Genomic DNA, 100,819 nt, shown 5'->3' on the forward strand with positions numbered 1-100,819 from the left:
GGAGAAGTCGATGACCTTCTCGCGCGCCGGGGTCACGGTCATGGACGAGATCACGCCGTCGAACTTGTTGGCTTTCAGGCCAGGGATCATGCCGTCGAAGTCGCTTTCGACCCACTTGCACTTGACCTTCAGCTCGGCACAGATCGCGTTGCCCAGATCGATGTCGAAGCCGACCAGGCTGCCGTCAGCGGCTTTCGATTCGAATGGAGCGTACGAAGGATCGACGCCGAAACGCAGTTCCTTGTAATCCTTGGCCATTGCAGTACCAGCGGCCACACACAGGGCGAGTGCGGAAAGGGTCAGCCAGGCTTTTTTCATCGTTCAGTCCTTAAAACCAAATGGGGCGTTGAGTAGACGCAAAGGCTTGCTACCGGCAAGTGCCAGACCGCAAAAAGACAGCAATTTCCGAACCAAAGAGACGAACGTGCGTTTTAAATGTACGGAGTTGTCGCAATGATGACTTTGAGCCATCTCTTGTCTTTTTTCGGGGCTTCAAGCTGCGTGCAGATTAGCTGGATTTGCTTCGGCTGTAAGTACGTTATTGCGCGCAAACGTAGCGATTGGCGCTATTGACCGTCGAGTTGCAGCAATCGGCCCGAGCCATCGCCGCTTTGGTGCATCGACGCGGGAAAATGTGCAGTACTGCTACCGGGGGAGGGGCGCAGGCGTGTTCCGTCGGGCAGGTGTCACCGCAACTGTTACTGTCCATAACAGGGCGCTGCAAAAGCCCTGCACCAGGATGGTGCTCAGCTCAGCAGATCCTGCAAGGTCGCCAGGCTGTCGGCCTCTGCCACCGGCTTGTCCTGACGCCAGCGCAGCATGCGCGGGAAGCGCACGGCGATCCCGCTTTTATGGCGTTTCGACAGGGCAATGCCCTCGAAGCCGAGTTCGAACACCAGGGTCGGGGTAACACTTCGTACCGGGCCGAATTTCTCCAGGGTGGTCTTGCGGATGATTGCGTCGACCTTGCGCATTTCTTCGTCGGTCAGCCCCGAATAGGCCTTGGCGAACGGCACCAGCGCACGTTCGCCGGCGTCCGGTGGACCGTCCCAGACGGCGAAGGTGTAGTCGCTGTACAGACTGGCGCGACGGCCATGACCGCGTTGGGCGTAGATCAGCACGGCGTCGACGCTGAACGGATCGATTTTCCATTTCCACCACACGCCCATGTCCTTGGTCCGGCCCACGCCGTACAGCGCATCGCGGGCCTTGAGCATCATGCCCTCGACCCCGAGGCGGCGAGAGGCTTCCCGCTGTTGGCCGAGGTCGAGCCAGTCTGTGCCAGTGAGCAGCGGTGAGGGCAGCAGCAATGGGCTCTGCGCGTTGGCGATCACCTGCTCCAGCTGACTGCGCCGCTGATGTTGCGGGCGGTTGCGCCAGTCTTCGCCTTGCCATTCCAGCAGGTCGTAGGCCAGCAGCACCACCGGCACGTCCTGAAGGATTTTCTTGCTCAGGGTCTTGCGGCCGATGCGTTGTTGCAGCAAGGCGAAGGGTTGTACCGAAGGCACATCCGCGTGTGGGGGCTGGCTGACGGGTGAATCTTCGGCGTCCGGCGTTTTCCAGACCACGATCTCGCCATCGATCACCGTGCCATCGGGCAGGCTCTGCAACACATGCAACTCCGGGAAGCGGTCAGTGACCAGCTCTTCACCCCGCGACCAGATCCACAGGCGACCGTCGCGCTTGACCAGTTGCGCGCGGATGCCGTCCCACTTCCATTCCACTTGCCACTGGCTGACGTCACCGAGCAGTTCTTCGAATTGCTCCACCGGCTGTTGCAGGGCGTGAGCGAGGAAGAACGGATAGGGCTGACCGCCACGCTGGGCGTGCTCGTCGGCGGACTCTTCAGCGATCAGGCGCAGATAACCTTCGCCGCTCGGGCGGTGCGAAAGGTCGGTGTAGCCCACCAGCCGCTGGGCCACGCGCTTGCTGTCGATACCGGCCAAGGCCGCCAGCGCACGGGTCACCAGCAGCTTCGACACGCCGACGCGAAAACTGCCGGTGATCAGCTTCAGACAGACCATCAGGCTCTGCCGGTCCAGTTGCGCCCAGAATGTCGGCAAGCGCTCGGCGAGGGTTTCCGGCGGCAGGCCGCGCAACGGCAGCAGCCTGTTTTCCATCCAGTCGGCCAGACCCTCATCGGAGCGGTGCGACGCTTCGGGTAGTAACAGCGACAGGGTTTCTGCCAGATCGCCGACAGCCTGATAACTCTCTTCGAACAGCCATTCGGGCAGACCGGACAACTGCATCGCCTGCTCGCGCAACAACCGGGTCGGCACCAACTGCCGAGGTCGGCCACCGGCGAGGAAATACACGGCCCACGCAGCATCTTCCGGCGCGGCATGAGTGAAGTAATCCTGCATGGCCGCCAGCTTGGCGTTGCTGGAGGTGGTGGCGTCGAGTTGCGCGTACAGCTCGGCGAAGGCCTTCATGAGGACGCCTCTTCGGGATCAGCAGTTTTGGCCGGAGCGTCGTCTTCTTCATCGCCGTATTCGGTGGTGAAGCCTTGGGCGTCGAGGCCCGACTCACGCAGATAGCGCACCAGTACCGCCACCGAGCCGTGGGTGACCATCACCCGCTCGGCGCCGGTGTTTTCGATCGCCCACAACAGCCCCGGCCAATCGGCATGGTCGGACAGGGCAAACCCGCGATCCACGCCACGCCGGCGGCGGGTGCCGCGCAGCATCATCCAGCCGCTGGCGAAGGCGTCGCTGAAATCGCCGAAGCGGCGCATCCAGGTGCTGCCACCTGCGGAGGGCGGCGCGATGATCAGCGCCTGACGCAGGGCCGGGTCGGTTTTCTTGAAGTCGCCGGCGTAACGGGTTTCCGGAATCCGTACGCCGGCTTCGCGATAGACGCGGTTCAGCGGCTCTACCGCGCCGTGGACCAGAATCGGCCCGATGTCCGGGTCGATGCCATGGAGGATGCGCTGGGCTTTGCCGAACGAGTAGGCGAACAGCACGCTGGCCTTGCCGACGGCGGCATTGGCGCGCCACCAGTCGTTGATACCGGTGAAGATTTCGGCCTGGGGTTGCCAGCGGTAGATCGGCAGGCCGAAGGTGGATTCGGTGATAAAGGTGTGGCAGCGCACCGGCTCGAACGGCGCGCAGGTGCCATCGGGCTCGACTTTGTAATCCCCCGAGGCGACCCAGACTTCGCCCTGATATTCCAGACGCACCTGCGCCGAGCCAAGGACATGCCCGGCCGGGTGCAGGCTGAGTTTCACGCCGTGGTGGGTGATGGACTCGCCGTATTCGAGGGTTTGCAGGTTGATGTCCTGACCCAGCCGCGAACGCAAAATGCCTGCGCCGGGGGCTGCGGCCAGATAGTGGCCGTTGCCGGTTCGGGCGTGATCGCCGTGGCCGTGAGTGATGACCGAGCGCTCGACCGGACGCCACGGGTCGATATAGAAATCCCCCGGCGGGCAGTACAGACCTTCAGGGCGGGCGATGACGAGATCCATGCGCAAGAACCGGGCAGGGGGCTTGTCAGGTAGAGCGGTGGGGCGCGGTAGAAGTTCTGTTGAATTGCGCGCCACCCTTGTAGGAGCTGGCTTGTCCTGCGACCGGCGGGGAACCCGTCGTAAAACCTGCGCACGCGGTTTGCCTGACACGGCCAGTGCGCATGGATTCACGACTGCTTCGCAGCCGGTCGCAGGACAAGCCAGCTCCTACAAGGGGGGGGCAGCGCCCGATCCAGGCTATTTGCCCGGCGTCAGCGTCAACCGCTGCTTGCCATACACCTTCTCGAAGTTCTCCGGCTGCATCGGTACCGACATGTACTGGCCCTTGACCCATGGCTCGATGCCGTCGCTGTAATGCGGGCTGGCCGGGTTGCCCGACTGGCCACCGACACCTTGCGCCATCATCGGCTCCTGCTGGGCGAAGTCGACAATCATGCGCATGGCCGGAATCACCGCTGCATCGAAATCCTGTCCCCAATGGAAGCCCGAGGCATTCAGCGTGGTGTGATCGCCACCGGCCGCCATCGGCCCCTTGATCACGCCAGCCTTGCTGCCACCAATGGCCGCTGCCAGTTGCGCGCTCTGTGAGGTCCACTTGTACTGGTGCAACTTGCCCCATTGCCAGGCTTTGTGATCACCGCCCAACTGGCTTTCGCCAGCGCTGATCGCAGCGGCCAGACTGCGGGCGAGAATCGTCGGCTTGTCTTCCTTCTGCGGGGTTTTCACGTCGTCCCAGAACGGGCTGTCTTCACGCCCCAGCAGATGGTCGGCCTGCGGCGAGTACGACAGGTCGGCGCTCTGCACCAGGGCTTTCCACGCTGGACTGGTTTCCGGGCCGAGTTCGTCGAGGAAGATCTGCCGGGCGCTTTCCTGCAGGAACAGCTCATAAATGGCGGCGTCCGCCGACACTGGCGACAGTCGGCCATCGAACGCCATCAACCGGCTCAGCGCTTCGCGGGCCTTGTCGCGATCAGGTGCGGGCAAAGCGTCGATAGCGGCTTTCAGCGGCTTGGCCATGCCCGGCGCTTCAAACATTTTCTTCAGCTTGGCGGCGAAGGTGGTGGTCTGGTCGTACTGCATACCGATAGTGCTGCGGCTGTCCTGCTTGCCCAGGCTGGCCAGCTCGGCGATGCGCTCGGCACGCTCGGGGTAATCCCACGAGTTGGACAGTTGCATGCCGTAGCCTTTTTGCATGGTCCGCTGGTTGGCCGTGGCGATCCAGCCTTGCTGCGGGTCCTGATCGTACGGATGCAACATGGCGTCGGCGTAGCCGTCCCAGTCGTAGCGGCCTTCCCAGCCCGGCGATGGAATCAGGCCCAGCCCGTCACGACGGTTCGGGTAGCGCCCGGTGACTTGCCAGCCGGTGTTGGAGGCGTCGGCAAACACCATGTTCAGGGTGATCGCGCGGATCTCGCGGCTGGTGTCGAAGGCGCGTTCGACGTTCTGCGCGCGGCTCAGGTCGAACAGCGCGTCGAGGCTCTTGTCGTCCTTGGCATCCGGGGTCTGCAGAGCAATGCCCAGGCCGCTGGCCAGTTGCGCCGAACTGCCATTGAGCAGCCCGCCGTGGCGAGTCGCGTAGGCCGCTTCACGAATCGGCCGCTGGCCGCGGACGAAATAGGTTTCTTCATGGCTGCTGGCGGGCACCCATTTATTGTCGGCCATGACCATCAGGCGGCTGCCTTCGCGTTTGACCTTCTCCAGGAACAAGTCCTGGTTGTCGCCCATGGCCGGGCCCATGCCCCACGCCAGTTTGCCGTTGAAGCCGGACAGCACCAGCGGCAGGCCGGCCACGGTGGCGCCGGCGGCCTGGTACTTCGGCGCGCGGATCTGCACGAAATTCCACAGCGACGGCAGCGTCGCCGGCAACTGGCTGTCGGTCGCCAGCAGGCTCTTGCCGGCACGGGCGCGGGACGGAGAAATCACCCAGTTGTTGGAGGCAGAGACGCCCAGCAGGTTGAGGTCGGACAGTTGCAGTGCGGCCTTGTCGAGGTCGCTCAGGCCCGGCATCTGACTGCCCAGGTTCAGGCCCTTGAGCTTGTCGGCCTCGGCGAACGGCAATTCTTCATCCGGATAGGTCGGCAACAGCCAGGCCAGCTTGTCGGCGCCGACTTTCTGCGCCAGCACCAGCGAGGAGATTTCCTCCTGCAGGTTCACCGACAGGCTGAAGTTGAGCAGGGCGAAGATCAGCGCCGAGTCTTCGGGCTTCCAGTATTCGGGCTTGTAGCCGGCATCGGCGAGGTCCGCCGGCAGCTTGTCGCGGTAGCGGAACAGGTAGGCGTTGACGCCACGGGCGTATACCTCGAAGAAGCGCTTCAGGCGTGGCGACGACGCGTTGTACAGCTCGCCGGCCGTCTGTTTGAGGTTGGCGGCGCGCATCATGCGGTCCAGATCCAGCGCCCCGGCGCCGGCGATTTCCGACAGACGGCCCTGCGCCAACAGACGCATTTGCACCATCTGGCTGATGCGGTCGCTGGCATGCACGTAGCCCAGGGTGAACAGGGCGTCGTGGAAGGTGCTGCTTTCGATCAGCGGCATGCCCAGGTTATTGCGACGCACCGACACGTTCTGCGCCAGCCCCTTGATCGCGAACACACCGCTGGTGGGCGGCAGGTTGTCGCGGTCTTCACCGCCCAACTGGCAGCCGGCAAGGCTCAACAACCCCGTCACGACGGCGGCAGTGCGCAAACGCGCTTTCACGGATGAACGGGCTGGCGAGGCCATGACGAAGCTCCTGCGGGGGTAGGCGTTGGAAAGGCGCTACGTTAGTGAGCAGGCCGACGCCACGCAAGCCGGGGGCAGGAGTTTATTTTCATGCTTTTGCAGGGCGGACACCGAACGGTTATCCGGATTGGCACGATTCATTTGTAGGAGCCGGCTTGCTGGCGAACGACGGTGTGTCAGGCGCCACGGCCTCGTATGACACACCGCCGTTCGCCAGCAAGCCGGCTCCTACAGGTTGCCGATCAAGCCTTCGGCGGATTGATCTTGTCCACCAGCGCGTACGCGCGCTTGACCGCTTCACGGCTCTGCACCGATTCGAACCAGCGCTTGAGGTGCGGGAAGTCGTTGAGGTCTTGCAACTGGAAGGTGTGCGGCACGATCCACGGGTAAATGGCCATGTCGGCGATGCTGTAGGCCTCACCGGCGACAAAGGCGCGGTCGGCCAGACGCTTGTTCAGCACGCCGTACAGCCGCGCGGTTTCGTCCGTGTAACGCTTGATCGCGTAAGGCACTTTCTCCGGCGCGAAGCGATTGAAGTGGTGATTCTGTCCGGCCATCGGGCCCAGACCGCCCATTTGCCAGAACAGCCATTGCAGCACTTCTTCGCGGCCGCGCAGGTCTTTGGGAATGAAACGGCCGATCTTGTCTGCGAGGTACAACAGAATCGCCCCGGATTCGAACAGGCTCAGTGGTTCGCCGCCGTCACTCGGTTGGTGGTCGACGATCGCCGGGATGCGGTTGTTGGGGGCAATCTTCAGGAAGTCCGCTTCGAACTGCTGACCGGTGCCAATGTTGACCGGAAAAATCCGGTAGGGCAGGCCGGCCTCTTCCAGAAAGATGGAAATCTTGTGGCCGTTGGGGGTAGTCCAGTAATGCAGGTCGATCATGGAAAGCTCCGGCTGAGTTCCAGATAAATAGAGGTAGGTGCCTGTTTTACCCTCTTGCCTGCCTGGCGCACAAATGAAAACGGCCTGATCGCTCAGGCCGTTGTCAGTCCATGGCGATCAGGCGCCGTGGCACTTCTTGAATTTCTTCTCGCTGCCGCATGGGCAAGGGTCGTTGCGACCGACGTCCTTCAGGGCGTTGCGCACCGGCTCCTGAGGCTCGTGGTTGCAGTGCGGACCATGCACGTGGCCGTGGTCGTGATGATGGTCGTGGTGATCGTGATCGTGGTTGCAATCAGGACCATGCACGTGGGCTTGCTGGTTCATGGGGTTACTCCGGAATTAAATCGCCGGGGATTATCTCGCCGTTACGACCAATACGCACGCTGTGTCCGAATAAAAATCCGGTCTTGAGCTTGCCTTCCAGCCGGTAATGCACCGGTTGGTTGGCTTTGCCGAGCATCTTCGAGATGTCCTTGAGGTGCTCCCACAGGTTGGTACGGATCGGCACCGAAAAATTGCGGTGGCTGTTGGCCTTGACGATGAACCATTCGCTGGACTCGCCCTCGCTGAGCAGCATGTCGTTGAGCATGACCTTGTAGCGCAGGCCGCGCACCAACAGGCTGGAGTCATTGGGGTTGTCGACACGGAAGCGCAGCTTGAAGTCCTGGCGCAGCAGCTTGGTCTTGACCACGTCGACCTTGAGCAGCTTGACGTCGGGCTCCTCGTAGCCGCCGGTCATCCAGGTCGAACACCCCGAGATCGCCAGCATCGAAAAAAGGCAAAGCAGTCTGATCACACGAGCCTGAAACACCATGGGTTCACTCCCTGTTCGGGCCTGAGTATAGGAGCAACTCGCCGTTGCAGACAGGCTGCGCCATACTCGTGCGCTGTGTCGAAGGAGTATTGACCCATGAAGCTGTACGAAATTGCTTTTTCCGGCCAACTGGTACCCGGCGCTCAGCTGGATCGGGTGCAGGCGAACATGGCCAAGCTGTTCCAGGCCGATGCCCAGCGCATCGCTCTGCTGTTTTCCGGTCGCCGTCTGGTCCTGAAAAACGGTCTGGATCAGGCTTCTGCGGAAAAATACCGGTCGACGCTAGAGCGTGCAGGGGCCTTGGTCGAGGTGGTGGAAATGCCCGGTCAGGTGGAAGTCGAAGAGGTCGAACTGGCTCCGCCGCCGGATCAGCCAAGCTGGACGCGCAAGCCGTCTGCCTTTGCGCCGGCCCCCATGGCGCCTGTCACAGCAAGATCAGAAGAGAAATCCCGTCTCGAACCGCGCGACGTGTACATGGCGGCGTTTGTCGATGTCGACGCGCCGGACTTCACCCTGTCCGAACTGGGCAGAGACGTTCAAGACCCCAAAGCCGCCCCGGTGGCGCCACGTCTGGATCTGTCCGGCCTGAGCCTGGCCCCGGCCGGCAGCGACATGGGCGAGATGAAAAGCGACGAGCATGTGCTGGTGCCGGATATCTCGCATTTGAAGCTGGCGTGATTCAGAGGCATCCGGACCTTCCTGAAATGTGACCTGACTATCTGAAATAGGCGCGAATAAACGGTGGGAGCGAATTCATTCGCGATGCGGTGGCCCGGACAATACCTTGGCGTTGGCCGAGATGCCGTATCGCGAATGAATTCGCTCCCACAGGGTAAGCCCTCGTCGCCTGCATCCACTCAGGCCATATACGCCGAACAACACTTCTTGAATTTCTGCTCGCTGCCGCATGGGCAGGCGTCGTTGCGTCCGGCCTTGAGCGCGACGGTGGGGTCGATGAAATACCAGCGGCCCTGATTCTGGACGAAGGCCGAACGCTCGCGATGGCTGTGCTCGCCAGCGGCGTCATGCCAGCGCGCGGTGAAGGTGACGAAGGCGTGTTCAGGCTTGCCGCCGAGCAACTCGGCGTTTTCGACGTCCAGCCCCAGCCAGGTACTTTGCGCACTCCACTGGCTGATCGAATCGCGGTCCAGGCCACTTTTCTGCACCGGCAACGTGGTATCCAGCAGGTAATCCACCAGCCCCAGCACATAGGCGCTGTAGCGCGAGCGCATCAACGCTTCGGCACACGGCGCGGGCTGTCCGGCGTGATAGCGACCGCAGCAGGCGTCGAGAAGATTGCCGCTGCCACAGGGACAAATTGCACTGCTCATGATGCGTGTCTCACCACCAGTACTTGCCAAAATTCTCCGGGTTGGCCCAGAACTTCGCGTTCAGCCAGTCCGGCACCTGTTTGTATTCGCGCAGGTCGTAGGTGAACAGCGTCAGTACCTGTTCGTCCCGGGCGAAACGCTCGCTGGCCTGCAATGCCAGCGAGTAGAAATCCGTGGTCTGCCAGCCGCAGGCCTTGAGATCGGCCAGCACGGCGATGCGGCTGGCGTTGAGGTTTCGGATGCCGCCGAGCAATTCCAGGCCGGTACGCTTGGGGATGTGCTCCAGGCAATCGACCACCAGCGCCAGATCGAAACGCTGGCCCGCCAGCTCGGCCGGCAAAGTGCCGGGCGCCGCCTGCGCCAACTCGGTGTCGGGGTGGGCTTCCTGAAACGCCTGCAGGGCCGGAAAGCTGTCGGCGCCGATCAGCAGCAGACGCTGCGGTGCGTAACGATCAAGCAGCGCGGCGAGCGCCTGTTGCGGCGTGCGGGTGGAAAAACTGTCGCTCATCGGTATCCCTCAATTGAGCCAGCAAGGTTAGCGCGACGGCTGCATGTGAGCCAGAGCTGTGACCTTTTCAGCGGGTGCTTGAACTTTTTTCGTGATTGCCCTGACAAACCGACTGGTGAAGGCAAAAGGCTATTTCAAAAAGAACGTGCCGGTTTGTGTGCTGAAAACCCATAAAACCCCCGGTTTCAGGGTGGCGAATGGCCCAAGTGCCGTCTTTACTGCATTTCAGTCGGTTTAAGCCGATACCAAAGGAGAAGAACTGTATGAGCATGATTCGCACAGCGTTACCTCTGATCTTGGTTACCAGTGTGTTGACGGGCTGCGCCGGCTTGCAAAAGACCGACTGGCCTCTGTGTGCTGCCGGTGGCGCGCTCACCGGTGCGGCAATCGGTGCCTTCCAGACGGCGTCTGTGGCGGCGGGGCTCGGTGCGGCAACGGGTGTGATGGCGGGAGCCTATTGCTGGGTTCACGGTGATGGTGACGACGATGGCGACGGTGTGAAAAACAGCGTCGACAAGTGCCCGAACACGCCGAAAGGCACGCCGGTCGACGCGACCGGTTGCCCGATCGTGACGCCAGCGCCTGAACCGGTAGCACCGGCGCCTCTGCCTAAAGAAGAAGTCATCACCATTCGTGACGTGCACTTCGAGTTCAACAAGTCGAACCTGACGCCAGCCGACAAGCAGCGGCTGGACATGGTTGCCACCAAGCTGAAAACCGAAGCGCCTAATGTGCAACTGCGTGTCAGCGGTCACACCGACAGCGTGGGCAGCGACAAGTACAACCAGAAACTGTCGGAACGTCGCGCGCATGCCGTGACGGATTATCTGGTCAGTGCCGGTGTGCCTCGCAGCGCGTTCGTGTCGGTAGAGGGTGATGGCGAAAGCCGCCCTGTGGCAGACAACAACACGGCCGAAGGCCGCGCGTTGAACCGCCGTACCGAGATCAAGATCAATCGTTGATTGATGGCTGTACGGAAAACCCCGCTTCGGCGGGGTTTTTTTATGAATGTCCCCCGAGGTTTCTGTGTGGCCTGTGTAGGCGCTGGCTTGCCCTGCGACCTGCCGGGTACCGGCAGCAAGACCGGCGAATGCGGTCCGCCTGAAACACCACGTGTACTGAATTTACGACTGCTGCGCAGTCGGTCGCAGGGCAAGCCAGCTCCTACATGTGATCACCACGAGTTTTCGCCCTCCCTCTGGAAAAACCGCCCCCTTCGCCGTACTGTGCGCGAAGCGTTTTTTTGCACCAGAAAACTAAAAAAATATCAGGGGCGGGTCATGAAGGTGCTTTGGGGGTTGGGGAAGATCCTGACGTTGGCATTCTGGCTGGTCGTGCTGTTCAACCAGGCCGTCACGCTGCCGATGCCGTTCGGGATATTGATCACACTGGCGGGCGGCGTTCTGCTGCTGATGCATGTCATTCAATTGCTGTTTTTCAACGGTAGCCTGCGGGGGCGTCGACATCCCTGGTTCGATCGCTTGCAGATTCTGCTCTTCGGTATTTTTCACCTGCAATCTTTCGGTCGCCGCCAGGCGGAGGTTCACCATGCGTAACGTGTTGCTGATGACGGCGGGCCTGCTGTCGGTCCTGAGCAGTTCTCTGGTCATGGCCCAGGCCATTTCTGTGGAGCCGCATTCGCTGATGCGTCTACCAAGCAACACCAGCGTGTTGCAACTGGAGCGCCTGGAAGTGGCCGATTATGGCACCTTGCTGATTCCGGCCGGGCTGACGGTGGTCAAGGTCGATCAACTGGTCATGGGCCATGAGTCGCGGATTGCCATCGTGCCGAGTCCGGAGCCGTTCAGCCTGCAGGTCAAACGTGGCGAGCTGGGAAGCGGTGCGCAGATCACCGCGCGCGGCGCGCCGGGAACGTTCGAGAAGGCGCCGCTGCCAGGCCGCAATCTCAACCTGCGGGTCGAGCAGTTGAATGCCGATCTGTTGTCCATCGATGCCCGTGGTGGCGCCGGCTCGCCGGGTTTCGTCGGCCTGGATGGCGGCAACGGCAAAGACCCGGGTTGCACCTGGGGTTCGGCCAGCCGTGGTTTCGATGGCGACAACGGTGGCAATGGTCGTGATGGCGCAGCGGGCGGCCTTGTGCGTCTGGAGTTGCCGCAGGTGTTCCCGGATGACCACGTCAAGGTCAATGTGCAGGGCGGTGCCGGTGGTGTGGGCGGTGAAGGCGGACGCGGTGGCAAGGGCGGCGCGTCCAAGGGCTGCCTGATCTATCGCGCCGACGGTGCGAAGTCGGGCAAGAACGGCGAAAAAGGCCAGACCGGTGCGCCGGGGCCAGCCGGCTCGGTGAACGTTCGCAAGCTTTGAGCGCAGCCTCCTGGCAAAAGAACCTGTAGGAGCCGGCTTGCTGGCGAACGCGGTCTGTCATTCAACGTTGTAGCGTCTGATCGGACACGTTCGCCAGCAAGCCGGCTCCCACGCCCTTCGGGCAGAATCAGTCGGCAAAGCCTTTTCCTACAGAAACATCAAAACCCCGGACGCGCCGCTGCAATCGCCACCACGGCAATCCCCACCAACAGATTGATCCCCACCAGCCGCCTGATGCCGCCCAGCGCCGCCGCGCCGTCGGCCCATTGCTCGGCCTCTACGGCCTTGCGCAACTGCGGCAGGTTCAGCGTTGAAATGCGCAGAAACAATGCAACCATCACCACATACAGCCCGATCATCACCTGCACATAACGTGGTGCGGTCTGAAAACCGCTGAAGTTGATGTGGATCATGCCGATGCCGGTCACCGGCAGCATGATCACCGCGCACCAGACCCAGACGAAGAAGCGTGGAAACACCTGCAGCCACAGCTTCAGACGGGCAGGGCCTTCCAGTGCGGCGACGACCGCCGGTCGCAGGACCATCCAGGCGAAAAACATCCCGCCGACCCACAAAACCGCGGACAGCACGTGAAGCGTGTAGACAAAGGCTACAGGTGACATCGAGAACTCCGTTCTGCGCAGAAAGATTTAGCGCGGTATGATAGCCGCCCGCTGAGAGTACTGAAGATATATCCAGCAGTTTTTTCACCTTGTAACTGTGACGCCGAGCCAACGACCCAGCCCATGATCAGCACCGAACTCAAGATCCAGATTCAGGGCGCCTATTCGCGTTTCCTCGAAGCCAAAAGCCTCAAGCCGCGCTACGGCCAGCGTCTGATGATCGCCGAGGTGGCCAAGGTGCTGGGTGATGTCGACACCGACGAGGAAGGCCGGCGTTCGGGCGACCCGGCGGTGGTCGCGGTGGAGGCGGGCACCGGTACCGGCAAGACGGTAGCCTACGCCATCGCCATGATCCCCACGGCCAAGGCAGCAGGCAAGCGGCTGGTGATCGCCACGGCGACCGTGGCCCTGCAAGAGCAGATCGTGCACAAGGATCTGCCCGACCTGATGCGCAACAGCGGGCTGAGTTTCACCTTTGCCCTGGCCAAGGGCCGGGGCCGTTACATGTGCTTGTCCAAGCTCGACATGCTCTTGCAAGAAGGCAACGCACAAAGTGCCACCGCGCAGCTTTTCGAGGAAGAAGGCTTCAAGATCGAAGTCGATGAAGCCAGCCAGAAGCTGTTCACCAGCATGATCGAAAAGCTGGCGGGCAATAAGTGGGATGGCGACCGCGACAGCTGGCCACAGGAGTTGGCCGACCAGGACTGGGCGCGACTGACCACCGACCACAGCCAGTGCACCAACCGTCATTGTCCGAATTTTCAGCAGTGTGCTTTCTATAAGGCGCGCGAAGGCATGGGCAAGGTCGACGTCATCGTCACCAACCACGACATGGTCCTCGCCGACCTGGCGCTGGGCGGCGGCGCCGTGTTGCCGGACCCGCGCGACACCCTCTACGTGTTCGACGAAGGCCACCACCTGCCAGACAAAGCGATCGGCCACTTTGCCCATTTCAGTCGCCTGCGCTCCACCGCCGACTGGCTGGAACAGACCGCGAAGAACCTGACCAAGCTGCTCGCCCAGCATCCGCTTCCGGGGGATCTGGGCAAGCTGATCGAGCAAGTGCCGGAGCTGGCGCGGGAGATCAAGACCCAGCAACAGTTCATGTTTACCGCCTGCGAGCAACTCGCCGACTTCAAGGCCGGCGAAGACATGGAAGGCCGCGAGCGCCCTCGCCATCGCTTTGTCGGTGGCGTGGTTCCCGAGCACATGCGCGAGATGGGCATCGAGCTGAAAAAGGGCTTTGCCCGTCTCGACGATCTGTTCACGCGCCTGACCGAATTGCTCAAGGAGGGCATGGACGGCGAGGTCAACATCGGCATCGCCAGCCATCAGGCCGAGGAGTGGTATCCGCTGTTCGGCAGCCTGCTGGCCCGTGCCCATGGCAACTGGGAACTGTGGACGGCGTTCACCGCCGAAGACCCGGAAAACAGCCCGCCGATGGCGCGCTGGCTGACCCTGGCCGAAAGCGGCTCGCTGTTCGACATCGAGGTCAATGCCAGTCCGATCCTTGCCGCAGAAATGCTCCGTCGCAATCTGTGGAACGTCGCCTACGGCGCGCTGGTGACGTCGGCGACGTTGACCGCGCTGGGCAAGTTCGACCGTTTCCGCATGCGTGCCGGCCTGCCCAAGGACGCGGTAACGGCGGTGGTGCCGAGCCCGTTCCACCATGCCGACGCTGGCGTGCTGCGCGTCCCGGATCTGCAGGCTGATCCGCGCAACGCGGCGGAACACACGGCGGCGATCATCCGCGAACTGCCGGATCTGGTGGAAGGCTCCAAGGGCACGCTGGTGCTGTTTTCTTCGCGCAAACAAATGCAGGAAGTCTTCGACGGTGTGCCCCGCGACTGGCGCAAGCGGGTGTTCATTCAGGGCAACCTGTCCAAGCAGGAAACCCTGAACAAGCACAAGGCACGGGTCGATGGCGGCGAAGAAAGCGTGCTGTTCGGCCTCGCCAGTTTTGCCGAGGGCGTCGACTTGCCGGGCGATTACTGCGAGCACGTGGTGATCGCCAAGATTCCGTTCGCGGTGCCGGACGATCCGGTAGAGGCCGCTCTGGCCGAATGGATCGAAGCCCGGGGCGGCAACCCGTTCATGGAAATCGCTGTGCCCGATGCTTCGCTGCGCCTGATCCAGGCCTGCGGCCGCTTGCTGCGCACGGAGAAGGATCGCGGCGTCATCACCCTGCTGGATCGCCGTTTGGTGACCCAGCGTTACGGCAAGGCCATCCTCAATGCGCTGCCGCCGTTCCGTCGCGAAATTTCCTGAAGTGTATCGGGGATGAAATGCAGTTGATCGGGTCTTATCTGACGCCGGTCGATCTCATCCTCCCTTGAGTCCGCGCCGGCCCATTCGCGGGCAAGCCTGCCCCCACAGATTCGAGTGGTTCACCGAGCGGGTGAATAGCGTCTTGTGGGAGCGGGCTCGTCCGCGAAAGCGATGTTCGCCTCGCGATCACTCAGGAGCCCACATGATCCGTCGTTCACTGCCCGCCGCCATTGCTTTGCTGTGCGCGGGTCCGCTGTCTGCGGCCGATAGCCAGCAGACGCTGTTTAACTTCGTCCGCCCCGCCGACGTGGTGCAGGTCACTACCCAGGACACTAGCCTGCCGCAATCCAACGCCGAGCAGACCGCTGAAGGCGAGGTGTTGCGCCGGGTGGTCTTCAATCCGGTGGCGCGGCCCAGCTTGCGTCTGACGCCGCAGAGCGGCGTGTGGGACTGGAGCGGCGACAGCGCCATGACCTTGCGCCTGCAAAGCGCTATGGATTGGGCGCTGACCCTCTACGTGCAGATCCAGAGCAGCGACGGCAAAACCCTCGACAGCCGCATCGACTTACCGGCAGGTCCGGCGCAGACCCTGATCGTGCCGTTGCAGGCCAGTTCTCCGCTGAGCCAGGGCATGCGCGCCGGGCCGCCGATGCCGTGGACTTATGAAGGGCAGCGCGTGTTGCTGGCGAGTACCAGCGGCGAGCTGAATCCTGCGCAGGTCACCTCGGTGACGGTGTCGATGTCGAAGCCGGATGTGGCGCAGAGCGTGCTGATCGAAAAGTTCGGCGTGCAGCAAGGCGACGCCATTCAGAAGGCGGTCTACAGCAACCTGCTTGACGGCTACGGTCAGTACAGCCGGGGCAAGTGGCCGGAAAAAATCAGCAGTGACGACCAACTCAAAAGCCTGGCGGCCAAGGAGCAACAGCAACTCAAGAGCTGGCTCAAGGAGCGTCCTGCCCACGACCGCTACGGCGGCCTGATCAAAGGCCCGGCATTCGAGGCCAAGGGCTTTTTCCGCACAGAGAAACGCAACGAACGCTGGTACCTGGTGACGCCGGACGGGCATCCGTTCTATTCGCTGGGCGTCAATGCCATCGCCGCCGACGACAGCCAGACCTACATCGAAGGCCGCGAAGGCATGTTTGCCGGCTTGCCGGGCAATGACGATCCGCTGGCGACGTTCTACGGTAGCGGCGATGACCGTCGCGGCACCGGTGCCAGCAAGAACCGCGCGTTCGACCATGGCCGCTGGTTCGATTTCTACGGCGCCAACCTGCAACGCACCTACGGGGTGCCGCCGTGTATCGAAGTGGCGAAACCCGCTGCAGTGGCTGCACCGGAGCCAGACGAAGCAGCCGACACGACGGGCAGCGATGAGGCTACTGCTTCGACCGCTGTGGTGGAAAAACCGGTGGTGCCGCAGCCGACAGTCGAGTGCAAGCCGGTCAATCTCGACCTCAAGCGCTGGACCGATCACACCCTGCAACGCTTGCAGGCCTGGGGTTTCAACACCATCGGCAACTGGAGCGAGCCTGAGCTGGGTAACCGCGAGCGGGTGCCTTATACCTTGCCGCTGTCCATCGTCGGCGATTACGTGAGCATCAGCACCGGGCACGACTGGTGGGGCGGCATGCCGGATCCGTTCGACCCGCGCTTTGCCATGGCCACCGAACGCGCAGTGGCTATTGCCGCCCGCGATCATCGTGATGATCCGTATCTGATCGGCTACTTCGCCGACAACGAACTGGCCTGGGCCGGTACCGGCGCTGACCCGAAAGACCGCTACGCGCTGGCTTACGGCACGCTGAAGCTGACCACGGACTCGCCGGCCAAACGCGCTTTCCTCAAGCAGTTGCGCGACAAGTACCGCAACCACGCCGGTCTGTCCAAAGCCTGGGGCATCGACCTGCCGGCCTGGGAATTGATGGAAGACCCCGGTTTCGAGCCGCCGCTGCCGAGCCCGGAGCACCCGGAAATCGAAAATGACTTCAAGTACTTCCAGCGTGTATTCGCCGAGACTTACTTCAAGACCATCGCCGATGCCTTGAAATGGCATGCGCCGAACCACCTGCTGCTGGGCGGGCGCTATGGCATCAGCACCCCGGAAGCGGTGGAGGCCTGCGCGAAATACTGTGATGTGCTGAGCTTTAATTTGTACGCGCTGACGCCGCAGGACGGCGTGGACTTCGCGAAGCTGCGCGAACTGGACAAGCCGGTGTTGATCAGCGAATTCCATTTCGGCTCGCGGGACCGTGGTCCGTTCTGGGGCGGTCAGGTTGAAGTGCCACGGGAAGAAGACCGCGGCCCGGCCTACGCCAATTTCCTGAAAGCCGCGCTGGCCGAACCGTCCATTGTCGGCGTGCACTGGTTCCAGTACCTCGACCAGCCCGGCACCGGACGCATGCTCGATGGCGAAAACGGCCATCTGGGTCTGGTGGGCATTACCGACGTGCCGTATCAGGGCTTCATCGACGCCGTGCGCAAGGCCAACGGGCAGGTGGCGGAAGTGATCGGCAAGACCCCCTGAGAGCCGCCCGTTGTAGGAGTGAGCTTGCTCGCGATTTTCAAAGTCAGAAAGGCTTCGCCTGACACGCCGCCATCGCGAGCAAGCTCACTCCTACACGGATAGGCGCGCCGTGCCGAGAGAGTCCAAACACCCTAAAGCCAGTGGGAGGGAGCCCTGCTCGCGAATGCGGTGTGTCACGGCCATTGATGTGTCTGGCACACCGCATTTAGCGGATTTACGACCGCTTCGCAGTCGGTCGCAGGGCAAGCCAGCTCCTACAGTAATAGGCGCGCCGTGCCGAGAGAGTCCAAACACCCTAAAGCCAGTGGGAGGGAGCCCTGCTCGCGAATGCGGTGTGTCACGGCCAGTGATGTGTCTGGCACAGCGCATTTACCGGATTTACGACCGCTTCGGTCGGACGCGACCCCGGCCCGCTCGCAGGGCAAGCCAGCTCCTACAGGGTTTTGTAGCGTGGCGGATACGGTAACGCAGTTCCCAAATCCCCCAATCGCTGGAACAATGCACGCCATTTTCAGCAGCCCCCACCGGAGAGCGACATCGTGCAGATTCAAGGCTATTTCGAGCTTCAATTCGAAGCCGTGCGCGAGGCGTTCGCCGAGTTGTTCGACGCTCCGCAGGAGCGTGGCGCGGCGTTGTGTGTGCAGATCGGCGGGCAGACCGTACTCGACCTGTGGGCCGGTACGGCAGACAAGGACGGTGCCGAGGTCTGGCACAGCGATACCATCGCCAACCTGTTCTCCTGCACCAAGACCTTCACCGCTGTCACCGCGCTGCAACTGGTGGGCGAAGGCAAGCTGGACCTCGACGCACCGGTGTCGCGCCTGTGGCCGGAATTCGCGGCGGCCGGCAAACAGTCGGTAACCCTGCGCCAGTTGCTCTGCCATCAGGCCGGTCTGCCGGCGATTCGCGACATGCTGCCCGCCGAGGCGCTGTACGACTGGCAGGCCATGACCGCTGCGCTGGCCGCCGAACAACCCTGGTGGACACCGGGGGACGGGCACGGTTACGCCGCGATCACCTACGGCTGGCTGGTAGGCGAGATGATTCGCCGCGCCGACGGTCGTGGACCGGGCGAATCCATTGCTGCGCGGATTGCCCGACCTTTGGGGCTGGACTTCCACGTCGGCCTGCCTGACGAAGAATTCCACCGGGTCGCGCATATCGCCCGGGGCAAGGGCAATGCTGGCGACGAAGCGGCCCAGCGCCTGCTGCAGGCGACCATGAAAGAACCCACGTCGATGACCGCGCGAGCGTTCACCAACCCGCCGTCCATCATGACCAGCACCAACAAGCCGGAGTGGCGGCGCATGCAGCAACCGGCGGCCAACGGCCACGGCAACGCGCGCAGCCTGGCCGGCTTCTACAGCGGCCTGCTCGACGGCAGCCTGCTGGAAGCCGAACTGCTCAATGAGCTGACCCGCGAGCACAGCATTGGCCAGGACAAGACCCTGCTGACCCAGACCCGCTTCGGTCTGGGCTGCATGCTCGATCAGCCGACAGTGCCGAATGCCACCTATGGCCTGGGCGCCAAAGCCTTTGGTCATCCGGGAGCCGGTGGCTCGGTCGGTTTCGCCGATCCGGAGCACGATGTGGCCTTTGGCTTCGTGACTAACACATTGGGTCCGTATGTGCTGATGGATCCGCGTGCGCAACGTCTAGTCCGGGCGCTTGGTGAGTGTTTGCTATAACAGTCACCGATAAGTGCTTGTTCTACCGACTGTCAGTTAAACCGCCCATAACGGAACCGTAGGGCGGTTTCTTTTTCCAACTCGGCGTTTATGCGTGTTATATGGGCGCTGCTTCGTTCATTTTCTGATCAATTACTGGTGTGAATCACCCATGTCTGCCAACAAAAGTCTTGCTTTTGCCCTGTGTCTCGCCGTCACCGGCTGCGCGCAAACGCCTCATGATTCCAGCGCCAGCGCTGGTGCACCGACCAAACCGCAAGCCGGTTCTGCCGCTGCCGAGGTCGCCAAGACCGAAGCCGAGAGCGGTAGCCACTGGTACTGGCCGTTCGGCTCCGATCACGGTCAGACCGACAAGAAGCCTGACGTCGCGGCAACCCAACCGGCGGCCAAGCCGGCTGTGGCCAAAGCCGATGACGGCAGCAAGTGGTGGTGGCCGTTCGGCAGCAGCGAGGCGAAGAAAGACGCCGCGCCTGTTGCGCCGAAGGTCGACCCGAAAGTGACCCAGGCCTGGCTCGACCAGTACGAGCCGCGCGTGCGCGAGGCGATCAAGGACAGCAAATTCGAATTCGAGCGCCGTGAAGACGTGCTGGTGGTGACCGCGCCGGTAGACAGCACCTTCAACCCGGACCGCCCGGAAATGCTGCTGCCGATCAACCTCGGCCCGATCACCCGTATGGCCAAGATCGTCGAGGGCGATCAGAAATCCGCCGTGCTGGTCCTCGGTCATGCGGACGTCGCCAGCGACACCAACCTCAAGATCAGCCAGCAGCGTGCTCAGTCGGTGGCAGCGATCTTCCGCCTCAGCGGCCTGGAGCGTAACCGTCTGAACCTGCGTGGCATGGGCGCGACGCTGCCTCGTGCGAGCGCCGATACGGCCTCGGCCAAGGCACAGAACCGTCGCGTGGAAATCATCCTGACGCCACAGGATTCGATGGTCGCCCTGCTGGCCAAGTACAACCTGCCAGCGCCGGCACCGACCATGGTTGCCGCCGCTCAGGAAACCAAACCGGCTGCGCCGGCCCCGGCCGTCAAGGCGGCTCCGGCCAAGGCTGCCCCGGCAGCGAAGAAAGCCGCGCCGGCCAAGGCAGCAGCGAAGAAGGCCCCAGCCAAGAAAGCGACGCCAGCGAAAAAGGCCACTCCGGCCAAGGCCGCTGCGAAGAAACCGGCTGCCGACGCGCAGGCCAGCAGCAACTGAGGGTAATATCGCGATCCCGTCCACGGATTTCGATAAAGGAAGGCAGTGATGAGCCAGCGTCTGGCTGATATGCGTCGCAACTACGCCCGCGAAGGTTTGACCGAGGCCCAGGCCCCGGAAGAACCTTTTGCGCTGTTCCATCAGTGGTTCGACGAAGCGGTGAAAACCGAACAGGCGCCGGTGGAAGCCAACGCCATGACCCTGGCGACTGTCGATGCCGACGGTCGCCCGCACTGCCGGGTGCTGCTCCTCAAAGGGCTGGACGCGCAAGGCTTCACCTTCTTCACCAACTACCACAGCGCCAAGGGCCAGCAACTGATGGCCCGGCCCTACGCTGCCATGACGTTCTTCTGGCCTACCCTGGAACGTCAGGTGCGGATCGAAGGGCAGGTGGCGAAAGTCAGCCATGCCGAGTCCGATGCCTATTTTCAGGTACGCCCGCTGGGCAGCCGCCTGGGGGCGTGGGCCTCGCCGCAAAGCCGGGTGATTGCCAATCGCGAAGAACTGGAAGGTCTGCTCAAGGCCACCGAGGCGCGTTTCAGCGATACCCAGCCCGATTGCCCGGAACACTGGGGTGGTTATCGCCTGGTGCCGGACCGTATCGAATTCTGGCAGGGACGACCGAGTCGACTGCACGACCGTTTGAACTATCGTTTAACGGACGGGCAATGGACGCTCGAACGTTTGGCCCCTTGAACAAGGGGACTCTGCGGTCATATGGCGCCTAGGCAGGCGCGCAGTTGATCGACCTCAAGTGCATTTCCTTGAATCAATGCCGCACGCCGTCGTCCATACCCGTAGACGTCGGCGTGTTGCTGTATCACGCCTGAATAAACGTAAATTATCGGTACAGGCCCGTGACATCGGCTGACGTCGCAGAGTCTAATGGCTACCTGTTCCTCTGGAGAAAACCTTATGCGTAAGTCTGTTCTGTTGGTTGCTTCGTTCACCGCCATGGCGCTGACGCTGGGCGGCTGCACATCGAGCCTGACCGGCGACTCGTATTCCCGCGATGAAGCTCGCCAAGTGCAGACCGTTCGCCTGGGCACCATCGAGTCGTTGCGTCCGGTGAAAATCGAAGGCACCAAAACCCCGATCGGTGCCGGTGCCGGTGCGATTGTCGGCGGTGTTGGCGGTAGCGCCATCGGTGGTGGTCGCGGCAGTATCGTTACGGCGGTCATCGGCGCGGTTGCCGGTGGTCTGCTGGGTTCGGCAGCCGAAGGCGGTCTGACCCGTGCCCAAGGTGTCGAGATTACCGTGCGTGAAGACGACGGCAGCATGCGCGCCTATGTCCAGGAAGTGCAGGAAAACGAAATTTTCCGCGTTGGCGAGCGTGTCCGCATCATGACCGTCAACGGCACCAGCCGCGTGAGCCACTGAGCCCTGCGCGGTTGATCTGACAGCTGTAGACATGAAAACGCCCCGACTTGTCGGGGCGTTTTCATTTTCCGGCCGCTGCTATCACGCGACCTTGCGGCTGGACATTGCCGTCAGCGCGTAACCGAGCAGCGCTGCCAGGATCGAGCCGGTGAGAATGCCCATGCGGTCCATCCCGGCAAACTCGCTCTGACCCGGCACGAACGCCAGAGAGCCGACAAACAGGCTCATGGTGAAACCGATGCCACACAGCACCGAAACGCCCAGTACCTGACCCCAGTTGGCGCCGGTTGGCAGCACGGCCATGCCGGTCTTGATCGCCAGCCAGGTCAGGCCGAACACGCCGACGGTCTTGCCCACCAGCAGGCCTAGCGCAATGCCCAGCGGTACCGCGTGGGTGAAACTCTCCAGCGTCGCGCCAGCCAGTGGCACACCAGCGTTGGCGAAGGCGAACAGCGGCAGGATGCCGTAGGCCACCCACGGATGCAGGCCGTGTTCCAGCTGTTGTAGCGGCGACGGAGTGTCCTTGCCGGTTTTCAGCGGAATGCAGAACGCCAGCACCACGCCGGCCAGGGTCGCGTGGACGCCACTCTTGAGTACGCAGACCCACAGCACGATGCCCAGCAGCACGTACGGCGCCAGTTTCACCACGCCCAGCCGGTTCAAGGCAATCAGGCCGACAATCGCCGCCGCCGCGACTGCCAGTGACAGGCTGGACAGCTCACCCGAATAGAACAACGCGATGACGATGATCGCACCCAGGTCGTCGATGATCGCCAGCGTCATCAGAAACAGCTTGAGCGATACCGGCACACGCTTGCCGAGCAGGGCCAGCACGCCGAGGGCAAAGGCGATATCCGTGGCCATGGGGATGGCCCAGCCACTCATTGCAGCCGGATTATCCTTGTTCAGGGCCACGAAGATCAGCGCCGGCACGACCATCCCGCCAATGGCGGCGGCTCCGGGCAATACCACTTGCGAAGGGCGCGACAGGTGCCCCGACAGCACTTCGCGCTTGACCTCCAGACCGATCAGCAGGAAGAACACCGCCATCAGGCCGTCGTTGATCCACAGCAGCAGGGGTTTGGCGATTTTCAGGGCGCCGATCTGGGCCACCACCGGGACGTCGAGCAGGTCGGTGTAGAGCCAGGACAGGGGCGAGTTGTTGATGATCAGGGCGAGGGCGGCAGCGGCGATCAGCAGCAACCCGCCAGCAGCCTCAAGCTGGAAGAAACGTTTGAAAGTATTGCGTACGGGCAAGGTCACACTCCATGGACATGCGCAAAGGAGGAGACACCCTAACCCGGTGGCTTATTTCTGAAAACAAAAGTTATATTCGATTTGGTTATTAAAAATCAGAGATGATTCTGTATACAACGGATTTGAAAGAATCGTTACAAAGTGCTGCAGGGCTTGATCTACGAGGTGTGTAGGAAATATCTCTGTCTGGAGTCGGCGGTGCCCAGGTTGGCCCCATCGCGAGCAAGCTCACTCCTACAGGTATGGGGTTTGTAGGAGTGAGCTTGCTCGCGATGACGTTTTATCAGCCGATGCTGCGGTAGCTGACACACTGCTATCGCGGGCAAGCGCGCTCCTACAGCGGGGTCCTGCTTTATTCGGTGATGCCCAACATGCTCTTCGCCAGCGCTTCGGCGATGCGGATGCCGTCCACGCCTGCCGACATGATGCCGCCGGCATAACCGGCGCCTTCGCCGGCCGGGAACAGGCCTTTGACGTTGAGGCTCTGCATGTCGGCGCCACGGGTGATGCGCAGTGGCGAGGAGGTGCGGGTCTCGATGCCGGTCAACACCGCGTCGTGCTGGGAGAAACCCTTGATCTGCTTGTCGAACGCCGGCAATGCCTCACGGATCGCCTCGATGGCGAAGGCGGGCAGGGCGTCGGCCAGGTCGGTCAGTTTCACGCCCGGCTTGTAGGACGGCTCGACCGTGCCCAGTTCGGTGGACGCCTTGCCGGCGATGAAGTCGCCGACCAGTTGTGCCGGCGCTTCGTAGTTCTCGCCGCCCATGATGTAGGCGTGGGACTCCAGACGCTCCTGCAACTCGATGCCGGCCAGCGGGCTGCCCGGATAGTCTTCGTCCGGGGTGATGCCGACGACGATGCCCGAGTTGGCGTTACGCTCGTTGCGCGAGTACTGGCTCATGCCGTTGGTGACCACGCGGTTCGGCTCCGACGTGGCGGCGACCACGGTGCCGCCGGGGCACATGCAGAAGCTGTACACCGAACGGCCATTCTTGGCGTGGTGCACCAGCTTGTAGTCGGCAGCGCCGAGTTTCGGGTGGCCGGCGTATTTGCCCAGGCGCGCGCGGTCGATCAGGCCTTGTGGGTGTTCGATGCGGAAACCCACCGAGAACGGCTTGGCTTCCATGAACACGCCACGACCGTGGAGCATGCGGAAGGTGTCGCGGGCGCTGTGACCGAGGGCCATGATCACGTGGCGGGATTCGATCTGCTCGCCACTGTCGAGTACCACGCCATGCAGTTGGCCGTCATCGATCAGCACGTCGGTGACGCGCTGCTGGAAGCGCACTTCACCGCCCAGGGCGATGATCTGCTCGCGCATGTTTTCGACCACGCCGGTCAGGCGGAACGTGCCGATGTGCGGCTTGCTGACGTAGAGAATTTCTTCCGGCGCACCGGCCTTGACGAACTCGTGCAGGACTTTGCGACCGTGGAATTTCGGGTCCTTGATCTGGCTGTAGAGCTTGCCGTCGGAGAACGTGCCCGCGCCGCCTTCGCCGAACTGCACGTTGGACTCGGGGTTGAGCACGTTTTTGCGCCACAGGCCCCAGGTGTCCTTGGTGCGCTGACGGACTTCCTTGCCGCGTTCGAGAATGATCGGCTTGAAGCCCATCTGCGCCAGCAGCAGGCCGGCGAAGATGCCACACGGACCGAAGCCGACCACCAGCGGGCGCTCCTGCAGGTCGGCGGGGGCGTGGCCGACCACCTTGTAGCTGACGTCCGGCGCCGGACCGACGTGGGTGTCATTACCCAGGCGCTTGAGCAGGGCCGCTTCGTCGCGGACCTGGAAGTCGAGGGTGTAGATGAAATGCAGCTCGGTGGATTTCTTGCGCGCGTCATAGCTGCGCTTGAACAGGGTGAAATCCAGCAGATCGGCGTCGGCGATGCCCAGACGCTGCACAAGTGCGACGCGCAGTTCTTCGTCCGCGTGATCCAGCGGCAGTTTGAGTTCGGTGATTCGTAACATGAAAAGGTCCGGTTTCGGGCCGCAGGATCGGCCCGGCAGCGCTACAAGAACCGGCGATTATAAGCCACATTGGGCGGGGAGCGGTGGGGGAAGCCGACGATGTCGAAAACCTTTGCGCCGTTTTGGTCAGGTACCGGCTCGAAAATGTAGGAGTGAGCTTGCTCGCGATTGCGATCTGTCAGAGTCAGATGAGTTGACAGGTACACTGTAATCGCGAGCAAGCTCACTCCTACAAAAAGCAGTGATCTCAATGCTCCTGCAATGTGGCTCTATCAGTCGTTGCGCATCCCGCCAAAATACGCGCAACCGCGCTGGACCTGGCCGTTGACGCGCAGTTCTGCCGTCAGGTGCTGCACCGAGCCATTGGCCGGGTCGACACAGCGCTGCGGCGCGACGTACAGCTCGACGTGCTGGTCGTTGGCATCGGTGATCAGATTGAAGCGGCCTTCGGGCATTTGCTCTTCCATGTACGGCACGGCGAACGGCTCGCGACCTTCACGCTCCAGCACCAGGCCCTTGCCGCTGGCGTTGAGGTTCCATTTAGGCCCGTTGCCGCTGGCGTGGATGGTCAGGCGCTTGAAGTTGGGGTCTTCGCAGGCACCGGCCGGTCGCTCGATGCGGTACAACTGATAGACGTCGGCCTGGCCGTCGCTGCCTTGGGCGCGACTGGCGACGAAATTGCCGCGCACGTCGGCGAACGCCTTGCCGTCCTTGTCCACCACCGAAGCGGCTTCCTGCAGGATGCCGGTGTTGCCGTTATCCAGTACCACATAGCGGCGCTGCTCGCTGCACGGCTGGAAGAACAGCTTGCCCTTGTCACCGCTGAGAATGCCCTGCATGCGGATCATGCCGGCTGTGGACACCGTGTTGTCGGCAGGTTTGGACGGCAGCCACTGGCAACCGGCAAACAGCGGCAGCAAGGCGAACAGAACAGCAGAACGGGCGGTGAGCATGGGCGGTCTCCAATCAGGTGCCGCCACGTTACTCAGGCTGCTCGTTCATCACAAGGGTTGAGCGTGCCGATGCGATCGAAAGGGTATGTCCGTTCGAATAGTTTGCCGATCAAGGCGCTGTCACTACTATCGGCTTTTTCCTCCCGATAAAACCCTCGAACGGCCATCCCGATTTGTCAGAAAGGAAACAATCATGAGCGAGATGGACGATCTGGCGGCGTTCGCCATGCTGGTGCAAGCCAACAGTTTCACCCTGGCGGCGCAGTGGCTGGACACCAGCACCAGTCAGCTGTCCAAGCGCATCAGCAAGCTGGAAAAGAACTACGGCGTGACCCTGCTGCACCGCACCACGCGCAGCCTGACCCTGACCTCGGCGGGCGCTATCCTGTTGCCGGAAGCCCGAGCCCTGCTCGCCCAGCGCGACCGGGTGCGCGACGCCATGGCCTGGCTCAGCGAGAGCCTGGTCGGCACGGTGCGCCTGACGGTGCCGTTGTCGCTTGGCGAAACCATGTTCGAGGGCCTGCTCAACGAGTTCGCCCGCACCTACCCGGACGTGCAGGTCGAGCTGGACGTGAACAATCAGTTTCGCGATCTGCGCCGCGACGGTTTCGATCTGGGTATCCGCTCCAGCGTGGGCATCGACGAGCGTCTGGTGGCGCGGCCGCTGTTGTCGCTGCAGGAGCTGACCTGCGCCAGTCCCGGATATCTGGCGGTCAACGGCAGGCCGCAGACTCCCGATGCGTTGCGCACTCATCGTTGCCTGCTCAACAGCCATTACGCCGGCCGCGAAACCTGGGTCTATCAGCAGAACCACGAACTGACCCGGGTCAATGTGCGCGGCACCTTCGCCAGCAACCACTACGGCCTGCTGAAGAAGGCTGCACTCAGCGGCGCCGGCATTGCCCGCCTGCCGTCGTACATGGTCGCTCGTGAACTGAAGGACGGGGAGTTGCAGTGGCTGTTGCGTGACTACCAGACCCCGGTGTCGTCGCTGTTTCTGGTGCACCCGTGCGAAGGGCAACTGCCCCGGCGGATTCAGGTGATGGCGGATTTTCTCGGCGACTGGTTCGAGCGCAGCAGTGTGGCGCTGCAACAGCTCTGAATCGTGGGCACAAAAAAACGGCCCCGAGAGGCCGTTTTTTGTCGGGACTTCGTCCCTTCGCGGGCAAGCCCGCTCCCACAAAGGCAGCATGAGTTCCGTAGGCGCCGGCTTGCTGGCGAACGCGTCAGTTCAGCCACCTCGATGGCGGATTACCCACCTTGTTCGTCAGCAAGCGGGCTCCCACAGCGGCATCAACCGCCCAGATACGCATCCCGCACTTTCGGATCGACCAGCAACTCCGCACCGGTGCCTTTCATCACCACCCGGCCGTTTTCCAGAACGTAGGCGCGGTCGGCGATTTTCAGCGCCTGGTTGGCGTTCTGCTCGACCAGGAACACGGTCACGCCATCACGGCGCAGCTGTTCGACGATCTCGAAGATCTGCTGAATGATGATCGGCGCCAGACCCAGCGACGGCTCGTCGAGCAGCAGCAACTTGGGTTTGCTCATCAGCGCCCGGCCGATGGCGAGCATCTGCTGTTCGCCGCCGGACATGGTGCCGCCGCGCTGGTTGAAGCGCTCCTTCAGGCGCGGGAACAGGTGCAGGACCTTGTCCATCTGCTCCTGATAATCGCGCTTGTCAGTGAAGAAACCGCCCATGGCCAGGTTTTCCTCGACGGTCAGGCGGGCAAACACGCGGCGGCCTTCCGGCACCACCGCGATGCTCTTGCGCATGATCACCGAGGAATCCAGACCGACCAGTTCCTCGCCCATGTAGCGGATGCTGCCGCTGTGGGCGCGGGGCGACCCGCAGAGGGTCATCAGCAGGGTGGATTTGCCGGCGCCGTTGGCGCCGATCAGGGTGACGATTTCACCTTTCTGCACATCGATGCTGACGCCATGCAGCGCCTGGATCTTGCCGTAGAAGGTGGAAACGTTGTCGAACTGCAGCATTTACGCTTCCCCCAGGTAGGCTTTGATCACATCAGGATTGTCACGGATCTGCTCCGGCGTGCCGTCGGCCAGAGGCGTGCCCTGGTTGATCACCACGATGTGGTCGGAAATGCTCATGACCAGCTTCATGTCGTGTTCGATCAGCAGAACGGTCGCGTTGTGCTCGTTACGCAGCACACCGATCAGCGCCTTGAGATCTTCGGTTTCCTTGGGGTTCAGACCGGCAGCCGGTTCGTCGAGCATGAGAATCCGCGGGCGGGTCATCATGCAGCGGGCGATTTCCAGACGGCGTTGCTGACCGTAGGCCAGAGTGCCGGCAGGGCGGTTGGCGAAGTCTTTCAGATCCACCGCTTCCAGCCAGTGCTCGGCGTATTCCATGGCCTCGCGCTCGCTCTTGCGATACGACGGGGTCTTGAACAGGCCGGACAGGAAGTTGGTGTTCAGGTGGCGGTGCTGGGCGACCAGCAGGTTTTCCACGGCGGTCATTTCCTTGAACAGACGCACGTTCTGGAAAGTCCGCACCACACCCTTGCGGGCGATCTGATGGCCGGCCAGACCCTGGATCGGTTCGCCGTCCAGCAGAATGGTGCCGGCGGTCGGTTTGTAGAAGCCGGTCAGGCAGTTGAACACGGTGGTCTTGCCGGCGCCGTTGGGGCCGATCATCGACACGACCTGCTTTTCGTTCACGGTCAGGCCGACGCCGTTGACCGCCAGCAGACCGCCGAAGCGCATGCTCAGGCCAGAAGCCTGCAGAAGTGGACGGCTCATCAGCGTTCCCCCTTGAGTTTCATGACGGGACGCTGCATCGGCAGGAAGCCCTGAGGACGCCAGATCATCATCAGCACCATCAAGGCGCCGAAGCCCAGCATGCGGTATTCGCTGAATTCACGCAGCAGTTCGGGCAGCAGGATCATCACCACCGCCGCCAGGATCACGCCCAGTTGCGAGCCCATGCCACCCAGCACGACGATCGCGAGGATGATCGCCGATTCGAGGAAGGTGAACGACTCTGGTGTGATCAGACCCTGACGTGCGGCGAAGAAGCTGCCGGCGAAACCGGCAAATGCGGCACCCAGGGTGAACGCGGAAAGCTTGATCACGGTAGGGTTCAGACCCAGCGCACGGCAGGCGATCTCGTCTTCGCGCAGCGCTTCCCAGGCACGGCCGATCGGCATGCGCAGCAGGCGGTTGATGACGAACAGCGCAGCCAGCGCCAGCAGCAGGGCGATCAGGTAGAGGAAGATCACCTTGTTGATGGAGTTGTATTCCAGGCCGAAGAACTCGTGGAAGGTTTGCATGCCTTCAGCGGCCTTGCGCTCGAAGCTCAAGCCGAACAGCGACGGTTTTTCGATGTTGCTGATGCCGTTCGGGCCGCCGGTGATGTCGGTCAGGTTACGCAGGAACAGACGGATGATTTCACCGAAGCCCAGGGTCACGATGGCCAGATAGTCACCGCGCAGGCGCAGCACCGGGAAGCCCAGCAGGAAGCCGAAGGTGGCCGAGGCCAGGCCAGCCAGTGGCAGGCAGATCCAGAAACCGAAGCCGAAGTAGTGCTGCAGCAGGGCGTAGGTGTAGGCGCCGACGGCGTAGAAACCGACGTAACCCAGGTCCAGCAGGCCCGCCAGACCGACCACGATGTTCAGGCCCAGGCCGAGCATCACGTAGATCAGGATCAGGGTGGCGATGTCCACTGCGCCGCGCGAGCCGAAGAACGGCCAGATCAGCGCCGCAACGACGATCGCGCCGAGGAACCAGCGCTGGGTCGAAGGCAGGGTCAGGAAGTTGCTGGTCTTGGCCGACACCAGTTGGGTCTGCGGACGCGAACGCCACATGGCGCTGATCTGCTCGTTGAACAGCACGCGCAGGAACATCAGCACGGCGGCGGCGAAGATCACCAGTACGGTGGTGGTGCTGGCACCGATCACGGCCAGATTGACCCCGACGATTTCCAGCTTCAGCCCGAGGATCGGGTAGGCGACGGCCAGCACCAGCAGGGCGCTGAACAGGGCCGATTTGAGATTCCTGGTCATACTTTTTCAACCTCCGGACGGCCGAGCAGGCCGGTTGGCCGGAACAACAGCACCAATACGAGAAGACCGAAGGCCACGACATCCTTGTACTGGTCGCCGAACACGTCGGCACCGAACGCTTCGGCGACACCCAGCACCAGACCACCGAGCATCGCGCCCGGGATACTGCCAATACCGCCCAACACCGCAGCGGTGAAGGCCTTGATACCGACCAGGAAGCCGGCGTTGGGGTTGATCACGCCGTATTGCATGCTCAGCAGCACGGCCGCAACGGCCGCCAGCGCAGCACCGATGACGAAGGTCAGGGCGATGATGTTGTTGGTGTTGATGCCCAGCAGGTTGGCCATCCGGATGTCCTCGGCACAGGCGCGGCAGGCGCGGCCCAGACGGGAACGGGAGATGAACCAGGTCAGGCCGAGCATGGCCAGCACGGTGACGATGAAGATCAGGATCTGCATGTAGGAGATCACCACTTCATGGGTACTGCCGGGGCCGAACACGAAGTTGCCGGGAATCAGGTTGGGGATCGACTTGTCCTTGGAGTCCTGCGACAACAACACGGTGTTCTGCAGGAAAATCGACATGCCGATGGCCGAAATCAGAGGGATCAGGCGGTTGCTGCCACGCAGCGGCCGGTAGGCCACGCGCTCGATGGCATAACCGTAGGCACTGGTCACCACGATACTGGCGACGAATGCAGCGGTGATCAGCAGGGGCAGGTTGTCCAGGCCCAGCATGGTCAGGCCGGCCAGGGCAATGAAAGCCACGTACGAACCGATCATGTACACCTCGCCGTGGGCGAAGTTGATCATGCCGATGATGCCGTAGACCATGGTGTAGCCAATTGCGATCAAGGCATATGTGCTGCCAATGGTCATGCCATTAACGAGCTGTTGGAAAAAATGATAGATGTCTATCTCGGGCATTTTGCCACGCTCCTAAAAACCTTCTCGGTGTTTCACTGGTGAAGTCTTTGTCCCGCTCGCGCGTCGTGATCTACGTCCGCGTTGGCACGAGCCCAGTGATTCACTGGTGCGGTTTCAAGATGTTCAGGCTATCGGAATTCTTGTGAAACCCCGCGTGCCAGCTAAAACAAAGCCCACTGCTGTTGCAGTGGGCTTCGGGTTCAACCTGAGGCGTGTGATTACTTCACAGGGGCTTCAGTCTTGGTGCCATCTTTGTGCCAGGTGTAGACGACGAATTTGAAGTCTTTCAGGTCACCCTTGGCGTCGAAAGACAGATCGCCGGTAGGGGTCTTGAAAGTGCCTTTGTGAATGGCTTCGGCGACTTTGGCGGTGTCTTCGGACTTGGCGGTCTTGATGCCTTCGGCGATCACTTCGACAGCGGCGTAGGCCGGGAACACGAATGGGCCGCTCGGGTCTTCTTTCTTCGCCTGGAAGGCTGCTACCAGTTCCTTGTTCGCCGGATCCTGGTCGAACGACTTCGGCAGGGTCACCAGCAGGCCTTCGGAAGCGTCCTGGGCGATCTGCGAGATCGAGGCGTTACCCACGCCTTCCGGACCCATGAAGCCGGCTTTCAGGCCTTTTTCCTGAGCCTGACGCAGGATCAGACCCAGCTCAGGGTGGTAGCCGCCGTAGTAGACGAAGTCGACGTTGGCTTGTTTCATCTTGGCGATCAGCGAGGAGAAGTCCTTGTCGCCGGCGTTGATGCCTTCGAACAGGGCGACTTTCACGCCGTCTTTTTCCAGGGTCTGCTTGACCGCGGTGGCGATACCTTCACCGTATTGCTGCTTGTCGTGGATGACCGCAACGATCTTCGGCTTGACCTGCTTGGCGATGTATTCGCCGGCTGCCGGGCCCTGGGCGCTGTCCAGGCCGATGGTGCGGAACACCAGCTTGTAGCCACGAGCGGTGATGTCCGGGCTGGTGGCAGCCGGGGTGATCATGATCACGCCTTCGTCTTCGTAGATGTCCGAAGCAGGCTGAGTGGAGCTGGAGCACAGGTGGCCGACGACGAATTTCACGCCATCGTTGACCACTTTGTTGGCGACCGCGACCGCTTGTTTAGGGTCACAGGCGTCGTCGTATTCAACGGCCTCAAGCTTCTTGCCGTCCACGCCGCCTTTGGCGTTGATCTGCTCGATCGCCATCTTGGCACCGCTGAACTGCATGTCGCCGTACTGGGCAACAGCGCCCGTTTTCGGGCCGGCGATGCCGATCTTGATGGTGTCGGCTGCGAACGAATGGCTGGCAACCCCCGCCAGAACCAGTGCGGCAAACAACTTGGAAATCTGGTTAATACCCTTAGTCATGATGCTCCACTCTTGCGTTGTAGTTTTTATAATCCTGACGGCCAAAGCTGCAGGACCGGATTGATTTATCCAGGCCACACCCCCGACAACTGTACCGGAACAGTTTAGAGCGCCGGTCGAGCGCTTGAAAAGCTGGCTACCGGGGGCAAAACCTGTCTATGTCGCTTAATCGAAAGAAAGATACACAATCAAGCCGGTCTATCTGACGAACCGGTCGTCCCGGTTATCGGCCTGTGCGAAATTCTCTGCAATCAATCACTTGAATCCGGGTTTGTCGAGACGATCGGCGGCGCTATCATTGCGCGCACTTTCGATTCGGTGAAACCCATGACGCAAGAACCTAGCACCCTCTATGCCAAACTGCTTGGCGAAACGGCCGCGATCTCGTGGAAAGAATTGCAACCTTTCTTTGCCAGGGGTGCCCTGTTGTGGGTCGAGCCCACCCAGGATCTGATCGCGGTTGCCGAGGCATTTGCCGAGAATGACGAGGCCAAGGTAGCCGCCTGGCTCGGCAGCGGGGAGGTCGGCAAGGTCTCTGAATCAACGGCTCTGGACCTGCTTGAGCGTGACCCCGAGTTGTGGGCGGTAGTGGTGGCGCCCTGGGTGTTGATCCAGGAACGTGCATGAGTGAGATTTGCGCGCCATTTTGGTGCGTACAATGGTGGCAAAGTGGGTAGGTCGGTAACTTCAGGTGTGCGGGTGGTAGCAGATTTGGGGTTGGTTGGGGATGGCTACTCTGATGCCCTTCGGGCGTTGTTCGCCAGCAAGCCGGCTCCTACATTTTTTGCAACGTGCCGCACCTGCATCACCGCGTTGTTCGCTTTAAGGTAAACCACAAAAATCAACGCCAAACACCAAGGCTACCAACCCGGTCCATCAGGCCATGGCACGTTGCAAAAAATGTAGGAGCCGGCTTGCTGGCGAACAGCGCCCGAAGGGCATCAGAGTAAGAAATCCCAACCCCACCCTCAATTCAAATACCCCGTCTTCCCCGTATGCTGATTCAGCGAGATCACCCGGGTCTTGCCAATACGATGACGGTAGATTTCCCGCAGGTATTTCACCGCTTTCTTCACGCTTTCACGGGAGATGCGGATGTCGTTGATCGACACGAAACGCTCTTTGTCGTCGATCAGTTCACGGTATTTCTTTTCGTACATCGGTTTGATCGCGTACCAGTTGGTATCCAGGATCTTCGCCGGGTTTTCATATTCGTTGAGCAGGTCGTCGATACGGTTTTCGTCGAATTCATCGCTCGTGATGAAGTCGAGAATCGAGTTGTCCAGGGTGTCGTCGAAACGATAGGGCTGGCGCGCGAAGCAGCGCTTGATGAACGCCACGATCAGGGTCAGGAAATCGTCCGACAGGCACGGGCTCTTGGCGATCAGGGTGGTCAGCGACAGGTTCGGCGAAGCGCCGATCACCAGCGCGTAACGCTTGAGCGTGGTGTTGGGGAACAGGCTGTTGAGGTGGGTCTTGAGCCGGTTCAAGTCCATGTACGACAGCTTGTAGTCCTTGGGCAGCGACACGATCGACACCACCGACGAGCAATTCTTGAAGAAGTGCAGGTCGTGCAGCGCCGCTGCGTCGTAGCCGGACGTCTTGTACTGTTCAAGGGCCGCCTGGTAGCGCCGTGACTCGATCGGCAGCAGGCTGATGCCCTCGATGGCCTGGGTCATCTTGTTGAAGTGCGGCAGGTCGATGGAGCGGAAGAACAAGTCGTCGATGTCCAGACGCGGCTGCTCTTTTTCGAAGATTTTCAGCTTGTCGGAGCCGGCCTGCGGGGTTTCCGGTACCACCGATTCGGCGTAGGCAATCGCGACCGGGCCGGCCAGGCTCATGAACAGGTCGTTGGCATCCAGGCGAATGGTTTCGCCGATGTCGATGCCGGCGCGCCGGAAGTAGTTCTGGTCGTAGTCGGTGGTGACGGCCTGAGCGGTCAGAATGTTGAAGATCTGTTGCGAGATGTACTGGTTGGCGTGGCGCTCCATGGCGTTGACATCGATGTTCTCGATGGTGCCGTCATCGCTTTCTTCGGCATAGCGCATGATGTCGTTGGAGATCAGCATCATCGCGTTCCATGGGCGAATGCGCCCCATCACGCTGGCTTCGCTGCTGTCTTCGTTCTCGAAGTTGTACGAGAAGTCCCACTCCTCGGCCAGGTACTTGCAGAGCAGCCGGCCGGCGTTGATGTGCAGGGCTTCGGACATTTCGCTGCGGTGATCGGAAATGTTCGGCAGCACGCAGATGCCGCTGGTGAAGATCGGCTCGAAGACAAACGAACGCCCGCGCTTGCCGTCGTTCTCGCCGGCCGGCTTGGTGTCGAAGGTCTTGTTCATGTACGAGTACTGCTGGGCCAGGCCGAATTCCGAGGCCATGCCCGAGCCGGTACCGCCGCCGGCGCTGAAGATATAGAAGTACAGCCGCGACTGGTTGGCCTTGATGCCGCAGGAATCGATCAGATAGGAGTGGATCAGCTTCCAGTCGGCGCTGGAAAAGTGCTCGGTGTTCTTGTTGAGAATGATCTTGGCCAGGTACTGACCGAGGATCGGCGCGTTACCGGCGCCGCCGGCATGCACCTCGGAGAGGTCCATGATCTTCATCTTGCTGTAGTCCTTGATGAAGCCGCTCTTCTCGCCCTTGCGCGAAAAACGGATGCGTCCGGCGATGTCCTTGTCCAGGTCGCCCAGCATCACCAGCGGCTCGACCAGAAACACCGGCTTGCTCGACTTGTTCTGCACCAGCCGCAGGTTGTTGCGGATCCAGCGCGCCGGGCTGTAGCCCTTGTCGTCGCGCAGGCGGTCATCGTTGTTCAATTGGTTGAGGTAAAACGTGCGGGCGTTGTACACCAGTTCGGCGACGTCCAGCGCGATGTTCGAGCCGCAGCGGCCCAGGCCGATCAGGCAGACCGAAGGGAACTGCTGGTCGGCGCGGTTTTCGGTGTCCTCGAAATGCGCCGACGGCGGAAACACCATGTCACGCAGGCCGTCGAGGTTGTCGAGGATGCGGTCGGTGTCGGTTTCGGTGAAATAAAGATAGGACTGGGTAGGCACGGGCTGCGGACGATAATGGCCTTGCGGAACGATGCTGTGCTCGTTGAGTACGGTCTGCAGGAGTTCGGTGACAGCGCCGGCTGCCTCGGATTTATTGGTCATTGCACGCCATGCCTGAGGGATGGCGCCTAAGTGTCATCGCGCCATCATCAAAAGAAAGCGCCGACTCTACAGCGGGTGATCGGCGCCGAGCGATAGGGCCGCACCCTAGTGTCGGCTAGGGGAATCCCCCGGTTGATCGGCGTGTCCGGGGGCTTCTTGAGAAAAGACCGGCGAGGATGAGGGCTGCGTCACGCGATCAGCCAGCCGGGTGGGCGTGAATCCGGTTGATGGCGATTTCTTCTTTTTCCGGGCGGCACAGGGACGGGCCGGCGTGAATCTGACTGGCGCGGGCGCCCACGCTCTCCAGCAGGGCCGGCGTCGGGCACAGGCTGACCGGTTTGCGCTGGTTGAGTTGGTGCACCAGAGGAAGCAGTTTCTCCAGTGGCAATGGCTTGCTGAACAGATAGCCTTGCACGTAATCGCACTGGTAATCGCTGAGGAACTCCAGCTGCGCCGCCGTTTCCACGCCTTCGGTGACCACCTTGAGCTGCAGGGTATGGGCCATGACGATGATCGCGTGGACGATCTCCATGTCCTGGGGCGAATTGGGCACGTCGATGATGAACGAGCGGTCGATCTTCACCGTGTCCAGAGGCAGGCGCTTGAGGTAGGCCAGCGACGAATAACCGGTGCCGAAGTCGTCGATGGACAGCGAAACACCGAGTTTGCGGATCTGGTTGAGCAGTTCGGCAGTGGCGCTGATGTTGCCCATCAGCGCGTTCTCGGTCACCTCCAGCTCCAGACGGCGCCCTGGCACGTCCGCTTGCTTGAGCGCGTGTTCGATTTCCTGGAGCAGCTCGGCACGGGCCAGATTCAGCGCCGAGCAGTTGACCGCGATGATGATGTTGTCGAAACCGGTGTCACGCAGTGCGGCGAGGTCCCGACACGCCTGGCGCAGTACCCAGTTGTCCAGCTCGGCGATCAGGCCATTGTTTTCGGCGATGGTGATGAAGCGGTCCGGGGTCAGCAGGCCGTGGGTCGGGTGCTGCCAGCGTACCAGGGCTTCGAGCTTGGCCACGTGGCCGCTGGACAGATCGACGATCGGTTGGAAATGCAGTTGCAGGCCCTGGTTCTCGCGCAATGCACTGCGTAGCTCTTCTTCCAGGTGCAGCTCCAGGCTGGCGCGGGTTTTCAGGCTCTCGTTGAAGAAATTCAGCGTGTTGCGGCCGTGGTCCTTGGATTGGTACAGCGCCAGATCGGCGTGCTTGAGCAATTCGTCGCAGGTGTCGCCGTCATGGGGAAACACGCTGATGCCGATGCTGGTGGTCATGACCATGCGCCGGCCGACCAGGGCGATCGGCTCTTTCATGTGGTTCATGACCCGCTGCGCCAGGAAGCGCGCCTCGTCGAGGTCGTTCTGGCCGCTCAGGTTGATCAGGATGCAGAACTCGTCGCCGCCAAAACGGGCCACCACGTCGGTGATCCGTGTCGCGCTATGAATGCGTTCGGCGATCACCTTCAGCAATTCGTCGCCAGCATCATGGCCGAGGCTGTCGTTGATGCGTTTGAAATGATCGATGTCGAGGAACATCACCGCCAGCATGCCTTTGTTCAGCTTCTGTTCGATCAGGCGCTCGGCGAAAATCTGGTTGAAACCACGGCGGTTGATCAGGTTGGTCAGGGCGTCGTAATGAGCGGCTTGCTGCAGCGATGCGCGCGCCTGATCGAGTTGCGTGAGCAGGGTGTTCACCCGGCGCAGGTCATTTTCCTTGCTCTGCAGTTTTTTGTCGGCGAGTGCGGCGCTGACGCTGCCGGCGATGATCAGCAGCACGATGAGGGTAATGGTCAGGCTCAGTTGCAGGCTGTTTCCCGCCGTTGCCGGTTGCAATTCGACGTCGTTAGGCACCATCAGGTGCAGTGCCCACATGCCCATGAAATGGGTGCTGACGATGCCCGCGCCGAGCACCAGGCTGGCACCGCATTTGAGCCACACGTGGGAGCGCCCGCTCACTTGGCGCATGTAGGTCGCCAGCACCAGCGCTGCCAGGCTGCTGGCGATGGCAATCACGATCGAAGCGACGAACCGTACAGGATCGTAATACTGCGTAGCGCCCGAGCGCAGCGCAGACATGCCCAGGTAATGCATGCTGGTAATACCCAGACCGATGCATACCGACACGATCAGGTAGTCCCGAACGGGCAGGCGCGGATGGCTCAGCGCTTTCATGGTCACCATGCCGGAGAACAGGGCCATGCCCAGTGAGGCGATGGTCACCGGCAGATCGAAGTGCATTTCCAGCGGGGCCTGGAACGACAGCATCCCGATGAAATGCATGGCCCAGATCCCCACGGCCAGGCACAGGGCACCCAGCGCGCGCCAGCGCAGTCGGGCAACGTGGCGTTCGACATGGCTAACCCTGTCGGCGATGTCCAGCGTGGCGAAGCTGGCTACGCAGGCAACGAAATACGCGAGCAGGATCAACGGCCCGCTGTGGGTGCATTCCAGCAGCATCCGGCCATGTGCAGGCATGGAAGAAAGAAAGTGCAAGCCCAGCCAATCCATAGCGTGCCTTGTCGTCCGTCAGTAGGGGGAGGGGGGAAGCCGGCCATCCCTCGGAATGAGGGATGGCAAAGTGGAATGATTATAGAGGTGTAAAGTTTTTAAACACCTTGCTGCGGACGGATGTACCAACTATTTCGACATAAGAAATCGGATAGATAGTTCCGAAAATATAAAGATCATCCCTGATCTTGTCGCCTTCTACGCCGATTCAGGCATTTGAGTGTATTCAAGCGGGGGTAGCCCGAAAGCAGCACGGGCGATATCGCACGTCGAGTTGGCTTCGCCGTTTTCCCACGAGGCGTCGAACTCGCGACATGTGGAGGAGCGTTGTCCATAAATTGAACAGCTGACGCCTTTGCCGACCTCACCCTGCAGCGCAACACAGCGCGGCGACTTCTGGTCGGTGCCCAGCATCGCCACGCGGCTGGGACTGATGCTCGTCACCAGATCATCGGGCACGGTGCCGCCGGAGGATGCGCATTCCCCCCAGAAAAAAGACACGCGAAAGTGAGAACAGCAGGCACCACAATTCAGACACGGGCTGACATCAGACATGGCTATGTACTGCAAAGAGAAGTGTTGGGGGGAGGGGGCGAAAGCGCAGCATTCTAGGCATTCCATCGGGCCTGTGAAGTGGGCTCACAAAATATTTTCGACGGTGTCCGACGTCCGGCGAGAGCGGCGTTGTCGCGGTGCGATGGGCGGGTATCAGCTTTACGAATATTTACAGACAGTCGGCCGTCCGCTGACTAGATTGCAGGTGCCGGGGCGGAAGGCCTTTGGCCAAAAACAACAATCAAAGGGACGGATGACTCATGCGTGATACCCATCAGGCGGCCAATGCGTGGCGTGTGCTGTTCCTGCTGTTTCTGGCCAATCTGTTCAATTTTTTCGACCGTACCATTCCGGCGATCATCATCGAGCCGATCCGCATGGAGTGGCGGCTGAGCGATTTTCAGATCGGCATCATCGGCACCGCCTTTACCCTGGTGTATGCCGTTGCCGGTCTGCCCCTGGGCCGACTGGCCGACACTGGTTCGCGGCGCAAGCTGATGGGCTGGGGCCTGGCCGTGTGGAGCGGGCTGACGGCGGTGAACGGGCTAGTCGGCAATTTCTGGGCATTTTTGCTGGTGCGCATGGGCGTGGGTATTGGCGAAGCCAGCTATGCGCCAGCGGCCAATTCGCTGATCGGCGATCTGTTCCCGGCCTACCGTCGGGCGCGGGCCATGGGCATTTTCATGCTGGGCCTGCCGTTGGGCCTGTTGCTGGCGTTCTTCACCATCGGTGCGATGGTCAAGGCGTTCGACAGCTGGCGTGCGCCGTTCTTCATTGCGGCGGTGCCGGGGCTGCTGCTGGCGGTGTTCATGTTTTTCATCCGTGAACCGGCCCGTGGCGCGGCGGAGACCGTGGCGATATCCCAGGAAAAGATCGACAAGCCGATTCGCCGGGTGCTCTCCATCCCGACCTTTCGCTGGCTGGTGCTGGCCGGCCTGGCGTTCAACTTTGCCACCTACGCCTGTAACTCGTTCATGGTGCCGATGCTGCAACGTTACTTTCTGATGCCGTTGCAGGAAGCGGCGATGGCCACCGGCATGATCGTCGGCGTGACCGGGCTGGTCGGGCTGACGGCGGGCGGCTGGATCGCCGACAAACTGCATCAGCGTTGGGCCAATGGCCGACTGCTGTTTGCCGCGCTGAGCATGACCGTTGCCAGCCTCTGCACAGGTTATGCGTTGCACGCCGGGCGTATCGAGATCGGTGTGTTCGTTGCGGTGTTCAGCGTCGGCTGGCTGTTCTCGTACAACTTCTACACCTGCGTCTATACAGCGATTCAGGACGTGGTTCAGCCGCGTTTGCGGGCGACGGCGATGGCGTTGTTTTTCGCCGGCCTGTACCTGTTGGGCGGTGGCCTGGGGCCGGTGGTGGTGGGCCTGCTCTCGGACCATTTCGCCCATACAGCGATGGCAGCCGCCGAGGTCGAGCAGATGAGCGAGGCCTTCAAGGCCATCGGCCTGCACGACGCGATGTACCTGATTCCGGTGGCGTTGGCTTTTGCGCTGGTCTTTCTGGCATGCGCCTCACGTTGTTTCAGTCGCGATGCGCAGCGGATGCGTGAGGGGATGGTCGCGGACGAGGCGCTGGGGCGAGGGGTGAAACCGTCGGTGGCGTGACCGTGCTAACGCTCATGTCAATGCGGCTGATTGTAGGAGCGCGCTTGCCCGCGATAGCGCCAGACCAGTCAACATAATGCCGACCAGAATGACGCTATCGCGAGCAGAGCTCCCTCCCACGGCCTTTGGCCAGAATCAAAAGCTGTCGGTGAACCGGCGTGGAATTGATGGTGGGAGCGAATTCATTCGCGAGAGGCCGGTACATCCGACAGAGATTGACCGGATTCCCCGGTTGGAACGCCGATCCCATGGTGGGAGGGAGCCCTGCTCGCGAAGACGTCAGACCAGTCAACACAATGTCGTCCAGAATGACGCTTTCGTGAGCAGGGCTCCCTCCCACGGCCTTCGGCCAGAATCAAAAGCCGAAGGTCGCAGGGCGTCAGCCGGCGACCAACACCCGGATCGCTTCCAGGCGCAGCGCTGCCTTGTCCAGCATCGCCAGACCCTGCTCACGCAGTTCGCGCAACGCCACCAGTTCGCTGTCGCGGACGGTCGGGTTGACAGCTTGCAGGGCGGTCAGGCGCGCCAGTTCTTCGTCGGTATCCGCTGCCAGGCGACGCTGAGCTTCGGCCACACGTTCGGTGTGTTTTGGCGCGACCTTGGCTTCAGCGGCGTTGATCTGCGGCGTCAACGCATCGCGCTGGGCCTGGATGAACTTGTTGGCACTGGCGCGCGGCACGCTTTCCAACTGATCGTTCAGGGTGGTGAACGACACGCGCCCCGACAGATCGTTACCGTTGGCGTCCAGCAGGCAGCGCAGGGCAGCCGGCGGCAGGTAGCGGCCCAGTTGCAGCGAACGCGGCGCAACCACCTCGCTCACATACAGCAGCTCCAGCAGCACGGTGCCAGGTTTCAGCGCCTTGTTCTTGATAAGCGCCACGGCGGTGTTGCCCATCGAACCGGACAGCACGAGGTCCATGCCGCCCTGCACCATCGGGTGCTCCCAAGTGAGGAACTGCATGTCCTCGCGGGACAGCGCCTGGTTGCGGTCGTAAGTGATGGTCACGCCTTCGTCGTCGCCCAGCGGGAAGCTGGCGTCGAGCATCTTCTCGCTCGGCTTGAGGATCAGCGCGTTTTCCGAATGGTCTTCGCTGTCGATGCCGAAGGCGTTGAACAGGGTTTCCATGTAGATCGGCAGGGCGAACTGGTCGTCCTGTTCGTGAATCGCCTCGACCAGCGCGTCGCCTTCGCCAGCGCCGCCGGAGTTGAGCTCCAGCAGACGGTCGCGACCGGTGTGCAGTTCGTTTTCCAGGCGCTCGCGCTCGGTGCGGGCCTCGTTGACCAGTGCTTGCCAGTCATCTTCATCGCCGCCTTCCAGTTGCGGCAGCAGACGCGGGCCGAACTGGTGCTGCAGGGCGTTGCCGGTCGGGCAGGTGTTGAGGAATGCGTTCAGCGCCTGGTGGTACCACTGGAACAGCCGCTCTTGCGGGCTGGTTTCCAAGTACGGCACATGCAGTTCGATGACGTGCTTCTGGCCGATCCGGTCCAGACGGCCGATGCGCTGTTCCAGCAGGTCAGGGTGCGACGGCAGATCGAACAGCACCAAGTGGTGGGCGAACTGGAAGTTGCGGCCTTCACTGCCGATTTCCGAACAGATCAGCACTTGAGCGCCGAATTCTTCGTCGGCGAAGTAGGCGGCCGCGCGGTCACGCTCAAGGATGTTCATGCCTTCGTGGAACACCGTGGCCGGAATGCCGGAGCGCACGCGCAGGGCATCTTCCAGGTCCATCGCCGTTTCGGCGTGGGCACAGATCACCAGCACCTTGACGCGCTTGAGCATCTTCAGCGTGTCGATCAACCAGTCGACGCGCGGGTCGAAACGCCACCAGCGTTCTTCTTCGCTGGTTTCGCCCTGGGCCTGGAAGCTGACTTCCGGGTACAGGTCGGCGTGTTCGCCCATCGGCAGTTCGAGGTATTCGGCCGGGCACGGCAGCGGGTAAGGGTGCAGCTTGCGCTCCGGGAAGCCCTGCACGGCGGCACGGGTGTTGCGGAACAGCACGCGGCCGGTGCCGTGACGGTCCAGCAATTCACGGATCAGACGTGCGCTGGCTTCGGTGTCGCCATCAGCCACGGCCGCCAGCAGCGCTTCGCCTTCGGCACCGAGGAAACCTTGAATGGTCTGGTGCGCTTTGGGTGACAGACGGCCTTGGTCGAGCAGTTCTTGCACGGCTTCGGCCACTGGGCGGTAGTTTTCGCTCTCGGCGCGGAAGGCTTTCAGGTCGTGGAAACGGTTTGGGTCGAGCAGGCGCAGACGGGCGAAGTGGCTGTCCTGACCCAGTTGTTCCGGGGTCGCGGTGAGCAGCAGCACGCCGGGAATCACTTCAGCCAGTTGTTCGACCAGCGAGTATTCAGGGCTGACCTTGTCTTCGTGCCAGACCAGGTGATGCGCTTCGTCGACCACCAGCAAGTCCCAGCCAGCAGCGAACAGCGCGTCCTGGGCTTTTTCGTCATCGACCAGCCATTCCAGCGACACCAGCGCCAGTTGGGTGTCTTCGAACGGGTTGCTGGCATCGCTTTCGATGAAGCGCTCGGCATCGAACAGGGCGACTTGCAGGTTGAAGCGGCGGCGCATTTCCACCAGCCACTGGTGCTGCAGGTTTTCCGGCACCAGGATCAGTACGCGGCTGGCGCGGCCCGAGAGCAGCTGGCGATGGATGACCAGACCGGCTTCGATGGTCTTGCCCAGACCGACTTCGTCGGCCAGCAGAACGCGCGGGGCGATACGGTCGGCGACTTCACGGGCGATGTGCAACTGGTGCGCGATCGGCTGGGCACGTACGCCACCCAGGCCCCACAGCGAGGATTGCAGCTGACGGCTGGTGTGCTCCAGCGTGTGGTAACGCAGGGAGAACCACGCCAGCGGGTCGATCTGCCCGGCGAACAGGCGATCGCTGGCCAGGCGGAACTGGATGAAGTTCGACAGCTGGGTTTCCGGCAGGGTCACCGGCTGGTTCTGTGCGTTGAGGCCGTGGTAGACCAGCAGCCCGTCGGCGTCCTCGACTTCGCGAACGGTCATTTTCCAGTTCTCGAAGTGAGTGATGGTGTCGCCCGGCGAAAAACGCACCCGCGTCAGCGGCGCATTGCGCAAAGCATACTGGCGGGTGTCGCCAGTGGCCGGATAGAGCACGGTCAATAAGCGGCCATCCTGTGCCAGAACGGTGCCTAAACCCAGCTCGGCTTCGCTGTCGCTAATCCAGCGTTGCCCCGGTTGATACTGCTGCGCCATGCTGCCTGACTCCCGCCTTGAAAAAGCCGACTATGGTAACGGAACGTGGCGCCCAGGCCAAAGACACAATGCAAAAACGCCCGTATTTATTGGGCCTTGACGTGTGGTCGGGCACTTGTTGCGAAAAACATAGTCGAAACTTCCGCATCTCACGGCTCAAGTCGACGAAACGGCGGCCGACAGCTTGATAACAGGAGACCATTACCATGCTGCCACCGCTGATTCCTTTGAGCGCGGCTCCCGTGACCTCGCAGCAGGACCCGGTCAAGCCGACTCCGGACATTCCTCCCGTGGCGCCGGCGCAGCCGAGCTCCAATGAAAGCACGATCAACATGGGCCAGCGCGATCCCGAGCAGGCGCAATTGCTGTTGCGCGAAGAACAACGCCGACAGCAACGGCGACGACGTGATCGACGAGTTGCCGACCGTCATCCTGATCTGAACGAAGGCCCGGCCGTTCCTGGCGACACGTTGAATGCTGACAATACGGTCCCGGTGGTCCCGATCATCGACGACGAACCGCGGCAGGGGCTGTGGGTGGATTTGAAGGTTTGAGGCTGGTCAGGGTGCATCCGATTGCGCATTATGATGGCCAACAGGCATTCGAGAGCAGCGCGCCATGAGCGACGACAAACTGGTGGACCTGAGCGCCGAACGCGCCAGGCGTATTCACGACCTCAACGACAAACGGCTCAATGAAGTGCGCCAGGCCTTCGAGCAGGCGATGCCTCTGGGCAAGAGCAAGAAAAAACCGAAAAACAAGCCGAAAAAACGCTAGATCGCCAGCTCTCTCCCTCCGTTACACAGAATCCGTCTGCCACTGCTCTTGATTGCCGTGGCATTGATCTGGATCAACATCTCCTTTGCCAAGCCTGATTACTCTGTGTCTATCCAACAGGAGCACAGCAGGAGGGGCGTTTATGTTTCTCGACCATGCAGTGATTGCCGGTGTGGCCACCGTCGGTTTGATGGTGACGTTTTTCGCCGGGCTGGGATTGTTTATCTGGAGAGACTCGCACAAGCGCGGCAGGGATTGAGTCTTTTATAAAAAGAGCACGCAAGGCATTTGGGGCGACTTCGGTTGCCCGTTTTTTTTGCGGCCTCAAAAGCGCGGTGTGTCTGATGGATTGCTGACGCAGCCTGTTTCGCCTCGCGGCGAGTTACGCGGACCCTTGTAGGAGCTGGCTTGTCCTGCGAGCGGCGAGGTACTCGTCGTAAAACCTGTGCACTCGGTTTGTCTGGTCTTGCGCTGTAGCTGCTAACGCAGCCTTGTTTCGCCTAGCGGCGAGTTACTTGGAAGAGCCCCAAGTAACCAAGGGCTCTTTACCCCGCCATACGGCACCTCGCTAATGCTCGGTGTTCCCTCACACAGGCAATGCTCCGTGGGCACGCCGCGAATGGGCCATCCATGGCCCACGCGGCTCTCGCGACATCCTGTCGCTCAACCCACTCCACATCGCCTGCGTTCGGCCTTCTGGAACGGGGCCCAAGATCAAAATCAAAAGCCAGATCAAAAGCCGGCGAAACCCAAACTCCTGTGGGAGCGGGCTTGCCCGCGAAGACGTTCTTGAAATCGCCACCGCCGGCAAGCCGGACTGCTACGGGTGGGTGAATACCATCTGCTTTTGCTTCTGGCCGAAGGCCGTGGGAGGGATTATGTGTTTTTGCAGCAAATGGCACTGTTTGCCGAAATCCAGCAAACACCACATTTCCGCGGGAGGGAGCTCTGCTCGCGATGGCGTCGGGCCAGTCAACGCAATTGTCGACTGACCCACGAAAGCACCTGTTCGCCCAACCTCGAATCGGCCTCAGCCCACGGTAATGGTCGGCAGTTCGGTCAGGTTCACGGTCTGCTCTTTACGCGGTGCCAGGATCTCGGCTTCGCCTTCGACCACCAGTTCGTCGTTCTGGTTGTAGACGTTGGTGGCGATGCGCACTTTGAACTTCGGCAGCTTTTCCAGGATTTCCAGGCGCACGGTCAGTGTGTCGCCAATCTTCACCGGCTTCTGGAAGCTCATTTTCTGGCCCAGATAAATCGTGCCCGGCCCAGGCAGTTCGCAGGCCACTGCCGCGCTGATCAGCGCGCCACTGAACATGCCGTGGGCGATACGGTCCTTGAACATGGTTTTCGAGGCGTATTCAGCGTCCAGGTGCACTGGGTTGCGGTCGCCGGACATTTCGGCGAACAGCTGAATGTGGCGCTCTTCGACCGTCTTGGTGTAACTGGCCTTCTGGCCGACTTCAAGGGCTTCGTACGGCGTGTTGGTGACTTGAGTCATGTTGCGGTCCTGTAACGTCAAGGGTGAATTGAACAATTCTGTCCGGTCATTCGCTGCGGCGAGGACGTGGCTGGGTCAGCGCACGGTCCAGCCAGCCCAGCAGGTCGCCGGTGACCTCGTCGCGGTTGGTTTCGTTGAAAACCTCGTGCCGCGCCTGCGGGTAAATCTTCAGCTCCACGGCCTGATGATCGGTGCCGCTCAAGGCGTCGGCCAGATCCTTCAGACGCTTGCCTTCGCTGACCGGATCACATTCTCCGCCAATGATCAGCATCGGCAGGCTCTTGTCGATCTGCGCCAGGTTCGACAGTTTACTGATTTGTTGCAGGCCGCCGAGCATGTCCAGCCAGAACTGGTTGGTGCAGCGGAAGCCGCACAGCGGGTCGTTTATGTACAGATCGACTTCCTGCGGGTCGCGGCTGAGCCAGTCGAAGCGGGTGCGCGCCGGTTTGAAGCGATTGTTGAACGCGCCAAATGACAGGAAATCGATCAGCGCGCTGCGCCCGTCCGGGCCCTGGCGCCAGCGCTCCAGGCGGGCAACCACGGCGGCGCTGCGGTACAGCGACACCGGCTGGAGATTCGAGCCGCTGAGCACCGCACCCTGCAGGCTGGCGCCGTGGTGCAGCAGATACGCCTGGGCGACGTAGCTGCCCATGCTGTGGCCGAGCAGAAACACCGGCGTGTCCGGGTGGCGGCGGGTGATCGCGGCGTTAAGGCTGGCCAGATCACCGACCACCTTGTTCCAGCCGTCGTGGTCGGCGTAATGACCGAGAACGCCATGCGCGGCGGTGCGTCCGTGGCCGCGCTGGTCGTGGGCGTACAGGGCGAACCCGGCTTCGCTCAGGGCCGCGCCCAATCGCGCATAACGTCCGCTGTGTTCGGCCATGCCATGGGCCAGCATGACCACCGCCCGCGGATTGCCCAGCGGCAGCCAGACATTCACGTACAGGCGGTTGTGGTCGTTGCTGTCGAGCCAAAATGCGTCGTGTCTCATGGCGTTTCCCTTGCCTGTAAAGAAATGTCTCGAAAAAGGCTTCGTCGAGGCTGTTTTACAAGTGTATAGCCGGTGACGAATGGCAGCCCGATCACCTGCAAGATTCACGTCATTGATGACGGCGAATGGCCTATTTGCCTTCCTGGTGTTAGCTGCTAACGTCCGCCAGACACCCCGCTTCGCGCGCCGGGTGCGGCACTCTCAGGTAAGAGGATAAAAAGAACATGCAACCTGACTTCTGGAACGACAAGCGCCCGGCGGGCGTCCTCAACGATGTGGACCTGAAGGCCTACAAGTCAGTCGTGGAAGTGTTCGAGCGTTCCTGCAAGAAATACGCGGACCGGCCGGCCTTCAGCAACTTGGGGGTGACCCTGACCTACGCCGAACTTGAGCGCCATTCGGCGGCGTTTGCCGCTTACCTGCAACAGCAGACCGAACTCAAGCCGGGCGACCGCATCGCCGTGCAGATGCCCAACCTGATCCAGTACCCCATCGCCGTGTTCGGTGCGATCCGCGCCGGGCTGATCGTGGTCAACACCAACCCGCTGTACACCGCGCGGGAGATGCGCCATCAGTTCAAGGATTCCGGTGCCCGCGCGCTGGTGTACCTGAATATCTTTGGCAAGAACGTCGAAGAAGTGCTGCCGGACACCGACATCCAGTACCTGATCGAAGTGAAGATGGGCGACATGCAGTCCGCCGCCAAGGGCTGGCTGGTCAACACTGTGGTCGACAAGGTGAAGAAGATGGTGCCGGCCTACAACTTGCCCCAGGCCGTGTCGTTCAAGAGCGTGCTCAAACTGGGGCGCGGCGACCATCTGCAGCGGGTGCAACTGGATCTGGAGGACATCGCCGTCCTGCAATACACCGGTGGCACCACCGGCTCGCCCAAGGGCGCGATGCTCACTCATGGCAACCTGGTAGCCAACATGCAGCAGGTTTACGCCTGCATGCTGCAGCACGATCCGAAGGGGCAGCCGATCTTCCGCCAGGGCAGCGAGATCATGGTCGCGCCGCTGCCGATGTACCACATCTATGCGTTCACGGTGAATTGCATGTGCATGATGGTCAGCGGCAACCACAACCTGCTGATCACCAACCCACGGGACATCGGCGGCTTCATCAAGGAGCTGAAGAAGTGGAAGTTCTCGGCGATGATCGGCCTCAACACCCTGTTCGTCGCGCTGATGGAGCACCCGGACTTCAAGAGCCTGGACTTCTCCAGCCTGCGTCTGACCAACTCCGGCGGCACCGCGCTGGTGAAATCCACTGCCGAGCGCTGGAAAGCCTTGACCGGTTGCCCCATCGTCGAAGGCTACGGGCTGACCGAAACCTCGCCGGTGGCCACCGCCAACCCCTACGGTGACCAGTCCAGGCTGGGCACGGTGGGCATGCCGGTGCCGGGCACCACGGCCAAAGTGATCAATGACGAAGGTGTCGAACAGCCTGTCGGCGAACGTGGCGAACTGTGTCTCAAAGGGCCGCAGATCATGCTCGGTTACTGGCATCGCCCCGACGCCACCGCCGAGGTGCTGGACAGCGAGGGCTGGCTGAAAACCGGCGATATCGCGGTGATCGACGCCGACGGCTTCATCAGCATCGTCGACCGCAAGAAAGACCTGATCATCGTCTCCGGCTTCAACGTCTATCCTAACGAAATCGAAGACGTGGTCATGCGCCATCCGAAGGTCGCCAACTGTGCGGTCATCGGCGTGCCGGACGAGCGTTCCGGCGAAGCAGTGAAACTGTTCGTGGTGCCGCGCGATCCGGGCCTGACCCAGGAAGAACTGAAGGCCTACTGCAAGGAGAATTTCACCGGCTACAAGGTGCCCAAACAGATCGTTCTGCGTGAATCGTTACCGATGACGCCTGTAGGAAAGATCCTGAGACGCGAGCTGCGCGACATCGCGTGAGGTCTTCGGAGATGGATGAAACGGCGTGTTGATCACGCCGTTTTTGCGTCTGGGCGACGGAAATAAACGTCCTTTAGCCGTCCGGCTTACCGGCGAAAGTGCCCGTAAATTCGGCACCGCAGGCCATCAAGAGGAAAGCGGCAGAGATACAAATCATGGTCATTTTCGACAATTAGGTTCATTGCTCTAAAAGTGACCGTAAAATGTTCAAGAGTCGAGTTTATGACTGTAGGGCCTGTTATAGGCTCTTCTCGCCCTCTGGCAAAGCTGCTACGCTCGGCCCGCTTTTAGTTCTGTCGATGCACAAAACCAGTGGCTACAAACATTCCAAACACAAGAAATCATCGCGTTGAGCGGTGTGTAGAAACGCTGTCGCTGAGGAGTCGGCTTCCATGATCGAAAACTTCTGGAAGGATAAATATCCGTCTGGCATTGCTGCCGATATCGATCCGGATGAGTATCCAAACGTTCAGGCGGTATTGAAACAGTCCTGCGAGCGTTTCGCCAACAAACCTGCATTCAGCAACCTGGGCAAGACCCTCACTTACGGTGAGCTGTACGCATTGTCCGGCGCATTTGCCGCGTGGCTGCAACAGCACACCGACCTGCAACCGGGCGACCGTATCGCCGTGCAGTTGCCCAACGTGTTGCAGTACCCGATTGCGGTGTTCGGTGCGATCCGCGCCGGGCTGATCGTGGTCAACACCAACCCGCTGTACACCGCGCGGGAAATGGAACATCAATTCAACGACTCCGGGGCCAAGGCGCTGGTGTGCCTGGCGAACATGGCGCATCTGGCCGAGAAGGTCGTGCCCAAGACCGGCGTCAAACACGTCGTGGTCACCGAAGTCGCCGACCTGCTGCCGCCGCTCAAGCGCCTGCTGGTCAACAGCGTCATCAAGTACGTGAAGAAGATGGTGCCACCGTTCCATCTGCCCAAAGCCGTCAAGTTCAACGATGTGCTGGCGCTGGGCCACGGCAAGCCGGTCAACGACGCATCGCCCAAAGGCAGTGACGTGGCCGTGCTGCAATACACCGGCGGCACCACCGGCGTGGCCAAGGGCGCGATGCTGACCCATCGCAACCTGATCGCCAACATGCTGCAGTGCAAGGCGCTGATGGGCTCGAACCTCAACGAAGGTTGCGAGATCCTGATCACGCCGCTGCCGCTGTACCACATCTACGCGTTCACCTTTCACTGCATGTCGATGATGCTGATCGGCAACCACAACATCCTGATCAGCAACCCGCGCGACCTGTCGGCGATGGTCAAGGAGCTGTCGAAGTGGAAGTTCAGCGGCTTCGTCGGTCTGAACACGCTGTTCGTGGCGCTGTGCAACAACGCCGACTTCCGCAACCTGGATTTCTCCTCGCTGAAAGTCACCCTGTCCGGCGGCATGGCCCTGCAACAGGCGGCGGCCGAGCGCTGGAAAGAAGTCACCGGTTGCTCGATCTGCGAAGGCTACGGCATGACCGAAACCAGTCCGGTGGCCACCGTCAACCCGATCCAGAAGATCCAGATGGGCACCATCGGCATCCCGGTACCGTCGACCCTGTGCAAGACCATCAACGACGCCGGCGAAGAACTGCCGCTGGGCGAAGTTGGCGAGCTGTGCGTCAAGGGCCCGCAGGTCATGAAGGGCTACTGGCAGCGTCAGGAAGCCACTGATGAAATGCTCGATGCCGAAGGCTGGCTGAAGACCGGTGACATCGCGGTGATCCAGCCGGACGGCTACATGCGCATCGTCGACCGCAAGAAGGACATGATTCTGGTGTCCGGCTTCAACGTTTATCCGAACGAGCTGGAAGACGTGCTGGCGACCCTGCCGGGCGTGTTGCAGTGCGCGGCCATCGGCGTGCCGGACGAAAAGTCGGGCGAGGCGATCAAGATCTTCGTGGTGGTTCGTCCAGGTGCCACGCTGACCAAGGAGCAGGTGATGGAGCACATGCGCGCCAACGTCACCGCCTACAAGGTGCCGCGTAGCGTCGAGTTCCGCGATGCGTTGCCGACCACCAACGTCGGCAAGATCCTGCGACGCGAGCTGCGTGATGAAGAGTTGAAGAAGCTGGCCCTGAAAAAACCTGCCTGATTCGTCGCAACACCGACAGACCCCGCCCTCGTGCGGGGTTTGTTGTTTATGGCTGACGCCAAGTCCTGCCGACGCCCGCGCCTTGTTGACACACGCGATCCCCTGTAGGAGCTGGCTTGTCCTGCGAGCGGCTGCGAAGCAGTCGTAAACCCTGACGACTATGCAGTTCTGACACACCGCGTTTGCTGAATTTACGACGACTTCGTCGCCGCTCGCAGGGCAAGCCAGCTCCTACAGGGGATCGCGGGACAAGCCACGCTCCTACAAGGGGGAGCGTTTTGATCCATCGACCTGCATCCAGCCCCGCAAATCTGCGACAATCCGCGCCCTGAATTCAGACAGACAAGACTTCGCGCCCTGATGACCGACGAATCGCCTTCCATCGACCAACTGCTCAAGAACCTCGACCAGGCCATGACCGCTGACCGTCATCGCCTGCGTCGCCAGTTGCACGAACTGCGCAAGAAGCCCGACGAGGCGAAGCTGGCGCAGTGGGTCGAGCGCGTGCAGGCGTCGTTCGCCAAGGTCAACAGCCGCAAGCAGAGCCTGCCGGTCATTCGTTATGACGAGAACCTGCCGATCGCCGCCCGTCGCGACGAAATCAAGGCAGCGCTGCTCAAGCATCAGGTGCTGATCATCGCGGGCGAAACCGGCTCGGGCAAAACCACCCAGTTGCCGAAAATCTGCCTGGAAATCGGCCGCGGCCAGCACGGCCTGATCGGTCACACCCAGCCTCGGCGGATTGCGGCACGCAGTGTCGCCAGCCGGGTCGCCGAAGAAATCGGCACGCCGCTGGGTTCGCTGGTCGGCTATCAGGTGCGCTTCGAAGACCAGAGCGACGACAACACGCTGATCAAGCTGATGACCGACGGTATCCTGCTGGCGGAAACCCAGCACGACCGTTTTCTTGAACGCTACGACACGATCATCGTCGACGAAGCCCACGAACGCAGCCTGAACATCGACTTCCTGCTCGGTTATCTGAAAACCCTGCTGCCGCGCCGTCCGGACCTGAAAATCATCATCACCTCGGCGACCATCGACCTTGAGCGCTTCTCCGAGCACTTCGACAAGGCGCCGATCATCGAAGTCTCGGGCCGCACCTTTCCGGTGGACACCTGGTATCGCCCGCTGACCGCCGAGCAGGACGAAGAGGGCAACGCGGTCGAAAATGACCTGACCGTCGATCAGGCGATTCTCGCCACGCTGGACGAACTGGCCGCTTTCGAGCGCAGCGAACGCAAGTCGCCGGGCGACGTGTTGGTGTTCCTGCCCGGCGAGCGGGAAATCCGCGATGCCGCCGAAGTGCTGCGCAAGGCCCAGCTCAAACACACCGAGATCCTGCCGCTATATGCGCGGCTGACCCCGGCGGAACAGCAGCGCATCTTCCAGTCCCACCCGGGTCGGCGCGTGGTACTGGCGACCAACGTCGCGGAAACCTCGCTGACCGTGCCCGGAATCCGTTATGTGATCGACACCGGCACTGCGCGGATCAGCCGTTACAGCTATCGGGCCAAGGTCCAGCGTCTGCCGATCGAAGCGATCTCCCAGGCCAGCGCCAACCAGCGTAAAGGCCGTTGCGGCCGGGTCGAGCCGGGCCTGTGCGTGCGCCTGTACAGCGAAGAGGATTTCCTCTCACGCCCCGAATTCACCGATCCGGAAATCCTGCGCACCAACCTGGCGGCGGTCATTTTGCAGATGCTCCACCTGCGTCTGGGGCAGATCACCGATTTCCCGTTCATCGAGCCGCCGGACGGCAAGGCCATCAGCGACGGTTTCAACCTGTTGCAGGAGCTGTCGGCGGTCAATCGCGAAAACCAGCTGACCCCGCTGGGCCGCCAGCTGGCGCGTCTGCCGGTGGACCCGCGCATGGGCCGCATGCTGCTGGAAGCGGCGAAGCAGGGCAGCCTGCAGGAAGTGCTGATCGTCGCCAGTGCCATGTCGATCCAGGACCCGCGCGAGCGGCCGCCGGAGCGCCAGCAGGCCGCCGATCAGGCCCACGCGCAGTGGAAGGATCAGGATTCCGACTTCGCCGGGCTGGTCAATCTGTGGCGCGGTTTCGAGGAACAGCGCCAGGCGCTGGGTTCAAGCCCGCTGCGCAACTGGTGCCGACGCAACTTCCTCAACTATTTGCGGCTGCGTGAGTGGCGTGACTCCCATCGCCAGCTCAGCCTGATCTGCCGTGACCTGCAATTGACGGTCAACAAGGAACCGGCGGATTTCCCGAAATTCCACAAGGCGGTGCTGTCCGGTCTGCTCAGCCAGATCGGGCAGAAAACCGAAGAAGGCGATTACCTCGGCGCCCGCCAGCGGCGGTTCTGGGTGCATCCTTCTTCGGGCCTGGGTCGCAAACGCCCGCAATGGATCATGGCCGCCGAACTGGTGGAAACCACCAAGCTCTACGCGCGGATGGTGGCGAAGATCGAGCCGGACTGGATCGAGCCGCTGGCCGGTCACCTGCTGAAGAAAAACCACTTCGAACCGCACTGGGAGAAGAAGCGCGGCCAGGTCGTGGCATTCGAGCAGATCACCTTGTTCGGCCTGATCGTGGTCGGACGGCGCCCGGTGCATTTCGGTCCGGTCGACCCGGTGGTGTCCCGCGAGCTGTTTATCCGCGAGGCACTGGTGCGCGGCGAGATCCAGTCGCGGGCCAGGTGCCTGAGCGCCAACACGAAGCTGCTGGAACAACTCGACGAACTGGAAGCCAAGGCCCGTCGCCGCGATATTCTCGCCGACGAGGAAACCCTGTACCGCTTCTACGACGAGCGTCTGCCGGCGGAAATCCACCAGACCGCGACGTTCGACGCCTGGTACCGGATGGAGAGCCAGAAGAACCCGCAACTGCTGATCATGCGCGAGGAAGACGTGCTGGCCCGCGAGGCCAGTGAAGTCACCGCCAATCAGTACCCGGACACGCTACGGCTGGGTGAATTGACCCTGGCGCTGAGTTATCACTTCGAGCCGAACCACCCGCGTGACGGCGTGACCCTGCGCGTGCCGGCGCCGTTGCTGCTGTCGCTGCCGGCCGAGCGCCTGGAATGGCTGGTGCCGGGTCTGTTGGAAGCCAAATGCGTGGCGCTGGTGCGTAACCTGCCCAAGGCATTGCGCAAGAACTTCGTGCCGGTGCCGGACTTCGTCAAGGCAGCGCTGCAACGTATGGTCTTCGCCGACGGCTCGCTGCCCCAGGCACTGGGCCGCGAACTGCTGCGCATGACTGGCGCACGGGTGCCGGACGAGGCCTGGAGCGAGTCGGCGACTCAGGTGGAAAACCACTTGAAGATGAATCTGGAAGTGGTCGACGGCAACGGCAAGTTCCTCGGCGAAGGCCGCGATCTGGACGAACTGACCGCACGTTTTGCCGAAGCAGGGCAAGCCGCGCTGGCGGTGCCGCAATCGGTGAAAAGCCAGCAGCCGGTGGAAGCCAAGGGTTTTGCCAAGGTCGAGGAAAAGACCCAGCAGAAGATCGCCGGGCTGTCGATGACGGTGTATCCGGCGCTGGTTGAAGAGGGCGGCACGGTCAAGGAAGGTCGTTTCTCGACGCTCGCCGAAGCCGAATACCAGCACCGTCGCGCTTTGCAGCGTCTGCTGTTGCAGCAATTGGCGGAGCCGGCGAAATTCCTGCGCAGCAAACTGCCGGGTCAGACTGAGCTGGGCCTGCTGTACCGCGACATGGGCCGGGTCGATGCGCTGATCGAAGACATTCTGCTGGCCAGCCTCGACAGCTGCATTCTCGACGGCGAAACCAGCCTGCCACGGGACGGCGCCGGCCTGTTGTCGCTGGCCGAACGCAAGCGCGGCAGCCTGACTGAGCACGCCGAGCGTCTGGCGAAGCTGACCCTGGACATTCTCAAGCTGTGGCACGGGCTGCAAAAGCGCTTCAAGGGCAAGATTGATCTGGCCCAGGCCGTGGCTCTGAACGATATCAAGGGGCAACTGGGCAAGCTGGTCTACCCGGGCTTCGTGCGCGAAACCCCGGCGCTGTGGCTCAAGGAGCTGCCGCGCTACCTGAAAGCCATCGAACTGCGTCTGGAAAAGCTCGGCAGCCAGGTGCAGAAGGACCGCGTGTGGAGCATCGAACTGGGCAACCTGTGGGCGCAATACCAGACCCGCGCCGATAAGCATGCCCAGGAAGGCAAGCGTGATCCGGAGCTGACGGTGTATCGCTGGTGGCTGGAGGAATACCGCGTATCGCTGTTCGCCCAGCAACTGGGAACCAAGGTGCCGATTTCCGACAAGCGCCTGAGCAAGCAGTGGAGCGCGGTGGAGGGCTGAGCACCGACCTGTAGGAGCCGGCTTGCTGGCGAAAGCGTTGTTTCAGTACCCATGATGTCGACTGATACACCGCAGTTCGCCAGCAAGCCGGCTCCCACAGTTGCAGTGACAGTGACGGTGACAGTTTCATATCGATCCGCGGCATTGCGCCGGCGGGATAGCGCCAAATACCAGCCGTTGTGGCACACTTTGCGACCTGAATTCCAAAAGCTTCACGAGATGTTTCCCGCTTGCGGGACCCTTTTTTATCGTTGCATTGGTACGGTCGTTCCAGAAGCGGCCGGTGCCGTGCTCGCACAGGCCCTTTGCCTGCTGCCGTCAACATAAGAGGAACGACCGTGTACGAAGTCGTGATCAGTGGCACAGGGCTTTTCACCCCGGCCAACAGCATTTCCAACGATGAGTTGGTGCAGTCTTTCAACACCTACGTCGCCCAGTTCAATGCCGACAATGCCGCCGCCATCGAAGCCGGCGAAGTCCAGGCGCTGACTGAATCGAGCGCAGCGTTCATCGAAAAGGCCAGCGGCATCAAGAGCCGTTTCGTCATGGACCGGGAAGGCATCCTCGATCCGCAGCGCATGAAACCGCGTCTGCCCGAGCGCTCCAACGACGAATGGTCGATCCTCTGCGAAATGGGCGTGGCCGCGGCCGAACAGGCGCTGCAACGCGCCGGCAAGACCGCCGCCGACATCGACGGGGTAATCGTCGCCTGCTCCAACCTGCAACGCGCCTACCCGGCGATCTCCATCGAAATTCAGGCGGCGCTGGGTGTGCAGGGTTTCGGCTTCGACATGAACGTCGCCTGTTCCTCGGCCACCTTCGGCATCCAGACCGCGTACAACAGCATCAAGCTCGGTCAGGCCCGCGCCCTGTTGGTGATCAGCCCGGAAATCTGCAGCGCGCACCTGAACTTCCGTGACCGCGACAGCCACTTCATCTTCGGCGATGCCGCCACGGCGGTGGTGGTCGAGCGTGCCGATCTGGCGACCTCGGCGCAGCAGTTCGACATCGTCAGCACCAAACTGCTGACCAGCTTCTCCAACAACATCCGCAACAACTTCGGCTTCCTCAACCGCACCGCCGAAGAAGGCGAGGGCAAGGCGGACAAGCTGTTCGTTCAGGAAGGCCGCAAGGTGTTCCGTGACGTCTGCCCGATGGTGGCGGAACTGGTGGGCACGCACCTGGGCGAGAACGACCTGAACGTCAGCGACGTGAAGCGCTTCTGGCTGCACCAGGCCAACCTGAGCATGAACCACCTGATCGTGAAAAAACTGCTGGGCCGCGACGCCAGCGTCGAAGAAGCGCCGGTGATTCTCGACACCTACGCCAACACCAGTTCGGCCGGTTCGGTGATCGCGTTCCACAAATACCAGGACGACCTGCCAAAAGGTGCGCTGGGTGTGTTGAGCTCGTTCGGTGCCGGGTATTCGATCGGCAGTGTGATCCTGCGCAAGAAGTGATTGCCGCCGGTTCCGGTCGCTGATCGGAATCGGCAACTGTGGGAGCGAATTCATTCGCGAAAGGTCTTTCAGGCGCCGCAAGTGTGTCGCTTGCACCGACTCATCGCGAATGAATTCGCTCCCAAATTTTTTTTCTGCACGGCATTGATGCCCACCAATAAAAACAGCCCGGTATCGACCTGTCGAAACGGATGATGGGGATCCGACAGGGCGATACCAGGCTGGGGGAGTCACCTCAGACCCTGAGGGAGCACTCAGGGCCTGCGGTTTTTAACTTGCCGCTTGAAGCGTGTCGCTTCCCGCCTTAGAACTTGGCGATAGCGTCGATCTGCAGGGTGTTGGCGTCTTCGTCACGCGGCAGAGCGGAAGTCGCGAAGTCTGCCTTGGTCAGGAAGTAAGTCGCGCCCAGGGAGAAGTTCTTGTCGATGTCGTAGGACACGCTGAACTTGTGACCACGGGAACCGGTGGTGCCGTTGGCGAAGTCGGAGTCGGTGAAGGCACCGACCACGGCGTTACGCTGAGTATCGCGGTAGTTGTAGTCCAGCGCGAAACCGAACACCTTGGTCTTCACGCCCGCCAGCCAGGCAGTGTCCTGGTTGCTGTCGGTGGCGCTGTTGACCACGTACTGACCATAGATGCCGACCGGTACTGGCAGGCTGGTCAGGTCCAGTTGACCGAAGCCTTCATACAGACGGAAGTCGTTGGTGTTGTTGCCGTTGATGCCCAGGCCACAGAAGGTGGTCGCAGTGCTGGCAGAGCCCGGGATACAGTCGTTGGAGTTCGAGTACTGGTACACCGAAGCACCCAGGGTCGCTTTCATGCCGTCGGTGATGGCGAAGCGGCTACCCAACTGAGCGGCGTTCAGGCGCAGGTCGTTCTTGAACTGAGTACCGTCACCGCTGATGTTGTCCTTGAGGGTGTAGGTACCGGCGCTACCGAACAGCTCGAAGCCCTTGCTGATCGGCAGGCTGTAAGTGGCTGCCAGACCTTCCGGGTTGATGTCGGCGTCCCAGATCACGTCGCCTTCGCTGACCCATGGCTGTGGCATCTTGCCGCCGATGATGTGCAGGTTCTGAACGGCAGTCGGGTGGAAGTCGATGTAACCCTGATCCAGCCACAGGTCTTTCTTGGTGAAGTAGTCGTTCAGGTCGACGTTGGTGGAGTTGGCCTTGTTGTCGCCACCGGTGGCGATACGGATACCGGTGCTGACTTGTGGGTTGATGTCGGTGTAGGCGCCCAGACGAACACGAATACGCTGACGGTTCTTGTCCTGGCTGTTGTTCTGGTCGTCGATCTTGACGGTTTCCTGGCGAACGCGGACGTCACCCTTGAATTGGGTCTTGGCGGCCCATGCCACTTTCTGTTCGAACGCCGACAGCTCGGAAGACTTGGCGGTCGCTGCGGCGATCTGATCGGCCTGGGCTTTCTGGGCTTGCGCTTGAGCCTGCTGATCCTTGGCCAGTTCGGTTTGCAGCTCGGTGTATTGAGCAGGCGAAATCGAACCGTTGGCCTTGAGCATGTCGAGCAGTTTCGCGTCGACTGCGGCGCTGGCCGGAACACTCAGGGCCAGCAGCATACCGCCACACAGGGCTGCCGCAGTTTTCGTGGAAGCAAGACGCATATCAATCTCCGTAGATGAGAGGGATGACAAAGCCATCCAGGGAACAACCGACCAAAACGGGCGGAAAAGAAATCGGCGCTTTTAGAACAGGGGGTTCTGAAAACAGGCGCCAGTATCACGGCCGTTTATGACGAAACGGTGGCTAAGTGATGGCATGTCGATGACAAGTGAAAAATCGTTGAACCCGCGAGCTAGAGCGCTGTCGCGGTAAATTTCATGTGCAAATTGTTTCAATAGGTGATACTGCGCAAACGTTGGCGCGGTGAGGCGGAGAGGTGTGATGGCGTTACATCGGTTGGACAGGTTGTCGGAACTGGCAACCGCAGAGTGGGATGCGCTGATACCCGGCGACTCGCCGTTTTTGCGCCACGCCTTTCTCAGCGCACTGGAAGACAGTGGCAGCCTCGGTCCGCGTTCGGGCTGGCGCGCCGAACACCTGTTGCACTATGAAAACGAAACGTTGATCGCCGCCCTGCCGGCTTACCGCAAGTGGCATTCCTACGGCGAATACGTGTTCGATCATGGCTGGGCTGATGCCTGTCGTCGCGCCGGCATCGCCTATTACCCCAAGCTGCTGGTGGCCGTGCCGTTCAGCCCGGTGAGCGGACCGAGGCTGCTGGCAAAGCGCCCGGAAGATGGCCGGGAACTTCTGGCGGCGGTGCCGGGCTATGCCGAGATCGAAGGGCTGTCCAGCGTCCACGTCAACTTCACCGACCCGGTGGCCGACGCCTTGCTCGCCGAACAACCCGGCTGGTTGCAGCGCATCGGCTGTCAATACCACTGGCAGAACCGCGGCTACCGGGATTTTCAGGATTTCCTCGATGCCTTGAGTTCACGCAAGCGCAAACAGATGCGCAAGGAACGCGAGCAGGTGGCGGGGCAGGGCTTTGGCTTTGAATGGTTGCACGGCCATGAATTGAGCGAAGCGCACTGGGATTTCGTCTATGCCTGCTACGCCAACACCTATGAGGTCCGTGGGCAGGCACCGTACCTGACGCGGGAATTCTTCAGCCTGTTGGCCGAGCGCATGCCCGAGGCGATCCGCGTGGTGTTGGCGCGACAGGGCGCACGGCCGGTGGCAATGGCCTTCAGCCTGGTCGGCGGTGACAGTTTCTACGGGCGTTACTGGGGCTGCCTGGCCGAGTTCGACCGGCTGCATTTCGAGACGTGTTTCTATCAGGGCATGGATTACGCCATTGCTGAAGGCTTCAAGCGCTTCGATGCCGGGGCGCAGGGCGAGCACAAGCTGATTCGCGGATTCGAGCCGGTGATCACCCATTCCTGGCACCACCTGGCCCACCCCGGATTGCGCGAGGCGGTGGCGGGTTTTCTGGAGCAGGAGCGGGCGGGGATTCTGGCCTACGCCGAAGAGGCGCGCGCGGCGTTGCCGTATCGGCAAGCGTGATACACGTCCCTTGTAGGAGCTGGCTTGCCCTGCGAGCGGCGACGAAGTCGTCGTAAAATCTTTGCACGCGGTGTGTCTGACACTACCAATGCGTATGGATTTACGACTGCTTCGCAGCCGCTCGCAGGACAAGCCAGCTCCTACAGAGACCGTCGGCAAGCCGGATCGCCACGGGTTCTTTACTGCCGTCAGTCCACCCCCACAAACCCCCCGGTCTGATGCGCCCACAACCTTGCATACAGGCCTTTTTGCGCCAGAAGCTCTGCATGGGTGCCGCTTTCGGCGATCTGACCGTTCTCCAGCACCACCAGCCGGTCCATGCGGGCGATGGTCGACAGGCGGTGGGCGATGGCGATCACGGTCTTGCCCTGCATCAGGGTTTCCAGGCTTTCCTGAATCGCCGCCTCGACTTCCGAGTCCAGCGCGGACGTCGCTTCGTCCATGATCAGGATTGGCGCGTCCTTGAGCAGCACCCGGGTGATCGCGATGCGCTGGCGCTGACCGCCGGACAACTTCACCCCGCGCTCGCCGACATGAGCGTCCAGGCCGGTGCGGCCTTCGGCGTCCGACAGCAGCGGGATGAACTCGTCGGCACGGGCCCGGCGCATGGCTTCCCACAATTCCGCATCGGTGGCGTTAGGCTTGCCGTACAGCAGGTTGTCGCGGATCGAGCGGTGCAGCAGCGAGGTGTCCTGGGTGATCATGCCGATGTGCGAGCGCAGGCTTTCCTGGGTGACATGGGAAATGTCCTGATCGTCGATCAGAATCCGCCCGCCCTGCACGTCGTACAAACGCAGGAGCAGGTTGACCAAGGTCGATTTGCCGGCGCCAGACGGGCCGATCAGACCGATCTTTTCACCGGCGCGGATGTTCAGGTTCAGCGCCTGAATCACGCCCCGGCCCTTGCCGTAATGGAAATCGAGGTTCTCGAATTTCACTTCACCGCGCTCGACATGCAGCTTCGGCGCGTGGTCGCGGTCGGTAACGCCCACCGGCTGGGAAATGCTCTGCAGGCCGTCCTGGACCATGCCGATGTTTTCGAAGATGCCGTTGACCACCCACATGATCCAGCCGGACATGTTGACGATGCGGATCGCCAGACCGGTCGCCAGCGCGATGGCACCGACCGAGATCAGCGACTGGGTCCACAGCCACAGGGCCAGGCCAGTGGTCCAGACGATCAGGATGCCGTTGAGGGTGGTGATCACGGTGTCCATCTCGGTGATCACTCGGCCGGCGAGCTGGGTCTTCTCGGTCTGTTCGCTGATGGCTTCGCGGGCGTACTGCTGCTCGGAACTGGTATGGGCGAACAGCTTGAGGGTGGTGATGTTGGTGTAGCCGTCGACGATGCGGCCCATCAGCTTTGAGCGGGCATCGGACGACACCACCGAGCGCGCCTTGACCCGGGGCACGAAGTACCACAGCGCCAGAATGAAACCGAGAATCCAGCACAGCAACGGAATCATCAGGCGCCAGTCGGCCTCGGCGAACAGCACCAGCGCACCGATCGAATAGATCAACACGTGCCACATGGCATCCACCGTCTGCACAGCGGAATCGCGCAGAGCGTTGCCGGTCTGCACGATGCGCTGGGCGATGCGTCCGGCGAAGTCGTTCTGGAAGAAGTTCAGGCTCTGCTTGAGCACGTAACTGTGGTTCTGCCAGTTGATCATGCTGGTCATGCCGGGGCTGATGGTCTGGTGCACCAGCAGGTCATGCAGGGCGACGAAGATCGGTCGCAGGATCAGCGCGACGATCACCATCCAGGCCAGCTCGAAGGCATGCTCGCTGAAGAAGTTCGGATTCGGCGCGCCCTGGGCCAGGTCGATGATGCGGCTCAGGTAGTTGAACAGCGACACCTCGATCAGCGCGCCGATCAGGCCGACCACCAACAACGCGACGAAACTGGGCCAGACCTGGCGCAGGTAGTACACGTAGAAGGACACGACTTTGTTCGGCGGGGCCGCGGTGGGAGCGTCGCGGAAGATATCGATCAGTTGCTCGAAACGGCGATAGAACATTGGCTATGACGCCCACCCTTGAGCAGGCTCTCCTTTCTGCGGGACTGAGGATTCGTCCCCGATTCAGACCGCATGAATCCGCGAATGCTCACGGTTTATTCAAACGATCCGTCTTCCAAAAACCAGAAAGCCGGGCAAGTGCCCGGCTTTCGCGCACCTGCAACAGCTTAGTTCACGCGTTTGGCCGACTTAATGAAAATCGGGTCCAGCGGGACGTTCTGCATGCCCTGCTTGTTGCCGGTCTGCACGTTGACGATCTGATCGACCACGTCCATGCCTTTGACGACCTTGCCGAACACGGCATAACCGTAGTCACGCACACCGTGGTCGAGCATGGCGTTGTCGACGACGTTGATGAAGAACTGGCTGGTGGCCGAGTTGACGTCGGAGGTGCGCGCCATGGCGATGGTGCCACGGACGTTATGCAGGCCGTTGTCGGCTTCGTTCTTGATCGGGTCGTTGGTCGGCTTCTGCACCATCTGCGCAGTGAAACCACCGCCCTGGACCATGAAGCCCGGGATCACCCGGTGAAAGATGGTGTTGGAGTAGAAGTTGCTGTCCACGTACTTGAGGAAGTTCTGGGTACTGATCGGCGCCTTGTCCTGATCCAGCTCGATTTCGACCTGGCCGAAACTGGTGTCCAGCACGACATGCGGCGCCGTGGCGGCCATCAGGTTGGAAGCGAACAGCGCGGCAGCGGCGGTGAGGGCGATTTTCTTCAGCATGAGGCAGAGGTCCTGAATGGTTGTTCGACTGCAAACAGCTAGCAAGGGAAGCACGTTTGTGACGTTTTTGACAGGGGGGTAGCTCGTTCGGATGAATGTTTGATTCTTGCTTTGGAGCGCTGGCCTGTGGGAGGGAGCCCTGCTCGCGAAGGCGTCGGATCAGCCGACACCGGAACCGCAGACCAGATCGATTCCCGTAGCAGTCCGGCTTGCCGGCGGTTGCGATTGTGACAACGTCACCGCCGGCAAGCCGGACTGCTACGGGAGTGCGGCGGCTGGCTGCCGATGCGCCGCCAGAAACTCCAGCAACACCTGATTGAACTTGTCCGGCCGGTCCAGCGGTGTGGCATGGCGTGAATCCTCGATCACCACCACCCGCGCATCGCGTATCAGCGCGGCGTAGGCCTGTTTCAGGGCCACCGGGGTGTAGTCGCGATCGGCGGTGACGATCAACGTCGGGCAACTGATCCGCGACAGGTGCTCTTGCACGCCCCAGCCGACGATGGCGTCGAAACTGGCGAGGTACGCGCGCTTGTCGTTCTGCGCCCAGCGTCGGGCGACTTTTTCGCGCAACTCGGCCTGTTCCGGTTTCGGAAACAGGTTACGGCCCAGACCCTTGCCGATCGCCTCCATGCTGACCAGCCGCGCCAGCACCCAGCGCTTGGCCACCTGACGAAAGTCGCTGAAGCTCTTGACCTTCACCTGCGGCGAGCTGTTGACGATGCACAGACTCTTGAGCAGTGGCGGCTGATCCACCGCCAGCTGAAAACCGATCATGCCGCCCATCGACAGGCCGACCAGATGCACCGGGCCGGTCTGCAGGTGATCGAGCAAGGCTTCGATGTCGGCGCTGAAACCGGGGATGCTATAGCGCTCATGAGGCTTGTCCGACCGCCCGTGGCCGCGCACATCGACGGCAATCACCCAATAGCGCGCGGCCAGCGCCGGGATCTGGTATTCCCAGTCCTGCGCGCTGGAACCCAGCCCGTGGACCAGCAGCAAAGGCTCGCCCTGGCCGAAGGTTTCGTAATGCAGGGCACAACCGTCGTGTTCGAAGTAGGGCATGGTCAAACGTCCTTGTAGCAAGAGTGGAATACCACCTGTGGGAGCCGGCTTGCTGGCGAATGCGGTGTGCCATTCGCCATACGGGTGTCTGAGCAAATGGGTTCGCCAGCAAGCTGGCTCCTACAGGAAATCCGTATACGTTGAATCAAACCACCTGCTGCGGCGCCGCAAACGGCGCATCCAGCGGCGCGGTGTCGAAGGTGCGGATCAACTCCACCAGAATCTGCGTCGCCGGGCCCAGCGGTTTGTCCTTGCTGGCATAAAGATAGAACTGTGGACGGCGGCTGCCACCTTTATCCAGCGGCAGCATTTTCAGCACGCCTTCGCGCAGCTCCCGTTCGATCATGTGCCGTGGCAGCCACGCAAAGCCCAGCCCGCTGCTGACGAAGGTGGCGGCGGTGGCCAGACTGCCCACGGTCCAGCGCTGCTCAGCGCCGAGCCAGCCGACATCGCGCGGCTGATTGCGCCCGGAGTCGCGGATCACCACCTGCAGCTGGCTTTCCAGATCCTGAAAGTTCAGCTCGCGCTGCATCTGGTGCAGGGAGTGTTCCGGATGGGCCACGGCGACGAATTCGACGCCGCTCATTTCCGTGCCCAGATACCCCGGAATGCTGAAACCGCTGATCGCCAGGTCAGCCACGCCTTCGAGCAAGACCTCCTCGACCCCGGACAACACTTCTTCGCGCAGGCGCACGCGGCAGCCACGACTCTGCGGCATGAACGCGGTCAACGCGCGTACCAGGCGGGCGTTGGGATAAGCGGCGTCCACTACCAGGCGCACTTCGGCCTCCCAGCCTTGCTCCATGTGATGGGCCAGGTCTTCCAGCTGGCTGGCGCTTTTCACCAATTGCCGCGAACGGCGCAGCAGTACCTCGCCAGCCTCGGTCAGCACCGCCTTGCGGCCGTCGATGCGCAGCAGCGGCACACCCAACTGGTCCTGCATGCGCGCCACGGTGTAGCTCACCGACGATTGCGAGCGGTGCAGGGCTTCGGCGGCCTGGGCAAAGCCGCCGTGGTCGACGACCGCCTGCAGGGTGCGCCATTGATCAAGGGTCACGCGGGGCGCTTTCATCTATCGTTCCTGTTGTCCTAAAGTGGCGGTCCCTCACTGGAGACTGCCGCATGAAAAAATTCTGTTGTGTGCTGCTGGCGATGCTGCCCCTGACTGCGTTCGCGTATCCCATCGAAGTCGAGAAACAGATCAAGGGCGTGCAAATCGACTACAACAGCCATGACACCGCCTATGACATCGGCAACATCTCGGTGAACAACTACGGCGACGTGCCGGCCAAGTGCACCGTGGTGTTTCGCAACGGCCCGGAAGCACCGCGCACCCGTCGCGTGCAGGTGGCGCCGAAGAGCAGCACCGAGGTCACCGCCAAGTTCAACCGCGAGATCGTCAAGCTGCGTATCCAGCTGAGCTGCGAGCCGCAGTAAGCCCGATGTCCATGGCAGGGCAGGCAAGGCCTCTCTGCCAACAAAACAATTTATTAGATATTTAGCAGCAGTTTTTTACGCTTTTTTATCGATTTAGTCACGCTTAACCTTCACTCCATCGAATTCACACACTCATTCATTCGCTGGAGCCACCCACATGTCTCGCGTACTCGTCATCGAAAGCAGCGCCCGTCAGCAGGATTCCGTTTCCCGTCAACTGACTCGGCAATTCATCAGCCAATGGCGCAACGCCCACCCGGCTGACGAAATCACTGTGCGCGATCTGGCGGTCAAACAGGTGCCACACCTGGACATCGACCTGCTGGGCGGCTGGATGAAGCCACAGGATCAGCGCACCGCCGCCGAACAGGCTGCGCTGGAGCGCTCCAACGAACTGACCGACGAACTGATCGCCGCCGACGTCGTGGTGCTGGCTGCGCCGATGTACAACTTCGCGATTCCGAGCACGCTGAAATCCTGGTTCGACCATGTGCTGCGTGCCGGCGTCACCTTCAAGTACGGCGAAACCGGCCCGCAAGGCCTGTTGACCGGCAAGCGCGCTTACGTGCTCACGGCGCGCGGTGGCATCTACGCCGGCAGCACCCTGGATCACCAGGAACCCTACGTGCGTCAGGTGCTGGGTTTCATCGGTATCCACGACGTCACCTTCATTCACGCCGAAGGCCTGAACATGGGCGGCGACTTCTCCGAGAAAGGCCTGAACCAGGCGGTGGCCAAGCTCGCACAGGTGGCTTAATCGACCGTTAATGGCGGCGAGTGACACTGCTCGCGTCTCATCGACACCCCTTTGGCGCTCGAACCGCTCCTGAGTGCATTGCCCGATGACCTGCCAGATTGCGCCGGGTCATCGGGCTTTTTATTGGCCTGGGCACAGGCGGCACCCCCGTCTTTAGGTCGTATTGACGCGTGTATCACCCGCGCCAGAGCCTCCCGCCGTGCGTATCAACGGCACTGATGTTTGTTATTCGCACGCTTGGTTTTTCATCCCCCGGCCCGCCGCATAAAGTTACTCCATCGAAACGATTTAAACCCCTCTTCAAACTTAAACGACTTACCGGAGAATACGATCATGAAAAAGTCCATCGCCTTTGGTTTTGCACTCTCGATCCTGGCTACCGGTTCGGCCATGGCCAGCCCTGAAAAGACTTATCAGCGCGCCATCGTCGATGCTTCCAGCGCTACCGTTCTGGACAGCAAAGTTGCCAGCAAAGACGTGATCAAACCATTTGAAAGCAAAGCCGGCACCGTGATCGTTGCCCAGAACCGCAAAGAATTCGGTTCGCAGTATCAGCGTTACGAGTAAGTTTTGTGGTAACAACAAAAGCCCGGCAGATGCCGGGCTTTTTGTTTTATATGTTTTCCGTTAGTGAGTTGTGAATCGGATCCCCTGTGGGAGGGAGCTCTGCTCGCGAAAGCGCCAGGTCAGCCACTGCAATATTGATTGGACGAATGCTTTCGCGAGCAGGGCTCCCTCCCACGGGGATTTATGCCAGCCGGACTTCTTCCGCATCAATCGTGAACGCTGTGAAAGCCATGAAAAGCCTCGACTTAGAGCTATTCCTCTCGATATCAACCACGCTGATGTTGGCTATTCCGAAGCTTGGTTTCTCATCTCCCGTCACTCCGCATAAAGTTGCTCCAACGAAACGAATTAAACCCTCTTCAAACTCAAACGACTTACCGGAGAATACGATCATGAAAAAGTCCATCGCCTTTGGTTTTGCACTCTCGATCCTGGCTGCCGGTTCGGCCATGGCCAGCCCTGAAAAGACTTATCAGCGCGCCATCGTCGATGCTTCCAGCGCTACTGTTCTGGACAGCAAAGTTGCCAGCAAAGACGTGGTCAAACCTTTCGAAAGCAAAGCCGGCACCGTGATCGTTGCCCAGAACCGCAAAGAATTCGGTTCGCAGTATCAGCGTTACGAGTAAGTTTCGCGGTAACAACAAAAGCCCGGCAGATGCCGGGCTTTTTGTTTTTGTATGTTTTCCGCTAATCGCCTTGTTCACACAGTCCCCGTGGGAGGGAGCCCTGCTCGCGAAAGCGCCAGGTCAGCCACTGCAATATTGATTGGACGAATGCTTTCGCGAGCAGGGCTCCCTCCCACGGGGATTTATGCCAGCCGGACTTCTTCCGCATCAATCGTGAACGCTGTGAAAGCCATGAAAAGCCTCGACTTAGAGCTGTTCCTCTCGATATCAACCACGCTGATGTTGGTTATTCCGAAGCGTGGTTTCTCATCCTTCATCACTCCGCATAAAGTTGCTCCAACGAAACGATTTAAACCCTCTTCAAACTTAAACGACTTACCGGAGAATACGATCATGAAAAAGTCCATCGCCTTTGGTTTTGCACTCTCGATCCTGGCTGCCGGTTCGGCCATGGCCAGCCCTGAAAAGACTTATCAGCGCGCCATCGTCGATGCTTCCAGCGCTACTGTTCTGGACAGCAAAGTTGCCAGCAAAGACGTGATCAAACCTTTCGAAAGCAAAGCCGGCACCGTGATCGTTGCCCAGAACCGCAAAGAGTTCGGTTCGCAGTATCAGCGTTACGAATAAGTTTCGCGGTAACACCTAAAAGCCCGGCAGATGCCGGGCTTTTTTTATATGTTTCCCATTTTTATGTTGCAAACGCAGTCCCCGTGGGAGGGAGCCCTGCTCGCGAAAGCGCCAGGTCAGCCACTGCAACATTGACTGGACGAATGCTTTCGCGAGCAGAGCTCCCTCCCACGGGGATTTGTGTTGGGCATGAAGGCTGTGAACCCATGCAAGGCCTCGACCTAGAGCCTTCTCTCTCGATATCAACCACGCTGATGTTGGCTATTTCGAAGCATGGTTTCTCATCCCTCGTCACTCCGCATAAAGTTACTCCAACGAAACGATTTAAACCCTCTTCAAACTCAAACGACTTACCGGAGAATACGATCATGAAAAAGTCCATCGCCTTTGGTTTTGCACTCTCGATCCTGGCTGCCGGTTCGGCCATGGCCAGCCCTGAAAAAACTTATCAGCGCGCCATCGTCGATGCTTCCAGCGCTACCGTTCTGGACAGCAAAGTTGCCAGCAAAGACGTGGTCAAACCTTTCGAAAGCAAAGCCGGCACCGTGATCGTTGCCCAGAACCGCAAAGAGTTCGGTTCGCAATATCAGCGTTACGAGTAAGTTTCGCGGTAACAACAAAAGCCCGGCAGATGCCGGGCTTTTTGTTTATCCGGTGTAAAGCCAGATAGAACGAATGAATAAGGTCGATAGGGGAATGGCTATAATCAGCGCCCCTGATGTCTGGAATAAATAGCGGTGTTTTTTAATGCTTCGGTGATGGGCATACATTGAATCCAACAAAACGAAACACCCCCAACTTACCGGAGTGATCATCATGAAAAAATCCATCGCCCTTGGCTTCGCACTGTCGGTTCTGGCTGCCAGCTCGGCTTTCGCCGCGCCTCAAGCTTCCACCGCCGGCCAGACTATCGTTCTCGAACCGACCTATATCCACGCCACCGCCATCGACGCCAAAGCCGCTGACAAGCAAGCCGCCCAGCCTTTCGCCAGCTCGTCGTCGCACAGCGTGATCGTCGCCGAAGTGCGCAAAGAGTTCGGTTCGCAGTATCAGCGCTACGAGTGAGTTGCGCTGCAAGACCCCAAAAGCCCGGCGGATGCCGGGCTTTTTGTTTCTGTCAGATCTCGCGTCCCTTTTCTTCGGTCAATTGTTGCAGCAACAGCAATTCATCTGCCTTGTATTGCACCTCCAGTGCAAGGATCCGTTCGCTGGCCTGTTCCGGTGTATCACCGGGGTAGAGGTCAATCAGCGCCAGCACTTGTTCCTCGAAAGCGTCCTTCAAGGTGCGGAAACGCTCGGCATAAGTGTCGCGCAAGTACGCCTGCCAGAAATCCCTGTGAATGGCGTACTCCATGAACGGCTGGCCGGTCTCGCCGTTGTAGACCCGATCCAGTGCCTGGTCCAGCTCCAGCCGCGTGACATTGGCCACTGGTGCAAACAGCATTTGTCGAGGCGGTAACGGCAGATCGAGCTCTGTCGCCCAGGTCAGGCGATACAACAGGCGCACTTCTGCTTCGTCGCGGCTGCCGGTCTGTTGTCGGGCCGCATTGTCCAGCTCGTCCAGCCGATACAGTCGGCGCACCAGCCGATAAAGCGACGAACCACGCTGCTCTTCGGGCACCTCGCGCAGTGACTGGCGAATGAACACCTGGACCTCCATCTGGTTGAATTCCAGGCGGATGCCGTCCGCGCAGGTAGTGTGGGTGCGCATCTGGATCAGTGGCTCTTCAGCCATGCCATTGAGGGTCTGCAGCAACGCCGGATCCTGCGACGCCGCTTCAAGCACATGCCAGACCCGTTCGATGAGTTCGACACGGCTGGCGCTCTCCCGATAGTCAGCTGTGGCGCGCAATCCGTCGATCAATGCCAACAGGTCCGGCGCTTCGTTACTGTCCTCCAGTCGTTGCCAGACTTCGCCGCGACGGGTGCTCAGTTCCATGGGGCCATTGAGCCACGGTTCACTCGGTGTCTCAGGCGATTCGGCATCGGAGTCCTCTGATTCGGAAGTGCTGCCATCAGACTCATGCCGCGGCCTGCGCAGCTCTCGAATATCTTCAGGCAGGTCCATCTCGAAACCGTAGGTGCGGTTATAGGCGTTGGATAAATGAGCGCGGGTCATGGCGTCGCGGGACAACGGGTTGAGGTGCAGATCGATGTAGGTGTGAGATTCCGTATTGTGCGGGTTGCTCAGCAACCACTCTGGCAGTTCGGTGATCCGGTTATCACGCAAGACCAGCGAGTCCATTGATTGCACAGTGGTCTGATCCAGCCAGGCCGGCCATTCCTCCAGACCAACGTTGCGCAGTTCGAGCGACAGACGATTGCGAATTGCCAGTGCCGACACGTCAGTGATCGCACCAATGGTGTTGCCGTCCAGAATCAACTGACTCATCGCTGGCATGCGCGCCATGAAGTCGATGGCTGCCTGATCAATAACCAGATCCAGGCCGCTCAGGTCCAGAATCTCGACCATGGGCAGCGACACCAGTACTTCTGGCAGGCTGCTGAGTGAAGGGGTTTCGCTCAGGCTCACAGCGGTCAACTGTGGAAAGCGCGGCAGCAGTTGGTTGAGCTGGTCGATGTTGTCAGTGGTGTGACCGACGGTGAGGTAGCGCACTCGCTGAAAAAAGGCTTCGGGTAACGTGTCGGGGAAGTCCGCGACGGCTTCGGCATCCAGGGTCAGTACGGGTTGAATCAGGTTATCGGCACCGTCATGCCAGAAGCGCGCAAGTTCCTCGACGGTCCGAGTGCGTGACAGGTTGATGGGTGTTGCTTCGCTGACAGGATTCCAGCTGTGCAGCGCGGCAAGCAACGCCGTGCGTTCCTGTTCGATGGTTTCAAGTTGGGGCAGCAACGATTCGGGCACATCGAGTTCAAAACGATAGCGAGAGCCTGACCATTCGCTGATACGCGCCCTGGTGATTGCTCTGTGCTGCAGGGGATTGCCTTGCAGTCGAACAAGCGAGTGTGGTCCGGCCTCGGTGCCGCCCAGCATGAGGAATTCCGGCAGGGCGCCGATCCGGTTGTTAGCCAGCGACACCACGGCGATGGAGCTCATTGCCTGCACGTGAAGAGCGACTGGCCAATGGCTCAGATTGGTTCGTTCCAGCCCCAGGTAGTCGAGGGTCAAACCACTGATGTCGAAGGCCTCGAAGTGCAGATTGTTGCCGCTCAAGTCGAGTCGACGCAGGTGTGGCATGGTGCGAAAAGCCCGGGTGTCGCGCAGCATGGTCCCGCTCAGGGAAAGCGTTTCGATCCGGGGCATCAGTCGCGCGATCTGACCGGGCATGTCCATGGACCAGTCCCGGGAGCTTTCACTGTTGACGACTTCCAGAAACGTCAGATTGGGGAAATGCCGGAGCACGACCTCCGGGGTTTGCCCTTCGAAGCCCAGGTGCTCGTCTTCCCACGGAAAGGCCATGCGTACACGTTGCAAGGCCAGCGACGTTGTCCGCTCGCTGATGAAGGCCGGCAGTTCGGCAGGAAAATCCCTGACGTAGAAATTACCCAGACGTAGCGTCGGGATCGCCCGGCCCAGTTCAGGCAACGCCGTCGCACGCCAGTGTTGCCAGAGGGCCTGTTCCAGCGTCCGACGGTTCTCTCGTCGTACGTCGTTGACCGAGGTCTCTCGGTCCAATGCGTTCCACCAGGGTTGCAGGCTGTTACGCAGTGCGATCTGTTCATCGAAAAGCTGATCGAGGCGTGCGCTGATCTGCTCACGGGTGAGGTTGACGCTCAAGGTACGCAGGATGTCTTCGGCAAACGCGTCCTCGAATTCCAGCAGGCGAATCTTGTCCAGCAGACTTTCCTCGCTGATGTAACCGGCCATCGCCCCTTTGCCACTCAACGGATAACCGATACGGCCGTCGGCCAGACGCATGGGCGAACGGCTCGCAGGCTTTGCCGGTTCCATCTGCAGCACGCCCATCAACGTGCGCCGCGCGAGCAGCGGTTCTTCCTGGATGAAGTCTTTCAGCTCGCCGGCCTTCCACACCTCGGGTATGTGCAAGGCGCTGCGGACCTGATCAGGCAGGACATGCAGCAACGCTCCATACACATTGTCGCGACCATGCAGGCTCTGATTGTCGGCGTCCTGAGCCAGGTAGCCGTCGCCGTCCTTGATCAACACCTTGAGCTCGGCAGCGTCTGCCGCGCCGATGCTGTCGAGCAACGGGCCGGTAAACGTGCGGTCGCGCACCTCGATACGGATACTTCCGGGCCAGCCGGGCAGTGTTTCGAGGGTATGCAGGATGAGCTTGTGGGTGTCGGGGTTGTCCACCGAATCCACATACAGCCCCTCATAAGCCCTGCTCAGGCGAATTTGCTGCACAAATGCCCGCGCTTCTTCGGCCAGACGCGACGGTACGCGTAGCTCATCGCGCAATTGTGTGAGTTCCTCCTGACTGGCGTGACGCAGCAATTCTTCCACCACCGGCGTCGGCAAGCTGCTGAAATCCCGCTGCACAACGGCCACCTCGGAACGGCTGCTGGCCTGAAGCTGTGCATAGCGTTGCGCAAAGAGTTGATCGCGGCGGGCATGGGCCGTCTCGGTCAGCCGCTTGCGCAGTTGCCCGGCTCGCACCTCTGCGGCGATCTGGCCAATGCCCGGTTCTTCCCCGAGCAGGGTCTTGATGGCAGGTTCGTCGAGCCCGCGCAGTGCTTCGGTCACGACGTCGTCGACGTGTGGATTCACAGGCACTCCCTGCGGCCAGCCGGGCAGTTCCTGCAGCAGTCGAGCCTGCAAAAGCGGGTCGGCGCTGGTATCGCCGGCATCCATCTTTTTCAGGAATTGCTCCAGCTCCCAATCGATCCCGAAACGCTGCATGGCGTCGACCAGCAGGGCCGGCGGGGAAGCGAGCTCTGTCAGGGCATGACGCAAGGCGGATTCGTGGACGCCGCTGGTTTCCAGGATGAGTTGCAGATAGTCATCGGAAAACGGCTCTGCCAAAGGACCGAGGCGACGCAACAGCGTCAGTCCTTGCCAGTCCAGCGGCTGATCCAGCTCGTGCAGCCAGGCACCGGCGCCGTTGTGTCGCAGTTCTGGCGCATAGGCATTGGCGCGGGTGGGGTGTTCGAGGCGATAGGTGGATGTCTCGGTCGAGGCTTTCACCGCGAAGGTCCGGCCGTCGAGGGGCAGCCACAACGTGTTCTGGAAAGCGTACAGGCCAGAGGCATCGGCCTTGAGCCCGGCGGGTAATTCGATATCGTGGGCGAATGGCGTGATATCCGGTTTCCACAGGCGGGTGCTGCCGTCCGGCATCTGCACCTTGCGCATCTGGCTGATCAGTTCGGGGGCCTGAAGATCGGGTGCGGCGCCAAGGGCGGCCATCAGCGCGAGGTTTTCCGCGACGTCCATCAGGTAGTTCCAGGCCTGCTCCTTTTCGCCATGGCTCAAATCTTCAATGCCTTCGTAGGTTTCATACAGCAGTTGCCCGGCGGTCACCGCCAGCATCACTTCGCCCAGACCGGGAACGACGAATACCGCGGTATTGAGCACGGTCAGCGCCGTGTTGGCGAAATATTCGACTTTTTCGATCAGGGATTTCCGGTCCTCGGCGGCCGTGGGCACCGCCTGGAACAGGCCATCGTCTCGGAGCACCGCCACTTTCTGAGTACATACACTCGCCACCAGACCTCGTTTCATCTGCTCGTCACGCAAGTGCAGTTGTGCGTTTTTATCGATGGTCTGGTAGCTGCCGTCCAGCGACGACACCATCGGATAGAGCACGGCGTTCAACCGCTTGACGATGTCGCTGCGCTGGCGAGCCGGAATGTAGCGCTCGAAAAATTTCAGATAGTCGGGTTTGAGCATCCGGTCGCGCAGCGCATCGTGAAAGTGTGCAGACGACGGGTACATCTTGATCGGGGTTTCAGGATCGTTCGGCAGGTAGACCAGCACCGGTTCGACGCTGCTGCTTTCGTCGCGGTTCTTGCTAATCATGGCGACGCCGGTCAGTTCGACGTCCCACAGCCGCAGAAAACTGCTGGTTGCCAGCGGAGCCTCCGCTGTCGGCTGGCCTTTGCGCACCACGCTCAACGCCATGTCACGCATCGGCTCGTCGATCAGGCCGTTCAAGAAGGCCAGCTGCACTTGCACCTGGAACGCCGAATGCTCGGCCTTCATGAACAGCCCACGACGGTTGGCAGTCGCGACGCCCTCGGCCTCACCCGGCCCATCGACTGGTTTGACCAGCGAGTCAATCAGGGCCTGGTATTTGCCCCCCAGATCCAGCTCGCGGCAAAGCGAAGCGAATGCGTGGGGAGTGATGTCCACCTCATCGCCCTCGATCAGGATACCGTTGACGGGGTAAGTACGGAAAATTCCCGAGCTTTGCCCGTCCGGCCCATTCATTCCGCCGGCTTCGGCTTCTCTGGCCTCGAAGTTCTGCAGGGCGGCGGCCAGCAGCGGCTGTGTTGCGCGCTTGAGCGCCACCTGTAGCCGAGCCATCGGGTCCTGTGACAACTGCGCGAACGAGGTGCTTGTGTCGACCTGTTGCGCGTGAAACAGATAGGTGCTGCGGACGTCCAGGTCCAGACCGAAACGTTCCTGGATGGCGGCTTTGAGCAGCGGCTCGGCAAAGTTTTCAATGCTGGGCAACTGGGCAAGGGCTTCGCCCAGCTGCCGTTCATAGACCAGATGGCGAGCATAGTAGGCGTGCAGTTTTTCAACCTCGGCAGGCGCTGGCGCCACCCACGGTTTTGGCTTTATGCCCAGTTGGCGCAACTGGGCGCGGCTGTCTGAAGGCGCGTCGAGCAACCATTGGGGGACCTTGAGGCCGGAGAGCGGTGTAGCGTGACTGGCCGGATCAGCGTTGGAGAGTGGGGTCATTTCAGTGCCTTTATCAGTGATAACAGGCATCCGAGGGTATTGATGCGCTCCCGCAACAAGGCACTACATATAAGTGTTTCGGGGGCTTCGCTGGCATGATCAACTCGACATCGCCGGCATCAAACGGTGAGCCCCGGGAACTGTTGGCAGGTGTCTTCATCAACAAAATGGGCACTTCGAGGTAAAGAAACTCGGCGGATGCCCGCGAAACCGTTACCCTATGCGACTGTTTTTTTGCATTCCGCCGAGGTAACACCCGTGTTCTCCCAATTCGCCCTGCACGAACGCCTGCTCAAAGCCGTGGCCGAACTCAATTTCGTCGAGCCTACGCCTGTGCAAACCGCGGCCATTCCGCTGGCGCTGGAAGGGCGTGACCTGCGGGTGACGGCGCAGACCGGCAGCGGCAAGACCGCCGCGTTCGTGTTGCCGATCCTCAATCGCCTGATCGGCCCGGCTCAGGTGCGCGTCGACATCCGCGCGGTGATCCTGCTGCCGACCCGCGAGCTGGCCCAGCAGACCCTCAAGGAAGTCGAGCGGTTCTCCCAGTTCACCTTCATCAAGTCCGGCCTGATCACCGGCGGCGAAGACTTCAAGGTGCAGGCTGCGATGCTGCGCAAGGTGCCGGACATTCTGATCGGTACGCCGGGTCGCCTGTTGGAGCACCTCAACGCCGGCAACCTGGACCTGGAAAAGGTCGAGGTGCTGGTGCTCGACGAAGCCGACCGCATGCTCGACATGGGCTTTGCCGAAGACGTCGAGCGTCTGGCCAACGAATGCGCCAACCGTCAGCAGACCCTGCTGTTCTCGGCCACCACCGGTGGTTCGGGCCTGCGCGAGATGATCGCCAAGGTGTTGAAAGACCCTGAGCACCTGCAGGTCAACAGCGTCAGCGAGCTGGCCAGCGGCACCCGTCAGCAGATCCTGACCGCTGACCACAACGTGCACAAAGAGCAGATTCTCAACTGGCTGCTGGCCAACGAGACCTACCAGAAAGCAATCATCTTCACGAACACCAAGGCCATGGCCGACCGCCTGTACGGCCGTCTGGTCGCCCAGGAATACAAGGCGTTCGTGCTGCACGGTGACAAGGATCAGAAAGACCGCAAGCTGGCCATCGAGCGCCTGAAGCAGGGCGGTGTGAAGGTCCTGGTGGCCACCGATGTCGCTGCCCGTGGCCTGGACGTCGAAGGTCTGGATCTGGTGATCAACTTCGACATGCCGCGTTCCGGTGACGACTATGTGCACCGCGTCGGTCGTACTGGCCGTGCCGGCAGCGAAGGTCTGGCGATCTCGCTGATCTGCCATGGCGACTGGAACCTGATGTCGAGCATCGAGCGCTACCTGAAGCAGAAGTTCGAGCGCCGCGTGATCAAGGAAGTCAAAGGCACCTACGGCGGGCCGAAGAAGGTCAAGGCGTCGGGCAAGGCGGTTGGCGTCAAGAAGAAAAAGACCGATGCCAAGGGCGACAAGAAAAAAGCCGCCGCCAAGGCGCTGACCAAACGCAAGACCGTGAACCGGCCGAAGTCCGATTCGCTGGTCAGCCAGGATGGCCTGGCGCCGTTGAAAAAGCGCGTAGTCCGTCCGCCGGTTTCTGAGTAACACCGCTTTCGGTGCATGAAGCTCCATTGTAGGAGTGAGCTTGCTCGCGATTGCAGTTCGTCATAGGCAGAAGTGTTGACTGACAAACCGTAATCGCGAGCAAGCTCACTCCTACAGGTTCAATGTCACCCCTGCGCCTTCTTCGCCGCTTCATCCATCTCCTTCAATCGCTGGTCGATCAGCTGACACTTGTCTGGCAAATCCTTGCTGGCGGTTTCCAGCTGCATGTCCTTGATCTCCTGATTCAACTCCTTGGCTTTCGCCGGATTCTGCTGGGTCAGTTTCTGCACTTCCTGCGCCAGCTGTTCGCGTTTGGCTTCGGCTTCCTCCGGCGTGCAGGCGAACACTTGCGTGGTCGCGAGCAACGTCAGGGCGGCGGCGATGCTCATCAGGGTTTTCATGGTGGCCTCTGTTTCCATGGCGGGCTTACTGGAATGGAGGCCGCGCGTCCGACAAAAGTTCAGCCTTCGACCGTCCGGCCCGCCGGCTGAACGGCGTGCCCTGCGCCGGGTCACACCTACTGAGCACCAGGCCCGGGGACGGGATGTCTCGGGTCACCATTCCCTGCAGGAGGTTGGAATATGGCTGACAAATACGATTGGGATCTGGTCGAGCGTCTGCTGCACGAAGTGCAGAACAGCGCCGGCAAGCCGTTCGCGCCGCGCAAGTACGCGGAAGAGCATGCCGCTGCCAAGGCCGCTGAAGGCGAAAACCCCGGGGATCTGGATGCCCTGAAGATGCGCGCCGCCGATCTGGAAGCCCTGCTGTTCAAGCGCGGTTTCATCGAGTCACGCCCGGAAGAAGAGGGCGGCAACGGTGAGAACTTCGTCCTCACGCCACGGGGTTCCAGCCTGCTGGCAATGATCGACAGCAGCATCCCCGGCAACGACCATCCGCGCCAGGTACTGGACGAACAGGTCGACGCGCTGGACCCGGAGACCTTTGATCAGGTGTCGTCGAAAGCGCAGGTGGCGTGACTCAGGCTGAGCGCCGATCTTATTTGTGGGAGCCGGCTTGCTGGCGAATGCGTTGGGTCAGCGACATTGATGCGTCTGATCCAGCGTATTCGCCAGCAAGCCGGCTCCCACAAGAACGGTGCAGTATTCGATTTCACGCCGCCTTGTTCGCCGCCTTCAGACAGCTCAAATCCATGAAGTCCTGCCGCACATCGGCAATCTTCGCCAGGAGCTTCTGTCGCTGTTCTGGTGAGCTTTGCGCCATCAGGTCGTTGATCAGCGAAATGGCGGCCTGTTCGGTGTGGTCGTAGGCATCGCGGTATTCCGCGGTCCAGAACGTCTCGCGGTCTTGCAGCAAGCGGGCGATCTTCTGATCGAAATCTGCGGCCTGACGCTGTTTCACCGCCGTCACCAGCAATGACTGCCAGTGCGCGCGGTTGTCGATCCACACGCGGTTCTGTTCGCCCAGCGAGGTCGACCACTGCATGACGCGGTCCTTCTGCGCTGGGTTCAACTTGCCGATCCACGGATTCAGGCGTTTTTCCATGCGCTGGGCACGGTCGCGGATCTGCCGGTCCAGCGGCTGATCGACGAATTCGGCTTCGTGTTTGCTCAAGTCCTTGGCGAAGGCGGCCTGCATTTCCGCCACTTGCTGGTCGTTCAACTGGCGCAGCAAACCCACTGCCGAAGGGGTGATTTCCCGGGAAATGGTCGCGATGGCCTGACGGGCTTCGGCGGTGCGCGCCTTCAGTTGCGTTTCATTGACCTGTCCCGTTTCGACCATGCTTTGCAGGCGGTCGAGCCAGCTCAGATAGCCGGGAATCTGCGTGCTGCAGTGCCAGCTCAGGTGTTCCTTGAGGCGCTCGTCCAGCCAGTCCTTCTGCGAGGCGTTCATGTCCAGGTAGTCGTTGAGCGACCACGGAATGATCAGATCCAGATGCCGGTACGTCAGCCCGATCTGACTGCAACCGACCAGCAGGGACAGGGTCAGCCACAACCCGAGACAGACCTTCGACACGATACCCATGACAGCTCCTTGCTCGTTCGTCTCCCAGTTATAGAGCAGGTTGTGCCATGCCGGTTCAGCCCATCAGAAAAACGAGCGCACCACTTTCAGTGTCACCGTGCTTTCGCACTGGCTGTTGTGGCCGCTGTAGGCGCTGCAGTCGGCGCCGGACAGGCTGGAGCCGCTGTACATCAGGTTCATGTCCATGCCCAGCCACGGCCGCGACAGGTTGAACGACCAGTCGTTGTAGGTGCTGACCATGCCGCCGCCGTCGATCAGCGCCGGGCTGTCGAGCTGGTGGTTGCCGTATTGCATGCGCAGGTCCATGCCCAGCGGCACCATGCCGCCGAGATCGAGAAACAGCGTGCTGTCCTGACGCCCGGCGTCGGTGCTGAAGGCGGTGCCAATACGGCTGTCGAAGATGCGAAAGCCGGCATACAGCTCATGGCTGTCGATCTGGCTGGTGTTGGGGTAGCTGTAACGGATCACCCCCAGTTCATAGCCCAGGGTCTGATCGAACGGTTTCTTGAAACCCAGGTAGGAGTCGACTTCCAGCGTGCTGTCCGGCGTCAGGCCCGCGCTGGGCGACCACTGGCCGAAGTAGAAACCGCTGTCGTGGGTCAGGTCCAGGCCGCCATGGAAGGTGGCGTCGCCCTTGCCGGGGGTAACCAGACCCTGCGCCATGGTGCGGCTGGGGGTGGTACCGAGTTTGAGGCTGAAATCGCCCAGTTCGCGTTCCATCACCTGGGCGCTGGCGAACTGGCAGGTCAGCAGAGTGCCGGTCAACAGTGACCCGGCCCATCGGGAAAAACGGCGAGCATGAGGCATGCTTCACTCCTCAAGGTTCACAGGAGTGGATCGAAGGTGTCATATCGAAGCTGTCGTAATCGAAACCGTCACGTCTGGACGGCTGATGACTCGATAGGAACCGCGAGCTAGAGCCCCGCAAGCATACCCATGAATGATCGGGGGACGCGACCGTCGGTCGATTTGTCACAGAAAAATTGAACTTTGCGATCAGTTGTTCAACGACACCAGCTTGTTGACCACGATCAGCGCCTGCTGAAACGACGGGTAACCGCTCTTGGCGACGTCCAGTTGATCGTACTGCAAGCGATAGGCGCGGGCCTTTTCCTGGTCACGCATGCCGGCCTGCTGGGCGAGCAGGGCAATCGCCAGCGGGTACTTGCGGTCGGCCGCGTCCTGCAGCATGCCGTTGACCTGCGACTCTTCGGCATTCAGCCGCAGCAACAGCACCGCCTGATAAAACTCGGCCTCGCCGGTACGGTCCTGTTTCGCCGCGCGCTTGAGCAGGGCGCTGGCCAGTTCGTAGTTTTCCTGGCGGCGCTCGTTGATCATCCATTTGGCTTGCAGCATGTCGTTCTGATACAGCAGATAGTCGGCGCGGCACGGGCTGCCGATCGTCGAGGTGTCGCAATTGCGCGTCGCACAACCGCCCAGGCCCAGACAGAGCAGGGCGCCTAAGAACATCCATTTTTTCATGTGGCAATTCCGCTGAGGCGTTCGGTCATCGGGCCGCGCCGTGCCTGCGAGGCCCCCAAGGCCAGGCGACAACGCGCCGGTTATCAGCAGACAGTAAAGCAGAGCTTTCGTGCCGCGTCGGACTGCCATCTCGGACTGCCTTGTTGGAAGCCATATTGGAAGCCACGTTGCAAACGCCCCGCGGAACCGGCACTGCGGGGCAATCTCGGCTAGAATGCCGCCCACGTAACGAAGGTATCCGGACATGGCTTTAGTTGGGCGCTACAACAGTTTGCAAGTGGTGAAACATACGGACTTCGGTCTGTATCTGGACGGCGGCGCGGATGGCGAGATCCTGCTGCCCAATCGCTATGTGCCCAAGGGGCTTTCCCAGGATGAGGACGAAGAAGAGTGGCTGAACGTCTTCATCTACCTGGACAGCGATGACAAGCTGATCGCCACCACGGAAAAACCAAAAATGCAGGTCGGCGAATTTGCCAGCCTCAAGGTCAAGGAAGTCAACAGCATCGGCATCTTCCTGGACTGGGGCCTGTCCAAGGACCTGCTGCTGCCGTACTCCGAAGAAAAGCGCCCGCTCAAGGCCGGTGACTACTGCGTGGTGCATGCCTACCTGGACAAGCACACCCGGCGCATCACTGCGACCACCCGGCTGGATCGCTACCTGGACAAGGCGCCGGTCAGCTACAAGGCGGGCCAGCCCGTTGACCTGCTGGTGGTGGAAGAAACCGCCATGGGCTTCAAGGCCATCATCGACAACAAGCACTGGGGCCTGATCCACAAGAACGAGGTGTTCAAGTTTCTGCGTTCGGGCATGCAGGAAAAAGGCTTCATCAAGGAAGTGCGCGCCGACGGCAAGATCAGCCTGAGCCTGCAGCCGGTGGGCGAGCAACTGGCCAGCGGTCTGAACGCGCAGATCCTCGACAAGCTGCGCCAGAACAACGGCGTGCTGGCGGTCAGCGACAAGAGCGACCCGAAGGTGATCAGCGACCTGTTCGGTGTCAGCAAGGGCAACTTCAAGAAGGCGATTGGCGGCTTGTACAAGCAAGGCCAGATCGTCATTCATCCAGACCGCATCGAGCTGGTCTGAGCTGATCCCTCCTGCGTTCCCGCGTCGTCGACGGATGTTTGCAGCACTCGTCGCCGGGCGCGGGGTCTCAGCCCTTGAAGGCACCCGCTACGGGTGACGATGCAGGGGCTCTCCCATGAAACGATGGCTTGTCGCGTATCTGTCCACGCTGCTGACTTTTCTGCTGCTCGACGGCCTGTGGCTGGGCGTGTTGATGGGGCCGACCTATCGCGAACTGCTCGGACCGCTGATGCGTGCGCAGCCGGTGATCCTGCCGGCGCTGCTGTTTTACCTGATCTATATCGCAGGCATCGTGCTGATCGGCGTGCTGCCGGGGCTCAGACGCGTCAGCCTGGCCCATGCCGCCGGTTACAGCGCGCTGCTGGGGATCATGGCTTATGGCACATACGACCTGACCAACTGGGCCACGTTGCAGGGCTGGCCGGCGCAACTGGCGTTGCTCGACTGGGCGTGGGGGACGTTTGCTTCGGCGGTGGCGGGGAGTGTGGGGTATGGCGTGGCACGATCCCTGTAGGAGCTGGCTTGTCCTGCGACCGGCTGCGAAGCAGTCGTAAACCCTGACGACTGTGCAATCCTGACACACCGCAAACACCGGATTTACGACTGCTGCGCAGCCGGTCGCAGGGCAACCCAGCTCCTACAACGGGCGTGTGAAAAGCCGAGCTGTTACTTCTGCACAAACCCCACAAAACTCAAATTCGAACCCGTCGGGCGCATGTCCTTGAGGAACGAGTCGCGGTCGGCGGACAGTTCCAGGCTGACCGTGGACTTGCGCTTGCCCTCGTTGCGAATGGTCAGACCTTCAAGATTCTCGCGCATGAATTTCGTCGTCACTTTCAGGTGAATCAACTCGTCCGTCGCTGGCGTGTGCAGCAGCAGGTGCAGCCATTCGTACTGGCCGACGGCAAGGCGGCTTACCGGCAGGTCGAACCACCAGATGTTGCGTTTGGGGTCCAGCACGGCGAAGTGGGTGTTGTTGGTGCCGAGCACGGCTCCGCCCAGTTGCTCGTTGCGCCGTGCGATGGCCTGCTGCTTGTCGATTTTCATAACGTTCCTGTGAAGCTCTGTGACGTGAATCCGGGCGCGCATTCTCCGGGGTTGCCGAACAAACATAAAGGCAAAACTGGCGGAAGTGATGAAAAGTGCTGTTACATCCGTCCGCCCGCCACTCGGAAAAAACTTGAAACTCCTGGGATAGACGCCCGTCAACCGTTACGTCGATGTGATGACAACGCGATTCTCAACCGGGAACTCTTTCCCAGGAGTGACATCCATGAGCAGCACCAGCGATAAAGTCAAAGGCATGGCCAACGAAGCGGTCGGCAACGTCAAGCAAGGCGTGGGCAAGGCCACCGACAACGACAGACTGCGCGCCGAAGGCAAGGCGCAAGAACTCAAGGGGGAGGCTCAACAAGCGCTCGGCAAGACCAAGGACGCCGTGAAAAAGGGTGTCGACAAGGCCTGACGCCTGCGTGCCCGGGGCCGTCTCGAAGAGATGGCCGCCGTCCGGGCAGCGAACCCTCAGCGACCTGTAGCGGCCATCCCGGGATGGCCGTTGTCGTGTCCGCCCGGGCAGATTCTGAAACATAACAGCCATGACAAAAGTGCTTAACTCAATGTAAAAAGCCGGCCCGTTGTTGCGGGCATGCGGAATTTCCCAGCGTTTGCCCCCTCGTACAGGTAAATGTGTTTCAGATACGTCGCGAAAGGAGACGCCATGATATTCCCGGATTTGCGCCAGTTGCGTCTGACGACGGTGTTGGTCAAAACGGTCAAAGAGTTTCTCGATGACGAGATGTCGACGTATGCCTCGGCACTGGCTTATCAGATGCTGTTTTCGCTGTTTCCCTTCCTGCTGTTCCTGATCGCGCTGATCGGCTTCCTGCACCTGCCGGATTTCTTCAGCTGGCTGCGCCTGCAGTCGGAACTGGTGCTGCCGCCGCAAGCGCTGGACCAGGTCAACCCGGTGATCGATCAGTTGCAGCAATCCAAGGGCGGGCTGTTGTCGGTGGGTATCGTCATCGCCCTGTGGACGGCGTCGGCCGGTGTGCGCCTGCTGATGAGCGCAATGAATGCCGCCTACGACGTGGTGGAAGGACGTCCGGTGTGGAAGCGCATTCCGCTGTCGATCCTGTACACCATCGGCATTGCCGGGATGATGCTGGCGACGGCCGGTCTGATGGTCACCGGTCCTCAGGTGATGAGCTGGCTGGCGGCGCAGATCGGCATGGAAGACTTCATCGTGACGCTGTGGACCATCGTGCGCTGGCCGGCAATCATCCTGCTGATGATGGTGGCGGTGGCGATCATGTATTACGTGATGCCGGACGTGAAACAGACCTTCCGCTTCATCACGCCCGGCTCGGTGCTGGCGGTGGTGGTGTGGATCATCGCGTCGCTGGGCTTTGCCTACTACGTCAAGACCTTCGCCGACTACAACGCCATGTACGGCAGCATCGGCGCGATCATCGTGCTGCTGCTGTATTTCTACATTTCCTCGGCGGTGTTGCTGCTCGGCGCGGAGATGAACGCGGTGATCGAGCACATGTCCGCCGAAGGCAAGGACGCTGGCGAGAAGGTCCCCGGTGATGGCGGCGCCGATGCGTCATTCGAGAAGCAGCACGTGTCGGGGCTGGGCCGCGATCACTCCCATGATCATGACGAGTTGGGGCACCCGGCGTTGAAGGCCGACGAATCCTGAACGGAGTTGTGGCAGGATGTGTCATCTGACCCGGCGCATCCGCCACTTCAAAAGGTTCTGCCATGATTCGCGAAATTCTGAAAATGGGTGACGAACGTCTGCTGCGCATCGCGCCGCCGGTGCCTGAGTCGATGTTCGGTTCCGCCGAGCTGAAAACCCTGATCGACGACATGTTCGAAACCATGCACAGCGTTGGCGGCGTCGGGCTGGCAGCGCCGCAGATCGGCGTCGACCTGCAACTGGTGATCTTCGGTTTCGACCGCAGCGAACGTTACCCGGACGCCGAAGCCGTGCCGCAGACCATCCTGCTCAACCCTTTGATCACACCGCTTGAACCGACGCTGGAAGAGGGCTGGGAAGGTTGCCTGTCGGTGCCGGGGCTGCGTGGGGTGGTCGAGCGCTACGCCCATATCCGTTACGAAGGCTTCGACCCCGACGGCAAGCCGATCCAGCGCGTGGCCCATGGTTTTCATGCACGGGTGGTGCAGCATGAATGCGACCATCTGATCGGCCGTCTCTACCCCTCACGCATCACCGATTTCAGCCGTTTCGGCTTCACCGAAGTGCTGTTCCCCGACATGGACCCGAATGCGGATGATTGAGGATTTTCGCTCGGCGCTGGTGAACTGACCTGACAGGGTCCTGTACCTGTAGGAGTGAGCTTGCTCGCGATGGCAGTGGGTCAGTTGACATCTTGGTGTCTGACCTGACGCCATCGCGAGCAGTGCTCACTCCTACGGTTTTCGTGGTGTCCGGTGCTTCCCGGGCAGACCTGCTCCATCGTAGGAACTCCACACGTCAACGGTTCAACGCACCATCGCAATCAACGCCTTGGTCTGGCGATAACGTGCCAGCCGATCCGCCAGCGCTTGCGGCATGACAGTGGTTTCGGCGAAGCCCATTCGCGCGTAGAAATCAGCCAGCGCCGCGTCACAGAACAGCCACACGCAACCCTCGACGTCTTCCGTCGCCACTTGCACCAAGCGCGCGGCAATCCCGCGTCCACGCCGCTCGGGCGCCACGAACAGTCCGGTCAGCCAGTGCCCGCCCGCGACCGGGGTCAGGTTCAGTGCGGCGACGATTTCCCGGTCTTTCGCCACCCAGATTTGCGCCTCGCCCCTGGCGCGCATGCCGGCCCGGTGTGCGCGATAGAACTTGTCGAGTAGCGGACGTTGCAGGTCGGGCAGGGGCTGATAGTGCATGGGATGCGTCGGGCGGGCAGCGGTTGGGGTTTTCGTTCTACCGTCATAACCCATCGATCTACAAGATTTTCCTGCCTCGTTGCACAAGGGAATGACAGCCCGGATGCAGGAGCCCGACATGCCCCATTACCTCGACGACGCGCAGCGTGACGACATTTTGCGTCTGCGCGCCGGTTTTACCGGTCGTACCGAGTGGCCGACCTGGCTGTTGCTGATCGGGGTCTACACGGGCTGGCCGACGCTGTTGCTGTTCAGCCCGCAACTGGGCGTGTGGCTGACCACGGCCTTGATGATTCCGCTGCTGGTGTTGTGGCTGTCGCTGCAGCATGAGTTGCTGCATGGCCATCCGACTCGCCTGTTGTGGTTGAACAAGGCGCTGGGCTACGCGCCGTTCGCGGTGTGGTACCCGTACACCCTGTACCGCGACAGCCATCTGCTGCATCACCGCGACGAACACCTCACTGACCCGCAACACGACCCGGAAAGCCGCTACCTGAGCCAGTTGCACTGGCGCCAGACCGGGCCTGCAATGCGTCTGTTGCGCTGGCTCGACAAAACACCGCCGGGACGCCTGCTGTTCGGCGTGCCGCTGGCGCTGTGCAGCCTGATCGGCGACGAGTCGAAGCGCCTGCTGCGCGGCGACCGTCAGGCCTGGCTGATGTGGTCGACTCACGGCTTCTTTCTGCTGCTGATGTTCATCTTCATCGAACGCTACAGCGCACTGTCCGGCCTGCATTACCTGTTGCTGGCGAGCGTGCCGGCGCTGGCGATTTCCATGGTCCGTTCCTATTACGAACACCGCCCCGACGAGCATCCGCACCAGCGCACGGTAATCAACGAGGCGGGCTGGCCGTGGCGCTGGCTGTTCCTCAATCTCAACCTGCATCTGGTCCATCACGATCTGCCGGGGCTGGCCTGGTATCACATTCCCGAGGTCTACCGCGCACGCCGCGAACAGTGGCTGGCGCGCAGCGGTGGTTTTCTGCTGCCGGGGTATGCTGAACTGTTCCGGCGACACAGCTTCTCCGCCATCGACAGTCCCCAGCATCCTTACCACTAGGCGCGTTTTTTCATGTCTCAGGGTTTTGCCGAATTACTCATGTACGTCGCTCCGCCGCGGGTCCGTGTGGCGCAGGAGCAATGGCTGGAGCGCGTCCTCGAACGCCTCGGCGCGCAAAGGCTGGATGCGTCGGCGCTGGATTTGCACGGGCTGTGGTTGTCGCCGCAGATGTTGCTGACGCAGACCTGCGGCTATCCGCTGATGACCGCCTTGCGCGGGCAGGTGCAGGTGGTCGGGCGCCCGGCCTACCAACTGCCACACAGCCGTGACGGCCAGCATTGCAGCCTGCTGGTGGCGCGGGTCGATGATCCTCGGCAGACCCTGGCCGCGTTTCGCGGCAGCCATGGTCTGCTCAATTCGCGGGACTCCAACTCGGGAATGAACCTGTTTCGCCACACGCTGGCGCCGCTGCAACAGGACGGCAGGTTTTTCGGTGAGGTGTCGCTGAGCGGCGGCCACCGCAACAGCCTCGCCGCAATCAAGGCCGGGCAGGGCGATCTGGCGGCCATCGACAGCGTGACCTTCGATTACCTGGCCCGCGACCACAGCGATGAGGTCGCCGGCCTGAAGGTGATTGCACGCACCGCTACCGGCCCGTGTCTGCCCTACATCACCCGGCTGGGGGCCGACGGCGAGGTGATTCGCCAGGCGATGAATCAGGCCCTGCTCGAGTTGCCGGACGTGGCGAAGGTATTGGCCATCAGCCAGGTCCTCCCGGCGACAGAGGCGGATTATCAGGTGCTGCTGGAGTACGAGCGCGAGGCCCAACAGGCAGGATTGAGCGCGATATAAACGCCTTGCGCGGACTCCTGTAGGAGCCGGCTTGCTGGCGAATGGCGGTGTGTCAGCCAACCTCTGTTTCACTGACCCGGCGCGTTCGCCAGCAAGCCGGCTCCTACGGGAGGAAACCTTTTAAGAATCTGAAGGAATATAAAAATCACCTTTAAGTATTTTTAACGCATAAAAACCGTTGCTAGCATCGCGCTACCGGATCACCGGACTTCTGCCTGTCATTCACCACGGGAAACCTTCATGTCCGGTGCCGAGATCAGCGAACTGTTCCATCGCCATTACCGCTGGTTGTGCAACCGGCTGAGTCGTCATCTGGACTCCCACGCCTGTGCCGAAGACATTGCCTCGGAAGCCTTCGTGCAACTGCTGGCGTCGCCCAACGTGGTGGCGATCCGCGAGCCGCGGGCGTTGTTGACCACCATCGCGCAACGGCTGATCTACCAGCGCTGGCGTCGGCGTGATCTGGAGCGTGATTATCTCGATCGCCTGGCGCTGGAAGACGACGCGCACGCCGCGTCCGCCGAGCAACTGGCCGCCACCCTGCAACTGCTCGACCGCATCGACCGGCGCCTCAATCGCCTGCCCGGCAAGGTCAAGGCCACCTTCGTGCTGGCCCGTGGCGACGGCCTGACCTACCCGCAGATCGCCCGAACGCTGGGCATCTCCACGCGCTCGGTCAGCGACTACATGGACAAAGCTGAAACCTGTTGCCGGCGCGCTTGTCTGGAATGAAGCGTGTGCTGTGCTAAACCCAACTGGGCCATTCCATCCTCTGAGCCACGAGAAACGACAATGACAACGATCAAACACTTGCTGGGCGGCTCGCTGCTGGCGTTGGCGGCACTGACGCATTCGGCGTTCGGTGCAGAAAAGCCCACGCCCATTCACTTCGGCGACATCACCTGGGAAAGCGGTAGTCTGATCACGGAAATCCTGCGCACCATCGTCGAGAAGGGCTACGGCTATCCCACCGACAAGCTGCCGGGCAGCACGGTGAGCCTGGAGGCGGCGCTGGCGAAAAACGACATTCAGGTGATCGGTGAGGAATGGGCCGGCCGCAGCCCGGCGTGGGTGAAAGCCGAGGCGGAAGGCAAGGTGCATGGCCTGGGCGATATCGTCAAAGGCGCCACCGAAGGCTGGTGGGTGCCGGAGTTCGTGGTCAAGGGCGACCCGGAGCGCGGCATCAAGCCGCTGGCGCCGGACCTGAAATCCGTGTTCGACCTGCCCAAATACAAGGACGTGTTCAAGGACCCGGAATCACCCAATCAGGGCCGCTTCCTCAACAGTCCGACCGGGTGGACCTCGGAAATCGTCAACACGCAGAAACTCAAGGCCTACAAACTGACCGACAGCTACGTCAACTTCCGCACCGGCTCGGGCGCGGCGCTGGACGCGGAAATCGCCTCGTCGATCCGTCGCGGTCAGCCGGTGCTGTTCTACTACTGGTCGCCGACGCCGCTGCTGGGCCGTTTCAAGCTGATCAAGCTGGAAGAGCCGCCGTTCAACGAAGCCGCCTGGAAAACCCTGGCCGACGCCAGCAACCCCAACCCGATCGGCTCAAGCTCGCTGGCGGCGCACCTGGCGATTGGCGTGTCGGAACCGTTCCGCCAGCAGTACCCGGATCTGGTGAGCTTTTTCGCCAAGGTCGATCTGCCCATCGATCAACTGAACAAGACCCTGGGCGTGATGAGCGAGAAACGTCTTGAGCCTGACGCCGTGGCGAAATCCTTCCTCAAGGACCACCCGGAAATCTGGAACCCGTGGGTGCCGGCTGAAGTAGCGAAGAAGGTGACGGCCAGCCTCTGATCCCATCGCCGAATCTGTAGGAGTGAGCTTGCTCGCGATTAAGGTGTGTCAGTCACGCGTGAGTCATCAGGCAGATCGCAATCGCGAGCAAGCTCACTCCTACAACTGCTCTCAGCAGTTTCCCGCTTTTCGTGGTCTGAATCGTTCACAACGCCCGGTTGACTGGCAAACCCTTGCCCAACTGCTAATTTCACCGGGCAGTCAATGAGTTGATCACACAGAAAAAGTCGCCGGGGAGAGGACATGGGATATCGCAGATCGACGGCGTTGACGGTGTTCGGGCTGGTCGGCGGGCTGCTGCTCGGTCTGTTGCTGGAAGTACCGCTGAGCCTGGCCGAAGAAGCGGCACCGGTCGAGATTCCAGCCAGTGCGCTGGCCTTCGTGCAGGATCACCATCTGGGCGAAAGCCTGGGCTGGCTGGGGTATCAGGTGGCGTCGCGCACGGTGACGTTCACCACCATCGTCGAAACGGTCGGTCGCACTAAGGCGCAGGAAATCGTCCAGGACGAATTGCAGTACCTGCAGCCGCAATATCAGCAGGAGTGGGACCGCAACCTGGCGGCGGCTTATGCCGCATCGTTCTCGTCTGAAGAACTGCAGGCGCTCGACGTCGGCAATCCTGCGCCCGACATCGCCAGGAAATTCAAGGACAAACAGCGCGACGTCGGCCTCAACATGAAAGAGCGCTCCAGCGAGCTGCTCAAGGTCTACGTCTCCACAGCGCTGGACAACGCCCTGAAAAAAGCCAAGCCTTGACGCTCTACGGCGCCGGTTCGACGGCGACGCGGGCTATTTTTCGACTGAACAGGGGAAGGACACACCATGGACCCATTCATGCAGGCAGCCATCGATGAAGCGCAAAAGGGTCTGGAGGAGGGCGGCATTCCCATCGGCTCGGTGATCGTCCACGACGGCAAGATCATCGGCCGCGGCCACAACCGCCGGGTGCAGGAAGGCAGTGCGATCAAGCACGGTGAAATGGACGCCTTCGAAAACGCCGGACGCCAGCCAGCGCGGGTCTATCGCGAAGCCACGCTCTACACCACTCTGTCGCCTTGCGCGATGTGCAGCGGCGCGATCCTGCTGTATGGCATCCGCAAGGTCATCGTCGGCGAAAACGAAACGTTCATGGGCGAAGAAGAGCTGCTGCGCAGCCGTGGCGTGCAGGTCGACGTGGTGCACAATCCGACCTGCATCGGCCTGATGAAGCAATTCATCGCCGACAAGCCTGAGTTGTGGAATGAGGATATTGGTGAATAACAGCTTCCTGGGGTGCCCGAGATCTTGTGGGTGCCGCTGAACCTGTGGGAGGGAGCTCTGCTCGCGATGGCGTCAGATCAGCCAACACCATGCTGAATGACCCACCGCTATCGCGAGCAGAGCTCCCTCCCACGGCCTTCGGCCAGAAGCCGACCGTGTGAACACCTCTGACCCCTGTGGGAGGGATCGGAGGTTACGACGGTCGCGAAGAGGCCAGAACAGCCGCCACTGAACCCGAACTCGTACCCCGTAGCAGTCCGGCTTGTCGGCGGTGACGCCATTGAAATCGCCACCACCGGCAAACCTGACTGCTACAGGGACAGATTCACGTCAATGCAACTGCAACGTCGAATTGAACTGGCTGATGGCATCCACCACGTGCCGTGAGCCCTGCTGAATCTCCAGGATCACTTCGCCGGCCTCGTTGGCCAGCTCCACCCCGGTGCCGGTTCGGCTCAGGCTGGATTGCATGCTCGACACCGCGCTCTTCGCCAGTTCGTTGTTCTGCCTGACCACATCGACGATTTCCACCGTCGCCTTGCTGGTCCTCGCCGCCAGGCCGCGCACTTCATCGGCCACCACCGCAAAGCCGCGCCCGTGCTCACCGGCCCGTGCCGCCTCGATGGCGGCGTTGAGCGCCAGCAGGTTGGTCTGGTCGGCAATGCCGCGGATCGTCTGCACGATGCTGGCGATCACCTCCGACTGCTTGTTTACCGCATCAATGCTGCGCGCCGCTTCATTGAGGTCGTGGGAAATGTGCTCGATCACCTCCACCGTCTGCTGCACCACGCTGGAGCCCTTCTGGGCACAAGCGTCGTTGCGCACCGAGGTGTCGTGGGCGGTGGTGGCGGCGTTGCGTTGCACGGTGACCTGCTCGGTGATGTCGCTGGCGAATTTCACCACCTTGTACAGCCGGCCCTTGGCGTCGAACAGCGGGTTGTAGGACGCCTCCAGGTACACCGTCTCGCCGAACTTGTTCACCCGCTCGAAACGGTGCGAGTGATATTCGCCGCGATTGAGTGACGCCCAGAACGCCTTGTAGCTCGGCGAATCGACCTCGGCGCGGGTGCAGAACAGGCTGTGATGCTGGCCGATCACTTCGTCGCGGCTGTAGTGCATGGTGTGCAGGAAGTTTTCATTGGCCTCGACGATATGGCCGTCCGGCGAGAAAGAAATCATCGCCATCGAGCGGCCAATGGCGTTGATCATGCTCTGATTTTCATGGTCCCGGTGGGCGCGCACGGTGATGTCCGAAGCGACCTTGAGCACGCTGGTGACATGATTGTCGTTGTCCAGCACTGGCATGTAACTGGCTTCCAGCCAGATTTCCCGGCCTGCCTTGTCCAGGCGCATGAAGACCCCGCACAGCGGCTCGCCACGGCCCAAGTCGCGCCAGAACTTACGGTAAGCCTCGGTTTCATACAGCTCTTTCTCACAAAATATCCGGTGATGCTTGCCGATCAGTTCGTCGCGCGAATAGCCCATGGCACGACAGAATTTCTCATTGGCATTGAGGATGACCCCCTCGGGGCTGAATTCGATCATCGCCATGGAGCGACTGATCGCTGCCAGCTGGGCCTTGGCCTGACAGAGCGCAGCGGTGGATACCTGTAATTCGGCTTCGACGGCCTTGCGATGTGAATTGAACATTCGCCACATACCTCAGTGATTGCGAAATGCGGCCGCAATGGCCGTCTTCCTTGATGAGCTGTTATGGGAGTTCGACCCGCCGGACAGGTGCTTGAGTCATGGCGGGATGGCATCAGTTATCGAATTGACGAGGGAAACACCGCTGAAAGCAGCGGGGCAGAGCATCGGCGGGCAGTTTTGGATGAGCTTCGCCGGTCGACCGATGGCAAGTGGGGCGACGAAGGGAGCTGGAGCGGCTGCTGAGTTGACCGGTAATTCCATGTCGGGCGCCTGACGTCCATGTCGATGACTTGCCTGCAGGCCTTGAAATACTTGGCGTGCGGCAATTGCTCAGAGCATAGACAAGCTATTGGCGCTTGCCAGATCCATGATGGCAATTTCGCATTTGAGTGCGCCGTCGGTCGGAACGGCGCAATACACCTCGGTGATCAGGCCTTGATCACGGCCGTGCCGAACAGCTGCACCTGCTGCAAACGGCCATTTTCTTCGAGCAGACGCACGGGGGCGGTGCCGCCGGGCATGATCACCTCGACCTGTCCGGCCTTGACCCAGCCGCTGAACCAGGCCGCCGAAGCCACGGCGCTGGCGCTGGTGCCGGAAGAGGCGGTCGGCCCTTCGCCGCGCTCGAACACACGCGCCAGAATCCGCGTGTCGTCCAGGCGCGCGGCCCATTGCAGGTTGACTCCGGCCGGGCACGGGTCGCCGCTGCCAAACTCACCGGCGGTAAAGGCAATGCGGGTCAGCGCCTGATTCAGCGGCTCTTCGTGCAACTGTTCAAAGCTCGGCAGCGCGTTCTCATCGCTCACCAGCGTCACGCAATGAGGGTTGCCGACCCGCACGAACACGCTGGTCTGCCAGTCGCCGTGCAGTTCGGCCAGGCGCTGGACGCGACTGACCGTGCGGCCATTCAGATTGGCCTCGCCGACGCCCGCGCCTTTGGCTGACACGGCGGCGGGGCCGAAGCCCGGGGTGCCGATGTCCAGCCAGAAGCCGTTGACGCCATCGACCGTGGCCGGGTCGACGCGGGTCGGTGCCGGGCTGAGCGAGTCAGCGCCGTCGTGATGCACGTTGAGGGTGAAGCCTTCAGCAGCGCTGACCGTGCGATTGTCGGTCAGCGACTGGGAAAAGATGGTCAGGCCGTTGCCGCTGCGCTCGGCCAGTGTGCCGTCGGTGTTGACGATCAGCACGTCAAACGGCCCGCCGCTCTTTGACGAATCGCGCTGGAACGGGCCGACCAGCAGGCCGTCCGAGCGGTGCGGTTTGCTGCCGGCCGGGCGCTGGCCTGCGGGCCAGTCGCAGATCAGCGCCACAGCCTTGTCGGTCCAGTTGCGGCGGTTGGCTGCGGCGCCGGCGGCCGAATCCGGCAGCGCCACGCCAAGGGCGCGCAGCGCTTCGGGGGAAATCACGGCGTAAATGTTGCCGCGTGCATCGTAGAAAGGAGCCATGGCGTGTCCACATCAATCCGGGGAGCGCGCATTAAATCATGGCTCGCAGGAAGCCTTCACAGGATCAGGGTCAGCCACGCCGAGGCCAGCAACAGCAGGGCCATCAGCCGGTTGAAATACAGCACGCTGCGGGCGGATTTGAGAAATCTGGCCGCGCCGACGCCCATGCAGGCCCAGAGGAACATGCACGGGATGGACACCAGGAAAAACGTCAGCGACAGCCACAGCACCCGGTGCAAGCGCTCGCCGTCGGTGCCGGCGAACACGCTGACCACTGCCAGGGCCATCATCCACACCTTGGGATTGACCAGTTGCAGGCTGGCGGCGCTCCACAGGCCCAGACGCGGGCCTTCGGCTTTGCGGGACGGGTCGATGGCCTCGGCCGGCGCCGAGAAAATCTGCCACGCCAGCCAGGTCAGCCAGGCGATGCCGATCCAGGCCATCGCGGTCTGCGCCTGGACATGGCTGGCGAGGGCCTGACCCAGCCCGGTGCCAATGGCCAACACCACCAGCGCGGCGGCGGCACAGGCGCCGAACACGATCGGCAGGGTCGGGCGCAGGCCATGGCGTGAGCTGTTGGTCAGCACCAGGATGTTGGTCGGGCCGGGGGTGATGGAAGCGACGAAAGCGAACAGCAGAAACGGCAGAAAGGTGTCCATGGAACCACTCGAATGCGATTGATCGTGAAGGGATCATCGCCGTGGCGGGCAGCTCAGTCTGGAAGATTTGAGCAGCGTCTGCGGTAGTCCGCCGGGCTCATCCGGTAGGCGCGCTGGAACCAGCGACCGAGGTGGCTCTGGTCGGCAAAACCGAGGGCGGCGGCGACATTCGCCGGTAACTCGCCACCGGCCAGCAGGCGGCGGGCGCGGGTCAGGCGCAGTTGAATCAGATAGGCATGGGGCGCCAGGCCGAATGCGGCCTTGAACGCGCGGCTCAGGCGAAAACGGTCGACCCCGGCGACCTTGGCCAGATCGTCCAGGCCGATGTCCTGATGCAGATGGCTGTGCAGATAGTCGCGCGCCCTTTGCGCCGCCAGCGGCAGGCGTGGATCGGGATTGACCAGCGCGCGCCAGCGCAGGTGGCTGGTCAGGCTCGCCAGCAAACCGTCCAGCGCGGTCTGGCGGACGATGCGCAGTTCATCGTGATGCAGCGCGGTAAAGGCGTTGGCAGTGGCGCAGGCCAGCCGGCGGTCATCGGCCAGGGTGGCGGCGAAGGTCAGTTGTGCGTTGTCCGGCGCTTCCTCGAACTGAGCGCGCAACTCGCGCTCCAGCCACTGCGGGTCGAGGTACAGCGTGCGGTAGGTAAAACCACCGTCCTGCGGTGCATGGCCATCGTGGATCTCGCCCGGCTCCAGCAGAAACACCTTGCCCGGCGTGCTGTTGTACTGCTGGCGCCGGCAGTTGAACTGCTGCACGCCCTGCTCGGTGATGCCCACCAGGTAGGTGTCGTGCCAGTGCGGGTCATAGGCATGCCCCTCGAAATGCGCGCGCATCGTCTCGATGCCGGACGTGGCGTCCTGCTTGAGATCGATCCAGTGGCGTTCGGGCATGTGGGGGCCTTATGTGTGACGTTGGTCTGTAGGAGCTGGCTTGTCCTGCGACCGGCTGCGAAGCAGTCGTAAATCCGGCGAACGCAGTGTGTCAGGCTAATCGCGTTTGCTGAATTGACTGCCGCTTCGCGCCAGGTCGCAGGACAAGCCAGCTCCTACAGGGGGACTGTGGTGTTTGGGGAAACTGTACTCCGGCAGATGACGCAAGGTCTGGAACATTTGTGCAAGCGCCGACGGGTTGCGCGGTTCAACGGGTCCTGCGGACTATTCTTGTTACAAAGCGAATCATCCTACACGTTGCTCATCCATCCCTATGGCGCGAACCTACGGCTTCGATCGCCATCAAACACCCCATGCGTCCCCTTTCGACAGCAGGTAAATGATGAACAGTTTTCTGCGAGGCCTCGCGATCTTTCTTCTCGGCGGCGTGCTGAGCATCGGTCTGTTGAGCCTGGGTCTGGTCCAGGCCGGCGAGCCGGTCGCGCCCCTGCAACTGGCCGCCGGGGCCAACAATCAGCCTGACAACGGCGTGATCCGTCAGGTCAATCCCAACAGCCAGCAAGGCACCCGTTCCACCGCACCGACGATGCGCGGCCCCTACCTTGGCCCGCCGCAGACCCGTCAGCCCACCCTGGAAAACGGCGGCATCGGCAACGGCTACCCCACCCGTCAACAGGCGCCACGGCCGTCCAGCGGTAACGAACGACGCAGCAATTGAACCGGCAACACCCGACCATTGACAGCGAACGTCTATTTTTCACCCAGAAGGAATCGCCCATGTTGCATAAAACCCTGCCCCGTCAACGCCTGCTTGCCCTGTTGTGCGCCTCTGCCTTGATCGGCCTGTCGTGGCAGGCATCCGCCGCCACCTACCAGAGCGAAGAGGGCACGCTGACGGTGGATGAAGTCGTGGGCGGTTTGCAGCACCCATGGGCGGTGGCGTTTCTGCCGGGCAACAAGGGCATGCTGGTGACCGAGCGCACCGGCAACCTGCGCCGGGTGACGCCGGAAGGCAAGCTGACGGCGCCGATCTCCGGCGTGCCGCAGGTCTGGGTGCAAGGGCAGGGCGGCCTGCTGGATGTCGAGCTGTCGCCGGACTTCGCCAAGGACCGCATGGTCTACCTGACCTACGCCGAGGCTGCCAGCGACGGCAAGACCGGTGGCACGGCTGCCGGGCGCGCGCGGCTGTCGGACGACATGACCCGGCTGGAGAACTTCACGCGGATCTTCCAGCAGCAACCGAAACTGTCGGTGGGCAACCACTTCGGCTCGCGCATCGTGTTTGACCGCGACGGCTATCTGTTCATCGCCTTGGGTGAAAACAACAACCGCCCTACGGCGCAGGATCTGGACAAGTTGCAGGGCAAGGTCGTGCGCCTGTACCCGGACGGCTCGGTGCCCAAGGACAACCCCTTCGTCGGCCAGAAAAACGTCCGCCCGGAAATCTGGAGCTACGGCCATCGCAACCAGCAGGGTGCGGCGCTCAACCCGTGGACCGGCACCCTGTGGACCAACGAGCACGGGCCGATGGGCGGCGATGAAATCAACATCATCGAGCGCGGCGCCAACTACGGCTGGCCGATCTCGACCTTCGGCATCGACTACACCGGCCAGCCGATCTCCGAGTCCAAAGGCAAGATCGTTGAAGGCGTGAAGAACCCGTTCCATGTCTGGGAAAAATCCCCGGCCATCAGCGGCATGGCGTTCTATGACTCGGACAAGTTCAAGCAGTGGGACCATAACGTGTTCATCGGCGCGCTGGCGGCTCAGGTGCTGATCCGTCTGGAACTGAAAGACGACAAGGTGGTGCATGAAGAGCGCCTGCTGGGCGAACTGAAATCGCGCATCCGCGACGTGCGCCAGGGGCCGGACGGCTACCTGTACGTGCTGACCGACGAGCAGGACGGCAAGTTGCTGAAGGTGGGGCTGGCACAGTAACGGATCGCGCGTTGTTGAATTGTGGGAGCCGGCTTGCTGGCGAATGCGTCTGGCCAGACACCACAAGGCTGACTGGCACGGCGCCTTCGCCAGCAAGCCGGCTCCCACAGAACACCGGGGCGTTTATCCCTGATATTCCTGAGCCGACACCGGTACATCGAACACCCGGTCGAACACCCACTGAAACACCAACGCATAAAAGAAGAAAAATACGAACAACCCCAGGTCTGTCACCAGCGCCGCCCACCAGGAAATGTCCAGCCACCACGCCACCAGCGGCACCAACAGCAGCACCAGTCCGCCTTCGAAACCCAGCGAGTGCAGTAAGCGCCGTCCGAACGTACGCTCGCGGCTGGGCTGGCGGGCTTCCCAGTACTCGAAGACGTAGTTGAACAGCACGTTCCAGATCAACGCGCTGACCGAGAGCATCACTGACAAAGCACCGGCGTGGGCCAGGCCGTCGTCATAGACCAGCGCAATGCTTGGGGACAGCACCATGATGGCGATGGCTTCGTACAGCACCGCTTGAACGACTTTGCGGGTGGGGCCTTGCATGGTGTTCTCCAGCGTCGATTGAAGGAATGGTCGCCACCTTAACCGCCCGTCGCGGGGTTGAAAAATGAGATAAATTGACCCCGCTTCAATTCATTTCATGCAGGGAGCTGCCGGTGTTTTCCACTCTTCCACTGAACGCGTTGCGCACCTTCGAGGCGGCGGCGCGGCTGGGCAGTTTCAAGGCCGCCGCCGAGGAGCTGGCGGTGACCCCGGCGGCGATTTCCCATCAGGTGAAAAGCCTCGAGGCCTGGCTCGGCGCGCTGCTGTTCGAGCGCTCGGGGCAAGGCGTGCGGCTGACCGAAGAAGGCGAGCAACTGTACCGTCAGACCCACCGCGCGTTGTTGGATATCAGCCTGAGTCTGGAAAGCTTCAGCCCGGAAACCGCCTCGCAGACCCTGACCCTGTCGACCACGCCGGGGCTGGCCGCGGCCTGGCTGATTCCGCGGCTGGCGGGATTTTATCGGCGCTATCCGCAGTTCAACGTGCGTGTCGACACCCGTAACGAACTGGTCGATCTGCTGCGTGATTCCAGCATCGATCTGGCGATTCGCACGGTCAGCCGCGACGACCCGAAGCTGTTTCACCAGCCGCTGATGGACGAGCGCTTTGCCGTGTATGGCGCGCCCGACGTAGTGGCAGTGCTGCAGGGTGGCCCGCTGGAATTGATTGACCTGCGCTGGCAGATTCCCGGTGCCTACGCCGTCGGCTGGCAGAGTTGGTGCGCCTTGGCCGGGCATGACGACTGGTTGCAGACCGCGCGCCTGCGCGAGTTCGACGACGAGCATTTCGCCTTGAGCGCGGCAGTCGCCGGTCATGGTCTGGTGCTGGCGAGCAATGTGCTGGTGGCCGACAGCCTGGCCCGGGGCGAACTGGTGGCCTACCGACCGGAAATCAGCCTGCCCGGCCCGCGATACGTGGCCGTGTGCGTGCCGGGACGTGAGCGGCAGGCGCCGATCAAGGCGTTTCTGGAGTGGCTGGCGCAAATGGCATCTCTTTCCTAGACGCCATCGCCATCTCGGCGGACGTAAGTCCTGTGGGAGGGAGCTCTGCTCGCGAAGGCGCCCGTTCAGACACTGCTGCGTCAACTGACTCACCGCTTTCGCGAGCAGGGCTCCCTCCCACGGGTGTTGTGTTCCGCAAGGTGGTTCCATCAGGGCCTGCGCGGCAGCAGGCTCGGCACCGCGTGCATCAGCGCGTTGATTGCGAAACCGATGAACATCACCCCGCATAGCCGGGTAATGGTCAGCTCATGGCGCTGATACACCGCCCGCACCTGCCGTGCGCCAACCACGCTGACCAGAATCGTGTAGGCCGCGATGCCGCCCAAGGTGCTGATCAGAATCAGCAGCGGCAGCATCGACCAGTTGAGCAGCTCGGTACGGCTGGAGAGCAGGGCGGTGAAGGTCGCCACGGCCACCGGGTATGCCTTGGGGTTGGTCAGGCCGAACATGATGCCGTGCCAGAACGGATGCCGTGTGGTGGTCTTGCCGTCGCCTTCGCTGCTGCGCTTGGCACGAATTGCCCGCCAGCCGAGCCAGAACAGAAACAGCCCGCTGATGATGCCGAGCACGTCGAACGCCGTGGTGCCGACCACCCGCGCGCCGATGATTGCTGCCAGTGCCGTGCTGCACCAGATCACATCGCCCAGCAGATGGCCGCAGAGAAACGCCGCGCCAGCCCGTCGGCCTCGGGACGCACCGATGCCAAACACCGCCAGCACGCCGGGGCCCGGCGAAATTCCATAAATAAAGCCGGAGGCGAGCACGGCCATGAGCAGCGAGGGCGTCATAGGGAAACTTCCTTGAAGGGGGAAGCTGGAGTGTAAAGCAGCGCCGGACTGATTTTCGAGGCGGGCGGAACGTTTATGTCGTGGTTGTAAAAAAATCACGCAGAACGTAAAAGGTGCGCCGCTGTTAGCCGCTTCGCCGGATCCCTCTTTTGCGGAAGACCTCTCTCTTGTGGGAGCGGATTTATCCGCGAGGTGGCTTCGGATTCAGTGCGGCTCTTATGACTGATCGCGGATAAATCCGCTCCCCCTTTTTGCCTATCACCCAAGACCGCCAGGAGCTTCGTTCTGATGACCACCCCGCACTTCGCCCGCCGCCTGTTGCCTCTGAGCATTGCCCTGGCCTCGCCGTGGCTGGCGGCGCAGGAAGCCGAGCCGCTGACGCTGGAGGCGGTGAAGGTGTCCGGGGAGCAGGCGTCGGAATACCAGGCCAGCAGCGCTTCGGTCGGCGGATTCAATGACGCGCCGCTGCTGGACACCCCGGCGTCGATTGCGGTGTTCAGCGAAGAGCGCCTGAAAAACCAGCAGGCCAGATTGCTCAGCGAAGTGCTGCGCAACGATGCCTCGGTGGGCGACAGCTATGCGCCGATCGGCTACTACGAAAACTTCGTGGTCCGCGGTTTTTCCCTGAACGCCGCCAACAGCTACCGCATCAACGGCCGCAGCATCACCGGCGAGCAGAACGTGGCGCTGGAAAACAAGGAACAGGTTGAACTGCTCAAGGGCCTGTCGGGGCTGTCCAGTGGCGTGTCGGAGCCGGCCGGTGTCATCAACTACAAGACCAAGCGGCCAGAGGACGTGCGCTCGGTGACCGTCTCCACCAACGAACACGGCGAGCGCTACATCGCCACTGACGTCGGCGGCTGGTTCGGCAGCGAAAAACAGTTCGGCCTGCGCGCCAACGTCGCCCACGAAGACATCCGCTCCTACGTTGAACACGCCGACGGCCAGCGCGATTTCGCCTCGCTGGCGTTCGACTGGAACATCAACGAGCAGTCGACCCTGCAATTGGACGTCGAGTACCAGACCAGGGAACAGCGCTCGGTGCCCGGCTATCAGCTGATCGGCGGCAGCGAGTTGCCCCATGACGCCTCGCCGCGCAAGTTGCTCGGCTATCAGAGCTGGTCGAACCCGGTGGGCATCGACTCGCTGAACATGAACGGGCGCTACGAATACCGCTTCAACGACGACTGGAAGGCCAGCCTCAGCGCCTCGCGCAGCCGCGTGGTGATCGACGACTACAGCGCCTTCGCCTACGGCTGCTATTTCCAGAGCGACTGCTCGACCACACCGGTCACCGGGCATTTCAACAGCGACGGCGGCTACGACATCTACGACTTCCGCAGCCCCGATGACACCCGGCGCAACGATGAAGTCGAAGCGAGCATGACCGGGCGTTTCGCCACCGGCAGCCTCACGCACGAACTGACCTTCGGCACCAGCGCATTTCGCCGCACCGTCGACACCCGGCCGTATTTCAGCGAGTACGTCGGTTCTGGCAACGTCCACCAGACGCCGGACACCTTCGCCCCGTCCGACCTGCCCGTGGGCCACACCGAGCGCCGCCTCGACAGCCGCCAGTACGGGCTGTTCGCCACTGACCGCATCAGTTTCAACGAGCACTGGCAGACGGTGCTCGGCGGGCGCCAGGTGCGGCTGGACGAGAAGGCCTACAACGAAGACGGCAGCGACAATCGCCACACCCAGCGCTCGATCTTCCTGCCCCAGGCGGCGCTGATCTACAAGCCGGTGGACAACGTTTCGCTGTACACCAGCTACAGCAAGGGCCTGTCTTTGGGCGGCACGGCGTCGGTGTTCGACACCAACGTCGGCGAAATCCTCGCGCCGACGATTTCCCGCCAACTGGAAGCCGGGATCAAGTACGACTGGCAGCGCATGAGCTTCACCGCTGCGCTGTTCCAGACCCGTCAGGCCTACCAGTATTCGAAACCCAACGACGACGGCACGCTGACCTTCGTCCAGCAGGGCCAGCAGAAAAACACCGGCCTGGAGTTGAGCGCCAATGGCTGGCTGACCTCGCAACTGCAGATCGCCGCCAGCGTCGCAGCGATCCGCGCGCGGGTGGAGGACAGCGGCACGGCGGCCTACGAGGACCATCAGGCGATCAACGTGCCGAAGTATCGTGGCAGCCTGTCGGCCGATTACAGCCTGCCGATTCCGGGCCTGGCGCTGCTCGGCGGCATGCAGTACAGCTCCAGCAAATACGCCAACCGCGAAGGCTCGGTGAAGGTCGACGACTACACCGTATTCAACGCCGGCAGCCGCTACAGCACGAAAGTCGACGGCTACGACACCGTGTTCCGCCTGACCGTCGACAACCTGTTCGACAAACGCTACTGGCGCGACGTCGGCGAATACCTGGGCGACGACTACCTGTTCCTCGGCGCCCCACGCACGGCACGGCTGTCGGCGACAGTGAGCTTCTAAGCCATCGCTCCTACAAAAAATCTCGGCGTCCGAAAGATTGCCAACGCCCGCCAGCCGGACAGATGACCTGTGGGAGGGAGCCCTGCTCGCGAAGAAGGCCGTCCAGACACTGCCGCACCCACTGACCCAACGCTTTCGCGAGCAGAGCTCCCTCCCACGGCCTGCGGCCAGAATCACAAGCGATTCGCGCCTGGCACCAGTCAATCAGGCGTACCTGCGATGCCGGTCGAAAGACCGCCACCATCCGCCAGCCGGACAGGTGACCTGTGGGAGGGAGCCCTGCTCGCGAAGACGGCCGTCCAGACACTGCCGCACCCACTGACCCAACGCTTTCGCGAGCAGAGCTCCCTCCCACGGCCTTCGGCCAGAATCAAAAGCGGTTCGTGCCTGGCACCAGTCAATCAGGCGTAGCTGCGATGCCGGTCGAAAGACCGCTACCATCCGCCAGCCGGACAGATGACCTGTGGGAGGGAGCCCTGCTCGCGAAGAAGGCCGTCCAGACACTGCCGCACCCACTGACCCAACGCTTTCGCGAGC

89 protein-coding genes and 1 pseudogene (1 of these 90 cut by a window edge) are annotated in these 100,819 nt (G+C 61.4%); 45 read left to right on the plus strand and 45 right to left on the minus strand.

Annotated elements, in window-relative coordinates; all coding sequences use genetic code 11:
- The 7 genes from ACIPL0_RS05280 to ACIPL0_RS05310 all read right to left on the minus strand — a co-directional run.
- On the minus strand, positions 1–318 hold the 5' portion of the coding sequence (locus ACIPL0_RS05280; protein WP_400592721.1) for a transporter substrate-binding domain-containing protein. The gene continues 465 nt to the left of window position 1, outside the view; 318 of the gene's 783 nt are visible here — the first part of the coding sequence; the start codon lies at positions 316–318; the stop codon falls past the left edge of the window.
- 428 nt (positions 319–746) lie between these two features.
- The gene (locus ACIPL0_RS05285; RefSeq protein WP_400592719.1) at positions 747–2,432 is read right to left on the minus strand and encodes an ATP-dependent DNA ligase; all 1,686 of its coding nucleotides are present in this window, start codon (positions 2,430–2,432) and stop codon (positions 747–749) included.
- Positions 2,429–3,463, minus strand: a complete 1,035-nt coding sequence (locus tag ACIPL0_RS05290; protein ID WP_400592716.1) for a ligase-associated DNA damage response exonuclease — start codon at positions 3,461–3,463, stop codon at positions 2,429–2,431. The genes ACIPL0_RS05285 and ACIPL0_RS05290 overlap by 4 nt, the downstream gene beginning before the upstream one ends.
- Positions 3,464–3,700: 237 nt before the next feature.
- The gene (locus ACIPL0_RS05295) at positions 3,701–6,184 is read right to left on the minus strand and encodes a penicillin acylase family protein (RefSeq protein WP_400592713.1); all 2,484 of its coding nucleotides are present in this window, start codon (positions 6,182–6,184) and stop codon (positions 3,701–3,703) included.
- A 242-nt stretch (positions 6,185–6,426) separates the two neighbouring features.
- Entirely contained in the window at positions 6,427–7,071 is a 645-nt protein-coding gene (locus tag ACIPL0_RS05300) for a glutathione binding-like protein (protein ID WP_400592710.1), read from the minus strand.
- Between the two features lie 117 nt (positions 7,072–7,188).
- Positions 7,189–7,395, minus strand: a complete 207-nt coding sequence (locus ACIPL0_RS05305; RefSeq protein ID WP_062387914.1) for an SEC-C metal-binding domain-containing protein — start codon at positions 7,393–7,395, stop codon at positions 7,189–7,191.
- 4 nt (positions 7,396–7,399) lie between these two features.
- Positions 7,400–7,885, minus strand: coding sequence for an LEA type 2 family protein (locus ACIPL0_RS05310; RefSeq protein ID WP_400592707.1), 486 nt, complete (start codon positions 7,883–7,885; stop codon positions 7,400–7,402).
- 96 nt (positions 7,886–7,981) lie between these two features.
- On the opposite strand from ACIPL0_RS05310, the gene ACIPL0_RS05315 reads away from it, so the two are divergent.
- On the plus strand, positions 7,982–8,563 hold the full coding sequence (locus ACIPL0_RS05315) for a hypothetical protein (protein WP_400592705.1): 582 nt from the start codon (positions 7,982–7,984) through the stop codon (positions 8,561–8,563).
- A gap of 179 nt (positions 8,564–8,742) precedes the next feature.
- Here the strand turns inward: ACIPL0_RS05315 and ACIPL0_RS05320 are convergent, their stop codons facing one another.
- Positions 8,743–9,216 (minus strand): YchJ family protein, encoded by a 474-nt coding sequence (locus ACIPL0_RS05320; protein ID WP_400592702.1) that lies wholly within the window; start codon positions 9,214–9,216, stop codon positions 8,743–8,745.
- Positions 9,217–9,226: 10 nt separating this feature from the next.
- Positions 9,227–9,724, minus strand: coding sequence for a DUF6231 family protein (locus tag ACIPL0_RS05325; RefSeq protein WP_400592699.1), 498 nt, complete (start codon positions 9,722–9,724; stop codon positions 9,227–9,229).
- A 263-nt stretch (positions 9,725–9,987) separates the two neighbouring features.
- Here ACIPL0_RS05325 and ACIPL0_RS05330 point away from each other — a divergent pair, with 263 nt between their 5' ends.
- The 3 genes from ACIPL0_RS05330 to ACIPL0_RS05340 all read left to right on the plus strand — a co-directional run bounded on the left by ACIPL0_RS05330 (position 9,988) and on the right by ACIPL0_RS05340 (position 12,046).
- A complete protein-coding gene (locus ACIPL0_RS05330) occupies positions 9,988–10,686 on the plus strand; it encodes an OmpA family protein (RefSeq protein WP_400592697.1) in 699 nt (232 codons plus the stop codon).
- Between the two features lie 318 nt (positions 10,687–11,004).
- The gene (locus tag ACIPL0_RS05335; RefSeq protein WP_400593913.1) at positions 11,005–11,280 is read left to right on the plus strand and encodes a DUF1145 domain-containing protein; all 276 of its coding nucleotides are present in this window, start codon (positions 11,005–11,007) and stop codon (positions 11,278–11,280) included.
- Positions 11,273–12,046: a collagen-like protein gene (locus tag ACIPL0_RS05340; RefSeq protein WP_400592695.1), complete on the plus strand. Its 774-nt coding sequence runs from the start codon at positions 11,273–11,275 to the stop codon at positions 12,044–12,046. Before ACIPL0_RS05335 ends, ACIPL0_RS05340 begins: the two co-directional genes overlap by 8 nt.
- A 158-nt stretch (positions 12,047–12,204) precedes the next feature.
- On the opposite strand, the gene ACIPL0_RS05345 is transcribed toward ACIPL0_RS05340, so the two are convergent.
- Positions 12,205–12,669, minus strand: a complete 465-nt coding sequence (locus ACIPL0_RS05345; protein WP_400592692.1) for a DUF2269 family protein — start codon at positions 12,667–12,669, stop codon at positions 12,205–12,207.
- Positions 12,670–12,792: 123 nt separating this feature from the next.
- Between ACIPL0_RS05345 and dinG the strand changes: the two genes are divergently transcribed.
- The 6 genes from dinG to ACIPL0_RS05375 all read left to right on the plus strand — a co-directional run bounded on the left by dinG (position 12,793) and on the right by ACIPL0_RS05375 (position 21,727).
- Positions 12,793–14,937 (plus strand): ATP-dependent DNA helicase DinG, encoded by a 2,145-nt coding sequence (gene dinG, locus ACIPL0_RS05350; protein WP_400731319.1) that lies wholly within the window; start codon positions 12,793–12,795, stop codon positions 14,935–14,937.
- 202 nt (positions 14,938–15,139) lie between these two features.
- Positions 15,140–17,464, plus strand: a complete 2,325-nt coding sequence (locus tag ACIPL0_RS05355; RefSeq protein WP_400592686.1) for a beta-galactosidase — start codon at positions 15,140–15,142, stop codon at positions 17,462–17,464.
- 539 nt (positions 17,465–18,003) lie between these two features.
- Entirely contained in the window at positions 18,004–19,152 is a 1,149-nt protein-coding gene (locus ACIPL0_RS05360; RefSeq protein WP_400592683.1) for a serine hydrolase domain-containing protein, read from the plus strand.
- Positions 19,153–19,303: 151 nt separating this feature from the next.
- Complete coding sequence (locus ACIPL0_RS05365; RefSeq protein ID WP_400592680.1) at positions 19,304–20,347, plus strand: OmpA family protein; 1,044 nt, start codon at positions 19,304–19,306, stop codon at positions 20,345–20,347.
- Positions 20,348–20,395: 48 nt separating this feature from the next.
- Positions 20,396–21,043, plus strand: a complete 648-nt coding sequence (gene pdxH / locus ACIPL0_RS05370) for a pyridoxamine 5'-phosphate oxidase (RefSeq protein WP_400592677.1) — start codon at positions 20,396–20,398, stop codon at positions 21,041–21,043.
- 219 nt (positions 21,044–21,262) lie between these two features.
- On the plus strand, positions 21,263–21,727 hold the full coding sequence (locus tag ACIPL0_RS05375; RefSeq protein ID WP_400592674.1) for a glycine zipper 2TM domain-containing protein: 465 nt from the start codon (positions 21,263–21,265) through the stop codon (positions 21,725–21,727).
- Positions 21,728–21,808: 81 nt separating this feature from the next.
- Here the strand turns inward: ACIPL0_RS05375 and nhaA are convergent, their stop codons facing one another.
- From nhaA to ACIPL0_RS05390, 3 genes are all read right to left on the minus strand, one after another.
- Positions 21,809–22,984, minus strand: coding sequence for a Na+/H+ antiporter NhaA (nhaA, locus tag ACIPL0_RS05380; protein ID WP_400592671.1), 1,176 nt, complete (start codon positions 22,982–22,984; stop codon positions 21,809–21,811).
- 352 nt (positions 22,985–23,336) lie between these two features.
- A complete protein-coding gene (locus ACIPL0_RS05385; protein ID WP_400592668.1) occupies positions 23,337–24,950 on the minus strand; it encodes an NAD(P)/FAD-dependent oxidoreductase in 1,614 nt (537 codons plus the stop codon).
- Positions 24,951–25,222: 272 nt separating this feature from the next.
- Positions 25,223–25,903 (minus strand): COG3650 family protein, encoded by a 681-nt coding sequence (locus ACIPL0_RS05390; RefSeq protein WP_400592666.1) that lies wholly within the window; start codon positions 25,901–25,903, stop codon positions 25,223–25,225.
- A gap of 193 nt (positions 25,904–26,096) precedes the next feature.
- Here ACIPL0_RS05390 and ACIPL0_RS05395 point away from each other — a divergent pair, with 193 nt between their 5' ends.
- On the plus strand, positions 26,097–27,005 hold the full coding sequence (locus ACIPL0_RS05395; protein WP_400592663.1) for a LysR family transcriptional regulator: 909 nt from the start codon (positions 26,097–26,099) through the stop codon (positions 27,003–27,005).
- A gap of 191 nt (positions 27,006–27,196) precedes the next feature.
- Here the strand turns inward: ACIPL0_RS05395 and ACIPL0_RS05400 are convergent, their stop codons facing one another.
- The 5 genes from ACIPL0_RS05400 to ACIPL0_RS05420 all read right to left on the minus strand — a co-directional run bounded on the left by ACIPL0_RS05400 (position 27,197) and on the right by ACIPL0_RS05420 (position 32,200).
- Positions 27,197–27,898, minus strand: a complete 702-nt coding sequence (locus ACIPL0_RS05400; protein ID WP_400592660.1) for an ABC transporter ATP-binding protein — start codon at positions 27,896–27,898, stop codon at positions 27,197–27,199.
- On the minus strand, positions 27,899–28,666 hold the full coding sequence (gene livG, locus ACIPL0_RS05405) for a high-affinity branched-chain amino acid ABC transporter ATP-binding protein LivG (protein ID WP_400592657.1): 768 nt from the start codon (positions 28,664–28,666) through the stop codon (positions 27,899–27,901). It abuts the gene before it with no gap.
- Positions 28,666–29,928, minus strand: coding sequence for a high-affinity branched-chain amino acid ABC transporter permease LivM (locus tag ACIPL0_RS05410; RefSeq protein ID WP_400592654.1), 1,263 nt, complete (start codon positions 29,926–29,928; stop codon positions 28,666–28,668). The genes livG and ACIPL0_RS05410 overlap by 1 nt, the downstream gene beginning before the upstream one ends.
- Positions 29,925–30,854, minus strand: a complete 930-nt coding sequence (gene livH / locus ACIPL0_RS05415) for a high-affinity branched-chain amino acid ABC transporter permease LivH (RefSeq protein WP_400592651.1) — start codon at positions 30,852–30,854, stop codon at positions 29,925–29,927. The genes ACIPL0_RS05410 and livH overlap by 4 nt, the downstream gene beginning before the upstream one ends.
- 218 nt (positions 30,855–31,072) lie before the next feature.
- On the minus strand, positions 31,073–32,200 hold the full coding sequence (locus ACIPL0_RS05420) for a branched-chain amino acid ABC transporter substrate-binding protein (RefSeq protein ID WP_400592648.1): 1,128 nt from the start codon (positions 32,198–32,200) through the stop codon (positions 31,073–31,075).
- A 327-nt stretch (positions 32,201–32,527) separates the two neighbouring features.
- On the opposite strand from ACIPL0_RS05420, the gene ACIPL0_RS05425 reads away from it, so the two are divergent.
- Complete coding sequence (locus ACIPL0_RS05425) at positions 32,528–32,827, plus strand: DUF2288 domain-containing protein (protein WP_400592645.1); 300 nt, start codon at positions 32,528–32,530, stop codon at positions 32,825–32,827.
- A gap of 341 nt (positions 32,828–33,168) precedes the next feature.
- Here the strand turns inward: ACIPL0_RS05425 and ACIPL0_RS05430 are convergent, their stop codons facing one another.
- From ACIPL0_RS05430 to ACIPL0_RS05440, 3 genes are all read right to left on the minus strand, one after another.
- Positions 33,169–35,355 carry a hypothetical protein gene (locus ACIPL0_RS05430; protein ID WP_400592643.1) on the minus strand — a complete coding sequence of 729 codons (2,187 nt, stop codon included), beginning with the start codon at positions 35,353–35,355 and terminating at the stop codon, positions 33,169–33,171.
- 196 nt (positions 35,356–35,551) lie between these two features.
- Positions 35,552–37,858, minus strand: a complete 2,307-nt coding sequence (locus ACIPL0_RS05435; RefSeq protein WP_400592640.1) for a putative bifunctional diguanylate cyclase/phosphodiesterase — start codon at positions 37,856–37,858, stop codon at positions 35,552–35,554.
- Between the two features lie 198 nt (positions 37,859–38,056).
- A complete protein-coding gene (locus tag ACIPL0_RS05440) occupies positions 38,057–38,413 on the minus strand; it encodes a YkgJ family cysteine cluster protein (protein WP_400592637.1) in 357 nt (118 codons plus the stop codon).
- Between the two features lie 260 nt (positions 38,414–38,673).
- On the opposite strand from ACIPL0_RS05440, the gene ACIPL0_RS05445 reads away from it, so the two are divergent.
- Entirely contained in the window at positions 38,674–40,029 is a 1,356-nt protein-coding gene (locus tag ACIPL0_RS05445; protein WP_400592635.1) for a spinster family MFS transporter, read from the plus strand.
- Between the two features lie 379 nt (positions 40,030–40,408).
- Here ACIPL0_RS05445 and rapA read toward each other — a convergent pair whose 3' ends face one another.
- Positions 40,409–43,255, minus strand: a complete 2,847-nt coding sequence (gene rapA, locus ACIPL0_RS05450) for an RNA polymerase-associated protein RapA (RefSeq protein ID WP_400592632.1) — start codon at positions 43,253–43,255, stop codon at positions 40,409–40,411.
- Between the two features lie 206 nt (positions 43,256–43,461).
- On the opposite strand from rapA, the gene ACIPL0_RS05455 reads away from it, so the two are divergent.
- From ACIPL0_RS05455 to ccoM, 3 genes are all read left to right on the plus strand, one after another.
- Positions 43,462–43,809, plus strand: a complete 348-nt coding sequence (locus ACIPL0_RS05455; protein ID WP_400592629.1) for an aspartate-semialdehyde dehydrogenase — start codon at positions 43,462–43,464, stop codon at positions 43,807–43,809.
- Positions 43,810–43,873: 64 nt separating this feature from the next.
- Entirely contained in the window at positions 43,874–44,032 is a 159-nt protein-coding gene (locus tag ACIPL0_RS05460) for a hypothetical protein (protein WP_400592627.1), read from the plus strand.
- Between the two features lie 142 nt (positions 44,033–44,174).
- On the plus strand, positions 44,175–44,291 hold the full coding sequence (gene ccoM, locus ACIPL0_RS05465; protein WP_400592624.1) for a cytochrome c oxidase subunit CcoM: 117 nt from the start codon (positions 44,175–44,177) through the stop codon (positions 44,289–44,291).
- A 771-nt stretch (positions 44,292–45,062) separates the two neighbouring features.
- Here the strand turns inward: ccoM and ACIPL0_RS05470 are convergent.
- Both ACIPL0_RS05470 and ACIPL0_RS05475 read right to left on the minus strand, forming a co-directional pair.
- Positions 45,063–45,533, minus strand: coding sequence for a MaoC family dehydratase (locus ACIPL0_RS05470; protein ID WP_400592622.1), 471 nt, complete (start codon positions 45,531–45,533; stop codon positions 45,063–45,065).
- A 46-nt stretch (positions 45,534–45,579) separates the two neighbouring features.
- Positions 45,580–46,524 (minus strand): lysophospholipase, encoded by a 945-nt coding sequence (locus ACIPL0_RS05475; RefSeq protein ID WP_400592620.1) that lies wholly within the window; start codon positions 46,522–46,524, stop codon positions 45,580–45,582.
- 224 nt (positions 46,525–46,748) lie between these two features.
- Here ACIPL0_RS05475 and fadD2 point away from each other — a divergent pair, with 224 nt between their 5' ends.
- The 4 genes from fadD2 (at position 46,749) to ACIPL0_RS05495 (ending at position 56,259) form a co-directional block, all read left to right on the plus strand.
- A complete protein-coding gene (fadD2, locus tag ACIPL0_RS05480) occupies positions 46,749–48,437 on the plus strand; it encodes a long-chain-fatty-acid--CoA ligase FadD2 (RefSeq protein WP_400592617.1) in 1,689 nt (562 codons plus the stop codon).
- Between the two features lie 392 nt (positions 48,438–48,829).
- Complete coding sequence (gene fadD1 / locus ACIPL0_RS05485) at positions 48,830–50,527, plus strand: long-chain-fatty-acid--CoA ligase FadD1 (protein WP_400592612.1); 1,698 nt, start codon at positions 48,830–48,832, stop codon at positions 50,525–50,527.
- 360 nt (positions 50,528–50,887) lie between these two features.
- Complete coding sequence (gene hrpA / locus ACIPL0_RS05490) at positions 50,888–54,799, plus strand: ATP-dependent RNA helicase HrpA (protein WP_400592609.1); 3,912 nt, start codon at positions 50,888–50,890, stop codon at positions 54,797–54,799.
- Between the two features lie 338 nt (positions 54,800–55,137).
- Positions 55,138–56,259, plus strand: coding sequence for a beta-ketoacyl-ACP synthase III (locus ACIPL0_RS05495; RefSeq protein ID WP_400592606.1), 1,122 nt, complete (start codon positions 55,138–55,140; stop codon positions 56,257–56,259).
- Positions 56,260–56,563: 304 nt separating this feature from the next.
- Here ACIPL0_RS05495 and ACIPL0_RS05500 read toward each other — a convergent pair whose 3' ends face one another.
- Complete coding sequence (locus ACIPL0_RS05500) at positions 56,564–57,880, minus strand: putative porin (RefSeq protein ID WP_400592603.1); 1,317 nt, start codon at positions 57,878–57,880, stop codon at positions 56,564–56,566.
- Between the two features lie 280 nt (positions 57,881–58,160).
- Here ACIPL0_RS05500 and ACIPL0_RS05505 point away from each other — a divergent pair, with 280 nt between their 5' ends.
- Complete coding sequence (locus ACIPL0_RS05505) at positions 58,161–59,285, plus strand: GNAT family N-acetyltransferase (protein WP_400592601.1); 1,125 nt, start codon at positions 58,161–58,163, stop codon at positions 59,283–59,285.
- A gap of 188 nt (positions 59,286–59,473) precedes the next feature.
- Here ACIPL0_RS05505 and ACIPL0_RS05510 read toward each other — a convergent pair whose 3' ends face one another.
- From ACIPL0_RS05510 to ACIPL0_RS05525, 4 genes are all read right to left on the minus strand, one after another.
- On the minus strand, positions 59,474–61,306 hold the full coding sequence (locus ACIPL0_RS05510; protein ID WP_400592598.1) for an ABC transporter ATP-binding protein: 1,833 nt from the start codon (positions 61,304–61,306) through the stop codon (positions 59,474–59,476).
- Between the two features lie 167 nt (positions 61,307–61,473).
- Positions 61,474–62,031, minus strand: a complete 558-nt coding sequence (locus ACIPL0_RS05515; protein WP_400592595.1) for a peptidylprolyl isomerase — start codon at positions 62,029–62,031, stop codon at positions 61,474–61,476.
- A gap of 258 nt (positions 62,032–62,289) precedes the next feature.
- Entirely contained in the window at positions 62,290–63,096 is an 807-nt protein-coding gene (locus tag ACIPL0_RS05520; RefSeq protein ID WP_400592593.1) for an alpha/beta fold hydrolase, read from the minus strand.
- Between the two features lie 145 nt (positions 63,097–63,241).
- Complete coding sequence (locus ACIPL0_RS05525; protein WP_400592590.1) at positions 63,242–64,168, minus strand: LysR family transcriptional regulator; 927 nt, start codon at positions 64,166–64,168, stop codon at positions 63,242–63,244.
- Between the two features lie 50 nt (positions 64,169–64,218).
- On the opposite strand from ACIPL0_RS05525, the gene ACIPL0_RS05530 reads away from it, so the two are divergent.
- The 3 genes from ACIPL0_RS05530 (at position 64,219) to ACIPL0_RS05540 (ending at position 65,857) form a co-directional block, all read left to right on the plus strand.
- Positions 64,219–64,533 (plus strand): 3-phosphoglycerate kinase, encoded by a 315-nt coding sequence (locus ACIPL0_RS05530; RefSeq protein ID WP_400592588.1) that lies wholly within the window; start codon positions 64,219–64,221, stop codon positions 64,531–64,533.
- 157 nt (positions 64,534–64,690) lie between these two features.
- Complete coding sequence (locus ACIPL0_RS05535; protein WP_400592585.1) at positions 64,691–65,290, plus strand: FMN-dependent NADH-azoreductase; 600 nt, start codon at positions 64,691–64,693, stop codon at positions 65,288–65,290.
- Positions 65,291–65,623: 333 nt separating this feature from the next.
- Positions 65,624–65,857 carry a hypothetical protein gene (locus tag ACIPL0_RS05540; protein WP_400592582.1) on the plus strand — a complete coding sequence of 78 codons (234 nt, stop codon included), beginning with the start codon at positions 65,624–65,626 and terminating at the stop codon, positions 65,855–65,857.
- A 181-nt stretch (positions 65,858–66,038) separates the two neighbouring features.
- On the opposite strand, the gene ACIPL0_RS05545 is transcribed toward ACIPL0_RS05540, so the two are convergent.
- Entirely contained in the window at positions 66,039–66,251 is a 213-nt protein-coding gene (locus ACIPL0_RS05545) for a hypothetical protein (RefSeq protein WP_400592579.1), read from the minus strand.
- On the opposite strand from ACIPL0_RS05545, the gene ACIPL0_RS05550 reads away from it, so the two are divergent.
- Positions 66,250–66,483, plus strand: a complete 234-nt coding sequence (locus ACIPL0_RS05550; protein WP_400592572.1) for a hypothetical protein — start codon at positions 66,250–66,252, stop codon at positions 66,481–66,483. The genes ACIPL0_RS05545 and ACIPL0_RS05550 overlap by 2 nt on opposite strands.
- A gap of 182 nt (positions 66,484–66,665) precedes the next feature.
- Here the strand turns inward: ACIPL0_RS05550 and ACIPL0_RS05555 are convergent, their stop codons facing one another.
- Positions 66,666–66,878 (minus strand): hypothetical protein, encoded by a 213-nt coding sequence (locus ACIPL0_RS05555; protein ID WP_400592577.1) that lies wholly within the window; start codon positions 66,876–66,878, stop codon positions 66,666–66,668.
- Here ACIPL0_RS05555 and ACIPL0_RS05560 point away from each other — a divergent pair.
- The 3 genes from ACIPL0_RS05560 (at position 66,877) to ACIPL0_RS05570 (ending at position 68,175) form a co-directional block, all read left to right on the plus strand.
- Positions 66,877–67,110: a hypothetical protein gene (locus tag ACIPL0_RS05560; protein WP_400592575.1), complete on the plus strand. Its 234-nt coding sequence runs from the start codon at positions 66,877–66,879 to the stop codon at positions 67,108–67,110. The two genes, ACIPL0_RS05555 and ACIPL0_RS05560, sit on opposite strands and share 2 nt — an antisense overlap.
- Before the next feature lie 368 nt (positions 67,111–67,478).
- Positions 67,479–67,712: a hypothetical protein gene (locus tag ACIPL0_RS05565; RefSeq protein WP_400592572.1), complete on the plus strand. Its 234-nt coding sequence runs from the start codon at positions 67,479–67,481 to the stop codon at positions 67,710–67,712.
- 214 nt (positions 67,713–67,926) lie between these two features.
- Positions 67,927–68,175: a hypothetical protein gene (locus ACIPL0_RS05570; protein WP_400592569.1), complete on the plus strand. Its 249-nt coding sequence runs from the start codon at positions 67,927–67,929 to the stop codon at positions 68,173–68,175.
- Between the two features lie 52 nt (positions 68,176–68,227).
- Here the strand turns inward: ACIPL0_RS05570 and ACIPL0_RS05575 are convergent, their stop codons facing one another.
- Positions 68,228–73,939 (minus strand): NEL-type E3 ubiquitin ligase domain-containing protein, encoded by a 5,712-nt coding sequence (locus tag ACIPL0_RS05575; protein ID WP_400592566.1) that lies wholly within the window; start codon positions 73,937–73,939, stop codon positions 68,228–68,230.
- A gap of 258 nt (positions 73,940–74,197) precedes the next feature.
- On the opposite strand from ACIPL0_RS05575, the gene ACIPL0_RS05580 reads away from it, so the two are divergent.
- Positions 74,198–75,538, plus strand: a complete 1,341-nt coding sequence (locus tag ACIPL0_RS05580; protein ID WP_400592564.1) for a DEAD/DEAH box helicase — start codon at positions 74,198–74,200, stop codon at positions 75,536–75,538.
- Between the two features lie 125 nt (positions 75,539–75,663).
- On the opposite strand, the gene ACIPL0_RS05585 is transcribed toward ACIPL0_RS05580, so the two are convergent.
- Positions 75,664–75,939, minus strand: a complete 276-nt coding sequence (locus ACIPL0_RS05585) for a hypothetical protein (RefSeq protein ID WP_400592562.1) — start codon at positions 75,937–75,939, stop codon at positions 75,664–75,666.
- Positions 75,940–76,119: 180 nt separating this feature from the next.
- Between ACIPL0_RS05585 and ACIPL0_RS05590 the strand changes: the two genes are divergently transcribed.
- Positions 76,120–76,515: a transcriptional regulator gene (locus tag ACIPL0_RS05590; protein WP_400592560.1), complete on the plus strand. Its 396-nt coding sequence runs from the start codon at positions 76,120–76,122 to the stop codon at positions 76,513–76,515.
- A gap of 133 nt (positions 76,516–76,648) precedes the next feature.
- Here the strand turns inward: ACIPL0_RS05590 and ACIPL0_RS05595 are convergent, their stop codons facing one another.
- The 3 genes from ACIPL0_RS05595 to ACIPL0_RS05605 all read right to left on the minus strand — a co-directional run bounded on the left by ACIPL0_RS05595 (position 76,649) and on the right by ACIPL0_RS05605 (position 79,003).
- Positions 76,649–77,521 (minus strand): DUF6279 family lipoprotein, encoded by an 873-nt coding sequence (locus ACIPL0_RS05595; protein ID WP_400592557.1) that lies wholly within the window; start codon positions 77,519–77,521, stop codon positions 76,649–76,651.
- A gap of 63 nt (positions 77,522–77,584) precedes the next feature.
- A complete protein-coding gene (locus ACIPL0_RS05600) occupies positions 77,585–78,328 on the minus strand; it encodes a TorF family putative porin (protein ID WP_400592554.1) in 744 nt (247 codons plus the stop codon).
- A 189-nt stretch (positions 78,329–78,517) separates the two neighbouring features.
- On the minus strand, positions 78,518–79,003 hold the full coding sequence (locus tag ACIPL0_RS05605) for a hypothetical protein (protein WP_400592552.1): 486 nt from the start codon (positions 79,001–79,003) through the stop codon (positions 78,518–78,520).
- Positions 79,004–79,247: 244 nt separating this feature from the next.
- Between ACIPL0_RS05605 and ACIPL0_RS05610 the strand changes: the two genes are divergently transcribed.
- Positions 79,248–80,090 carry a S1 RNA-binding domain-containing protein gene (locus tag ACIPL0_RS05610; protein WP_400592550.1) on the plus strand — a complete coding sequence of 281 codons (843 nt, stop codon included), beginning with the start codon at positions 79,248–79,250 and terminating at the stop codon, positions 80,088–80,090.
- A 115-nt stretch (positions 80,091–80,205) separates the two neighbouring features.
- Entirely contained in the window at positions 80,206–80,604 is a 399-nt protein-coding gene (locus ACIPL0_RS05615; RefSeq protein ID WP_400592548.1) for a DUF2177 family protein, read from the plus strand.
- Between the two features lie 152 nt (positions 80,605–80,756).
- Here the strand turns inward: ACIPL0_RS05615 and ACIPL0_RS05620 are convergent, their stop codons facing one another.
- Complete coding sequence (locus ACIPL0_RS05620; protein WP_400592545.1) at positions 80,757–81,137, minus strand: hypothetical protein; 381 nt, start codon at positions 81,135–81,137, stop codon at positions 80,757–80,759.
- A 226-nt stretch (positions 81,138–81,363) separates the two neighbouring features.
- Here ACIPL0_RS05620 and ACIPL0_RS05625 point away from each other — a divergent pair, with 226 nt between their 5' ends.
- From ACIPL0_RS05625 to def, 3 genes are all read left to right on the plus strand, one after another.
- On the plus strand, positions 81,364–81,555 hold the full coding sequence (locus tag ACIPL0_RS05625) for a CsbD family protein (RefSeq protein ID WP_400592542.1): 192 nt from the start codon (positions 81,364–81,366) through the stop codon (positions 81,553–81,555).
- 252 nt (positions 81,556–81,807) lie between these two features.
- On the plus strand, positions 81,808–82,791 hold the full coding sequence (locus ACIPL0_RS05630) for a YihY/virulence factor BrkB family protein (protein WP_400592540.1): 984 nt from the start codon (positions 81,808–81,810) through the stop codon (positions 82,789–82,791).
- A gap of 62 nt (positions 82,792–82,853) precedes the next feature.
- Positions 82,854–83,393, plus strand: a complete 540-nt coding sequence (gene def, locus ACIPL0_RS05635; protein WP_400592537.1) for a peptide deformylase — start codon at positions 82,854–82,856, stop codon at positions 83,391–83,393.
- Between the two features lie 204 nt (positions 83,394–83,597).
- On the opposite strand, the gene ACIPL0_RS05640 is transcribed toward def, so the two are convergent.
- Positions 83,598–83,993: a GNAT family N-acetyltransferase gene (locus ACIPL0_RS05640; RefSeq protein ID WP_400592534.1), complete on the minus strand. Its 396-nt coding sequence runs from the start codon at positions 83,991–83,993 to the stop codon at positions 83,598–83,600.
- Positions 83,994–84,111: 118 nt separating this feature from the next.
- On the opposite strand from ACIPL0_RS05640, the gene ACIPL0_RS05645 reads away from it, so the two are divergent.
- From ACIPL0_RS05645 to ACIPL0_RS05670, 6 genes are all read left to right on the plus strand, one after another.
- A complete protein-coding gene (locus ACIPL0_RS05645; RefSeq protein WP_400592531.1) occupies positions 84,112–85,053 on the plus strand; it encodes a fatty acid desaturase in 942 nt (313 codons plus the stop codon).
- A gap of 12 nt (positions 85,054–85,065) precedes the next feature.
- Complete coding sequence (locus tag ACIPL0_RS05650) at positions 85,066–85,845, plus strand: phosphate/phosphite/phosphonate ABC transporter substrate-binding protein (protein WP_400592528.1); 780 nt, start codon at positions 85,066–85,068, stop codon at positions 85,843–85,845.
- 240 nt (positions 85,846–86,085) lie between these two features.
- Positions 86,086–86,577: a sigma-70 family RNA polymerase sigma factor gene (locus tag ACIPL0_RS05655; RefSeq protein WP_400592526.1), complete on the plus strand. Its 492-nt coding sequence runs from the start codon at positions 86,086–86,088 to the stop codon at positions 86,575–86,577.
- A gap of 60 nt (positions 86,578–86,637) precedes the next feature.
- Positions 86,638–87,651, plus strand: a complete 1,014-nt coding sequence (locus tag ACIPL0_RS05660; protein ID WP_400592523.1) for an ABC transporter substrate-binding protein — start codon at positions 86,638–86,640, stop codon at positions 87,649–87,651.
- A 243-nt stretch (positions 87,652–87,894) separates the two neighbouring features.
- Positions 87,895–88,407 carry a hypothetical protein gene (locus tag ACIPL0_RS05665; RefSeq protein WP_400592520.1) on the plus strand — a complete coding sequence of 171 codons (513 nt, stop codon included), beginning with the start codon at positions 87,895–87,897 and terminating at the stop codon, positions 88,405–88,407.
- A 66-nt stretch (positions 88,408–88,473) separates the two neighbouring features.
- Positions 88,474–88,911 (plus strand): nucleoside deaminase, encoded by a 438-nt coding sequence (locus ACIPL0_RS05670; RefSeq protein ID WP_400592517.1) that lies wholly within the window; start codon positions 88,474–88,476, stop codon positions 88,909–88,911.
- A 330-nt stretch (positions 88,912–89,241) separates the two neighbouring features.
- Here ACIPL0_RS05670 and ACIPL0_RS05675 read toward each other — a convergent pair whose 3' ends face one another.
- From ACIPL0_RS05675 to ACIPL0_RS05695, 5 genes and pseudogenes are all read right to left on the minus strand, one after another.
- Positions 89,242–89,775, minus strand: coding sequence for a methyl-accepting chemotaxis protein (locus ACIPL0_RS05675; RefSeq protein WP_400731330.1), 534 nt, complete (start codon positions 89,773–89,775; stop codon positions 89,242–89,244).
- A pseudogene (locus ACIPL0_RS05680) lies at positions 89,776–90,570 on the minus strand (PAS domain-containing protein); the annotation flags it as partial.
- Between the two features lie 419 nt (positions 90,571–90,989).
- A complete protein-coding gene (locus ACIPL0_RS05685; protein ID WP_400592514.1) occupies positions 90,990–92,006 on the minus strand; it encodes a diaminopimelate epimerase in 1,017 nt (338 codons plus the stop codon).
- Between the two features lie 56 nt (positions 92,007–92,062).
- Positions 92,063–92,665, minus strand: a complete 603-nt coding sequence (locus tag ACIPL0_RS05690; protein ID WP_400592512.1) for a LysE family translocator — start codon at positions 92,663–92,665, stop codon at positions 92,063–92,065.
- A 53-nt stretch (positions 92,666–92,718) separates the two neighbouring features.
- Positions 92,719–93,555, minus strand: a complete 837-nt coding sequence (locus ACIPL0_RS05695) for an AraC family ligand binding domain-containing protein (protein ID WP_400592509.1) — start codon at positions 93,553–93,555, stop codon at positions 92,719–92,721.
- Between the two features lie 382 nt (positions 93,556–93,937).
- Between ACIPL0_RS05695 and ACIPL0_RS05700 the strand changes: the two genes are divergently transcribed.
- Positions 93,938–94,273 (plus strand): hypothetical protein, encoded by a 336-nt coding sequence (locus ACIPL0_RS05700; RefSeq protein WP_400592506.1) that lies wholly within the window; start codon positions 93,938–93,940, stop codon positions 94,271–94,273.
- 74 nt (positions 94,274–94,347) lie between these two features.
- Positions 94,348–95,493, plus strand: a complete 1,146-nt coding sequence (locus ACIPL0_RS05705) for a PQQ-dependent sugar dehydrogenase (protein ID WP_400593910.1) — start codon at positions 94,348–94,350, stop codon at positions 95,491–95,493.
- A 123-nt stretch (positions 95,494–95,616) separates the two neighbouring features.
- On the opposite strand, the gene ACIPL0_RS05710 is transcribed toward ACIPL0_RS05705, so the two are convergent.
- Positions 95,617–96,048, minus strand: a complete 432-nt coding sequence (locus tag ACIPL0_RS05710) for a PACE efflux transporter (protein WP_400592503.1) — start codon at positions 96,046–96,048, stop codon at positions 95,617–95,619.
- Between the two features lie 113 nt (positions 96,049–96,161).
- On the opposite strand from ACIPL0_RS05710, the gene ACIPL0_RS05715 reads away from it, so the two are divergent.
- The gene (locus ACIPL0_RS05715; RefSeq protein ID WP_400592501.1) at positions 96,162–97,049 is read left to right on the plus strand and encodes a LysR substrate-binding domain-containing protein; all 888 of its coding nucleotides are present in this window, start codon (positions 96,162–96,164) and stop codon (positions 97,047–97,049) included.
- A gap of 149 nt (positions 97,050–97,198) precedes the next feature.
- Here ACIPL0_RS05715 and ACIPL0_RS05720 read toward each other — a convergent pair whose 3' ends face one another.
- Positions 97,199–97,837 carry a LysE family translocator gene (locus tag ACIPL0_RS05720; protein WP_400592498.1) on the minus strand — a complete coding sequence of 213 codons (639 nt, stop codon included), beginning with the start codon at positions 97,835–97,837 and terminating at the stop codon, positions 97,199–97,201.
- A gap of 288 nt (positions 97,838–98,125) precedes the next feature.
- On the opposite strand from ACIPL0_RS05720, the gene ACIPL0_RS05725 reads away from it, so the two are divergent.
- Positions 98,126–100,282 carry a TonB-dependent siderophore receptor gene (locus ACIPL0_RS05725; RefSeq protein ID WP_400592496.1) on the plus strand — a complete coding sequence of 719 codons (2,157 nt, stop codon included), beginning with the start codon at positions 98,126–98,128 and terminating at the stop codon, positions 100,280–100,282.
- Positions 100,283–100,819: the final 537 nt, after the last annotated feature.

The sequence above is a fragment of the Pseudomonas sp. NPDC090208 genome (genome assembly GCF_044746785.1).
GTDB lineage: Bacteria > Pseudomonadota > Gammaproteobacteria > Pseudomonadales > Pseudomonadaceae > Aquipseudomonas.

Excerpts from the sequence above, each read along its gene's own strand:
- ACIPL0_RS05725 (WP_400592496.1), top strand. The coding sequence starts at position 98,126 with ATGACCACCCCGCACTTCGCCCGCCGCCTGTTGCCTCTGAGCATTGCC.
- ACIPL0_RS05690 (WP_400592512.1), bottom strand. The coding sequence starts at position 92,665 with ATGGACACCTTTCTGCCGTTTCTGCTGTTCGCTTTCGTCGCTTCCATC.
- ACIPL0_RS05505 (WP_400592601.1), top strand. The coding sequence starts at position 58,161 with ATGGCGTTACATCGGTTGGACAGGTTGTCGGAACTGGCAACCGCAGAG.
- ACIPL0_RS05575 (WP_400592566.1), bottom strand. The coding sequence starts at position 73,939 with ATGACCCCACTCTCCAACGCTGATCCGGCCAGTCACGCTACACCGCTC.
- ACIPL0_RS05365 (WP_400592680.1), top strand. The coding sequence starts at position 19,304 with ATGTCTGCCAACAAAAGTCTTGCTTTTGCCCTGTGTCTCGCCGTCACC.
- ACIPL0_RS05625 (WP_400592542.1), top strand. The coding sequence starts at position 81,364 with ATGAGCAGCACCAGCGATAAAGTCAAAGGCATGGCCAACGAAGCGGTC.
- ACIPL0_RS05425 (WP_400592645.1), top strand. The coding sequence starts at position 32,528 with ATGACGCAAGAACCTAGCACCCTCTATGCCAAACTGCTTGGCGAAACG.
- ACIPL0_RS05295 (WP_400592713.1), bottom strand. The coding sequence starts at position 6,184 with ATGGCCTCGCCAGCCCGTTCATCCGTGAAAGCGCGTTTGCGCACTGCC.
- ACIPL0_RS05535 (WP_400592585.1), top strand. The coding sequence starts at position 64,691 with ATGTCTCGCGTACTCGTCATCGAAAGCAGCGCCCGTCAGCAGGATTCC.
- ACIPL0_RS05700 (WP_400592506.1), top strand. The coding sequence starts at position 93,938 with ATGAACAGTTTTCTGCGAGGCCTCGCGATCTTTCTTCTCGGCGGCGTG.
- ACIPL0_RS05595 (WP_400592557.1), bottom strand. The coding sequence starts at position 77,521 with ATGGGTATCGTGTCGAAGGTCTGTCTCGGGTTGTGGCTGACCCTGTCC.
- ACIPL0_RS05400 (WP_400592660.1), bottom strand. The coding sequence starts at position 27,898 with ATGCTGCAGTTCGACAACGTTTCCACCTTCTACGGCAAGATCCAGGCG.
- ACIPL0_RS05520 (WP_400592593.1), bottom strand. The coding sequence starts at position 63,096 with ATGCCCTACTTCGAACACGACGGTTGTGCCCTGCATTACGAAACCTTC.
- ACIPL0_RS05330 (WP_400592697.1), top strand. The coding sequence starts at position 9,988 with ATGAGCATGATTCGCACAGCGTTACCTCTGATCTTGGTTACCAGTGTG.
- ACIPL0_RS05335 (WP_400593913.1), top strand. The coding sequence starts at position 11,005 with ATGAAGGTGCTTTGGGGGTTGGGGAAGATCCTGACGTTGGCATTCTGG.
- ACIPL0_RS05600 (WP_400592554.1), bottom strand. The coding sequence starts at position 78,328 with ATGCCTCATGCTCGCCGTTTTTCCCGATGGGCCGGGTCACTGTTGACC.
- ACIPL0_RS05510 (WP_400592598.1), bottom strand. The coding sequence starts at position 61,306 with ATGTTCTATCGCCGTTTCGAGCAACTGATCGATATCTTCCGCGACGCT.
- ACIPL0_RS05440 (WP_400592637.1), bottom strand. The coding sequence starts at position 38,413 with ATGTCTGATGTCAGCCCGTGTCTGAATTGTGGTGCCTGCTGTTCTCAC.
- ACIPL0_RS05640 (WP_400592534.1), bottom strand. The coding sequence starts at position 83,993 with ATGCACTATCAGCCCCTGCCCGACCTGCAACGTCCGCTACTCGACAAG.
- ACIPL0_RS05325 (WP_400592699.1), bottom strand. The coding sequence starts at position 9,724 with ATGAGCGACAGTTTTTCCACCCGCACGCCGCAACAGGCGCTCGCCGCG.
- ACIPL0_RS05550 (WP_400592572.1), top strand. The coding sequence starts at position 66,250 with ATGAAAAAGTCCATCGCCTTTGGTTTTGCACTCTCGATCCTGGCTGCC.
- ACIPL0_RS05515 (WP_400592595.1), bottom strand. The coding sequence starts at position 62,031 with ATGCTGAAGAAAATCGCCCTCACCGCCGCTGCCGCGCTGTTCGCTTCC.
- ACIPL0_RS05445 (WP_400592635.1), top strand. The coding sequence starts at position 38,674 with ATGCGTGATACCCATCAGGCGGCCAATGCGTGGCGTGTGCTGTTCCTG.
- ACIPL0_RS05435 (WP_400592640.1), bottom strand. The coding sequence starts at position 37,858 with ATGGATTGGCTGGGCTTGCACTTTCTTTCTTCCATGCCTGCACATGGC.
- ACIPL0_RS05630 (WP_400592540.1), top strand. The coding sequence starts at position 81,808 with ATGATATTCCCGGATTTGCGCCAGTTGCGTCTGACGACGGTGTTGGTC.
- ACIPL0_RS05530 (WP_400592588.1), top strand. The coding sequence starts at position 64,219 with ATGAAAAAATTCTGTTGTGTGCTGCTGGCGATGCTGCCCCTGACTGCG.
- ACIPL0_RS05455 (WP_400592629.1), top strand. The coding sequence starts at position 43,462 with ATGCTGCCACCGCTGATTCCTTTGAGCGCGGCTCCCGTGACCTCGCAG.
- ACIPL0_RS05560 (WP_400592575.1), top strand. The coding sequence starts at position 66,877 with ATGAAAAAGTCCATCGCCTTTGGTTTTGCACTCTCGATCCTGGCTGCC.
- ACIPL0_RS05720 (WP_400592498.1), bottom strand. The coding sequence starts at position 97,837 with ATGACGCCCTCGCTGCTCATGGCCGTGCTCGCCTCCGGCTTTATTTAT.
- ACIPL0_RS05315 (WP_400592705.1), top strand. The coding sequence starts at position 7,982 with ATGAAGCTGTACGAAATTGCTTTTTCCGGCCAACTGGTACCCGGCGCT.
- ACIPL0_RS05585 (WP_400592562.1), bottom strand. The coding sequence starts at position 75,939 with ATGAAAACCCTGATGAGCATCGCCGCCGCCCTGACGTTGCTCGCGACC.
- ACIPL0_RS05305 (WP_062387914.1), bottom strand. The coding sequence starts at position 7,395 with ATGAACCAGCAAGCCCACGTGCATGGTCCTGATTGCAACCACGATCAC.
- fadD2 (WP_400592617.1), top strand. The coding sequence starts at position 46,749 with ATGCAACCTGACTTCTGGAACGACAAGCGCCCGGCGGGCGTCCTCAAC.
- ACIPL0_RS05375 (WP_400592674.1), top strand. The coding sequence starts at position 21,263 with ATGCGTAAGTCTGTTCTGTTGGTTGCTTCGTTCACCGCCATGGCGCTG.
- livG (WP_400592657.1), bottom strand. The coding sequence starts at position 28,666 with ATGAGCCGTCCACTTCTGCAGGCTTCTGGCCTGAGCATGCGCTTCGGC.
- ACIPL0_RS05545 (WP_400592579.1), bottom strand. The coding sequence starts at position 66,251 with ATGATCGTATTCTCCGGTAAGTCGTTTGAGTTTGAAGAGGGTTTAATT.
- ACIPL0_RS05670 (WP_400592517.1), top strand. The coding sequence starts at position 88,474 with ATGGACCCATTCATGCAGGCAGCCATCGATGAAGCGCAAAAGGGTCTG.
- ACIPL0_RS05695 (WP_400592509.1), bottom strand. The coding sequence starts at position 93,555 with ATGCCCGAACGCCACTGGATCGATCTCAAGCAGGACGCCACGTCCGGC.
- livH (WP_400592651.1), bottom strand. The coding sequence starts at position 30,854 with ATGCCCGAGATAGACATCTATCATTTTTTCCAACAGCTCGTTAATGGC.
- ACIPL0_RS05620 (WP_400592545.1), bottom strand. The coding sequence starts at position 81,137 with ATGAAAATCGACAAGCAGCAGGCCATCGCACGGCGCAACGAGCAACTG.
- ACIPL0_RS05320 (WP_400592702.1), bottom strand. The coding sequence starts at position 9,216 with ATGAGCAGTGCAATTTGTCCCTGTGGCAGCGGCAATCTTCTCGACGCC.
- ACIPL0_RS05650 (WP_400592528.1), top strand. The coding sequence starts at position 85,066 with ATGTCTCAGGGTTTTGCCGAATTACTCATGTACGTCGCTCCGCCGCGG.
- ACIPL0_RS05290 (WP_400592716.1), bottom strand. The coding sequence starts at position 3,463 with ATGGATCTCGTCATCGCCCGCCCTGAAGGTCTGTACTGCCCGCCGGGG.
- ACIPL0_RS05340 (WP_400592695.1), top strand. The coding sequence starts at position 11,273 with ATGCGTAACGTGTTGCTGATGACGGCGGGCCTGCTGTCGGTCCTGAGC.
- ACIPL0_RS05300 (WP_400592710.1), bottom strand. The coding sequence starts at position 7,071 with ATGATCGACCTGCATTACTGGACTACCCCCAACGGCCACAAGATTTCC.
- ACIPL0_RS05660 (WP_400592523.1), top strand. The coding sequence starts at position 86,638 with ATGACAACGATCAAACACTTGCTGGGCGGCTCGCTGCTGGCGTTGGCG.
- fadD1 (WP_400592612.1), top strand. The coding sequence starts at position 48,830 with ATGATCGAAAACTTCTGGAAGGATAAATATCCGTCTGGCATTGCTGCC.
- ACIPL0_RS05655 (WP_400592526.1), top strand. The coding sequence starts at position 86,086 with ATGTCCGGTGCCGAGATCAGCGAACTGTTCCATCGCCATTACCGCTGG.
- ACIPL0_RS05390 (WP_400592666.1), bottom strand. The coding sequence starts at position 25,903 with ATGCTCACCGCCCGTTCTGCTGTTCTGTTCGCCTTGCTGCCGCTGTTT.
- hrpA (WP_400592609.1), top strand. The coding sequence starts at position 50,888 with ATGACCGACGAATCGCCTTCCATCGACCAACTGCTCAAGAACCTCGAC.
- ACIPL0_RS05570 (WP_400592569.1), top strand. The coding sequence starts at position 67,927 with ATGAAAAAATCCATCGCCCTTGGCTTCGCACTGTCGGTTCTGGCTGCC.
- ACIPL0_RS05590 (WP_400592560.1), top strand. The coding sequence starts at position 76,120 with ATGGCTGACAAATACGATTGGGATCTGGTCGAGCGTCTGCTGCACGAA.
- ACIPL0_RS05685 (WP_400592514.1), bottom strand. The coding sequence starts at position 92,006 with ATGGCTCCTTTCTACGATGCACGCGGCAACATTTACGCCGTGATTTCC.
- ACIPL0_RS05310 (WP_400592707.1), bottom strand. The coding sequence starts at position 7,885 with ATGGTGTTTCAGGCTCGTGTGATCAGACTGCTTTGCCTTTTTTCGATG.
- ACIPL0_RS05410 (WP_400592654.1), bottom strand. The coding sequence starts at position 29,928 with ATGACCAGGAATCTCAAATCGGCCCTGTTCAGCGCCCTGCTGGTGCTG.
- ACIPL0_RS05460 (WP_400592627.1), top strand. The coding sequence starts at position 43,874 with ATGAGCGACGACAAACTGGTGGACCTGAGCGCCGAACGCGCCAGGCGT.
- ACIPL0_RS05285 (WP_400592719.1), bottom strand. The coding sequence starts at position 2,432 with ATGAAGGCCTTCGCCGAGCTGTACGCGCAACTCGACGCCACCACCTCC.
- ACIPL0_RS05710 (WP_400592503.1), bottom strand. The coding sequence starts at position 96,048 with ATGCAAGGCCCCACCCGCAAAGTCGTTCAAGCGGTGCTGTACGAAGCC.
- ACIPL0_RS05605 (WP_400592552.1), bottom strand. The coding sequence starts at position 79,003 with ATGAAAAAATGGATGTTCTTAGGCGCCCTGCTCTGTCTGGGCCTGGGC.
- ACIPL0_RS05355 (WP_400592686.1), top strand. The coding sequence starts at position 15,140 with ATGATCCGTCGTTCACTGCCCGCCGCCATTGCTTTGCTGTGCGCGGGT.
- ACIPL0_RS05540 (WP_400592582.1), top strand. The coding sequence starts at position 65,624 with ATGAAAAAGTCCATCGCCTTTGGTTTTGCACTCTCGATCCTGGCTACC.
- ACIPL0_RS05500 (WP_400592603.1), bottom strand. The coding sequence starts at position 57,880 with ATGCGTCTTGCTTCCACGAAAACTGCGGCAGCCCTGTGTGGCGGTATG.
- ACIPL0_RS05470 (WP_400592622.1), bottom strand. The coding sequence starts at position 45,533 with ATGACTCAAGTCACCAACACGCCGTACGAAGCCCTTGAAGTCGGCCAG.
- ACIPL0_RS05665 (WP_400592520.1), top strand. The coding sequence starts at position 87,895 with ATGGGATATCGCAGATCGACGGCGTTGACGGTGTTCGGGCTGGTCGGC.
- ACIPL0_RS05430 (WP_400592643.1), bottom strand. The coding sequence starts at position 35,355 with ATGACCAATAAATCCGAGGCAGCCGGCGCTGTCACCGAACTCCTGCAG.
- ACIPL0_RS05615 (WP_400592548.1), top strand. The coding sequence starts at position 80,206 with ATGAAACGATGGCTTGTCGCGTATCTGTCCACGCTGCTGACTTTTCTG.
- ACIPL0_RS05645 (WP_400592531.1), top strand. The coding sequence starts at position 84,112 with ATGCCCCATTACCTCGACGACGCGCAGCGTGACGACATTTTGCGTCTG.
- ACIPL0_RS05395 (WP_400592663.1), top strand. The coding sequence starts at position 26,097 with ATGAGCGAGATGGACGATCTGGCGGCGTTCGCCATGCTGGTGCAAGCC.
- ccoM (WP_400592624.1), top strand. The coding sequence starts at position 44,175 with ATGTTTCTCGACCATGCAGTGATTGCCGGTGTGGCCACCGTCGGTTTG.
- ACIPL0_RS05385 (WP_400592668.1), bottom strand. The coding sequence starts at position 24,950 with ATGTTACGAATCACCGAACTCAAACTGCCGCTGGATCACGCGGACGAA.
- pdxH (WP_400592677.1), top strand. The coding sequence starts at position 20,396 with ATGAGCCAGCGTCTGGCTGATATGCGTCGCAACTACGCCCGCGAAGGT.
- ACIPL0_RS05555 (WP_400592577.1), bottom strand. The coding sequence starts at position 66,878 with ATGATCGTATTCTCCGGTAAGTCGTTTAAGTTTGAAGAGGGTTTAAAT.
- ACIPL0_RS05345 (WP_400592692.1), bottom strand. The coding sequence starts at position 12,669 with ATGTCACCTGTAGCCTTTGTCTACACGCTTCACGTGCTGTCCGCGGTT.
- ACIPL0_RS05565 (WP_400592572.1), top strand. The coding sequence starts at position 67,479 with ATGAAAAAGTCCATCGCCTTTGGTTTTGCACTCTCGATCCTGGCTGCC.
- ACIPL0_RS05475 (WP_400592620.1), bottom strand. The coding sequence starts at position 46,524 with ATGAGACACGACGCATTTTGGCTCGACAGCAACGACCACAACCGCCTG.
- ACIPL0_RS05610 (WP_400592550.1), top strand. The coding sequence starts at position 79,248 with ATGGCTTTAGTTGGGCGCTACAACAGTTTGCAAGTGGTGAAACATACG.
- dinG (WP_400731319.1), top strand. The coding sequence starts at position 12,793 with ATGATCAGCACCGAACTCAAGATCCAGATTCAGGGCGCCTATTCGCGT.
- ACIPL0_RS05420 (WP_400592648.1), bottom strand. The coding sequence starts at position 32,200 with ATGACTAAGGGTATTAACCAGATTTCCAAGTTGTTTGCCGCACTGGTT.
- ACIPL0_RS05525 (WP_400592590.1), bottom strand. The coding sequence starts at position 64,168 with ATGAAAGCGCCCCGCGTGACCCTTGATCAATGGCGCACCCTGCAGGCG.
- rapA (WP_400592632.1), bottom strand. The coding sequence starts at position 43,255 with ATGGCGCAGCAGTATCAACCGGGGCAACGCTGGATTAGCGACAGCGAA.
- def (WP_400592537.1), top strand. The coding sequence starts at position 82,854 with ATGATTCGCGAAATTCTGAAAATGGGTGACGAACGTCTGCTGCGCATC.